The organism is Paenibacillus macquariensis (genome assembly GCF_900156375.1).
Lineage (GTDB): Bacteria > Bacillota > Bacilli > Paenibacillales > Paenibacillaceae > Paenibacillus_AQ > Paenibacillus_AQ macquariensis.
This window is the reverse complement of record NZ_FTNK01000015.1, coordinates 1-115,343: the sequence shown is the minus strand read 5'-3', so window position 1 is coordinate 115,343 and position 115,343 is coordinate 1. Positions and strand designations below refer to the sequence as shown.

Below are 115,343 nucleotides of genomic sequence, written 5' to 3'. Positions count from 1 at the left end.
TATGGTTGATTACTGCAGGAGGGGCGATGTTTGCAGCTTTCCCGCATTGGTATGCCACATTATTTAGTGGATTCTACACACCACTCGTATTTGTTCTATTGGCCCTGATTGGTCGTGGTGTAGCATTCGAATTTAGAGGTAAGGTTGCTTCTGAGACATGGAAGAAAACGTGGGATATCGTCATATTCTGCGGTAGCTTATTACCGCCACTACTATTCGGTGTGGTATTCGCTTGTCTGATCCAGGGTGTTCCCATTGGCGAAGACATGAATATGAATGCAGGATTGTTTGATGTAGTGAATGCTTATACGTTACTTGGAGGTATTACGGTCGTTGTACTTTGTCTAGTGCATGGTCTGATGTTCACTACCTTAAGAGTATTAGGTGATTTACAAGACAGAGCACGTGCGATGGCTAAGAAACTTCTGATTCCTCTTGCTATTCTAATGGTTGGATTTGCTGTTATGACGTACTTTAATACTGATGTATTCGAAGTTCGGGGTACTATTCTGAGCGTAGTCGCTGTGGTAGGGGTGATCGCATATCTCCTAGCTGCATTCTTTATTTCTCGTAAAAGAGATGGTTGGGCTTTTGGTATGACAGGAGCTATTATTGCCATATCCTTCACTTCCATATTTATTGGATTGTTCCCACGGGTCATGGTTAGCTCCATTAGTGATGCTTATAGTCTGACGATCACGAATGCTGCATCAGGTCAATATTCATTAAAGGTCATGTCCATCATCGCACTTACTTTGCTTCCTTTTGTACTAGGATATCAAATATGGAGTTACTTCGTATTCCATAAACGTGTGAACGCGAAGGATCATTTGGAGTACTAATGGGTCGTAATCTATTAGGCTTCAAAGGTATTAAACCCGTCTTAGTGGCGGTAGCACTGCTGACCTTAGTGCAAAGTATATCCATTCTATGGATGGCTAGAACGTTATCGGAAGTTGTCTCCGCCCTCTTTGCCGGAGGAACATTACAAGATCAGAAAGCAGTAATAATCCAATTCCTAGCTGCTTTCTTGGTAAGGCATCTCACGAATTTTGCGCAACAAAAAATAACGTACCGCTATGCTGAGCATACCGGTGCGTTATTGCGTAAAAGGCTGATGGATAAGTTATTCCTATTGGGGCCACGATTCGCAAAGACGGAAGGAACAGGAAAGCTTGTTACACTTGTTCTGGACGGTGTCCTTAAGTTTAAAGTGTATTTGGAACTGATTATTCCGCGTATGGTGGCTACCGCTATTATACCTGCAGTAATTTTCATTTATATCTTTACGCAGGATGTGCAGTCGGCGATTATATTGTTAGTTACGATGCCGATTCTAATCGTCTTTATGATCCTAATCGGTCTATCTTCTCGTAAGCAAGTAGACAGTCAAATGGTCTCGTACCGTAATTTAGCGAACCACTTCGTGGATTCCTTACGTGGGCTTGAGACATTGAAATATTTAGGACGCAGCAAATCTCACGCTAAGACGATTGGCAATGTTAGTGATAAGTACAGAAAGGCTACAATGCGTACTTTACGCGTCGCCTTTCTATCCTCATTCGCCTTAGACTTCTTCACGATGCTGTCTGTAGCGTCCGTAGCGGTGGGTCTGGGCCTTCGCTTGGTGAATGGCGATATGATGCTAGTGACGGCATTAACGATCCTTATCCTAGCTCCTGAGTATTTCCTACCGGTACGTATGGTGGGAGCCGATTATCATGCGACTTTGAATGGTAAAGAGGCGGGAGAAGCGATTCAAGCCATTATTGATATGCCGATACAAAAGATGGATGTAACGTTACCTAATGGATTCTCCTATTCTTGGAGATCGGATAGTCAGCTAACGTTATCTCATGTACAGGTTCAGCATGAAGCTGAGGGACCACATTCTTTACAGGATGTAACCTTGCATATTCAAGGAATGCGTAAGATTGGAATTATTGGTGAAAGTGGTGCGGGTAAATCAACATTGATAGATGTTCTAAGTGGATTCCTGCCGCCTTCATCAGGTGATGTCGAATTGAACGGGCATCGTCTTCCGGCTCTAACAGATGAATCGTGGCAGAATCAGATGACGTATATTCCACAGAGCCCGTATCTGTTCAGTAGCAGTCTCGCAGATAATGTGAAGTTCTACACACCGAATGCTAGCCAGGAAGAAGTAGAACAAGCAGTAAAGAATGCGGGATTGTTGGATCTCGTGAGTAGCTTGCCGCTTGGCTATGATGAGGTCATTGGTGGTGGAGGTCGTACGCTTAGCGGCGGACAGGCGCAGCGTGTTGCGCTTGCGCGAGCGTTCCTCAGTGATCGCCCCGTTATTCTATTAGATGAACCGACGGCACATTTGGACATTGAGACGGAGTATGAGTTGAAGAAGACGATGCTCTCTCTTTTTGAAGGGAAATTAGTATTTCTTGCAACTCACCGATTACACTGGATGCCTGACATGGATCAGATCATAGTGATGGATCAAGGAAAGGTCGCTGAGATCGGTACCCACGAGGAGCTACTTGCCTGTAAGGGCGTGTATTATGCATTAATTAGATCACAACTGGAAGGTGTGCTATGAGACGCGAACAATGGCTACGGCCTTATATCACTTCATACTTCTGGCGGTTCGTAGTGATTGTTGCACTGGGTGCCCTGACGGTATTTACGGCAAGTAGTCTGATGTTCTCGTCAGGATACCTCATCTCCAAGTCTGCTCTTCGTCCAGAGAATATCTTGATGGTGTATGTGCAGATTGTCATCGTAAGAACCTTCGGAACGAGTAGATCTGTGGTTCATTATGTGGAGCGTCTCGTGGGTCATGATACGATTCTACGTATTCTATCGAAAATGCGCGTACAGATGTATCGGATTCTGGAACCCCAAGCATTATTTATTTCATCACGGTTTCGTACCGGGGATATCCTTGGAATTCTAGCAGAAGATATTGAGAAGTTACAGGATGTGTATCTACGTACTATTTTTCCAAGTCTAGTAGCCTTGTTGTTATATACAGTCTCGATAATAGCATTGGGACAATTCGATTTGCAATTCGCGTTATTCATGGCATTGTATCTGCTCATTCTGATCTTGGTTCTACCGTGGATTTCTTTGTGGCTTACGAAGAAAAAGAATAAGCAGTCACAGCAGATGCGTGGTCGGTTGTATCAGACGTTAACAGATGCTGTACTCGGTATGAGTGATTGGGTGATCAGCGGTAGACCAGCTCAATTCGTGGAGCTCTATGAGGGTGATGAACTAGAAGTAGCAAGAATAGATCGTAAGCTAAGTGCTTGGGCGAGATGGAGACAATTGATCGGCCAAGCCACTGTGGGTATTGCAGTAGTCTGCATGTTGTATTGGGCAGGTCAGCAGTATGCTGATGGAGCAATTGCGTCTACGATGATCGCTGCGTTTGTACTTATTGTTTTCCCATTGATGGATGCATTCCTACCGATCTCTGAGTCTGTGGAGAAAATACCACGTTATCAAGGTTCTTATGCAAGGTTGAGAGAAATTGAGGATGCAGGTATTCAGGTGAAAGGTTTAGTTCAGAATGATCATTCTGAAGCTGGAGAGTCCTCTCCGATGGGAATCGTTAGCGACGATCTTGTTAATAGAGCCAGACAGGATGCACATATTAAGATTGATCGCGCCTCCCATCGATATGTTGCAGAAGGTCCGTGGTCTTTCGAAGACATTACATTAGATATACCTCAAGGGAAGAAAGTAGCCATCATGGGACGAAGTGGTGCTGGGAAATCGACGCTACTGAAATTGATCCAAGGTGCGGTTACACCTGAACAGGGTAGTGCTACGATTCAAGGGACGGATGCCAGTCGATTCGGAGAACATATTCCTAGTCTTATTTCCGTATTGAACCAAAGTCCTCATTTATTCGATACATCCGTTACGAATAACATTCGGCTGGGGAAACTTGATGCATCAGATGAGGAGATTAGTGAAGTAGCTCGGAAAGTGAAGATGGATCGTCTGATTGAATCGCTTCCTAAGGGGTATAAGACCGCCATGCATGAGACGGGACAACGATTCTCAGGGGGCGAACGACAACGGATTGCGTTGGCACGTGTCCTGTTACAGGATACATCTGTTGTCATTCTTGATGAACCAACCGTAGGCCTCGATCCAAGGACAGAGAATGACCTACTCTCGACGATCTTTGATACCCTAGAAGGGAAATCACTGGTCTGGGTAACCCATCATCTCGTCGGAGCGGAACATATGGATGAGATTATCTTTATGGAGAACGGAAAGATTGAGATGAGAGGTTCTCATGCGGAACTCATGGAGAAATACCCACGTTACCGCAATCTGTATCATCTTGATCGACCTGAGGCATTTTTTTCATGAGGGATTGTGAGTGGGAGGGTTAAGGGATCGAGAAATAGCTAGATTAATAGAATTAGATATAAAGATAGAGATAGAGATAGAGATAGAGATAGAGATAGAGATAGTCCGTCCTATAAAAATTAGCGGTGAATGATAAAGGTACTTTCCATTATGGAAGGTGCCTTTTGTGTTACAAGATAGAAGTTAGGTGATAGACTTGTGAGTAAGAGTGTAAGTATTTCCCACTAGAAAGGGAAGGGGATTGAGCAGATGTCGGGGTTTCATGTAGTCGTAACAAATTATGAGGATAACGATTTACTTCAAGTGGAGGAATTAATGAAGCTATGTCTCGAGGGAGAGAATCTTGGACGAATTGATCATCCACGTCGAATATTTGCATTTACTGCAAAACGTATAGATAAAGTGATTGGATACGTGGTTGGATGGACAAATAAGATGCATCCATATTGTACATATATCTCCATCGTTATTCATCCTGCGTATCAGGGCTTGAGCGTTGAAACCCTATTACTGCATGAGGTCGAGAGATTGGATGTGATATACCCCTTGCAAGCTTCTATTTGGGAGACGGCTCAATACCTTAACATGACATATAAGAACAACGGATTCACAGAAGTAAGAAGGACATATATGCCTGAATTAGATCCAGATGATGTGATGCCATGGTTAGAGAAAGTAATGCCACACCTCGAGGGTGGTCAAGATATCATTTTTAAGAGCTTATATGAAGTTGGTCGGATCCCTGAGATCATGATCATGAAGGAACTCATAACCATTGTAAGACAAGTGTATGAAGAGACTCACCTCGTAAATCGCTTAGGAATTCATGATGATGAAAGTTGGATGCGTTTTTTGCAGGCAGATGATCTTATTATTGAAGCTTCCTTTATAGCAATGGATAGAAGTGATAATACGATACTTGGCTATGCTTTATTACACCATTCAGAACAACCAGGATATGTGGAATTAGGTTGGAGAGGATGTAAGGAGGATAAGGTTAATCTAGGTAATCTCTTGAAGCAATTAACTGCGAATCAAATCACATATGCTCATGCTCAGGAGTATACCCTGAAAGCCGAAATTGACTCAACAGATCATTATCAAATGGAGATGTTGGCAGCGTTCCCCTTTAAGCCAGCTCCTACGTGGATCACATATCAAAAACAAAACACGAATTAATGAAATATTTCTTGAATAGCCTGATACGAAAAAAGAAGACCGTCCAGCAATGATACCTGCTGAACGGTCTTTTGAAACGCAGACGTAATTAAGTATTTATTAGTCTTCCTTCGGATGGATCATTTGTTCAGGGCGAACAACCTTATCGAACTGCTCTTCTGTTAATAGATTACTGCGTAGAGCCGCTTCTTTAAGTGTCAGACCCTCTTTATGCGCGAGCTTAGCTACAGCTGCAGCATTCTCGTATCCGATATGCGGATTGAGAGCAGTAACTAGCATGAGGGATTGGTCTAAGTTACGCTGAATAACGGCATAATTAGGCTCAATTCCTACAGCACAGTTATCGTTGAATGAACGCATAGCATCTGCTAATAGACCTGCAGATTGAAGGAAATTATAGATAATGACTGGCTTGAACACATTTAACTCGAAGTTCCCTTGGCTAGCTGCAAATCCGATTGCCGCATCGTTACCCATGACTTGGCATACGACCATCGTAAGTGCTTCACTTTGCGTTGGGTTCACTTTACCTGGCATGATGGAACTTCCGGGTTCATTTTCTGGAATAATGAGTTCACCAATCCCACATCGTGGACCACTAGCTAACCATCTCACATCATTTGCAATTTTCATGAGATCTGTGGCAAGCGCTTTCAGGGCCCCATGGACATAGACAAGTTCATCGTGGCTTGTGAGGGAATGGAATTTGTTCGATGCTGAAGTGAAGGTTTTACCTGTTAAGGTACTGATCTCCTCAGCGACCATGTCTCCGAATTTCGGATGAGCATTAATTCCTGTTCCAACGGCAGTACCACCAATAGCGAGTTCACGAACATATTCAACACTGCTTTGAATCATCGTCTCTGTCTTCTCAAGCATTCTGTGCCATCCACTAACTTCTTGACCTAAGGTTATAGGCGTAGCATCTTGTAAATGTGTTCTTCCAATCTTGATAATGTCTTGGAATTTCTCCATTTTGAGGCGGAATGTCTCTTTAAGCTGTTGTAGAGAAGGTAGTAATTGATCTTCGACGGCTATAAGTGCAGCCATATGCATTGCTGTTGGGAACGTATCATTGGAGCTTTGAGATTTGTTCACATCATCGTTAGGGTGAATGCGCACAGTACTATCCTTTTGAGATAATAGCTGATTCGCACGATTCGCAATGACTTCATTAACGTTCATATTGGACTGGGTACCACTGCCTGTCTGCCAGACGGCGAGCGGAAAGTGTTCATCGAGTTTACCTTCGATAATCTCATCAGCAGCCTCAACAATGGCTTGTACCTTGAGTGGGTCCATTTTGCCAAGCTTACCGTTGGCTAGTGCAGCACTTTTCTTAAGGATTGCAAATACCCGGATCAGATCCAAAGGCATTTTCTCAGTACCAATTTGAAAGTTCTCAAAGCTGCGTTGGGTCTGTGCCGCCCATAGCTTGTCCGCAGGCACTTTTATTTCACCAATTGTATCTTTCTCGATTCTGTACTCCATCTGCACGTCGTCCTCCTCTATAAAAATCATTCCTACTTAGAAAATATATCATAATTTAAGGGTAAACTGACAAATGGATTTCATCATTGGATGGAGGAGCAGAAGAATGGACATTATATGTAAAACGATATTATAAACGTTACAGATCCTTTATACTTGAAATTGAGACAATACGGAAGCATATTGTAATAAGAAATTTATTTATCGTAATGGGAGAGGGACATATGTGGACTGTGATCGTGGCTATAGTGAGTGTTATTGCCGTGCTGATGTTAGTTCTTATTACTGCAAGTATTTATTTATACAACGTAGGTATTCTACGTAATAATAAGGATTTCATGAATGCCGATCCTAACTTGATAAAAGCAACACATCCTTGGGAATATGCTAACGATTGGTTGCAGACACAGCCAATGGAGACTGTTCATATTCGGTCTGATGATGGTTTGCAGTTAGCAGGCTATTATGTTCCTTCACTGACGGATTCGAATAAAGTCGTCATTCTGGCACACGGATACTCAGGGCAAGGAAGAGACATGTCGAACTTCGCCAAGATGTATCAGGATCTTGGATATCACGTACTGATGCCAGATGACAGGGGACATGGTCAGAGTGAAGGACATTACATTGGGTTTGGTTGGCATGATCGCAAGGACTATCTGAAATGGATTGATTATATTATTAAAAGCCAAGGGGAAGATTCGCAAATTATTCTTCATGGCATCTCTATGGGTGGATCTACTGTATTAATGACGAGTGGCGAACCTTTGCCTGACCAGGTGAAGTGTATCGTGTCTGACTGTGCCTATACTTCGGTTAAAGATATTTTGAGCTATCAATTGAAAACCATGTACAAATTACCAGCCTTCCCGTTGATTCCATTAACGAGCCTAATATGCAGAATGAAGGCAGGATATTTCTTTGGAGAAGCTTCAGCAGTAACTCAGGTAAGTCGAACCAAACTTCCGATTCTGTTCATCCATGGTGATGAAGATAAGTTCGTTCCTTATGATATGGTACACCGCTTATACGAAGCCGCAGGCAGTGAGAAGGAACTGTTATCCGTACCTAATGCCCAGCATGGGAACGCCTATTTCGCAGATAAAGAAGGGTATGGTAACAAGTTGACCTCGTTTGTGGGCCGGTATGTATTCTAAAGCAAAAGAGTGTTCGTGATTCATGATGAAGGTCATGATTACGAACACTCTTTTCTTTGAAAAATGTATTACACGACTCTCCGAAATTGACTCGAATACAACTCGCAATAGAACCCTTTCGCAGCAAGCAGTTGCTCATGATTACCTTGTTCAATGATTTGGCCACCATTCATGACTAATATTTTATCAGCATCTTGAATGGTGCTTAAGCGGTGGGCAATGACGAAGCTCGTTCGGCCCTTCATCAAGTTCTTCATAGCTTCTTGGATATGCATCTCTGTCCGCGTGTCTACGCTACTTGTAGCCTCATCAAGAATGAGAATTGAAGGGTTAGCTAGAATCGCTCTAGCAATCGTAAGGAGTTGTCGTTGTCCGTGACTCAGATTACTTCCTTCGGCTTGTAAGATCATATCGTAACCGTGGGGTAATCTTGATATAAAGCCATCCGCATTAGCGAGTTTAGCGGCCGCTTTAATTTCCTCATCCGTAGCATCCAACCGACCGAAGCGAATGTTATCACGAATGCTACCAGAGAACACATACGCATCTTGTAGAACCATACCTACTTCCGTACGGAGGTTGTTCTTATCGAGTTCACGAATGTCCAAACCATCAATGGTGATACGGCCTTCGTTGATGTCATAAAATCGGGTTAATAAATTGACGATGGTTGTTTTTCCAGCACCTGTGGGTCCGACAAGCGCGATTTTCTCACCAGGATTAGCGACGAAGGAAACATTCTGGAGAATAGGAGCATCAGGTCGGTAACTGAAAGAAACGTTATCGAATTGAACCTGGCCACGCATGTCATGTGAGACAACCCCGCCTTGGTCTTCTGTATACTCTGATTCTAATTCCATAATCTCGAATACACGCTCAGCACCTGCTACAGCCGATTGAATCATATTATATTGATTGGCAAGTTCGGTGATTGGACGTCCGAATTGCTTGGAGTAGTTAAGGAAACTGACGATGATGCCAACGGTGGTTAAATCTTTAAATACCATCCATCCCCCAATGGCAGCTATGAGCGCAAAGTTAAAGTTATTAACTGCGTTCATGACAGGACCTACGAGTCCAGCAACAATCTGAGCTTTCGTGCCCACCACATTGAGTTGTTTATTAATAGCTTTGAAGCGCTTAATCTCGGTTGCTTCACGTCGATACAGCGCAACTACCTTTTGTCCTTGAATCGTCTCTTCAATGAATCCGTTCAGTTCACCCAGATGTGTCTGTTGACCCTTGAAATATTTGCGTGTCAGGCTAGAAATCTGGCGGGTAGCCAAGAGAATAAGAGGGATCGTAATTAGACTGACTATCGTTAACGAAAGATTCAGGCTTAACATAATGACGAGTGACCCCGATAGGGTGATAAGGCTAGTTAGTAATTGAATGACACTCTGATTAAGCGAATTGGATACATTCTCAATATCATTGGTCGTTCGGCTCATCAGTTCCCCAGTGCTATGGGTATCGAAGAACTTTAGAGGTAATGATTGATATTTCTCAAAAAGATCATGTCGTAGTTCAAGCACTGTTCGCTGGGATACACCACTCATGACATAAGATTGTACCCACGATACGGCACTTCCCAATAAATAAATACCTAACATTAATAAACAGAGCCACAACAGACCGTTGTAATCTTTAGGCATGATGTAGTTATCAATCGCTTTACCAATGAGGTATGGACCGATAAGGGAGATGACTGAGCTTAGAAAAGTAGAAATATAGACGATGATTAGTCCCGTTCGTTGACGTCTCAGATAGGTCCATAGTTTGGAAATCGTAGCAGCTGTATTCTTGGGTCGCACTTTCGGGATAGGTCCTGGCCCTCTGCCGCCGCCCATACCCATGGTTGGTCCCAATGGTTTAAAAGAATGATTAGAGCTTGGCTTAGCTGATTCTGACATGCTCTTGTTCCTCCTTCCGTTGGGATCGGTAAATATCTTGGTAGATGGAACTACTCTTAATAAGCTCATCATGGGTTCCTTCGGCTGCAATCGTACCGTTGTCACCCAGAACTAGAATCTGATCTGCGTCGATGACCGAGGAAATCCGCTGGGCAATAATAATGGTAGTTGTATCTTTCATAAGTTCTTTGAGTGCTTTCTGTATACGAGACTCTGTTCCTAAGTCTACGGCGCTAGTGCTGTCGTCCAGAATTAATATGGCAGGACGCACGAGTAATGCTCTCGCAATCGAAATTCGTTGTTTCTGACCACCGGATAGATTGACGCCTTTTTGACCGAGAACGGTGTTATACCCATCAGGCATACGCATGATGAAATCATGTGCTTCTGCGGCCTTTGCGCATGCTTCAATCTCATCTTGTTCTGCATCATCTTCGCCGAAGCGAATGTTGTCTCGAATTGAGCCTGTGAACAGAATAGATTGTTGCAAAGCCATACCAATCTGACCTCTTAAATTATCCAAGGGGATGTCTTTGACGTCGGTCCCATCAATCAGCACACTGCCGCTCGTCGTATCATATAAGCGAGGAATAAGACTAATGAGTGTTGACTTACCAGACCCTGTGGCACCAAGAATGGCGAGTGTCTGACCGGGTTTCGCTTGGAAAGATATATCTTGAAGAACTAGGTCCTCCTGAGCAGTGTCATAGGCAAACGATACGTTCTTAAACTGAATATGACCGGAATGAATGATAGATGTGATTTCTTTCGATCTCGTGAACGTAGGGTCTATAATCTCAGTCTCAGTATCCATGACTTCATTGATCCGCTCAGCGGATACTTTGGCACGGGAGACGAAAGGAAGCATCGTGCTAATCGTGAGCATTGAGAATAATAACTGCGTGACATAGTTAATGAAGGCAATTAGCTCTCCTGTTGAAAGGGAACCACCTCGGGTAAGTCCTCCACCATACCACAATACGGCAACCACGCTTATATTTAGAATTAGTGTCATGATAGGCATATTTAGAGAGATCAGCCGTGCGGCCTTAATAGCAATATGGGTATACTCTTCATTAGCTTTACCGAAACGTTTGCGTTCATAGTTCGCTCTGACGAATGCTTTTACAACCCGAATGCCAGATAAATTCTCCTGAAGCACGTTATTTACGGCATCTAACTTAGATTGGACTTTGGAGAACAGCGGGAAGGACTTACGGATGAGAACGACCAATAAAATAAATAACAGCGGAGTGGCTATGGCTAGAATGAGTGTTAATTTCGGACTAATCGATATCGCCATAATAAAGCTTCCGACAAACAGAAGCGGGGAACGAATAAAGCCACGCATAATGATTTGAATAAAAGCCTGCATCTGCATGACGTCATTGGTTAATCGGGTAATGAGCGAACCGGTCTTTATTTGATCTAGATTGCGGAAAGAGAAGGTCTGAACTTTCTCGAATAAGGCATTCCGCAAATCCCGTCCAAAGTTCTGAGAGGCGATGCTCGAGAACACAGTACAACCCACGCCTCCAATGGCACCAATGAGTGCTACGCCAAGCATCATAAGGCCCGTCTTCTGGATATGAGGCAGGTCGCCCGTCATGATGCCATCATTAATGATACTAGCCATCATGATGGGTTGTAATAAATCCATCCATACCTCAAGTATCATGCACAGAGGACCTAATAGACTGGCTACCCAGTAAGGTTGTAAATACGATTTTAATTTCCACATAAAGGTCTACCTCACGGATTCGTAGGATTATCGGATTCATTCTCCTGTATTTCAAATAAATGAGTGAACTGTTGAATGATATCATCGACGGCTTTTAATTCTCCACTAATGACTTGTTCGATCGACTTGAATTCAGGCTGTTCAAGTTGTTGCATTAAGGTTGAACGTTTAACTTGTAATTGCTTAAGAAACATAAGTACGCGTCCGCGGCGAAAGGTCTTCGCACCATGCATATTCTTGTCATCTCGATGGGAGGGACGTTGTGCTGAGGAGTCATCAGTATTCGTATGATCCAATTTCTTGCGCTTTCGATCGATATGTTCTCCGGAATCCTTGTGGTGATCGCGGTCACTGTGATGCCTACCATGAAGTCTTCCGCGTTCCCCAGAGTTAGAACTTCTTTCTGTGGCAGCTCGATCTAGGCTACTGATTTCTCTTCGTTTGCTTAATCCAGGAGTTGGAGAGCCTTGTTCCCTCTCGGATAATCCATCACGTGCAGTTATACGGCGTCGCATATTCAACACTCCTTAATTTAGAATTGATCGTATACATTTGTATACGTTACTATATGTATACAAATGTATACCTCTTAACAAATGCTGTCAATAACATATGTAACGATATATTGTAACCAACAGTTAGCAGGGAGTGCGCTGTGTTAGGTTGAATAACTACGCTGAATGACAAGAAGAGTATAAGGTGGGATTGAGTAGTTAGACTAAACGACCAAAAAACACAGCTCTGTTGGCAGCAGAGCTGTGCTGTATTCTAAGTTTGTTTTTCGAAATTTAGACTAGAGGTTGTTGGATTAATGTTGCAAAATTGAACTGATGTACATGACCATCATTGAGTGTAGTGGATCCAGTTACAAAGTGAACATGCTTACCATTGCCAACAGGAATTGCACGGCCGGTTCTAATTTTTTTGAGATTGTGGAAATGATTCAAGAAGTCGGTATGTGTGAGATCAATCTCGTGAATATGACTGTCGCCTACTCTGATGACTTGACCCGTAACACCTGCGAACCGATGATTATGTCTATCAGCACCTTCTTCGGCTAGCTTTGTACTACCTTCAAATTCGTGAACATGTGTTTGTGCTCTGGTTATTGTGTTTTTTCGGGTGATCTTATTATTTCTTGTTATCTTACTGGTTCTTGAGATCTTATTTATCATGGGTATAAGCCCTCCTTAGGTGTTAACAAAGGTATCTTATTACGATGTGGCGAAGAATGTGCTAGGCGAGTATCTTGGTAAACGGAGGTCATGATGAATAAACCAAAAAGACTAATGGCAGGATCTAAGATTGCTATCATATCCCCATCGAATGGACTACCCATTGTATTTCCGGGTATCTATGAGCTTGGATTACAGAATCTCCAACATATCATGGGTTTTGAAATCATTGAAATGCCTACAGCGAGAATGTCCCAAGAAGATTTATATAGGAATCCGAAGTGGCGTGCAGATGATATCAATGAATGTTTTAAGAATGATCAGATTGATGGGATCATTACATCTATTGGAGGTTATGAATCGGTAAGGATTCTACCGTATTTAGATACAGAGATCATTATGAATAACCCTAAGTTCATCATGGGTTTTTCAGATGCCACGACTTTCTTGTCGTATTTTAATTTATTGGGGATGGTAACTTTCTATGGACCCTCTGTGATGGCAGGGCTTGCGCAGTTACAACATTTACCTGATGCAAACACACAACATATCAAGTCGATTTTGTTAGAAGATCATTATCCATACACATATCAACCTTTTTCGACATGGACAAATGGTTATCAAGATTGGGTTAATCCGAATACGTTGGGACAATGTAGAGAATTTCATAATAATGAAGCGGGGTGGACCTTTATTCAAGGAAATACAATAGAAACGGGTTGTGCATGGGGTGGCTGTATTGAAGTGCTAGAATTCATGAAGTCAACGGTGTACTGGCCAAGCGGATCCTTTTGGAGTGATAAAATACTATTCTTCGAAACGTCAGAAGAGAAGCCTACGCCGGGACAAGTAGGATATATGCTCCGAAATTACGGTATGCAAGGCATCTTCCAGCAGATTAAGGGCGTGATCTTTGGCAGAGCCAAAGATTACTCAAATGAAGAGAAGCAAGAACTGTATCAAATCCTGTTAAGTGTCATCAGGGATGAATTTGGCGCAAGTAAGATCCCGATTGTTGTCGATGTAGACTTCGGGCATACGGATCCCAAATTAATCATCCCCTTAGGTGGATTAGTGCAGCTAAATCCTACAACAGGAGAAATAGTTCTCATGGAAAGTCCATTTGCCTAAATAGGAAACTAGAAAGAATAAAGAAAGCTATAGAAAGCTATAGAAAGCTATAGAAAGCTATAGAAAGCTATAGAACGCTATTGAACAGGAACTGTTAATTGAGAGTACGCCATAGGCGTGCTTTTTTTTCATTCCATTAACTTGATGCTGTGTCTGTCGTGAATGCATGTGACCACGCCTTTTTCAATTGTAGAATGCCTCGCTCCATATCACATACATCCATTCCTCCGAAGCCCATATAGATTCTAGGGAGTGATTTACTTGAATGTAATCCCGCATACTGTGAACCGTATACCCGAACGCCTTCGGATAAAGCCAATTCTATTAACTGTGATGCACTGTAGGATGTATTGACGGTTAATTCAATGTGAAGTCCGGCATGATCCCCTTGGATGTGGATATGATCTGAGAAGTGTAGTGCGAGTAACTGTGTTAGAGAGGCATGTTTCTTACGATAGACATGTCGAATCCGTCGGATATGGCGATACCAATGACCGCGTTCTATGAATAGGCTCATGGCTAATTGGTCAATACGCGATGGGCTGGAGAGAATGTGTTCCATCGTTTGCAATTTCTCCAATAGAGAGAGAGGGAGAACCACATAGTTCATGCGTAACGCAGGTGTAAATGCTTTGGAGAATGTACCCGTGTAAATCACGACGCCCTTATGATCAAGCCCTTGAAGTGAGGGGATCGTTCTGCCGGTATAGCGGAATTCACCATCGTAATCGTCCTCAATAATGTACGCGTGATGGTGATAGGCGAAATGGAGCATTTCCATTCTGATATTGTAGGGCAAAGGATGGCCTGTAGGACGCTGGGAGGGTGTAACATAGATAGCCTGGATATTCTGATCCTCTAATTCAGATATCGAGAGTTGATGATCATGAAGAGGGACAGGCACGATATTCCAACCATGTTGGGTAAAGAGATCTCCAACCTGAGCAATGCCATCTTGTTCGAAGGCAACGTTCATAGGCGAAGAAAAGAGTTGCGTGAGGATATGAATACTATAGGAGATACCCGATCCGATCACGATTTGTTCAGGTGAGCACGATACGCCTCGAGAATTTTTTAGATAGTGAGTGAGTTGCACGCGTAAATCGTATTCGCCCTTAGGGTCTCCATATTGGTGAATGGTGCCGCCGCTTAGGGAAAGAGCATCAGTCAAGACAGATCTCCAAGCGGATAGCGGGAAAGAATGGCCATCTACCGCCAATAGATCGAAATCGACCATATTATTTGTTGATGTTGGAGCGGGTTCATTACATGTCGGTGAGCGATGCGTAAGCGTGGTGCTGTTATGATCTCTAAGATCTTCCAAGGTCTGAATCGATTGAGGATTGACGACATAGAGACCGGATCGAGGTTTACTAAGAACGTAACCTTCTTCTAGTAGCAGGTGATAGGCGGTTTCAATGGTTGTTTTGCTAAGAGAAGACTGTTGACGAAGAGAACGGATAGAAGGTAACTTCGTACCATCTGTGATGTCATTGTTTTGAATAAGCGCTCGAATATGTCTATATAACTGCATATATAACGGACCTTGCCCATCTTGCGGTAGCATAATATCGAACATGATAACCTCAATCTGACCTCTATTATATTTGAATAACTGTTACTTTTTAGGAGGTCAAATCCATTATAGACTAGGCATTAGAAGTACATCAAGAACGCAATAGAAAGAAGGAGTCCTATGTCTCAAATTGTTCATATTGTGATTGAGCAGATGAATGCGCAACTTGAGAAAGTCGTTAATGGTGTGCAGCGTTTATCGGAAGAAGAGGTCTGGTTGAGATTAGCCCCGAACATGAATAGTGTTGCGAATCTATGTATTCATTTAGCTGGGAGTGAGTATCAGCACTTTGTTAGTGGGTTGGGTAATAAACCGTTTATAAGAGAAAGATCGCAAGAGTTCGATCGGGTTGGTGGATATACGAAAGAGCAATTACTTGATCAACTTCAGACAGTTCGTAGAGAGTCTATTCAGGTGCTGAATGGCATTACGGATGAAGATTTACAAAGACAGGTGAAGATTTATTTCAATGGTGAGGATTGGAAGCGGATGAAGGGGATAGATGCTGAAGAATCGGAGCGATATGTAGTTAGATCCATTCAAAGCCATTTAGTATATATAGCAGAACATATGGGATATCATACGGGTCAGATCGTGTTAATCACCAAGTTGCTATTAAAGAGTAGTGCGACGCTTTAAGAATAGGAGTGGAGACTGTTGACAAGACTCGTTGAGGCAAGATTAGAAGCGTTAGGGATTGTACTTCCGGAAGGGAGCGAACCCTCAGCTAATTATATGAACTATAGCATCGTGAATGGATTGATCTATATATCGGGCAAAGGTCCGTCGGGTCATCCTAAAGGGAAATTGGGTAGTGATTATTCAACGAAAGAGGGGTATGAGTTCGCAAGACAGGCGGGAATAGAAGTGCTCGCAGTTCTCAAACAGGCGTTAGGCAGCTTAGATCGGGTGAATCGGGTCATTAAAGTTCAAGGGCTGATAAATGCGTCTTCCGAATTTGAGGAGCATCATCTCGTTCTGAATGGTTTCTCTGATCTGATGCAGGAGGTATTTGGTGAAAAGGGAATTCATGCTCGTTCAGTCATGGGCGCTGTGTCATTACGAGGGAATCTTCCACTTGTGGTGGATTCTATATTTGAGATTAACGAAGTGGGATTGGGAACCAGAATTAGTTGAATAGGCTATAGATGCTGAGAATAATTAAAAACAGCGCGAATCGTACCATTTGATGACTTAAGGTGATTCTTCCTTGTAAAAGAAATTCGTTCCTAACGGCACCTATTTGGATGAGGAAAAACCCGACAGTAACGAGCGTAATCCATGTAAATGTATGCCCAAGAAATAGCGATGTTAGCAGCACGCTAATACTACCTGTAATAATGAAAATAGAATTTGTCGTGGGAATGTTCTTGCCTTTCAGCTGAACCAAGCCCAATACAAGGTGAAATAGTGCGTAAATATAACTAACGCTCCAAACCACGATCATCATAATTACCTACCTCCTGAAAATAGTCTCGCACCGATTATTTTCTTAAAGTATGCTCGGGTCTATTCAATAATGACCACATGATCAATCCGAAAAGTACACCGGATATAGGAAATATTACGAATGAGATTGCAACTTCTCTAATAAATGCTTGAGCATTAAACCCGTTATCCAAAACAGATGCAAATAACGTATACAATACTGCAGTGGTTAATCCCCAATCGATGATCCCTCTTCTGATAATGAAGGAAGTCTTTCCTTTACGGATTAGCTTTTCTCTATGTGAGATCGTCATTTAAATCGCCTCGCTTTAATTTAGTGAGTATCAGACAAGTGTGTCATCATTAATCATCTTTCTTGTTCTTCAAATCTAGCTTGTTCTCTATTCTTACTAAGGTGTCTAATATTTCTCTGTTTATGTTTCGAATCATAAATATTAATAACCCAGCCTTGAAGTATCTTAAGCTGGGTTTAATGGTTTATTTTTTCTTATTGTGATAGTGATAACCTGTGCAAAGTCCTTTTTGTTTAGATTTTGCGGAGCAATTATGCCCGCCATTCTTATCGGTTCTTCCTGAATGTGCATAAGCAGAAGAGGAGATTCCTAGTAATACGGTCAAAGCAATGGATAATACGATAATTTTTTTCATGTACGCACCTTGAATGTGGCCTGTGACTCAGGCATATTAGATTTCTTAACTATTTTACAATGACTACCATACTTGGTGTATGGAGTTTATTCTAATAATTCTGGATTAAATTCCTTTTCCAACTATAAGTAATTGTCCACCGTTAGTTATAAGTTCCTATGTGTCTTCTCATCAATATAGATCTCAAGCGCTTTAATTCCCCGACGAGCTAGCTTGATAAATAAAATTGAACAATAAATTCCGATTACAATAAGCCCTACATAAATGATTAACAGAAAAATAGGGAATATTGTGAACCACTCAATGGCGTGGGACATGCTATCCATTAGAAATCACTTCCTTTCTGATTGCGTAATAAGCGTACATCGATTTAAGTAACATTATAAGCGATAAATCAGGTGATAAGGGTAAATTAACCATATGATAAAATAAATGACTGATGTAAGAGATAATTGAAATCGATTTGTTCACAAGAAATAACCCGGACTTCGCCCGGGTTATTTCTTTAACATATAAATGCCTGAGGAGGGAATGCCTACGACAAGTATTTGAGAATGACGCGATAGATAAGTACTGCTGCTTCGGCTCTTGTCAGTGTCTGTTCAGGACGGAGGGTGTTACTATCGCCTTGAATGATTCCTTCCTTGACCAATAGTGCAGCACTTTCCTTGGCATAGTCTGCAAGCCTCGCTGTATCGGTAAAACCACTAAGATCAGATACACTGCCGATTTTCAGTTTATCCAGTTTTAAGGCTCTAGTTAACAGTACCATCATTTCTTGTCTAGAGATAAACGCTTGGGGTTCGAAGCGATCTCCTCCAGTTCCAAGGGTGAGTCCAATCTTCTTAGCAATGCTCAAAGCGTCATAATAATAAGAATTGGATGCAACATCCTTAAAGTTGGTAGTTGCACCACCTTCGAAACCGAACACTCTCACTAGGAGTAGAACGAAATCAGCTCTTGTGATGTTTTTCCCTGGCTCGAAAGTGTGATCCGTAGTTCCTTTGATAATCCCTTTGGCTGCAAGATACTCAATAGCGGTCTTCGCCCAATCAAAGCGTGCACCTATATCGCTAAATGAAGGGGTCTTATCCGGTTGCTTAGTCTCAGGCACGGGAACAGGGACTGGGTTCGTGCTATTACCCGAAGATCCGGAGCTTCCGTTGCTTGAGTTGCCTGTACCCGAACCACCACCAGTTGAATCCTGTGTTGTAACAACTCTGATATTACTGATCTTAGACAGGTTACCTGCTGCATCATAAGCGACGACAAAATAACGATATTTCGTATTTGGCATTAATCCGCTGTCCCTGAATTCTGTTTTGTCTGTCGTTGTGATTAGGGCGTCATCACGATAAACCTTGTAGCCTACAACCCCCTTATTATCAGAAGAAGGAGTCCATTTAAGCTCTATGGCTGTGTTGGATATGGCTACGGCCTTCTCTATGGTCGGTTCCATCGGCGCCTCAGTGTCTACAATGGTCGGTGACCACCAGTTACCTGACACCACCATCGCGCTTAACAATCGAAGCGTGTTACCGAAATAAACGTCTTCATCCGTAGAAAGCTTCACATTATGATCCCACAAACGGTTAAGCCAATTTTGGTTCTTTGCATCTAGCATTGCAGCAACCATCATTGGAGTGGAGAATGAATTATCACTATACTCCTCTAATGGTTCTGAGCCATCCAGCTTGTAGCCGGCTAAGATTTGGCTTGGATCGTCGTTTGTCTTCTTGCGTATCCAATCGGTGAGCTTGTTCAATTGCCCCTTCGCCCGGGCATCTCCTGTTAGAAGGTAATCTGTACCGATGCGCCAAGGCGTACGAGAAGAATTATAGCTATAATCGCCGTCCGTTACCGACTCAAGGAATTCTGGCTCTGCGGGAACGTATTTCCCATCCTTCTTCACTACAAAGTCAGGAAGAAGTCCGGCATTAGGACTGAAGTTTGTGTAGAGTTCCTGAGTGATCGAATACGTCTTGTCGATCACGAGGTCCCAATTGCGATCTCCCGTTACATTACGGAAATCTCTCAGGTGTTGAAGCATAAAGTCGGATGGACGTGTCGCGGTTCCGTACTTGGGATCGCTGTCATCTACCCAATCGGCTAGTTTTAAAGTCCACTCGGTATGATTGACGTCGTTTTCCATAATGGCATTAATCACTTTTTTAGCTTCTGCTAAATAATTGATTTCTCCACCGCTTCCCCACTGGCTATCCGCTAGCAGTAAAGCGTATGCAATGTCCATATCTCCATCTGTAGCGGAGTCAACACCGTCGACATCAACGATGTCCTGGCCTGTGTCACCCTGCTTCCAAGCCATCAGGTCAGGGTTGATGCTACTCGGATGAACTCTAAAGTAACGGTACAATCCATCAAAATAAGACTTGGCTTCTGGATCATGCCCTGCCATATTAGCGGTAATTAACATACCGTAGCCATGCGCTTCAGAAACGGTAATCGCATCATAATCGACATCGAGTTCATCGTCATGTTCCTTCTCGAACCAATCGCCATCGGCATACCACACATAGTATTGAGCAGGGTCCGATTTCTTAAGATACGGATTAGCTTTCAAATATTTCTTCTTCCAATCATCAAATAAACGGGCCACGGTTGCATCGATTTGTGCTTGTGGCTGATGATTTGGTTTAATCGAGCCAGAGACTAAGCTCGTATGCTGAGGGAACGGTCTAAGCGTAGCTGCTCCTGTGGAAGAAGGCTTCGTCTTCAGACGAACCTCACTTGTAGCAAGTGATTCTGCTCCGCTCTCGTTCACGGCCTTCACCGTGTACAGATATTCCGTATTCGGATCTAATCCGATATCGGAATAGGAGGTTTGCGGGGTCTTTCCAACGAGAACGCCATTGCGGTATACATGGTAACCCTTTGGCTTGTTACCGGAAGACGCGGTCCATGTCAGGTCAATTTGGAAAGGAGATATTGCCTTACCACTCAACTGAGTGGGAGCTGTAGGAGGTTCAGACCCTGATGGATCTACTAGTGTGCTGACTTCTACTTTGTCGGAATTGTCTCTAGTACCTACGGACTTGATGATCAAATTGTATTGAATTGCTGGATTCAAATTCTCGATGGTTAAGCTGTATTGTGTCGTATTCGCTTTAACCTGTTGATAGACACTCCAGTGTTTGCTGACTTTATCATCCTTCTCATAAATTCGGAAACCTCTTACAGGTTCCTTGCTAGATGAAGGTGTCTTCCAAGTGAGAATAGCTTTATTGCCTTGTAGTTCAACCTTAGCCTCAACCACGGGATCTGGTTTGGTGTCTGTCCGTTTAATGCCGTAATGATCGTATACTTTCAGACCATTTTCGTCATAGCCTGACTTACCTTCATCTTCAACGGCTGCCGTCATAGCATCAAATTTTAGAACCTGATCCGAGAGGGACACATCGGTAAACATTTTCTTCTCAGGTTGTTTGTCGATTGCCGCGAAGTAGTCGTCGTAAGGAATTGGATTACCATCCTCATCTAGAATTTCCTCTGGTTCGCCGTCTTCTCCAATTTGATACTGGTTATTCTTATAATAAAACTTATTTCCGAATGCATTCGACATAAGGTAAACCGTTCCTTTGGGATTGATGACGTTGCCATCATCGTCTTTCTGCAACTCCGACGGATCGATAACTTTGTCGCCATACATTTGGAAAGACCTCATATACATATGATCGTGGGCCTCAAATACCATATCGATTCCGAGCTCGTCAAATACGGGAATCAGATTTTTTTTGTAAAATTGAACGCGTTCATCTTCCCATTGAGCTGAATTATCACCAGCTGCATAAGGCGATTTGTGGAACATGACGAATTTCCACTTCTTATCTGACTTCGCAACCGTATTTTGCATCCAGGTCACTTGATTCCAAAATTGTTCTTTCTTGTCGTCATCCCAATCAACTTTGCTGCCATCCTCACTGATTTTTCCGTCAAATTGTGAGTTGAAGACCATATATAGTCCGTCACCGTACTCGAATGAATACACGGATCCGTCGTGCGTAGCATCTACAACTTTGCGAGGTAAGTTGAAGTGATTGTAAAAGTTATTGTTCGGTGTTGTCTCATCGCCGTCCCAATCTGAGATTTCATGTCCACCAAGTACTGGAACATATGGAACGTTTAATAAAGGTTCCTGCGCCAGACCTAGCATCCACTGCCATTGCTCTTCGAGATCGCCGTTATCGACCAAATCACCGGCACTGATAAGGAATTTAGGATCACCGATGTATTTGTTTGCTTTCTTGAATGTGTCCGCCCATGGCTCGAACTCTGATTCGCTCGAAGCCTGTGAATCGGAACCAACAATAAATCGATAGGGTTGTGGAGTAGCTGTATCTGTCATGAAAGATCCGATAGCACTCCACTCTGTGCCATTACCTACACGGAATTTGTATTGCGTTCCAGGTTTTAAATGATCAGCAATCACTTTATGGCTGAAGAACGTTGTTTTGTCCCCGGAGGATCTGTCATCCTGGGTCATATAAGTAGAAATTTCATCTGCAGTGCCAATATACTCTGTTGCCCCTTGGGGGAATATCCCACCTTGTATCTGGGAGGATTCAGCAACTTGTACTTTCGTATCGGTCATGATATCTGTATACCATGCTAATGCAATGCTCGTTTTTGGGTCACCATTAAAGGCCATATTAATGAGCTTCGGCATATTTGGTGAATCCTGTGCTGTGAAGCTCCATGTGATATCACGAACGATTGGACTATGATCTACACCTTGAATGGCTACTTTCGGTATCGTAACCGTGTAAGTTGTGCCGTATGTCAAAGCGTCATGTTCGATCGATAGAAGATCATCTTTCACATTAAATTGTAGACCTGGAACTTTTTGATTCTGGGCATCGACGACAGTAATGGCTGTGTCTGCTGCCAGAGATATCTCTTTATTGAATTTGACAACAAAAGGCGTGTTTACGGATACCTTCTTAGCGCCATCTCGAGGGAGATGCATTAGATCAATCGTAGGCTGAAAGGGCACTTTTCCCGGGATCGGTACGCCCTCCACAGAAATGTTCCGAATTCTGCTAGATCCGCCTCCGCCAATGCCGTCTGGATGTTCTTTAGTGTTGGTTGCTTTATTCGAGTTAACGAGCCAACGAATATATAATAATTCCTTATCGTCTGCATCTGGAAGCGGAAGCTTGTTGAGTTTACATGTATTATTCGAGCACTTGTAGCTTGATGAGGTATTCATCTGAATGGTGCCGTTTAGCACATCAGTCCATGTGGAACGATCCGTACTGATCTGCACTTTGAAATCGTTTGGGCCTGAACCAGACGAATTCTGTTCGGAGGATAACGTAATATCCTTGTAGGTGGCCGTTGAAACGGTCGCCAACCAATATTTCTTATCCTGGCCTTCATCCCAACCTTGATAGCTGATATCTTGTTCATCTTCATCGTAGTATTCGAAACTACCGCCTATGTTCTGAAGGATAGAGGACGATTGGTATAGACCTCCCGTAGCAAGGTGGATACCATATTCACCCTCATCCTCGAACTTCCATTCCGATAGCACAGTTACCCCTGTGGAGAAATCCGCTGGATCTGCGTTCGTTCCACTGGCATATGTAGCGCTCGGTAATGACCACGGAATCAGCAAGAAGACCATAAAGAGGAGGGCTGCTCGGTTCAAATATGTTCTAATTTTATTCTTTAATCGCATGTTGTATCCCCTTTCACAATAGTTAAAGCGCTTAAACTTTTAGAAAGTAACGTTACCCGAATCTATTTGTCGATAAGTGATATCTCCCTTCCTCAGAGATGATAAGATCCTGTTATTAAGATCCCCTCATTGCTAAATATAGCGCATGGACTCACCTCTATTCTCGAATTATCCTTTCGGAAATTCATTGTTTTCTACGTTTATTGCTATTATTTAAGTAGGGAGTGAACATGTGCTATAAATTTAAGTGATTAAATTAGTAATAGAGACTACCATTTCCACTCCCTTCAGTTACAATAAGAATAGGAACAGATAGCCAGGATTCCGGGGAGGTGCTTGCGATCCACTTCTATCAATCTGACCCTTTCTATATCAGCAGAGAGAGTAAAGCGAGCACAAGTATTCCGGTTGTACATTATCATGATGCTTATGAAATCCTCTACTTAATTTCGGGAGAGCTGTACTATTTTATCGAGAATCAATCGTATCAAATCGTAAGTGGTTCACTGCTACTTATTCGAAAGAGCGATGCGCATAAGTTGATCAATACAAACGGTGCGATCTTCGAAAGAGTCACCTTATTGTTCCAAGAAGAATACATATGCGACTTGCTAGCGGGCGAATCTGACTTCGATCCGCTGATCTCTTTCCGATCCGGTTCGAGTGTGATCCGCTTAAGAGGTTCAGAACAGGGCTTTGTTGAGGCGATATTTGAGAAAATGATCGTCGAACAAGCGACCGCATTGCCAGAAACAAACCTGTACCTCAAAATTATTTTAATAGAACTATTAATTTTCATACAACGTAAGAGAAACAGCAGTCAACACGCCAAACTCTCAACAGATCGAGTTCATCAACAAATTTCACGCGTGGTCCATTACATTAACCATCATTATGATCAACGTCTTACTTTAGAGGATATTTCTAAACGCTTTTACTTGAGTACTTCTCATTTAAGCCGAACCTTTAAAGAATCGACGGGGTTTACCTTTATTGAGTATGTGAATAACGTTCGAGTCAAACGTGCTTGCTACTTGTTGAAGGAGTCTAAATTATCTGTTACGGAAATCGCTGAACGTGTTGGATTTGAGAGTTCAACCCATTTCGGAAGAATGTTCAAAAGCATTGTGGGTCACGCACCCCTGAAATTCCGTCAATCGAACGAAGGGATGAATCGATCCTGATACATACGAGTCTGAAGAAGTTTAGGGATTTAGGGGCTGTTTCATAAAATTGTTCTTAAACATATATGCCCTAAATAAGATAGAGATGGGTATATATTTAACATAAAAGTTTAAGCGCTTAAATTAAATGATTGGAAGGGAGTAATTAGATTATAGGATATATCCTATTAAAAGTTAAAGCGGTTAAATTATTATCGTTATGTTGAATGGAAATAAAATAACAACCACCTAGGAGGAATTGTATGTATAAGGTAAGTGCTAAACCGGTTAACAATAAAATGAAATTTTTAGTTATCTTGCTTTCTTTTACCGTGATCGCTTCATTTTCGGGTCTATCTAGCCCGCTTCAATCGAAGGTCTTCGCTGATGAGAGTACGGTTCCTTCACAGGAGTATATCGATTCGAGTGAATCATTAGATGATTCATATGAGTTAAATACGGATGCATCATTATCTACAATAAATGAAGATTTGTTTAGCCAAGATGCCTTGGCCGCCGCAGCCATTAATCATGATGCTAATTTCTCGCCAGCGACGCTACAGTTCCTGAAGACGAATACGGGACTGGATGGAGAGCAGTGGGATAACATCATGAAGCTCGTCAATAAAGCAGAGCAAGACGAGCTTGATTGGACAAAGTTCTATGGTTATTGTGAGGATATCGATGATGAACGTGGATATACGATAGGCATATTTGGAGCTACAACAGGCGGTTCCAGAGACACTAGCCCTGATGGCCCAGCATTGTTCAAAGAATTTGATGCTGCCAGTGGAGCTAGCAATCCATCGATTCAAGGCGGATTGACACGTGCTGGCGTTAAAGGAACGATGAGTGGGTCTATTTTAAAAATTACCGATAGTAATAGTGTTTTCGTCAAAAAAATTAATGCACTCCAAAAAAATGCTACATGGAGAGAGGCAATGTGGCGCACTTTCTATAACGTATATATCAAATATAGTGTGCAGCAAGCGAAGAATCACGGATTTAATTCTGCCCTGACCATCGGATCGTTCGTCGATACAGCGCTAAATCATGGAGCATCTGGTGATTCTAATAGTCTCGAAGGCATACTCTCTCGGTCTGGAAACAGCACCAACGAGAAAACCTTCATGACCAATTTCTATGCCAAACGTACCTTAATCGTAGATACCAATGAATACAATCAGCCACCCAATGGCAAAAACCGTGTGAAACAATTTAGTACTCTTCTAAGCTCAGGAGAGACAGATCTGAAGAACGCCGATGCCGCAGTTGTTAAAGCGACTAGCTGGATCATGAAGTAAATAAAAATCGCATGCCCAGTGATGCTGGGCATGCGACAAATTTCGTTCTTTGGATCAAATATAATTAGGATTTCAGTTCATCTAAACGAACGGCACGATGCTCACGAGCTGATATATTGGATGCTTCCATGAGCTTCGTTAACGCTATGGCACATGCAATGTTCTCATCTGCCAATGTATTCTGCTGAATATGCGTAATCCATTGTTCGAAAGCGCTAATGTGATTGTTGGGTACCGGTATTGTTACCCATTCATGCTTATATTCTTCTCTTTGGGATGTCCGAATGAGCAGCTTGCCATCAGGTGTTCCGTATAATAGGGTTCCATCCGTGCCATGAACTTCTATCGTAAATGGAGAGAAGTTATTTGCAAATCCAGCTTCCACCACGCCGACCGCACCAGAAGGGGTTGATAATAACGCAACAGCATTATCTTCTACCTCTTTGCCTGTAATATAACCAAATTGTGCATTGACCTCAACAGGTTCCTGTCCTAAGAACAAACGTGTCAAATACATAGGGTGACATCCAAGATCAATTAGCGCACCACCATGACATGCTTCTAACTGGTAGAAATGCTCTGGCAACCAGCCTGCGGTGGCTCCATTATGAGATAGACGAACACGAACATTCGTCACCTCTCCCAGTAGTCCTTGCTTCAATACATCTTGAATCGCAAGTGTATATCCGTCATTTAATCTAGGAAGGGAAACTGTCAATTTCACTTGTGCCTTGTCAATCGATGTTAGAATTTCATTGACTTCATGTAGTGTAGGGGCAATGACTTTTTCTGTGAAAATATGTTTGCCCGCCTCAGCTGCTTTAATCATTACCTCATGGTGCATGGATGTAGGCGCATCTACAATGACAGCATCGATCTCCTCACACTTCAGCATCTCATCCAGTGAATCAAAGAAAGGTACCCCTTGTTTCTCGGCTGCTGCTTTCCCACGTATAGGGTCTTCGTCCCAGACTGCAACGATTTCTGCATCAGGATGTTCTTGGGCTTGTTTGGTGTAATCCCATGCATGGACATGCCAATAACTTATTTTTCCAATTCTTATCATACGATTAGTTCACCTCTTGTTAGATTAATCAAAATATACTGTTGTTCCAGTTCGTGCTGATTCGTAAATGGCTTCAAGTATTTCAGTAACTACGAGGGCCTGCTCTGCCTTAACCATTGGCTCTGTGTCATTGATGATGCTTTCAATCCACAATCGACATTCTCTGCCGGCTTGGCTTTCGGATTTCCCATCGAAATAAGCAACGCCACCACCATTTAATTCTGGCTTTTTGGTAAATAAGTGACCGAGTTCCTCGCCGTTGATCCGCAGACCGTCTTTCATGTCTGCTCCGCCTTCAGTGCCACATAACGTAGCCTGCGCTTCACCCACATCTAACGTATTTAGTGCCCAGCTAGCTTCAAGTGTAACAGTGGCCCCATTATCCATTGTAATAAATCCGAATGCAGAATCCTCTACAGTAAATAGTGATGGGTCCCAAGGTCCAAAGGCATTAGCTGAATCCTTCTTGCTGCCCAGCTTGTGATACACATTACCTTTGACACTTTTCACTTTGTAATTGTCCATTAACCATAAAGTAAGATCCAGCGCATGGGTTCCAATATCGATCAACGGTCCACCGCCTTGTTCATCTTCATTTAGGAATACGCCCCATGTAGGTACAGCGCGTCTTCGAATGGCATGTGCTTTAGCGAAATAAATTTCACCTAATTCGCCTCGTTCACATACCTTTTTAAGAAGAAGAGAGTCTGGACGATAACGATTGTCGTAACCGATAGACAATTTTTTACCTGTGCGCTTAGCTGCTTCAAGCATTAATCTTGCTTCGGCAGCCGTCTTAGCCATAGGTTTCTCACAAAGCACATGTTTGCCTGATTCTAATGCATCGATGGTAATGAAGGAATGCGATTTGTTCGGCGTGCAGACATGGATTACTTCAATACTTGTATCTTTCAACAGTTCTTTGTAATCCGTATATATGTGTGCGCTTTCAAGGTTGAATTTCTTAGCCGTCTCTATTGCGCGATCTTCAATGATATCACATAGAGCAACAATCTCAACATTCGATTGGGCTATTAAATTAGGAATATGCTTACCATTAGCGATTCCCCCAGAGCCAATGATTCCTACTTTTACGATTCTTTCAGCATGTTGTGTCATATAAGATTCTCCTTTGATATGTTATAGAATGCCTATTAAATATTGTAAGCTTAGCTCAATGCTCTTCAGTTGCGGAAGATCGAACTCTTCTTGTTCTACGGTATACCATTCAATATTGTATTGCTTAGCTATGTTAGTAATGCTATTAAAATCTATAATTCCTGAACCAACTTCTATATTCTTTTTCTCTTCCTTACTCTTCATATCTTTCATGTGCAGGATCTTACAACGTTCCTTGTATTGTTGGATGAAGTCAATAGAATGAAGACCCGCATGTTCTACCCAGAATGTATCTAACTCCATAAATAAATGATCGGATTCTGTATGTTTCATCAGTAGATCGAGCCCATATTCACCCTCGAATTTCTGGAATTCAATATCATGATTATGGTAACCGAACTTTATCCCGTGCTCTTTACAGCGTTCGCCGATACGATTAAATTGTTCTGCCGTCCTTTTGTAACTATCAGCACTGTCACGCATCTCTTCAGGAAGACCTGGACAAATGATATAGGGACTTTGAATCTCGAGAGAATATTCAATCGTGTGATTCAGATTATGTTCAAGTTCTGAAATGCCAATGTGACTTCCCGCTGCCTGTAGCTCTAGCGTATCTAATGCTTTTCTTAAATCTTTAGCTGAAGTGCCGAAATATCCAGCGAACTCCACACCGTCGTAGCCGATTTGAGCTACCTTGCTGAGTGTCCCAAGAAAGTCTACAGCCGTTAATTCTTTAATTGAATAGAGTTGTAATGCGATATTTCCCATAAGGGTTCACTTCCTTTCTTGATACAAATAAAGTTACCAAATTCAGAGTAGAAGTAATACAATGAAGCTATTATAAAATATCAAATATTTGTCATAGAGGAGAGTATTGCATGACGGAAGCTTACTTTGAATCTAATCATTCACCTTCGGGTTCAGTACATTATCCTTATGAATGCATGATCCATACAAGCATGGGAAGCCGATGGGTTGCAACTGCACACTGGCATGTATATATTGAAATCCTATATTTCTTATCTGGACAAGCGAAAGTGTTCCTTGGCGGTGAATGTCATATTCTAAGTAAAGGAGACCTTATTCTAATTCATTCTCATGAGACGCATTCGATTTATTCGATGGACGTAGAAGAGGTCGCATATGTCGTTATTAAGTTTGATCCGGAGATCCTATATTCGACTTCGAGAACGATATTTGAATCCAAATACGTGCTACCGTTCACGATGGCGAAATCAACGAATCAAAGGGTTTTTACCGAAGAAGAAATCAGAGATACGCCCATTCCTGCACTCGTTACAGAGATTTATGAAGAGTTTTCTAGTGCGCAGTACGGGTTCGAACTAGCGGTTAGGACGTTAATATGTAGAGTGTTTCTGTGGTTCCTGCGGAAATCACAGGATACACAGCCGAATTGGGATGTGGCGCATTCACTGAAAGAAATGGATTTCAAAATGCTACAAAAGGTGTTTGAATACATTGATGACCATTACATGGAGGACATTAATGCACAGACTGCTGCAGGTATGTGTAACTTGAGTTACAGTTATTTCTCACGAAAGTTCAAAGCAATCATGGGTAAGACCTTTACGAATTATTTGAACTACATACGGATTACTGAAGCTGAGAAATTACTGCTGACGACAAATACGAGTATGACGGAGATTGCCTTGGAGGTGGGATTCTCCAATTCTAGTTATTTCATTCAGCAATTTAAGCAATATAAGAATATTGCGCCTCATCAATTTCGAAAAAAGATTAGTCAGGAAAATTCAGAAACCGCTGTAGAGAATCGTGGTTAGTCGATGTGCAAATACAAAGAGGGTGTCCCTAGCCATGATGGCTTTTGGGACACCCTCTTACGGATTAACGAGACAATTATTTCTTAATTCGATCTGGTAATTGATTAACATAACTATCAGACAGGTGGAGTAATTTCATCGCTTGTTCATATTCAGCTTCCGTTGCGGTTGCATTACTGTCCTCATCTCCTGCAAGAGGATAATGTGTGCCGTCCTCGTACCCATTCCCCGGAAGGAACAAGGCTTTGTCACTCAGGAAAGAGCCGGTAGGGAGATAGTATCTCTCAGGCAGTATATTTTCACTCTGATTCAGTAAATCCTGGCCGAAATGAATCTGTGAATCTAGCGACGCACCTACTAGATTAGCAATCGTTGGTAAGATGTCTACCTGTCCTCCTAGTTGTTCAAGAACACGTGGAGAGGTGATTCCAGTTCCACTAATAACGAGCGGAATATTAAGCATATCCTTATAACTATATTCATGTCCGTAAATTTCCTGCATCAAGTTCTCATCTTTACGTTCTAGAGAATACATAGGTAGACCCATGTGGTCTCCGTAAGTAATGATAAGACTGTTATCCCATACACCGTTCTTCTTCAAATCCTCGATGAATAATCCAAGCGCATAATCCGCGTAATTCTGAGCACGAATATAATCTCCTACGAATGTACCCTCATAACGTTCTGGTAAAGTCATTTTGTATTTGTCTTCTGGAATCGTGAATGGATGATGTGCTGTCATAGAAATGACTTGCGCATAGAAGGGCTCAGGTTGTTGATCCATTTCTTGTAGCTTCGCTGCGGTCTTATCATATAGGACTTCATCCGTGGCTCCGAAGAATACAACGTCTTCATCTTCAAAGAATTCTTGAGCATAATATTTGTCGAATCCAAGAGCAGCGTATAACTCTCTACGGTTCCAGAATTCCACATTATTCGTATGGAATGTTGCGCTCTGATATCCCTTTTCCTTCAACAGTTTAGGGAGACTCGGCAATTGCTTGTCGGGATAATTCTGTGTAGCAGCCCCGACAGCAGGGATGTAGAAAGATGTATTCACCATAAATTCCGCATCAGACGTATTTCCTTGCCCTACTTGTTGATAGAAATTAGGAAAGTAAAAGTTACTATTTGCTAATTTGTTCAAATTAGGTGTGATTTCTTGGCCATCGATCTTCAGATTAATCAAGAAATTCTGAAAGGATTCCAGTTGAATGATAATGACGTTCTTACCATCCGCAGCCTGCCAGTGGATAGGGTTAACTGGAACAGTAGCTCCTTTTAACTGGTCAATAGATTGTTGCGAAATATCAGCCATGGGAACCTGTTCCGTCTTATCTTTCGAGAAGATCGTATAAGCCTCATAGCTGAGAATTCCCATTTCCTTAGCCTGTGTAATTTCATTCATACTCGCACGATTCGGAAGCACATTGAAGAGGCAAACGATTAATGAAAAGATGAATAATACCGATACGGCACGTCTGCTTCCTTTATGGGCGATATGTCGTTTCCATTGCTTAAACTTGGTGTGGCGAAAAGAAAGTATGAAGAAGAGAATAATATCTGTAAAAATAAACAAATAATAAGGGGCAAGTAGTGAAAAGACACTATTGCTTACTGCGGTCACTTGATTAACTTGTTCAAGTGCATGATAGGTCACAATGACACCATAATATTTATAATACATAATGACGGCGAAGAATATGGCTGTTACAAGAAGATTAATGATCATATACCAGGTTAATTTACGCTTACTTGCGAACCATTCCACGAGGCTGAATAGCAGCCATACGAAGGGGATCTCTGTAAGTAATACTTTCCAAGGGAGTACCTCTCCAAAGGTAACAGCCCAAGCTAAATAACCTTTAAGTAATAAAATAATAGTGAATAGAACGAAAGGCTTCTTTAGAAGCCTCTTTATGGATGACCAAGACAAATGAATGACTTCCTTCCCATATGATGTATGAATATATGATTGTTTTATGAAAAGAATACAATACATTTAATTATGCTCTCGCTCACATAAGAAGTCAAAACCAGGTTTTAGGGTATTATAGTGCAAACTAAATGTGTCTTAATGTGTGGATTTATAGGAATTAATTAGGTAAAATGACCACATACAAAAGATTGAGTTAAATAATATAACACTCAATGTTATGTTTTTTTGGGGGTGAAGTGATGTTTCAGTGGCTGGGTTTTAAGACAGGGTTTCCATTGTGGTGGTCATATCGTTTGAACCACCATTTAAAGGATGATGTAGAAGATATTTTTGAAGGTATCGCCCACACACGGATGCATATTTTACATAATTGGGTAGAAGAATACTGGTCTTATCTTGATCGCCTACTTTTCCAGATGAGTGCGAATGGCATTCAATCTGAGAATATCGTAAACAGCACAGATGTATTAGATCGGCTATTTACAGCTTCCCACAAGCGTGGGGTGGCCTTTTCGGAACTCTTCTTATTAAATCAAGATTGGAAAGTTACATTCTCCACATATCCTAACCATGTCGGGTTTTCTTACATGGATGAACATACCGTTACTGCAGGTCTTCAACAGTCACATCTGAATCAGAAGTGTCTATTTGGCCCTTATGCGGATTCATTAACGCTCGATATTGGTCCAAGTACTTCGAAGTTTCATGATGAGATGTCATTGCTCTATATTCTGCCTATTGTTGAAGAGGGAATATGGAAAGGTGCACTGTGTGGACGAGTTCCAAATGACGTTCTCGGAGATCTAATTCAAAGAGAGTCAGGTCATGTATATCCCGATTCAGGCGACAATTATATATTTATGGCGAGACCTATATTGAATAAACATATTATACCGGGAACTGCATTGTCGCGTAGCCGGTTCGAAGATGTCACTTTTACACATGGAGATAACCTGAAAGAAGGCGTAAGAACGGAATATGGCACCGTACGCGTGAAGCATCACACGGAATTGGAGTTAATCTTCAAAGATCCTGCAACAGGGGAACTTCACCCAGGTGTCGCTAACACGATTAACAACGGAAGTAATCTATTTGTAGAATTTCCTGGGTATTCAGATTATAGGCACATTCCTGTCATTGGCAAAGGAGTAACATTTCAACTTCCCCACTGCCCAGGTGTATGGGGCATGATGTGTGTGGGTGATCTAGAAGAAGTGTACCGAATTCGAAGTATGCGTTGGCAGATAAAGAAAAGCAATCTGATGGCTACTGTATCTGGTGTGATTCTCAATATTCTGATGTTTGTTCTATTATCCAATAATGTAACGCTACTTGTCGGAGCCAATGTGGCAGGCTTTATAAATCTTCTGTTTGGATATACAATCCTCATGATGATGGAACGTAGGGTGAGTAAGCCTGTTAGTTATTTGAGGCGTGTGAATCAATTTATTCGTATGAATGCTGAAGGGAAGGGCGATTTGACGCAACGTCTGCCCATTCAAGAATTCTCGAATGATGAGACAAGAGAGCTTGCGAAGTGGATCAATAACATGATTGATTCACTTGAGGGAATTATGATTCAGGTGAAGCAGGCTGCATCTGACGTGCAACAAAGCCAATTGCTTCTCAATGAGTCCACGTCCTCCACAGAAGTGTCTACAGAGCGAGTTAGTGGCAGGATCCTATTAATGATTCGCGGCATACGCAGCCAATTGAAGGACATAGATGAGGCTAAGGACGTTTCTCTTCTTATGAGTGCTACGCTTCGGGAGTTAGAGCAGTCTGCTTCACAACAAATTGCAATAGCGCAAGAAGAAGTAGAACATATTGGTGAGAAGATGCAACAAATCCAAGTGAAGGTTGATGAGAGTAACCGAACGATTAGGGACTTCATGGATACGACTCAGAACATTAGCCATCTTCTTCAAGCGATCGAGGGGATATCTTCACAGACTCACTTGCTCTCGTTGAATGCGTCAATTGAAGCGGCGCGGGCTGGAGAACAGGGAAGGGGATTCGCTGTAGTAGCTGGTGAGATTCGTAAGTTATCGGAATTAACGAATGGTTCAATCACTCAAATCAAAGATATTATAGATAGGATTAGTAGACAAGTTGGGGTTGCATTTCAGTCCATGGATGAAGGAACCGAATTGGTTATAGAAGGTGCCGAAATTGTCGCAATTGCTAAAGAAATCTTAAATAACGCGGGTAGTCATGATATAAGAAAAACAGAACTCGTTAATGAAGTAGTCACTTTGATGGAGAAGATTGCCGCGGTAAGTATTGAGAACCGGCAACTATCCAGTGAAGTGGAGCACACGGTTCATGATTTAGAGAATGACATGATGCATGTACGAAGTACCTCAGATCATGTGGAATCGATTACGAAGTCTCTGTTGCAATTGATGAATCAGTTCCAGTTGACGGATAGTACACGTAGGTAGATGTAAACATCGTGCATACCAATCTAGACTTATGTGAACTGAACTTGACCGTTGGAATAAGTGATTATACAAATAAGACACCTTACATACCAACTAAAGCTGGTATGTAAGATGCCTCATCAAGTATAAGTGAATTAGATAACGCCGTGAGCCAACATAGCATCGGCAACCTTAATGAATCCAGCGATATTAGCGCCAACAACAAGGTTTCCAGGATAGCCATAAGTTTCAGCCGCTTCCGCACTACTGTTATAAATATTAATCATAATCTGGTGTAACTTCTCATCGACTTCTTCAAACGTCCAAGCCAGTCTCATACTATTCTGTGACATCTCAAGAGCAGATACGGCTACGCCACCAGCATTTGCAGCTTTAGCAGGTCCGAATAGAATACCATTCTCCAAGAATACATCGATAGCTGCTAAAGTAGATGGCATGTTAGCACCTTCTGCAACGGCTTTAACACCATTCTTCACGAGCAATTTAGCTGCATCTTCATCGATCTCATTCTGTGTAGCACATGGTAGTGCGATGTCACAAGGAATTGTCCAGATATTCTGACAACCTTCGTGGTAAGTAGCAGTAGGATGTTCCTTAACATAGTCACTGATACGTTTTCTTTCTACTTCTTTAAGTCTTTGAACCGTTTCGTAATTGATACCACTAGGATCGTAGACATATCCGTTAGAGTCACTACATGCAACAACAGTTGCTCCTAGTTGAACTGCTTTCTGGATTGCGTAGATAGCTACGTTTCCTGAACCAGATACAACCACTGTACTTCCGTTTAGCGTAAGGTTCTGAGCTTGTAGCATTTCATTTACGAAATAAACAGTACCGTAACCTGTTGCTTCTGGACGTGCTAAGCTACCGCCGTAAGCAATACCTTTACCTGTAAGGACGCCTGCTTGGTTCCCGCCTTGGATTCTTTTGTATTGTCCGAACATGAATCCGATTTCGCGAGCTCCAACACCGATATCACCAGCAGGTACATCAGCATCTGGACCAATATATTTGCAAAGTTCTGTCATGAAGCTTTGTGTAAATCTCATGACTTCATCATCTGATTTCTCTTTCGGATCAAAGTCAGATCCACCTTTACCTCCACCGATAGGTAGACCAGTAAGGGAGTTCTTAAGAATTTGTTCGAATCCTAGGAACTTGATAATACTAGCGTTAACGGATGGATGGAAACGTAGTCCGCCCTTATAAGGACCGATTGCGCTATTGAACTGTACGCGATATCCACGGTTAACTCTTACTTGTCCTTGATCATCAACCCAAGGCACTCGGAACATAATAAGTCTTTCTGGTTCTACTAATCTTTCAAGAATCCCAGCTTTCATGTACTTCGGTTGTTTAGCGATAACTGGCACAAGAGAGTCAAGGATCTCTTTTACAGCTTGATGGAACTCTTCTTCATTCGGATTACGCTTTTGAACCGTTTCAAATACCCCGTTCACATACTCTTTAGCTGTTACTTCACTTGGTTCATTCACATGTAGGAATGTCATATAAAAATCTCTCCTCTATTAAACTTTTCTCTGTTTTTAAGAATTATACACTTTTTCTATACCACTTCAACACATTAATACACTAGCTTGACATATATTTTATTTTATTGGGGTGATAAAAACCTCTGATGATATAGAGATAATCGTGATATGATATAAAAAATACATGGGAACAGGTGATCTTATTGGTCGTACCCAACAACGAAAACAAGCAGGTGAAGGTATCTGTTCGACCCTTGGTCGAATATGTTTTTCGCAGCGGAGACATCGTATCTGGATTCCGTACTGCTGCTGCGCTTCACGAAGGAACTAGGATTCATCAACAAGTGCAGAAAATGTATAAAGAGGGTGATTTGAAAGAAGTATCCCTCAAGACAGAAATTCTATACGAGGATACGGTCTATGTCATCGAGGGTAGATGTGATGGTCTAATCCACTTAGAGAATGGCTGGATGGTGGATGAGATCAAATCGACCTCTTCGGACATTTCACATATGGAAGAAGGTCACGTCGTTCACTGGGCTCAAGCGCAACTGTATGCTTATATGGTAGCGAAAGAACAGGGACTTGGTCAAATGAAGATTCAGTTAACATATATTCAGGTTGTTACGTGTGAGGAAAAAAGGTTCAGAAAAGAACTTTCTTTTGCAGAATTAGAGTCTGTCGTAATGGAAATTGTGAGCAGATATGCTCCATATGCTTCCTTAAGGATAGTCAATGCACGCCGTAGAGATGAAAGTATACAATCACTCCCATTCCCATTTGACACCTATCGTGAGGGACAGAGAAAACTTGCAGGGGCAGTATATCAGACGATAAATGAAGGGCAGAAGTTGTTTGCAAAGGCACCTACAGGGATTGGGAAAACGCTCTCAACATTATTCCCATCTGTGAAGGCAATCGGAGAAGGATTGCTTCAGCAAATCTTTTATCTTACGGCTAGAACCACGACTCGAACGGCTGCAGAACAAGCATTTGAGTTGATGCAATCCAAGGGATTATGTGTACAAACTGTGACGCTGACGGCTAAAGATAAAATATGTTTTCAAGAAAAAGTCTCATGTCGGAAGGAAGATTGCCCTTTTGCAGATGGATATTACGACCGTCTTAATGGGGCGATCATGGATATGTTGTCGAATGAGACCTTGATGAACAGGCATGTGATTGAGCAGTATGCGCGAAAACATCAGCTGTGTCCCTTTGAGTTCTCGTTGGATGCAGCCTATGCGGCAGATGTGATCATTTGTGATTATAACTACATTTTTGATCCGCGAGTATCTCTAAAGAGACTATTCGAAGAGCGAAAGAAGAAGACGGTATTGCTCGTGGATGAAGCTCATAACTTGGTTGATCGAGGTAGAGAGATGTTCTCATGCGACATCGGAAAGACTGAATTTCTGGATCTTCAGAGAGGCTATAAGGGTAATAATGATCGAATACATGAAACATCTCGTGCTGTGAATCAATATTTCATCCGTCTGAAAAAAGAATGTGGCGAGGGTAAACGAAAGTTGTGGAAGGAGCTTCCTGAAGAACTTATCGCTCTGTTGGACCTCTTTGTGCAAGAGGCTGAACAAGAACTCCAAGGGAGTGCAATGATAGATCTCGATTCTCGCCCAATGCTATTAGATACCTACTTTGCAGCACAAAATATGATTCGAATATCCAAATTATATGATGAGCGGTATGTGACTTATGCGGAGGTTACTAGAAATAGTGTCATTATCAAAATGTTCTGCATGGACCCTTCGACCTTGCTCGCTCAAGCAAGTAAGGGATTCCGCTCGACGATATTCTTCTCGGCTACCCTTTCTCCCCTTCACTATTATCGAGATATGTTGGGCGCAGGAGAAGACGATTACAGTGTGACTGTGCCATCGCCATTTCATAGAGAGCAACTAGACGTACGAATTGAACCCCTCTCAACGAGGTTTCGGGATCGAGAGAAGACCAAAGATGAGTTAGTACGCATGTTGAGTCAGATGGTACGGGAGAAAAAAGGGAATTATTTGATCTTCTTCCCATCGTATCAATATTTGTATGATATATATGAGCCATTTATGTCGGACAATGCTGATCTGAGCACGATTATACAAGGTCCGGGTATGACGGAAGAGGAGAGGGAAGCATTCTTAGCGTCCTTCCGGTCAGATAATTCAGAGACGTTCATTGGATTTGCTGTGTTGGGAGGTATCTTCTCTGAAGGTATTGATCTACAGGGGGATCGACTGAATGGCGTAGCTATTGTGGGGGTTGGATTACCTCAGATAGGCATGGAGCGAGACTTAATTAAGGATTATTTCAATGAGATCGGCAAGAACGGATACAACTATGCTTATGTGTTCCCAGGTATGAATAAAGTACAGCAAGCGGGTGGAAGACTCATTCGTTCGGAACAAGATACAGGTATTCTAATGTTAGTGGATGATCGATTCATGCAACGCCAATATCAAGATTTATTACCGGAGGAGTGGAAGGGATAGTATCATAATTATGATAGTGATTTAAGAAGGGAGAGCCATTATGCAGCCATTACGTATTGGAATCATTGGAACAGGTTGGTTCAGTCAAGTCCATGCGGATCATCTTGTCGCTTTAGATGACGTAGTTCTACAAGCTATATGTGGTAGTAATAAGGAAAAGGGAGATCAAATGGCTAGACGTTACGGTGCTACTGGCTATGGTCATGTCAAGGACATGCTAGAAGCAGAGAAATTGGATGCTGTGTATATCTGCGTCCCACCTATGGCACATGGAGAAATTGAGGAGCTCTTAATTGAAAGGGGAATTCCCTTTCTAGTAGAAAAACCAATTGGGACAGATACCGAGTTGCCGCGGCGCTTACTAAGACAGATTGAAGCTAAATCACTACTAACTTCGGTTGGATATCACTTCCGATACAAAGCAACCGTAGCTCAAATGAAACAATTACTCGGTGAGCAACACGTTGGTATGGCTGTAGGACAATGGATGGGGAGCATGCCAGGCGTTGCATGGTGGAGACAGCAGGAAGGATCTGGTGGGCAATTCATAGAACAGACAACGCATATTGTTGATATTCTACGATATTGTTTGGGTGATGTTGAAGAGGTCTATGCAATGTATGGTAGCCGTGTTATGCACGAACAACATGATTATGTAAGTGTACCTGATGTCGGTACAGTAACGTTGAAGCTGTCGAGCGGGGTAATTGCTAACATATCTAACACTTGTGTACTACCGGGTAGCATGGATCAGACTGGGATTACGTTCTACACAGGCGAAGGGATACTGGATTGGAATCCAAGCCGATTGAAGGTTATGACACCACAGGTTAGTACCGAATATACCGACCCTACGAATCCTTATATGCTGGAGAGCGAAGCGTTCATCCATGCGATTCGTACGGGAGATACATCAGGGATACGTTCTGATTACGCGGATGCCTTCAAGACGCAACTTGTAACCTGTGCTGCATTAGAATCTGCAACACTGGGTAAACCGGTGAAGATTCAATACTAATGTATAAGTATATTCATCATCGTAGGCGCTATTCCAAGGGTGAAGAGTGCACTGCTTCCCTTTGAAGCTCCATAAACTTCTAAACGATCAATCGTAATCTACTTAAGAACGCCATGGTTAAGCAGGACTTCAAGCCATACACGAAAGAAGGGTGGCACTACTCACTAATCGCTGAACCTTTTCCGAATACTTATTTCAACTTCGATGTTGAATGAAAGAATGAAATGATTTACTCTCTTTTGTTAAAAATTCACTCTTTATTATGCCGATTAGGCATGTGAAGAGTGAATTTTTTTTACTTTAAGTACAAAATTCAGCCTGCGTGAGTTCTATACCGTCAATTTTGTTGATTCTAGTTTTATTGTCATCATATGAGAATTTATGAATTAGACGATGATAGTGCGGAAATTCAATAGGGGAATGACGGATCTGTGAAAGATAGAAGGGCTAGGGTACTTTATCATATAGACAAGAACACAGCATAAACAAATGATGAAATAATGAGGAGGATTCGCATGATTTCAGAGTTTTTCCGTAAAGATTATGACGAATCCGAAGAAGTGAAGATAATTCAATCGAGACGGGGGTATGTTGTAAAATGACTATTGCAACAGGTATTAATATTTTTTCTGTATACCGGGAACTAGGTGAAGATTACTTTGGTACATTGGAGAAGGTCGCCGCTGCAGGGTATGTAAATATTGAGCTTATAGGATTCAACATGAAGACATTTACACGATACATCGATGAAATTTCTATGGAGTCAGTTAGAGATAAGTTCCAAGAGCTAGGTCTTAAGGCGGTATCTGTTCATGAAGGTACGGCACCGGGTCAAGAACTGATTTCGAATGATTCGGACTCCGTCATGAAGTATTATGCGGGTCTCGAGTGCCCAAACATCGTACTCCCGTCTGTGTGGATTAAAAACCGTGAGGACACGCTGAGAGCCGCTGAACAGATGAACAGCGTAGGGAAGAAAATGAAAGACGGTGGTTTTCAGTTCTATCTGCACAATCACGCCCATGAGTTTAAAACAATCGGCGATCAGACGCTGTTTGACTTGCTTTTGCAAAATACGGATCCATCCTATGTTAAATTTGAACTTGATCTAGCATGGGTGATGCGCGCAGGAGTGGATCCAATCGCCGTCTTAGATACGTTAGGAGATCGCTGCGATATGATCCATCAGAAGGATTTAAGCAGAAATCTTACAAACCAACTTAATATTATGGAGGCAGCTCAACAGAGTGGTGATGAGGATCTCGAACCATTTGAGGTCTACCAAAAATATATAGGTCCCGGTGATTTTGTAGATCTCGGCACGGGTACGTTCGATTTCACCACGATATATGAGCAAATCCGGTCAATGGGACATGTCCGTTATTCCCTTGTAGAGAACGAGGGCGAGTCGGAAGACAAATTTAGTAGCATCCGCAGGGATCTAACTGTACTGCAGAAATATGTATAGACCATAACATAAGGAGGAGAGCCTAACATGCCCAACTTAAAACTGAAGATCGGAATAATCGGCTGTGGCGGTATTGCCAACCAAAAACATATGCCATCGTTAGCCAAGCTTACAGAATTGGGAGAAATGGTTGCCTTCTGTGATGTTATTGAAGAAAGAGCCCAGAAAGCGGCCAAAGATTTTGGAAGTGAAGATGCTAAAGTATACGTAGATTATAAAGAATTGTTAAAAGACGAATCCATCGATGTTGTCCATGTTCTTACCCCTAACCTGCATCATTCCTATATAACAGTAGACGCACTAGAAGCGGGTAAACATGTCATGTGCGAAAAACCGATGGCTATCAATTCGCTTGAAGCTAAAAAAATGCTGGATGCTGCACAGCGGACAGGAATGAAACTGACGGTTGGTTATCAGAATAGGTTCCGAAATGATTCCCAGGTCTTGCATAAAGCATGCCGCGAAGGTGAATTGGGAGATATTTATGTTTCCAAAGCACACGCCGTTCGCAGACGAGGAGTACCTACTTGGGGCGTATTCCTTGACAAAGAGCAGCAGGGTGGTGGGCCGTTAATAGATTTAGGTACCCATGCACTAGATTTAGCATTATGGTTCATGGACAATTATAAACCGAAATCTGTGTCTGGTTCTGTATTTCATAAAATGTCGGAGAAGTTTGAAGGCAATATGATGGGGCCATGGGATCCGCAAAAATTTGATGTGGAAGACTCTGCTTTTGGATTTATAAAGATGGAAAATGGAGCTACTATTTTCTTGGAAGCGGCGTGGGCGCTAAATACAACGGATGCTAGAGAAGCCATGACATCACTTTACGGGACGGAGGGCGGAGCGGAAATGAGAGCCAGTTCTATTTTTGGTAAAAGTGATGTGATTTTTAATACTACTAAGTATGGTCAGCTTGTAGAAACGAAGCCATCCTTTAGCGGGGGCATCGCTTATTTTGGTCCAGGTGCCGAAGATGAGGGTGTGAAAGAGGCGAGACAATGGCTTGAAAGTATTCTGAATGATACAGAGCCTCTAGTCAAACCAGAGCAAGCCTTTGTTGTCACTCAAATATTAGAGGCCATTTATACTTCGGCCGAAACAGGTAAAGTCGTAGAATTTTAGTCGTAAATTTGATGGTTCGTCATATTATTTGGGAGTACAATGAAGTTGACTGAGGGAGTGCGCTCCTTCCCCTTTCAAACAACGGTTCAAGGAGGAGAAAGTAACATGGATAAAAAGTGTATGGAAACAAAATTGAAAGCGATTACATAAATAACGAATGAAGGTGGTCCCACACTAGGGTACTCAGACGCTTGGGGCGTAAATATCTTGGGGTACAGGATCAGGCGTTTCTGGATATTCTAGTCGGTGAAACGGAGCCTTCAGGTCTGATGCCCATGCAGATCCCCGCCAATATGAAGACCGTCGAAGAGCAATTTGAAGACGTGCCGCACGATATGGAGGTGCATGTCGATTCCGAGGGAACGCCTACGATTTTGCATATGGTTTAAACTGGAGAGGCGTTATAAGCGATGAAAGGACCGAACGCTACGGCAAGAGAAAATAGTCTAAATAAGAGGGGCCGGGGAACACTCTCTGGCTATTTGTGGTATAATTTTCCTCATTCATTTGACAAGCAGAAGGGGCATGGCACACCTTGAAAAGATTCAATCGTTCGTTCTTTAATTCGCTTCGCTTTAAGCTAATAACAGGACTCTTACTCATCATGCTGCCGATGGTATCCTTTCTGATCTACAACAACCTGTATTCGATCGATGTCGTCCGTAACCAAGTGGCTCAATCCAACAGTAACACGCTTAATCTCTATATGGGATTAATCGACATGACGCTGCAGGACATCGACGATTATCTGCTCCAATTCGCTGCAGAAGAATCCGGCTTAAATATCCTCGACCGTCCACCCGATGTCGATATTGACCAGTACAATCTAGAACGAATATGGATTTTTACGGAGTTGAGGGATAATGCCACTTATTATAAATCATTGGATTACTTCTTCGTTTATTCGCCATTAAATCAGAATTTGGTGTTTGCACCTAAGTTGACAGGCTCCGCATATTCGAATAATGATCCCATTAAGGATGCAATTACAAGGCTCCTAAACGATGAACAAAGGATGAGAGACTATCCGTACGATCAGTGGTCCATTTTTCATGTCGACAAGCAGGCTTACCTGCTCCATACCATTAAGTCCGGCAACTTGTACATAGGTGCAGGAGTTAATACGGATGATGTCATGGGACCGCTTGACCTTCTTGACCTCGGAACCGAAGGCAGATCGCTACTTGTGGATGGTAGCAATGCACCGCTTGAGGACAAGGCTTTTTTTAAAGATAATGAAATTGATCTGGCTTATACCGCTAATACATACCGGCTTTCCGGCGTCGATGACAAATACCTGGTGATTGGAGAGAAGTCAGGCATGGGTCAATTCGGTGTAGTCGCGGTGCTACACGACCAAAACATATTGGAGAAGTTACCTTATCTGCAAAGGATTATACTGTTCATTGCGACAGGATCCATCCTGATCCTACTGATTTCTGTTTATTTCCTGCGCAGAGTTGTCCTGCTTCCAATCAACCGAATCGTTGTGGCCATGCGCAAAATCAAACAAGGCTATCTGGAGGCAAGAATACCAGACAAACCGGCATCCAATGAATTCGAGTTGATGAACGAGACGTTCAACAGCATGGTTTACGCCATTCAACAATTGAAAATTGACGTTTACGAGGAACAATTGATCAACCAGAAAGCGGAGCTTAAGCAACTGCAGCTGCAGATCAACCCTCACTTTTTTCTAAACAGCTTGAACGTCTTGTATTACTTGGCCCAAGAGAAGAAATACGAATTGATACAGGAGCTTTCCTTCTATCTGATCGGCTATTTCCGGTTCATGTTTCGCAGTCATACGGATTACGTTCTTTTGAAGGATGAGCTCAGTCACACCGAAAATTATTTAAAAATCCAGAAGTTCCGATTTCCTGGAAGCTTGACGTACGCCATCTCTGTTGAGGACGAGCTGCGTGAATGTTACATTCCACCGTTAATAATCCAAGGCTTTGCCGAAAATACGATCAAACACGCGATTAATACGGATGAGCCAACTCATATCGATATCACGATCGCAAGAACTGAACTGATGCCTGAAGAAAGCTTTCGTATCCGAATTCACGACACAGGTCGCGGTTTCTCCGAGGAAGTGTTGCATAAGATTCATCAGGAGGTCAACCTAATGAATGAAGAAGGCGAGCATATAGGAATCTGGAATGTACGACGCAGGCTGCGATTGTTGTATGGGGATAAGGCAGGCATTACGTTTTTTAACGAAAACGGTGCCGTTGTCGAAATGATCATACCTTTATCGTTAGAAATGAGGTAGAGAAGATGTACCGATTATTAATCGTTGATGATGAAGCGTTTATTGCGAATGGCATTAAATCGAGTGTGGATTGGCAAAAGTTAGGTATCGTGAATGTTTCCATAGCCAACAACCTTCGACAAGCGAAGGAGGAATTTAATAACCAGCCATTTGACATGATGATTTGCGATATAGAAATGCCCCAGGGAAATGGATTAGAACTCTTTGAATGGGTACGGGAGCAGTACCCCCAAACGGAGTGCATCTTCCTAACCTGTCACGCCAACTTTCAGTATGCTAAGAAAGCACTGCAACTCGGTAGTTTTGAGTATTTGTTAAAACCCGTTCCGAGTGAGGACCTGAAGCTCGTCATGACGAAGTTAATCCAAAAAATCAGGAAGGAGCGGGAATCGGTATCGATGGTAACTGAGAGATTTTGGCAGGATGTGTTGAACCAAGCGGTACCGTCCAATATGGATAAAATGATGGAAGTCATCGACAAGCAGAAACTTCCGTATTCTAGGTTCATGGGATTTCTACCGGTCGTTATTAGCATCCAGCATTGGGAAAAGTCATTAACGGCCCGTGACACACAAATTATGGAGTATGCGCTACGCAACGCACTGGAAGAAATCGTTACTCAGCGTGCCTCGAGCGCACAAATCGTCCGAATTAATCCAGACTACCTGCTGATCGTTTTCACGCAAGAACTGCCACCAGCAGAAGGCTACAACAATTTTTGCATGGAAATAAAAAACCGCTGTAGGGCTTATATCGAGGTGTGTAATCAATATTTGTATTGCCACTTATCTTGCTATATCGGAAAGTCGATACAGGCGCATGAAGTGCGAGATATGGTCGAAACCTTAATGGCGTTCAAAAAGAACCAAGTTAATATCGTTGACCGTGTCATCCTCATTGATGAGCGGTTGAAGAAAGAATCTCAGATCCCGTTGCCTCCCATGCATGTATGGTCCGAGCTCATCAAGCAGGGGAATAAGAAAAAGCTGAGCGATGTGTCACAGGAGTATCTCGATTCATTGAAACAGATTGAGTGCTTAGGCGCTAAAGATCTACAACAATTTTATCAGAACTTCCTACAAATGATTCTTCATACTCTGCAGCAGCAAGGGCTTCGCGCCGATGAAATTTTCTCGGATCATTTATCGCCTGACCGGATCCGCTCGGCTACTCGCAGCGTAAAGGATTTACAGGATTGGGTGAAGGATGTGCTTGAAAAAGCGCTCGCCCACATTCAAGGGCTTGATTCTAATGAAACCGTCGTGGAGAAGATCAAACGGTATATTGCGCTTCACATCGACCAAGAGCTTTCTAGACAGTATATTGCTGATTATATTGGGTTAAGTCCGGATTATATCGTTAAGTTATTTAAGAAAGAAACAGGTCTTTCGATATCCGACTACATTCTTAAGGAACGGATCAATCTGGCGAAGGAGCTACTATGTAAGACGGACACTACAATCAGTAACGTTGCTTTGTCGATCGGATTTTCAAACTTTTCATATTTTTCCACATTGTTTAAGAAGGAAGTGTCGATGACTCCACAGAATTATCGCAAGGGATTTCTATCTCATTAAGCGATGCCGCTAAAGGTGAATACATCACCTCTAGCGGCATCTTTTTATTTATACTGCATGTCTGAAACTTGAAAGTGGAATGTCGGATTCTTAGTAGTTGGAGTCTGCCCTTTATTATAGTATTAGACCATACAAGAAAATAAAAGATGCTGAAGGTGGTCGAGACCCATGCAAACAAAATCTGAGACGTCAACCGTAAATAAGAAGCAGGTCTCATTGAAGAAGAGGAAGCAGACAACATTCGCATTGGAGATGAGGAAGGTAAAGAAATACCGTGCGCTTGTGCTGATGGCGCTTCCCGGACTTCTGTACCTACTTATTAACAACTATTTGCCGATGTTCGGCATCGTCATCGCGTTTAAGGACATCAATTTCGCAAAAGGTATTATGGGTAGCGATTGGATTGGGTTTAAAAATTTCGAGTATTTGTTTAAAACGACGGATGCTTATATCATCACAAGGAATACGCTGCTTTATAATATTACCTTCATTATATTGAATACCGCAATTGCCATAGCACTTGCGATAATGCTGAATGAAATCCGCAAACGGTTTTTATCTAGGATCTACCAGACCCTGATCTTGCTTCCCTTTTTAATCTCGATGGTTATTGTCGGATACCTCGTGGTAGGCTTCCTCGATGTTGAAAACGGTTTCATGAATAAAACCTTACTACCCATGATGGGCTTAGAGTCTATCTCTTGGTACAGTGAAACGAAGTATTGGCCTTGGATCCTGACGATCGTAAGCGTATGGAAGGGCGTAGGGAATTTGTGCATTATCTATTTAGCGGCAATCCTCGGAATTGATACCGAGTATTACGAGGCTGCGACGATTGATGGAGCTAATAGATGGCAGCAAATTGTGAAGATTACGCTTCCTCTCATTGCTCCAGTTATCACGATCATGACCTTACTCGCGATCGGTCGGATATTCTACTCCGATTTTGGCTTGTTCTTCCAGGTTCCGCTAAATACGGGTGCACTGATGCCGGTCACGAACACGATCGATACATATGTATATCGTGCATTGATTAACCTTGGCGATATCGGGATGTCCTCGGCGGCTGGATTGTACCAAGCGTTTGTCGGTTTTATTCTGGTCATAATATCAAATGCTGTCGTAAGAAAATACAACAAAGACAACGCACTGTTCTAGAAAGGGGAAGATTATATGCAATCCGGCAAGCTCTATCAATGGATAATTAACATTATCATGCTGCTCTTCACACTTTTCTGTGTCATGCCGTTCTGGCTGTTATTCTCCGCCTCTCTTACAGACGATATGGAGATTGTTCGTAGCGGATACGCTTTTTTTCCTGAAAAAATAAGCTTCACCGCTTACAGTTATTTATGGAATAGTTCCACAGAAATATTCCGAGCTTACAGTATCACAATCATAACGACTGTGGTAGGCACAGTATTGGGATTGACACTTACTGCGATGTTGGCTTATCCGCTTTCGCGGATAGAAATGCCGTTCCGTAATACACTCGCTTTTTACGTATTTTTTACGATGCTGTTTAACGGAGGGCTTGTACCGACATATTTGATGTACACCAATTATTTTGATTTGAAAAATACGATGCTTGCTTTAATCATACCCGGGTTGCTGATGAACGGATTTTTCATCATCTTGATGCGAACCTTTTTTGCAACCTCTATTCCGAAGGCTATTATCGAGTCGGCCTATATTGACGGGGCGAAGGAAGGGGTGATTTTCTATCGCATCGTATTGCCGCTGTCGACGCCAGTGCTGGCCACGGTAGGATTGTTCTACACAATCCAGTACTGGAATGATTGGTTCAATGGGTTAATCTATCTTACCGATAGTAAATATTATAGTCTTCAGAACCTATTGAATCGAATCCTATTGGATGTTCAATTTTTACAGACTTCAACTCAATTAGGCAGCCAAAGCGCAGGAATAGCCGCCAATATCCCGCTTGCATCGATGCGGATGGCAATGGCTGCTATCGGGGTAATTCCGTTATTGATCGCTTATCCGTTCTTCCAAAAGTATTTCGTGAAGGGTCTGACGATCGGCGCTGTTAAAGGATAGTACTAAGTGTATACTTTTTCATTAGAATAATTAGGGGGTCACAGAAATGAGAAAAAACAAATATTTCGTAAAAACAATTCTAATGGTAGCGTTGGCATTCACTATGTTGATCAGTGCATGTAGTAACGGAGGCACCAATAGTGCAAATTCCGAGACAGAAGGAGCAGCTTCGAAGGACCAAGGTGGTAACGACAGCGGAACATTGAAACCTGTTGAGCTTGTAATGGTATATCCTGTTGGTGGCGAACCGAAGGATATGAAACTGGTGCAGGACGAAATCAACAAAATGACCAAAGAAAAAATCAATGCTACGGTAAAACTGGTTCCGATCGGTTTTGGCGCCTGGGCTCAGCAAAAAACGCTGATGTTGTCGGGTAATGAGCAGGTAGACTTGATCGTAAGTGGTATGGGAACTTATAGCCAGGATGTGGCTAAGGGACAGTTTCTCGAGCTTGACGGAAATTTGGCTGAACAAGGAAAAGGGATCACAGAAGCGCTTGATTCACTTGACCCGGCGTTCTTGAACGCAACGAGAATCGGTGGCAAAATATACGCCGTTCCAAGCATTAGGGATTTGGCCGCGGATTATGGAATCACGATGCGTAAGGATTTGGTTGATAAATATAACATCGATACGACCGCAATTAAATCGCTGGACGATCTGGATGTTGTATTCAAGACCATTAAGGATAACGAGCCGGGCATCATTCCAACGGTCAAGTACGGTACTTCGATTATTGATCTTTACGTAAATAGTTTCTTTGATAACTTGGGTGAAGGCTTTGGCGTACTTCCAGGCTATGACAACGATCTTAAGGTCGTGAACATGTATGAGACGCCGGAATATGCGGATATGCTGAATACCGTTAGAAGATGGTATCAAGCGGGCTATGTTGCTAAAGATGCTGCCACAAGTACTGAGACGCAATACAATTTGGTTAAGTCCGGCAAAGCATTCTCGTTTATATCCCATATGAAACCCGGCATTGCGACGCAAGAATCGAGATCGACAAGTAAGGAGATGGTGTCGGTACACTTCAGACCTGCAGTCACTGCGACGTCCGCAATTATATCGATCATGTGGAGTGTCGCAAGAACCTCGAAGGATCCGGAAAGAGCGATGATGTTGCTTAATCTGATGTACACGGATAAAGATTTCATTAATCTGCTGGATTTCGGGATCGAAGGCAAGCATTACGTGAAGGTATCCGATAACATCATTGATTTCCCGCAAGGCGTTGATGCAACGAATTCCGGTTATAACCTTCAAATGGGATGGATGTTTGGGAACCAGTCCTTGTCCTACATTTGGAATGGGGATGATCCGAACCTTTGGACTCAGTTGGCTGAGTTTAATAAAGGCGCATTGAAATCCAAAGCGCTGGGATTCACATTTAATGCCGATGCCGTCAAGACTGAAATCGCGGCAGTTACGAACGTACAGAACCAATATAAAATTGCTTTGGAAACGGGAACTATTGATCCTGTATCCAAGCTACCTGAATTCAATAAACAGTTGAAATCAGCAGGACTTGATAAGATCATCGCCGAGAAACAAAAGCAGCTAGACGCATGGGCTGAAGCAAACAAAAAGTAAAAGAACTGAATAGCAGAGATTGCAATCGACTCATTCATAAAGAACTCTATCAAAATAGGCGAGTACTTAACGGTAAAATACCGAAAAGTACTCGCCTATTTATTACAATCTGAGTGATACACTAATCGCATCGGTTTAAATAAAGCTTTTCCGATAACGAGTCGGAGCTTGTCCAACCACCTTTTTGAACATTTTAGAAAAAAGTTGATCTGCATATTAAAGAACCTTGTTACCTGTGCTTGCATTAGAATCTGCAACTCTGGGTAAACCAGTGAAGATTCAATACTAATGTAAAAGTATATTGATCATCGTAGGCGCTATTCCAAGGGTGAAGAGAGCAGCCAGAATCATCGAGACACTGGAAATAGTGCCGCTTAGTGCACTCATCTCAAATGCCTTAGACGTACCCATACCATGGGCACTTGTTCCGAGAAGTACACCTCGTGCTACCTCATTATCAATATGGAATATTCGCAATACGGTAGGTCCGATGATCGTACCGAACAGACCGGTAAGAATGACGAATACTGCCGTTATATTGGGGACACCACCGATGACTTGAGACACGTTAATAGCAATGGGCGTTGTGATGGAGCGTGGCATAAGGCTGGTCACAAGGGAACTGCTCAGGTGCATCCATTTGGCAAGAAATACGGATGAGACCATCGCTACAATGGAACCAAACAGTACGCTTGCGATAATCTCAACAGCGTGCTTTTTTAATACCTTGAAATGTTTATATAGAGGCACGGCAAATGCTACAGTTGCAGGTTGCAGTAAATCACTGAGCCATTGGCCGCCAGAGTTATAAGATTCATATGGAACACCTGATGATAATAAAAAGACAACGAGTATGACGGGTGTTATTAATAGAGGAGAAAGATATACTTTCGACCATTTCTGATAGATTTTTTTGGCCGAGTAATATACCCCAAGAGTTAAGCTTAGGTAGAACAATCCGATCATCATGCTGCTCGTTTCTCCTTTTTCTTTGAAATTCTGGTTGCCATAAGTCCCGTGCTTACCATGACAACAAACGTGCTGATCAAGACAACAATAAGGATACGTATGCCATCTGTTTGAAGCATTGGAATGTATTTCATTACGCCGACAGCGGCGGGTACGAAGAGGAGAAGTAGTTCAGCGAGCAACCATTTGGCTCCGATATCAATCCACTCAAGGCGAATAATGTGTGTCTCCAATAAGATAAATATCACGACAATTCCCACGATGCTTCCTGGTACGGGTATATGAAGCCAGCTTGTAATCTGATTCATCAGCATGGAGAACAGCATTAGCGCTGCTATTTGAAGGATTCCTTTTATTAAATTCATGATGTTGCAACTCCCTTTCATTCTGTATGAAAATTTTACATCAATTATTTTCATAGGTAAAATGAATATAAAGAATGTATAACATGCATTTTGTCTATGATAAGTACGAAGGGAGAAATGATTAGATTGGACATCCGACATTTGCAATATTTCATGGAAGTTGCTCGGCATAGAAGCTTTACGAAAGCAGCTGAATTCCTATATATAACGCAGCCAACGATAAGTAAGACGATCAAGAATATCGAGGAGGAACTGGATATTGTCTTGTTCGACAGATCTAGCAAAAAGATCGAATTAACGGATGCTGGAAAGATCATGTTCGAACAGGGGCAACACATTGTGAATTCATTTCAGAACCTTTCTTCAGAGCTGCAGGATTTACAAAATCTTCGAAAGGGTCATATTCGTATCGGACTACCACCTATGATTGGTTCTAGTTTCTTCCCGGAAGTCATCGGGCAGTTTCATCAACAGTACCCTGACGTTTCGATACAACTGTTTGAGGATGGTGCTAAGAAAGTAGAACTCGACGTGGAGAGCGGACTGCTAGATATTGGTGTGACGGTATTACCAACGAATGATGCGTTATTTCATTCATTTTCTTTTGCACAGGAGAACCTAAAGCTACTAGTGCACCCAACACATACATTGGCGAAGAGAGAGAGCGTGTCCTTGTCAGAACTTGAAGATGAGTTATTCGTATTGTTTAGTGAAGATTTCGCGCTGCATGATCGAATTATTTCTGAGTGTGTTCGTGCAGGGTTCCAGCCACATATCGTCTATGAAAGTTCGCAGTGGGACTTAATTAGTGGGATGGTAGCAGCCAACTTGGGTATCGCGCTTCTACCTGAGACCATTTGTCGTGAAGTTGATGCGTCGCGGATTCATATCGTTCCTCTCGTTAATCCATCGATTCCATGGCAACTCGGCATGATTTGGCGCAAAGATCGGTATCAGTCTTTTGCCGCACAAGAATGGATCCAGTTCACGCAAAAAATCCTCATGGGAATTTGGAATAATAAGGGAGAATAAAGGGTGCATATTAAATTCATAATTGAAAACGTATGCAACATTTGACATATGTTTTTGGAAGGAATTATAATAGATAGGTAACCTAACTAAATTGAATTAATAAAGGAGAAACGCTTATCGTCATGGAGAAATTAAATGCAGAGAAATTGTTCATAGCTTTCAAGAGATTCAATAAAGCTAGCTATAGCCATAGTGCGATTAAGGGTGTTAAACCAAGTGAAGTAATGCTGATGTTCTGTTTACAAAAGAGAAGAGATCCTAATACCGCAGGGTTAAGGGTGTCTGAAATTAGTGAAATTCTAGGTGTTACTTCTCCAACCGTGACCCAATTACTTAAGGAAATGGATGCTAAGGGGTTCATTGAACGAACAATGGATCAGGAAGATCGAAGAGCGGTTCGTATTAAGTTAAGTGGTAAAGGGGAAGAAATTATTCAAGAGGCATTATCGCTAACAGAGGCTTCTTTCAGTGGATTGATTCAATATTTAGGGGAAGAAGAAAGTAACCAACTGGCAGATTTACTCATTAAAGCATGTCAATACTATGAGCAAGTAAACTCGCGTCAGACTGAAAGTGGGGATGAATAACATATGTTGAAATTATTTAAAAATTTGAGACCTTATCGTCTTGCAATCGCATTTGTCCTCATTTTGGTATTTATACAATCTTTATCGGATCTATATCTACCTACATTGATGGCGGATATTGTAGATAAAGGAATTGTGGAAGGTGATATTCCGTACATTTGGCAAATAGGTGGAATCATGTTACTGATTGCGGGTATAGGAGCTATATGCTCTATAGGAGCGAGCTATTTCTCCTCCCGTGTTGCTGTAGGATTCGGTCAACGATTACGGAGTAAGATGTTCAATCATGTGCAGAATTTCTCACTACAGGAGTTCGATAAGATTGGCACAGCCTCATTAATTACCCGTACCACGAATGATATTAACCAAGTTCAACAGGTGCTAATTATGCTACTTCGCATGATGATAAGCGCTCCGATGATGTGTATTGGTGGTATCGTTATGGCCGTAAATAAAGATGCCAAATTATCACTAGTTATTGTTGTTGTTATTCCTGTACTTGTTGGTGCTATTGCGATTATAGCGCTTAAGGGACTCCCGCTGTTTAAAGCCATGCAGGTGAAGTTAGATACATTGAACCGTGTCTTACGTGAGAACCTTACGGGAATGCGAGTAATTCGCTCATTCAATCGTACAGAGCATGAGACCAAGCGCTTCAATGATGCCAATGTAGACTTAACTAACACGGCTATTAAAGTTAATAAAATTATGGCAGCGATGATGCCGATCATGATGCTTGTTATGAACTTCGCAACGATAGCCATTGTCTGGTTCGGTGGAATTCGTATAAGTAATGGTGATATGCAAGTAGGTTCATTAATGGCATTTATTCAATACGCCGCACAAATTATGTTCTCACTTATTATGGTTTCTGTTATTTTTGTTATCGTTCCAAGAGCTTCTGCTTCAGCAACCCGCATTAATGAGGTATTGAACATGGTGCCGGAAATTAATGATCCAGCACAACCTAGACAAGATAATGGTAAGCGGGGTTACCTCACATTTGAGGATGTTAGCTTCTATTATCCTGGCGCAGAACAACCAGCGATCTCAAATATTTCCTTTGATGCAAGCCCGGGTGAGACAACCGCAATTATTGGAGGAACGGGATCAGGGAAATCAACGCTTCTTAGTCTCATCCCGCGTTTCTACGATGTAGGAAGCGGAAGAGTACTTATCGATGGTGTGGATGTACGAGAGCTAACACAGGAACAATTAAGAGGGAAGATTGGCTTTGTTCCACAGAAATCAGTACTCTTCACAGGGACCATTTCTGAGAATATTCGTTATGGTAAGGAAGATGCCAGTGATGAAGAAATCCAGCGTGCTGCTGAAATAGCACAAGCCACTGAATTTATATCGAATATGAAAGACGGATTTGAGTCTGACATCGCACAAGGAGGTAGTAATATCTCTGGCGGACAGAAACAGAGACTTTCCATTGCTCGTGCATTGGTTAGAGACCCTGAAGTCTATGTATTTGATGATAGTTTCTCAGCCCTTGATTTCAAGACGGATTCCAAACTACGTGCAGCAATGAAAGAGGTTACTGCGAATGCCACCGTGCTTCTAGTAGCTCAAAGAGTAAGTACAGTAATGGACGCGGATCGAATTATTGTGTTGGATGATGGTGGTATCGTCGGAATAGGTAAACACCGAGAGTTGATGGCTACCTGCGATGTATATCGTGAGATTGTATCCTCACAGTTGTCAGAGGAGGAAAGCGCATGAGTGAGAACAAGAAGCCTAGCTCAGGAATGGGAAGAGGACACGGACCAGGTGGACCAGGGATGGTCATGCCTGGCGAGAAGGCAAAGAATTTCAAGGGATCTTTAAAAAGATTAACGCAGTATCTTAAGCCTCGTAAGATTACATTGTTATTCATACTATTGATGGCGATACTCAGTACGCTATTTAGTATCGTGAGTCCCAAAATATTGGGGAAAGCGACGACTAAATTATTTGAAGGTATTATAGCCATGTCAAAAGGTGTGCCCGGTGCTAAAATCGATTTTGATTACATCACGCAGATTTTGCTGCTCTTGATAGGTTTCTATATTATCAGTGCTTTATTCGGATATGTGCAACAATATCTGATGGCAGGAGTTGCTCAGAAAGTCGTACTGGATATGCGGACGCAAATTAATAGCAAGTTATCTAGGTTGCCGCTCAAGTATTTCGATTCCAAGACGCATGGTGAAATTCTGAGTCGTGCGACGAATGATGTTGATAATATCAGTACAACGTTGCAACAAAGTTTAACCCAACTGATTACATCGGTTGTAACCATTGTGGGGGTCATTGTCATGATGCTCACAATCAGCCCATGGCTGACACTTATTACGATTGTCACTTTACCGTTAAGTGTGCTTGTTGTGAAAGGTGTGGCTAGTCGATCCCAGAAGTATTTCAAGGGACAACAAAAGTCTCTCGGTGATCTGAACGGGCATGTCGAGGAAATGTACACAGGACATAAAATTGTGAAGGCATTTGGTCGTGAAGAACAATCGATGAAGGATTTCGACGAAATTAATGATAAGTTGTACCACTCCGGTTGGAAAGCCCAGTTCCTTTCAGGGTTGATTATGCCTTTAATGAGTTTTGTTAGTAATATCGGTTATGTATTGGTGTGTGTTGTTGGTGGGATATTTGTTACAAATGGGAGAATCAGCATCGGGGACGTGCAAGCATTTATTCAATACACAAGACAATTCTCGATGCCTATTGCTCAGACAGCTAACATCGCGAACGTCATTCAATCGACGATTGCATCTGCTGAACGTGTATTTGAACTCTTGGATGAAGAAGAGGAAATACCAGAACTTCAGAATGCCAAGACAATTCAATACCCACAAGGCGCAGTTCAATTCGAACATGTTAAGTTCGGATACAAGGAAGACGCTATACTCATTGAAGATATGAATATTGATGTGTCACCCGGACAGACCATTGCTATTGTAGGCCCGACGGGAGCAGGGAAGACGACACTCATTAATCTGCTTATGCGTTTCTATGAGTTAAATGATGGTGCCATTAAGATCGATGGTGTGAATATTGCAGATATGAAGCGTGGCGATCTTCGCAGTAAATTCGGTATGGTGCTTCAAGACACCTGGCTCTTTAATGGTACGATTAGAGATAATATTGCTTATGGTCGCGAAGGATCTACAGAAGAAGAGATTATTAAAGCTTCTAAGGCAGCCCATGCAGATCATTTCATTCGAACCCTTCCGGATGGTTATAATACCATTCTGAATGAAGAGGCTTCGAATATATCTCAAGGTCAGAAACAGCTTCTGACCATCGCGCGAGCCATTTTAGCTAATCCGTCGATTCTTATTCTAGACGAAGCGACCAGTAGTGTAGATACACGTACAGAAATCTACATTCAGAAAGCGATGAATGGATTGATGAAAGGCAGAACAAGCTTCGTCATTGCACACAGATTGTCTACGATTCGCGATGCCGATCTTATTCTAGTTATGAATCAGGGTAGCGTTATTGAAAAAGGTAACCATGAGGACTTATTGAAGCAGGGTGGTTTCTATGCGGACCTGTACAACAGCCAATTCTCTGAATCTATAGAGGATGTCGTGTAATTACATGTGAAAATAACACAAAAAGGAGTACGCACTGGTTACCAGTGTTGTACTCCTTTTTGTGCTAGCCTAGAAAAGACAAGAACCAGACAGCGTGATTCTGTTCATCAGCAGCTGTACGTCTGAATAAATCTTTTACGTAGGTATCGCGTACCTGATCTGAGACCTTGAGGTAATAATCGACCGTGTTTTGTTCGTCCTTAAATGAAGCTAATACACCTGCTCGATATTCAGTTGCACAAGCTTCGGATAATTTGGGAGCAGGTGAACAACCTGTTAAACAGGTATAAACATGGGCAAATTGTTGGAAATGTCTAATCTCATCTTGCCGTATTTCCAGAATTCTCTTCTTAATTTCTACTGTAGGGGCCATAGCAGCTAACTTCTCGTAACATGTAATAGCACTGTATTCACCATTTAAGGATGTCATGAGATCCCGAACCAGTTGTGGTTCCGCTGCCGTTCTGGATTGATCATAATGTGATAACATTTCCGTAATCCTCTCCCTTATCTCATAGGCTTATATAACATATGCATGCCTACTCAACAGGTTCACATCGAACGGAAAGTAATAGGGAAAGTAAGGTTAATCATATAAATATGTGTGATTTACGTTATCACGTGGGTGCAACGCCATGCCAGAATAAATCCATAATTTTATGAGCTAAATGGGAAGGAGAAAGGTTATAGTCTGCTGATATCTCGCGGTTACCTACCATCAGTAATGAAGAGAAAGTATGAGCAAGAAATAGCGGGTCACCGCTACGAATTTCGCCTCGATCCATCGACTGTTGGAAGCTTTCGGTGAGCACATCAGTAATGGCTTCCTCAGAGGCCATAATGGCCTGAATTTGTTCTGGAGAGAGCGATGCTCTGGCTTCACGCATAATGGTCTCAAAGTCACCGTGAGGTCTAGCTAATTTCACTTCAGCTAATTCACGTAACCGATCCAATAATGGGCCTTCTTGTCCCATAATGCGTTTCGTATGCATTCTTGCCATACCGGTCATTGATGTCACAGAGGCTGTGAACAGTTGAGCTTTATTCTCAAAATGATAATAAATAGATGCTTTGGTAACGCCACATGCCTTGGCAATCTGCTGTAAGGATATGGCCTCGTACCCATTCTCCATGAATAGGTTGGATGAGATACGTAATATCATTTGATCCATGGGTAATGCTTCTTCTGAACGTTTCGGCCGACCGGGTAAGCGGGGAGTGTTACTGTTAAGTGGGTGGGTCATGTATGTTATATCCTCCAAATGGATGCAATTTAAATTGAATTCGGTTATTTTTTATAATTAAATTGATAATTAACCTTCCGGTATATATAATTGTGGTTATACTTAATTATACACTGACCCGTTATACATTACACTTCTTTATAGTAAAGGGTTCAAGGAGGATCATGATGAAACAAAAGGCAGGAATCGGTAGATGGGTTGCCGGTAAACGAAGTAAATGGATTACGCTCTTAGTCTGGATATTGGTTGTAGGCGTACTTACGATAGCTTGGCCTAGTGTTGGCAGTAAAGAGATTAACAATTCCCCCAATTTGAATGATGATGTTGCATCTGTCCAAGCGGAGCAAATCGCGAATCGAGAATTTCCAAGTGACTCAGGGGTTCCAGCTCTTCTCGTGTGGCACCGTGATGGTGGGATGACAGATGAGGATATCACACATGTGCAACAATTATTTGCCAAGTGGGAAGCTAATCCCGTAGCACATCAAGAGTTCGTTCCACCATTTGATAAGATGCCTCTTCCCGCAGTGAAGGCACTCCTTTCAGAAGATCAGAGCACCTTAGTTACACCAGTGGTGTTTAGTAAAGGGATGGATAGTGATCAATTAAAGGACGGCGTCGAACAACTTAAGGCACAGACGAAGGATGAGATGGGTGTTGACCCATTTACTGTACAAAAAGATGATGGAAGTAAGCTAAGCGCGCGGGTCACAGGTCCTGTCGGTATTTCCATTGATGCAACGGGACTATTCAAGAACGCTGACTTTAAGTTGATGTTAGGAACCGTTCTATTAGTGTTAGTGATCTTGCTTCTTATTTATCGTTCACCTATTCTTGCACTGATTCCATTAATTGCGGTTGGATTTGCGTATGGTGTGACTAGCCCTATTCTTGGGTTCATGGCTGATAAAGGTTGGATTGTTGTCGATGGTCAAGCGATATCGATAATGACGGTGTTATTGTTCGGTGCAGGAACCGATTATTGTCTATTCCTCATCTCCCACTATCGTCATGTGCTTAAACATGAAGAGGATAAGGGGAAGGCGTTGTTTAAATCCATCACGGATTCTTCAGGCGCTATCGCTATGAGTGGCTTTACGGTCGTTCTAGCCTTGTTCGCACTTCTGTTGGCTAAGTACGGTGCTTATCATCGATTCGCTGTACCATTTAGTGTCTCTATTCTGGTCATGGGTATGGCAAGTTTAACGTTAGTACCTGCAATATTGGCTATCTTAGGCCGTACTTCTTTCTATCCATTCATCCCGCGTACACATGAAATGGAAGTGGAGCATGCCGTTAAGAAGGGCAAACCTGTTCCTACGTTAAAAGCTAACCATGAAAGTCGTCTGGGACGCCTAGTGGTCAACAAACCTTGGACGATCGTTATTATAACAGTCGTAATACTCGGTGGTTTAGCGGCATTCTCGACACAAGTGAAGTCAACATATGACCTATTATCTTCTTTTCCGAAAGATATGGCTTCTAGGGAAGGGTTTGATCGCATTGGTGAGCAGTTCTCACCTGGTGAATTAGCTCCTGTGAAGATTATGGTGGATACAGAGGGTAAGAAAGATAATCTGGGTGATCGGTTAACTTTACTACCGTATGTAGTAAAGGTATCAGAACCTGAACAAGGAGCTCAGAATCGTAACATCGTTGGATACGATGTGGAGTTGAGTATGAATCCTTATTCGATGGAGGCAATGAAACATATTCCGGATTTACGCTTGGTAGCGGAGCAATCCCTGAAGGAATCAGGGATTACTACGCCAACGGATAAAGTATGGATCAGCGGTCAGACGGCTACACAGTATGATACGAAAGAGACAAATGATCGAGATACAAGAGTAGTTATACCTGTGGTCATTGGCCTGATTACATTATTATTACTGATCTATCTGCGTTCTATCGTAGCGACCATATATTTAGTGGCAACGGTGATCTTATCTTACTTCTCAGCACTTGGATTGGGCTGGATTGTTATTCACTACGTTCTTGGTGCAGATGCTATCCAAGGGGCAATTCCTCTATACTCCTTTGTGTTTCTAGTAGCTCTTGGTGAAGACTATAATATCTTCATGATCTCTAGTATCTGGAAGAAGAGTAGAACCATGCCGCTGAAGCAAGCGATTAAAGAGGGCGTGGGCGAGACGAGTTCGGTTATTACTTCTGCGGGGATTATTCTAGCAGGAACGTTTGCTGTATTAGCGTCCTTGCCGATTCAAGTATTAGTTCAATTTGGAATTGTTACGGCGATAGGTATTCTGTTAGATACATTCGTCGTGCGTCCGTTCCTAGTTCCGGCGATTACAACATTGTGTGGACGTGTTGCGTTCTGGCCTGGAAAATACACTCAGACTGAACAGCAAGAAGAACGAAGTCAATCATAGCAGGGATGAGGGTTAGACGATCCGACTGTTCGAGTACTAATCTCGTGAAAATGTAGAGCTATATTTTGATGTTTGATATACCGAAGACCACCACGATTGGGAGCATCCTCTTTTATTGAGTGAGGTAATCCCAAACTGTGGTGGTTTTTGTCGATAATGAGATCGTTAGTTAGTCTTGCACTCTGTTTCAACATGATTTACGGGTCTTGCAGCCCACTCATCTGCTTGCGGTTCAATATCTACGCCATTCTCCATTTTCTTTCTTTCGGCAAGAGAATCTCCATCTGTATTCTCTTTATTGCGGACTTGATCTTCCGTCTGATGATCCAATGAATTCCCTCCTTATTAATACTTTTTATTAGATACATGTGTAGAGTATCCCGTTCAAGGGGTTATCATGCGTGAAGGATAGGGACATAGTAAGCATACGAGTGTATATTCTGTGGAGAAGTCCATTGATATGACGAAGGGTTGTAACTTTACTTTGTTTACAAAGACACGTATTCTTGTCTAACATGAATTCTTATTAGGATAGGAGACAAACATAAGATGCGACAAATTATTTTAGATGTAGATACAGGGATCGATGATGCTTTAGGCATTATGCTCGCTGTAAAAAGCGGGATCGCAGATATCGTAGGAATTACAACGGTTAGCGGAAATATTTCTATCCAGACTGCGACATTAAATACGTGTAAAATTCTTGAGCTAATTCATGCGCAGGATATCCCAGTTATACAAGGTGCCGTCCATCCAGTTATACGGGAACCAAGATATGAGCATGCTGTGCATGGGGTGGATGGATTAGGTGGGGCGTTGAAAGATATGACACCTTCTATTGAGCTTAGGGATGGGTTTGCACCGGATTTCATTATTCAAACCGTGAAAGAAAATCCGGGTGTGATCACATTGATTATGACGGGACCTCTTACCAATCTGGCATTGGCAATACGCAAATGTGCTGAACTTCCAGAACTCGTGGATGAAGTAGTGTTCATGGGTGGTGCGGTCAGTGTGACTGGGAATATTACGCCTGCAGCGGAGTTTAATATGTTCGCCGATCCAGAAGCAGCTCGGATTGTATTCCAAGCAGGTTTCAAGAAGCTAACGATGGTTGGTTTAGATGTTACCAGTAAGGTGCTATTCACTGATGAACATATTGCTCAACTCACAAATCCATCAATTAAGGATTATGTAGCGCAAAGCTTGAATGATTACATGGATCGACACGCAAGAGTATATGATACTATTCGAGCAAGTCTTCTTCATGATCCACTTGCTGTAGGTATTGCACTTTATAGTGGTCTAGTGACGACAAAAGCTTATCACGTGGATATCGAGACGAATAGCCGGTTGTGTGATGGGCAGACGGTCTGCGACTTCCATAATAGTTGGGAGAAATCACCTAATATGGACGTGTGTATCGAAGTAGATAGCGATGCATTCTTGAAGGTATTTATTGATACTTTAAACAAATAAAGATTTGTACGTTTTGATCAAGTGTTACATACAAATGAAAAAGCATGCCGAAAGATCCTATTGGATTTTGGCATGCTTTTTCATATGGGATTAGAGATTATTGTTTTCTTCGGCCTGTCATTAATAACAGTATGAAAGAAATTAGAATCATTGTAAGCGTCCACGCCCATGCCATATTGGTATTGCCAGAATCAACGGCTACATAAATGGCTGTAGGGATGGTTTGTGTCTTGCCAGGGATATTCCCAGCAATCATGAGCGTAGCTCCGAACTCACCTAGACCTCGCGCGAAGCCCAGAATATAAGCGGAGACCAAGGATCTTGATGCTAATGGGAGCGTAATATAACGAAATACCTGCCACTCACTTGCACCCATGGAACGACCGGCTTCTTCTAAATCTTTTTCAATAGAAGAAAGGCCCACTTTCATCGTCTGATATACGAGTGGAAAAGAAACAACAATAGCAGCAATCACCGCAGCCCACCATGAGAATATGATAGGCGCTGTGAAGAACCATTCGATGGCTTGTCCAAGGTAGCTCTTTCTCCCCAATAGAATAAGTAGAAGAAAACCAACGACCGTTGGTGGAAGAACAAGGGGTAGCATAAACAACGTTTCGAGCCAAATCTTCCCTCTGAAGTGTCTCTTGGTCATCCACCAAGCAACGGCGACGCCTAGCACAATGGTAACGATACTTGAGAGAAATGCGATCTGTAACGATAATCGAATAGGAATCCAGAATTGATGCCAATCTATATCTAGCATGTTCATTTAGGTACGGAGAACCCGTATTTGATGAATATATTCAAGGCTACTTCGGATTGAAGGAAGGCATAAAAGGCTTCTGTTTCCTCGAGATGTTTCGTTGTGGAGATGATTCCCATGGGGTACTTAATCGTAGTGTAAGTAGTAGGGTCTACGGTCAAGATAACCTTTACTTTATCTGAGGTTAGCGCATCGGTCTTATACACAAAACCTGCATCGGCATTTCCAGTCTCAACGTATTGAAGGACTTGACGCACATCTTTTGCTTGCACGATCTTTGGTTGTAAGGTATCCCATAAGTTAGCCTTCGTTAATGCTTCTTTGGCATAATTACCAGCTGGTACGCTCTCAGGAATACCTACTGCGATCTTAGCTACATCCTCATGAGACAAGTCCTTTAAATTAGTAATCGATGCTTTCTCGTCTAAAGGAACAACAACGACCAGTTCGTTCGTTAATAGATTCGTATGTTTGTCTTCTTGGATGATTTGTTTATCTACAAGTGCCTGTAAATTCTTTGTGGCTGCGGAAATAAACAGATCAACAGGAGCTCCCTGCTCAATTTGCTGTTGAAGCGCACCTGAAGCAGCGAAATTAAAGTTGAGTTTAACGTTAGGATATGTGGATTCATATTCCTTTTGGATATCTTGTAATGCATTCGTTAAGCTCGCAGCAGCAGAGATCGTTAGATCTACCTTTTGTGCAGATGCCTCACTCGTTTGTGTGTTTGTATCTTTCGAAGATCCACAGGCAGTGGCCATAAGAGAAATCATCAGAATCAGACACAGAATACAACTGTTTTTTATGAATTTAGTCATTTCATCACCCTTTTAAGTTATGTTTGGTTATATCTAGTTATAAGTAGTATGAATTATACGTGAAATGATATTTAAAAGTAAACCTTATTTATCCTAACGAATAGGGGGTATGCTAGAATAGGTGAATCAATTAACGCGTGTTGATATACCAGAAGGGAGCCCCTATGACAAACGATGTGTCCTATACAACGGAAGAAATTTCGAAACTTTTGAAGATATCTAAGCTTACCGTATATGATTTGATCAAAAAGGGTGAGTTGCTCTCTTATAGAGTTGGCAAGCAAATGCGAATCGATGCAGTAGATCTGGAAGCTTATAAACAGCGGGCTAAAGGGTTGTCTAACAAGCCTTCTTTAAGTCATATAGCAACGTCACTCTCATCTTCGATGAAGGGAAGTACAAGATCTATTGTTATTACTGGCCAAGATATTAGTCTTGATATATTAGCTAAACATATCGAGGATAAGACAACGGGGATACGTCCACTTCGTAGCCACGTTAGCAGTCTTGAAAGTCTCATATCTATGTACAAGGGCGAAGCGGACGTGGTTAGCACGCATCTCTTAGATGGAGATACAGGAGAATACAATCTTCCTTATATCAGAAGGATACTTGCGGGTTCCTCTTATGTGGTAGTCAATTTGCTGTTCAGAAGAGCAGGATTGTACGTTCAGTCTAAGAACCCTAAGAATATTAACGATTGGTCGGATTTGACACGTCCAGGTCTACGGTTGATCAATCGTGAGAAGGGTTCTGGAGCCCGAGTATTATTGGATGAACAACTACGTATACATGGCATTCACGCTCAAGCGCTATTAGGATACGGTGATGAACGGTCTAATCATTTAGCTGTAGCTACTAGAGTAGCTTCTGGCGATGCGGATGTAGGTGTAGGTATTGAGAAAGCGGCATCTATGGTTGACCATGTCGAATTTATTCCATTAATGAATGAGAGATACGATCTTGTAATGATGAAGAATGCAGATAACTTAGTCTGGATCGGATCACTCATGGACATTCTACAATCCAATGAGTACAAGCAGGAACTAAGTGCGATCTCAGAATATGACCTATCACAGACTGGACAAATCATGTTGGAGACGTAACAAGTAAGCTTATAGTTGTACGGAAACCCCAAAACCACTCCCTTTGTATGAAGGAGTGGTTTTGGGGTTTTTCCGGACCTAAGAGGGACCGTATTGAAATGAAAGTTGAATTCGTTCTCTAAATCTTATGCGTAGGCATCAAGCTTCTTCAGTGGTTCTTGTGCAGGTCCTTCAAGGACATTTCCATCATAGCTAAATCTAGAACCGTGGCATGGGCAATCCCAAGAGCGTTCACCTTTGTTCCATTCTACCTCGCAGCCCAAGTGGGTACATGTCGTATCGACTAGATGTAGCTCACCTTCCGTATCACGGTAGGCACCGGCTCTTCTTCCGTAATGCGTAACAACAGAGCCTTCATCGTTCTCAAGATCTTCGGGCTTCGTATAGACAATGCCTAACTTGCCGGAGATCATCTCCTTAGCAACATTAGCATTTTCAACGATGAAGTTCTTAATACTTGGACTTGGGTGGAAGCGTGTAGGAGAGAAGAGTTCAGAATAGGGATTCACTCTTTCTTGAATTTGATCGGTAATGATTCTTGCGGATACCGTTCCAGTGGTCATTCCCCACTTAGCGAATCCAGTCGCTACATAAATACCATCGTCGCTTGCGGTAATCTGACCGATATAAGGGACCTTATCAAGGGTGAAGAGATCCTGAGCAGACCAGCGGAAAGGAATGCTTGTCACGCCTAACAATTGATCAGCGAACACTTCTAGATTCTCATAATGGCGATAGGTGCATATTCCTTGCCCAGTCTTATGGCCTTCCCCACCCACGAGAACGAGGGATTCGCCTTGCCATGAAGCCGATCGTAGCGTACGTACAGGCTCATCAACGCTGATATACATTCCACCTGCAAAAGGTGTTTTGGGTTTCACAGCAACGACGTAGGAACGTTCCGCATGCAGTCGTGAGAAATAGAACCCTCCACCATCCGTGAATGGGAAGTGGGAAGTAGAGACGATATGTTGACATGTGACTGTGTGATTGTCATGAAGTGTTGTGAGTGTGAAGGGTCGTGTTCCCTCGAGCTTCTTACTTACCGTTGTATTCTCATAAATAACGCCGCCAGCTTTGACAATAGCCTCCACCAAACGCTTTAAATAAGCTAAAGGATGGAACTGAGCTTGTCCGGGTAGTTGAATGGCCCCCTTTACTTGAAGAGGAATAGGAAGGGTGTCTTTCCATAGTCCTGGAATTCCAAGCTTCTCGTAGGCTTGGAATTCGTTGATCAACTTGGCCTCAGCTTGATCCCCTTCCGCATACAGATAGGCATCTTCTTCTTTCCATTCACAAGGGATGTCGAGCTCTTTCACCGTTCGTGCCATCCATTCAATGGCTTCGCTGTTGGCACGATAGTACTTAGCGGCGAGATCTTCTCCTAAATGCTGTATCAGCTCATCATATATTATGCCATGTTGAGCAGTAACCTTAGCGGTCGTATGACCTGTAGTCCCTTCTAATATACGGCCAGCGTCTACCAGTGCGACTTTCAAGCCCTCTTGTGACAATAAATAGGCAGTCGTTATGCCTGTAATTCCAGCTCCTACAATAGCTACATCCACTTTAATATCCTCTGCTAGTTGGGGAAAAGTAGGTAGTTCAGTTGAAGCCCGCCACAGGGATTCAGGGTATTGAGGCAGTTGGTTTGTCGGGTTTAAGGGGTTGTTCACAAAAAGGTTCCTCCTAAGTATAGGTTAGTCATTTTGATTAGTTTGCCTCATTATTCCTAAATTACTATTATTTTTGCGAAATAAAGCATTTGGGGATATGGGTATGATAGGAATGAATTTGTTCAAAGGTATGTTTAAGCCTGAGAATTATGTAAATATACATAAGTTAACGTTGACGTTAACGTTAACTCAGGAGTATAGTGTTATGTATTAAAGATGGAAGTTACGGGGGATAGAGATGAACTGGTTAAAGATTGACGACGTTGCCAAGGAAACGGGACTGACCAAAAGGTCCATTCGTTATTATGAAGAAATTGGATTGATGACGACGCCAGAGCGTTCCGATGGCGGGATTCGATTGTACACGGAGGAAGATGTTGAGTATTTGAAAACAATCGTTCTAGCCAAAAAAGTGCTAGGGTTCTCATTACAAGAAATTCAGGACTATTTACAAATTCGTGATCGGATGAAGCACCATCACAATAATTTTCAGTCTTCTACCGATGAGGCACAGCGAATATCAGAGCTTCAGAATATGAAAGAGACCGTGAACCAGCAAATCGACCTCGTTCAGGGGAAGATGGAAGATATGAATCAAATTTTGCATGGATTATTAGACACGGCAAAGCGGATTCAACAGTCAATAGACAAATAAGTTAGTTAGTGACGCTGAATTGCATACTGACAACATGATGGAGGGCTCTTATGAACAGACAGGTATCCCCAACCACCGGTTCATTCTGGCCGGTTCTCTTTGCGATTTTTTTCGGTAATTTCTTAGCATCATTGAGCACGACAACGATTAATATAGCGTTACCTGCATTCATGCATCAATTTACGGCTGAGTTACATACGGTACAGTGGATGGTTACAGGGTTTATGCTAGCAACGGGTGTCATTGCACCCGTCCTTGGATATTTAGGAGATCAGTTCAGTTATAAGCGTCTTTATATCTTGTCGATCATTGGGTTTACGATCTGCTCTGCGCTCTGTGTGTTATCGTGGAATATTCAGAGTTTAATATCCTTCCGAATACTGCAAGGGTTGTTTAGTGGTCTGATTATGCCTGCAACAATGACCATTATCTATCAGGTCGTTGAGAAGGAGAAACAGGCTTTTGCACTCAGTATGTGGAGTGTCTCTGCCATGCTCGGACCGGCACTGGGACCGACACTGGGAGGTTTTCTTGTCCAGCATTTCAACTGGCATGCGCTGTTCATCATGAATATACCCATTGGACTCATTGCCATAGTGGTAGCGATTCGTTATATCCCTTATTATAAGCTCAGCACCAAGCAACATTTCGATAGTGTTGGATTTGTAAGTGTAATTATAAGCAGTGGGGCACTTCTTGTTGCCTTGAGCCAAGGAAGTATATGGGGGTGGCAGTCAGCCAAGACATTATCGTTATTGATTGGTGGAGCACTGCTACTTATCTTCTTTATCCTATGGGAGCTTAGGGTGAGAGAACCTCTTCTCCATTTACGTATTCTACGGATTCGGAAGTTCTCTTATAGCCTTGTGTTAAATGGAATCATCTCTATTTCACTGTATTCGGGGACATTTCTCATACCCATTTATCTACAAAATGTACAGCACACCACCGCGATGCAAGCAGGGCTTATCATGTTGCCGGGCTCACTGATGATGGTTATATGTGCACCTATTGTCGGTCGTCTCTATTCCCGAATAGGCCCTGTAAAGCTCAGTCTGTTCGGTGTTTTATTGATGGTAATCTCTACTTTGAGCTTAACTGGACTTACCGTGAGTACATCACATATGTTTATTACCGTATGGATGGCCATTCGATATGTAGGTATAACGTTCGCAAATATGCCGATTACCAATGCGGGCATGGGGGCTGTACCTGCGAATGAGTCTGGTCATGCCTCCTCCATTAATAATTGGATTAAGCAGGGCATGGGGTCGTTTGCGATTGGAATATTTAGTTCTCTTCTCGCTAGCCGTACAGCCTTTCATTTACAAGGTGTCGTTAACCCGACTGAAGCCGCGCAACAGTTCGCATTTACATGGAGTATTGGAGATGTATTTATGATAGCGACGATCATTATTGCTTTAGCGATACCCTTTACCTTTATGTTAAAAGATAGAAGAGTACGACCCGTCAAAATGGCATCTGACAGCTCTAGATAACCAATATATTCCATAGGTATAAGAATTAAATTACGAAGTGGTATTCATTTCCATGTCGATCTCTCCGATATTTATTATTGGTAAATAATAACTGGAGGAGAGATGGTGTGGTAAATCGTAGACATGGAAGATTTAGAACAGATCGAAGAAGTATGAGCTTCATATTGGCATTCATCATTGCAGTATACCTAACAGTGACAACTTCGGGTGTAGTACATGCGGAGACGGAGACTCAGACTCAGGAACTGAACTGGGTAGAGGGTTCGGGACAAGAAGTAGGACTTGGCTCGATCGCCAAACTTACATTACAGTCAGGTCTGCAATTTCTAGACAAGGATGATACGGTAGCTAGTGAGTTGTCTTATGGTGGAGTACCGAGTAATAAGGAGATTGGCTCCGTTTATCCAACGGATCCCAATGCAACATGGACTGTGTTTTTTGACTATGATGATGTGGGCCATATTGCCGATGACGAGAAGAATGATATTGATGCGGATGCCTTACTGCAAAGTTATAAAGAAGGAACCGAAGCAGCGAATAAGGAAACAACAGAGGAGAATCACTTGTTCGTGGATGGCTGGGATGTCCCACCGACATATGATGACAATCTACATAGTTTGAAATGGTCGCTTCTTGCTCATGATAACAACAATGAGACGTTGATCAATTACAATGTACGTATATTGACGAAAGAAGGATATGTTTCGGCTATTCTTGTATCGGATCCTACACATTTAGCTGAGGACCGTAAGTCATTTGAGAATATCGTGTTATCCAACTTTTCCGTGAATTCGGGCGAAGGGTATGCAGACTTCGACGAATCGACTGATAAGCTGGCTGAAATTGGCCTTACCGGACTTATCGTAGGTGGTGCTGGATTGGTTGTGGCGAAGAAAGTTGGCTTAATTGCAATGATTGTCGTACTTGCCAAAAAGTTTGGAATCGTTGTAGTTGTCGCTGTGGCTGGATTGTTCAAATACCTTTTTAGAGGGCGTAAGAAGGAAGAGGCGTTTACGCCTAATCATGATAATGATGTTCCTCCAATCGATTCGGATTATAGACCTTAATTTAAAGAACATAAAGAAGCCGTTATCTAACCTACGATAACGGCTTCTTTATGTTTATTTAAGAATGAACTATTTCGTTGACGCAAGCGCTAGTGTACATACTTTGTTACGACCGGTTTCCTTAGCTTGATAAAGTGCCTTATCGGCCATATCCACAAGAACATGTCCAGTGGGAACAGCTACTGTATCTGGATAAGTAGCAACACCAATTGAGATCGTGATAGATACAGGTATTTGCTCAGGCAGAATAAATGGATGATTCTGAACGCCTATTCGTATTTTTTCAGCAATGACTAGAGCGTGATGGTGGGGGCAATCCAATAGTAATACGGTGAATTCTTCGCCACCATTTCGAGAGACGACATCAAATGAACGAGAATAGTCTATTAGTATTTTTGCAATCGATTTAAGTACAACATCGCCAGAGGAATGACCATAGTTGTCATTTATTTTTTTGAAATGGTCAATGTCGATGACGAGTAGCGATAGGTTCTCTCCACGCTGGTTGGCACGAGCCAGATGCGTTTTGATAGCCAGTTCAAATGATCGCAAATTGTTCAGCTGAGTTAAGTGGTCGGTCGTTGCCCGTTGTTCTAATTGAACAAAGAGTTTATTTGTGGAATAAATATATTCAGTTATGGCATATACGAATAATCCCCCAATGATAGCGATACCGAATTGAAGAGGATAGAAGCTCATGATGGTAGGAATATCCTTGATATTAATCATGAGAGAGATGAAGATAACGAGCATGCCAAGTACATTCATTAGATTAATTTTATGAAATCGTGACAATGGATAACGTGAAATGATGGCACATATAGTCCCAACCAAGATAATTCCGATACAAGCAACGACTCCAGAAGAGGTAAACCCATATAACATCATTCGTCCGATGCCGATGATAATAGCGCTAATAATAGCAGGAACTGGCCCGATGTAGGTTCCTATTACGACGGGGAACAGATGGCGTAGATCAGCATATGTATTGGAACCAACAGGGATGGTGTATAACATCAGTACGATGCCATAAATTCCAAAAAGGATACCCGAATTAATTTGAACTGGAAGCGAGATGGAGGATATCCCTATCGAATATCTTTTAGAAAGTACACCAGAGAAATAAAGAAAAGTAACAATAATACAAATATTAATAAATAACACATTAATCATGTAAGGAATTCCTCCTGGGTTATTTAAGCAATCTTTATTATTTTAGCGGATATGGAGGGAAGTTGTCGATTAATTTATCGTAAAGTACATACTTTTCACAAATATGGAACAACCTACGGATAAATCCAGTGCAAAGAAATAATGGAGGTGTTCAAGGGTGAGTAAATCAGGGGGATCTCAGGGCTTGATATCTACTAGTGATGTGATGTTAGGTCTTCCATCTCCACCTATTGAGGAGGAATGCCTACAGAAAGATCTAGCACGTAATATAGAGATGGCTAAGAAGATATTCTTAGATTGTTCAGATATGGTATATCGGGATATTCAAGTGGCACAAGATCAGAAGGCGTTCTTGTTCTATATAGAAGGGATTGTAGATTCTCAGGAAATAGAATCCCAAATGCTAAAGCCATTCATCATAGGTTATGTAGAGAATGAGGATGAAGATTCACTCGAATCCCCACAGAATACACGTGTATCGCTCTCTCAAGCTTCAAAAGCTACGACATGGGGAGACATTATTACGGGTGTTATTAACGCAAGTGTTGTACTACTGATGGATGGGACTACCGAAGCACATATTTTTAATGTGAAGGGTGGTGTAAGACGCGGCGTTGAAGAACCACAGACAGAGACGGTTATTCGGGGCCCGAGGGAAGGGTTTACAGAAACGTTAAGGGTAAATACGGCATTGGTTCGTTTTAGACTCAAGACCCCTAAGCTCAAGATGGTTAGCTTTGTTATTGGGGATGAGACCAAAACGGATATTGTCTTATCTTATATTGAAGGATTAGCTGATCCGAAACAGATTCGAGATGTGACAAAGCGCTTAAAGGAAATTAAGATCGATGGCATACTCGAATCGGGTTATATTGAAGAACTCATTGAAGATCATCCATATTCTCCTTTTCCTCAGATGCAATATACAGAACGCCCTGACACGGTTACTGCACAGTTATTAGAGGGTGGCTTTGCGATTTTAGTGGATGGGACACCCTTTGTTCTCATTGCGCCTGTGAGCCTTTGGCAATTGATGCAAGCAAGTGAGGATTATTATGAACGGTTCTTTATTAGTGATTTCATTCGAATTCTGCGGTATATGTTTCTATTTATTGCGATATTCCTCCCAGGATTGTACATTGCCGTGATTACATTTCACCAAGATATGTTGCCGTCTACACTCGTACTGAGTATAGCGGCTGCTCGAGAAGCCATCCCTTTTCCCGTTCTTGTTGAAGCATTAATGATGGAAATTGCATTCGAGGCCCTTCGGGAAGCTGGAATACGACTACCTAAGACGGTAGGACAAGCAGTAAGTATTCTCGGTGCGCTCGTTATCGGTCAGGCGGCAGTGGAAGCGGGAATTGTCTCTGCCCCCATGGTAATAATTGTGTCATTAACGGGGATAGCCTCCTTTACCATTCCACGGTTTAATCTAGCTATCACGGTTCGATTACTGAGATTTCCGTTTATGATTATGGCAGGCACATTAGGGCTATTTGGAATAGTTATTACTTTCGTGTGGATTCTCGTTCATTTAACACATCTCACTTCCTTTGGAAGGCCTTATCTTGAGGGGGTCAGCCCTTATTACAAGAAGAATCAGAAGGATATATTCATTCGTGTGCCATGGTGGAAGATGATCCATAGACCACAAGGTACGGCTAGAAATAATAATAAGCGCATGGAAAAGGGGATAAACGGTACTCCTAAGCCTGATAAAGGTTGGTGAATATGGACATGAAGAAAAGAATAGTGACACTTACTGCAATGGTTCTGGTCTGTCCTATATTTTTATCGGGCTGTTGGGATCGCAAGGAAATAAATGATATCGCCTTCGTATTAGGTACCGCAATCGATAAGGAGGGTTCAAAGTATCGCACGAGTGTACAGATTGCTGTGCCAAGGGACCTTGGGGGTTCCAGTGGTAAATCTGGTGGGGGTAAGGGTTGGTATATTGAATCTAAATTAGGGAAAACCATTCGTTTGTCTTCGCAAGAAATTCAAAGCAATAACTCACGTACAGTTAATTTCTCAAATCGTCGTTCACTTATTATTGGGGAAGAGTTAGCACGAGAAGGTATATCTACTATCATGGATGTATTTACAAGAACACCTCAGAATCGTCTACTACCTATGGTGGCGGTGACAGAGGGTTTCGCTTATAAAATATTGGATACGGATGCATCGATAGAGCAGTTTCCAACGGAAATGGTTCGGGAGTTGATTTTGAATTTCACGAAAGAACCTATTTCAATTAAAACAGTGTTGACTGCGCTACTTTCTGAAGGAATTGATCCTGTACTCCCGATTCTTAAAGTTGATGAGTCAGTGCCTCCTAAGGTAGGCGAACCTTTGAAGAATGTGAGGATTGCCGGTCTAGCTATATTCAAAGGTGATCGAATGGTAGGAACCCTCAAAGGGGATATGGTTAAAATCATGACTCTTTCTATGAATCAAAATAAAAATTTAGAAATGAGTATCCCTGCACCAGAAGGCGAAGGGGATTTAGTGTTTTTATTTAAAAAAAATCATGCGAGGTTCGTACCTGTGATCCACGGAGATAACGTAACCATGAAAGTTCTTATGCATATGGAAGGTGCAATCGTTGAGAATGCCTCTAACTTCAGTCCGTCGAATGAAGTGGGTATGGGTAAATTAGAGAAATCATTGGAAGATAAGATGCACAAGGATATTACTAAAATGCTAGATATTGTACAACATCAGTATCAAGCTGACAGTGTAGGATTTGGAGAAATCATTCATCAACAAAAGCCAAAGGATTGGGATCGGTTAAGTAGTCGATGGAAGGACATTTATCCTCATGTCAAAGTAGAAATTGAAACAGACGTACAATTGAAAACGGTTGGTCAAGCCCTTCAACCGATGGGACTTCGACAAGAGGAGATTATCCATGATTAGTCTATCCCTGATACTTATTTGCTGTATTGTTCTGATCCTCTTGCTAGATTGGAAGGTTCTTCGTACGTTGCCTTCGGCGAATCGCTGGATCGCTTGTTCTTTGTATGTCCTGAGTCTAGGTATATTCATGTACAACTTGAAATTCGATAACAATATAACGCCTACGGAATGGATAGGGCACATCATTAGGAAGTGGGCACCATTTGAATAGGAAAAAGGATTAGGGGGAATCGATGTGAACAAAATAACGACACGACAGATAATTTTACTTGGTATCGTCTATATGTTACCATTTGTGATCAATGAAGTTCGGTTTATATCGACTGCGAAACAGCATACCTACATCACTTATTTGGCGGCAGCCATTCTATTTATGGGTGTTCTATGGATGTTGTCACGGAGTGCAAAGCGATTTGCGAATCAAGATTTATTTCAATCGCTAGTGAGTAGGTTTCCGGTGATCGGAAGAGGAATTGGATTTCTTTATCTAATGTTCTTCTTATTTATCCTAACACGCGATTTAAGAATTATGGTTGACTATACACGAGTAATATTGCTACCAAATACACCGTTTATCGTTACTTCCCTTTTGATCATAGCTACGGTTGTATTCATTGTAAGAGGTGGACCAAGAACGTTGATTTCTTTATCAGAAATTATGGGTCCGATCGTTATCGTAGCAATTTTCTTCATGCTGATTATGTTATTTAAAGATTTTCATCTGGCTAATATGATGCCTTTTTTCCATATGGACATCCCAGGTGTTGGTGAAGGAACATGGCTCGTATTATCGTCATCAGGCCAAATCATTATGTTACCCTTCATTATCTCTAGTAAGGACTATCGCTATCGTGATCCTCTTTATTCACTTGTCATAGGAACGCTGTTGATTGTTCTAGTTGTGTTGATGTTAGTATTAGTGATAGGAGTTCCGGTCGCTGAAAGGCTTATGTATCCCAGTTATGAGTTGGTTCGGGAGATTCGAGTCGCAGATTTCTTGGATAGGTTCGATCTTATCCTAGTATCATTATGGTACCCGTTTATTCTAATTAATATGGCTATTAGCCTATATGTTGTGTGTTATGGACTTAAGATTATGTTGCCTTCTGTTTCAGGTAAAATGATGGCAGCACCGATCGGGTTACTTTCATTCGCATGTTCAGCTTGGTTCTTTCGTGATACGGTTCAAATGTTGGACTTTAATCGTCAGTGGGCATGGATCGCCATGGTATTTGAGATTATTATTCCAATTGGGATTTTTATGATCCTTCGTCCGCGTAAAACACCTTTGAACAATTAAACATTCAAGTAGGAATAGGATCATTATGGTACAATTAACAGACGGTTAGGCATGAATATATCGATATTTATGTAACTCCAAAGTGCCTCTGCTAGATATGTTGAGGGGGAAATGAAGATGGCTCAGAAGATGATTGGTAAAGTGGTAGCGTTAGCTGCGTCTCGAAAAGTTGCTGAAATGGGTAAGTTAATTGAGAATATGGGAGGTACACCCGTATATCGCCCTGCTCAAGGAACGGTTTTTCTAGACGATGAATTGCTTCGTGAAGGTTTAACTTCGTGGATTGAGAATCCACCACAATGGGTGATCTTGACGACTGGTATAGGTCTCGAAGCTTTATTCGATATGGCTGAGAAAATGGGGATAGCAGACAAGTTCCTAGAGATTTTGTCCGCATCTTCTATTGCTGCTAGAGGATACAAAACGGTGAACGCATTGAAAAAACGCCATTTAACGCCTATCGTACGGGATGACGACGGTAGCAGTGAAGGACTTATTCGCTCATTTGAGTCATATAATATAAAAGGCGCCAGTGTGATCCTACAACTTCATGGAGATCCAGCACCGAAGCTTACAAAGTGGTTGGATGAACAGGAAGCAATAACGAGACAGATTCTTCCTTATCGTCATGTTGCTCCAGAAGAACATCATTTGGAACAACTCGTACAGGATATTGTGCATTCTAAAGTAGATGCTGTAACATTCACAAGCGCACCACAGTTTCGATTTCTCGCCGAGTATGCTCTTGTACATAACCAATTGAAGCCAATGATTGCTGCATTTGATGGCCCAGTCTTAGCAGTAGCGGTAGGTAAGATTACAGCACAAGCCCTGAAAGAAGAAGGGATTCAACGTATTATTGTGCCGGAGGAAGAACGAATGGGTAGTATGATGGTCGCATTAGGGCGTTATTTCGCTAGTCAAGCAGGCAATGAAGTTGCTGTTTCAAGCGAAGAGTAGAGATGTTTCTACGGCATAATCCAATGTTGAAACTGGACCATCTTAGTGTGGATAAAGAGGTTTTTTATATCGTATGTTGAATGTTTAACTACATTATATTTATAGAGCAAGAGCAAGAGCAAGAGCAAGAGCAAGAGCAAGAGCAAGAGCAAGAGCAGGAGCAGGAGGTATTAGAATGATAAGAACTGCATGTGTAACGGGCGCAGATCGTGGCGTAGGCCTGAGTATAGTTCGGGAACTATTATTTATGGGTACTTATGTATTTGCGGGGAAATATAATGGAGAGTTGAGTCTCCTTGATAAGCTAGGCGAAGAATTCCCAGAGACCCTTCATATTCTGGAATTAGATGTTGGAAGCGAAGATAGTGTGAATGAAGTCAAAAAGATTATTTGTGAGCATACGGATCAGTTAGACGTACTTATTAATAATGCCGCCATTCTAGGGAACATTCAAGCGACGGTTCTTGATCCAATAGACCTGAAAGAAATACAGGATGTATTCAATATTAATACTTTGGGGCCGCTACGTATGAGTCAGGCTCTACTACCATTATTATTAAACGGAGAGCGAAAGCTCATCGCTAATATTTCTTCAGAAGCAGGTAGCATTGAAACATGTGATAGGACAAGTTGGTTCGCCTATTGCATGTCCAAGTCGGCGTTAAATATGGAATCTCAATTAATCCATAATGGTATCAAAGACGTGGGTGGTCAGGTGCTTGCGATTCATCCAGGATGGGTGCAGACTTATATGCAGGGTCAACTAGATGAGAATGCGTTATTAACAGCAGATGAGTCAGCACGTCATATCGTACAGCTTCTATTACGGAGCGATCAATTTAAGGGAGAACATGCTGTCTTTCTGGATTATTCCGGACAGTTATTATCCTGGTAACATTAGGAGGAATGAATAAATGAATACGAATAGAAAATGCCTGCTAGTTGGGGACTATACCCATCCTAAATTTCATCCATTACAAGGGGTGGATACGCAGATTAGTCATATATTGAAAGATGTGATGAGTGTACAGTGCAGTGAGAATAAGAATATGCTATTAGATAATAATATTCAGCAGTTCGATCTTTGCATTTCCTATTTAGATTTATGGGATGAAAAAATATCACCTCAGCAAACGGCGGGGTTATTGTCGTATGTTAGTCGTGGTGGGGGATTATTAATTATTCATAATGGCATTTCATTAGGGGACCGGTATGAGTTAGCTCAGTTAATGGGAGGTAAGTTCACGGGTCATCCGCCATATCAATCTTTATCCTTCCGTACGAGCGGGGATGCTCATGCCATAACAAAGGGTGTGGAGCCTTTTGAAATGGAAGAAGAACCGTATCAGTTTGAATTTGATTCATTTACGGAGAAGAAGATCTTATTGGAATATAAACTTGATGACAAGTGGTACCCTGCCGCTTGGACACATACGTATGGGCTTGGACGTGTAACATTTCTTATGCCTGGACACCATGAACCTACTTTCAGACACCCGGCAATACGGCAATTGATTCACCAAGCAGCGGTATGGACATCTCGTTAAGTTAATAAGGAGGCAACAACATGAGTGATCTGTTTAAGAAAGCCGTTTCTTTAGGATTAGGTCTTACGATGGTTAGCAAGGAGAAAGTTGAGAAAATCGTGGATGATCTCGTGACCCGTGGTGAACTTGCACCTGAAGAATCCAAAGCGTTGGTTAACCGTCTTATTGAGCGGGGAGAAGTCGAACAAGGTCAGTTGAAGTCACTTATTCTTGAGCAGGTGAACCGTATACTTAAGGATCTTCATGTACCCACAGGAAATGATCTGAGTATCCTTGAACAGCGTATCATTGCATTAGAAAGTAGAATCGCGGAACTGGAATCACAGAAGGTTGAATAATGGCTGTACGTATTAGGCATACCGGACGATACCGTGAAATTGCTATGGCGCTTATGCGTCATGGCTTTGGTTATATGGTTGAAGAACTTGAACTGTTCCAGGTTCTTACGCTTCCGCGTCGTTGGATTACGCATGAATCAATAGAGACCAAAACGATAGGGGAACGGATTCGGCATGTTCTTGAGGATCTGGGTCCTACGTTCATCAAGCTTGGTCAGTTAGCGAGTACGCGTTCTGACTTATTGCCAGATGATATCATTTCGGAGCTGGTCAAACTTCAAGATCAGGTGCCTGCCTTCTCATCAGAAACGGCTCGAGGCATACTTGAACAAGAATTAGATATAACGATTGAGGATGGTTTCTCTTGGTTTGAAGATACCCCGATTGCAGCTGCATCCATAGGGCAAGTCCATATCGGCAAGCTACGAACAGGAGAGACCGTAGCGGTCAAAATTCAACGTCCTGGCGTTATGAAAATGGTCAGCCGTGATCTTGATATTATTAGTGGTTTGGCAGAAATGATCGAGAAGCGTTGGGAATGGGCAAGGCAATACCAATTGACACGTATCGTTGCAGAACTAACGAAGTCCATATTGGCAGAATTAGATTACAGTCAAGAAGCACGTAATACGGAGAAGATTTCGTTACAATTTCAGAACGATCGCCATATTTATATTCCTCATATATATTGGGAGTTTACGTCTTCACGTGTACTTACGATGGAATATATTGAAGGTATTATGCTAAGTCGGCGAGATCAGCTGCTTGATAAAGGTTATGATCTAAAAGAAATTGCTGGACGTGTTACAAACGGTATGCTACACCAAATTTTCATCGAGGGATTCTTTCATGGCGACCCTCATCCAGGAAACCTTCTGGCCCGAAAAGATGGGAGCATTGCCTTCATTGATTTTGGTATGGTGGGCCGTATAAGCGAGGATATGAAAGATCAGTTATCTGCTCTTATTATCGCGTTAATGCGGAAGAATACGGACGGTATGGTACGTGCAATTCTAAAGTTAGGATTATTTCCAGAAGAAGGCGATATTAGCTCCCTACGTGCTGATCTGGATCGCATGAGGGACGAATATTATGATATTCCTTTCACGGAGATTAGTATGGGGAAGGCTCTGAACGATTTATTCGGAGTGGCACGCCAACACCAAATTATTATTCCACCTGATTTAACGCTTTTAGGTAAAGCGTTATTGACCTTAGAAGGTGTAATGGAGAAGTTGGATCCATCGCTAAGTATTATTGATATGGCTGAACCTTTTGGGAAGAAGCTATTGAAAGAAAAATACAGTGCAGGGCGTCTACAGAAGAAATTCATTGGGGGAGTAGCAGAATTGCTCGAGGGAATGCTGGAGCTTCCTGGGCAAGCACGTCAGCTGTCATCTCTTATTAGTAAAGGTAAAGTTAAGGTAGAGATCAATGTACCTGAACTACAATCGCTAATGCGTAAGATGGATCAGATCAGTAATCGACTCTCGATGAGTATTGTATTACTTTCCTTCAGTATTATTATGGTTGGACTTATTATCGGTTCTGCTTTGAATAATCCCTCTTCGGTGTTGTGGCACCTTCCTGTGATTGGTCTTGGATTTATAGTCGCATTATTTATGGTGATATGGTTGCTGTATGGGATCTTTAAATCCGGAAGGTTTTAGATTAGGAAATGTTAAGTTTTAACGAATCTTTTGCTTCATTGTCAAGTAGAAACGGCTTTGCTGCCTAATAGAGGCGGTGAAGCCGTTTCTACTTACGTGTTGTCGTGTTACAATGAGGATTAGATTCTATATGAGACGAAGTAATCCGTGTTGAAGGCGTTATGTTTTTTGTGCAGTTTCCGTATGGATTACACAGCAATTGATGATACTTCCTACAAAGAGTTATTGATGAATGATAAGGGTGTAACTTAAACTTACGGCACGAAGGGCTGCGTTGTTATGGCGGTTTGTAGAATTAAGGGCGGAAGGGTCACACTTGTTGTACTGGGTTGTCAATCTGTCATATAAAAATAAATTAAAACGAGGTGAAAGATTTGCCCAAATTTCAAGACTTAGGCATTTCGACAGAATTAGATAAAGTTATTTATACACAAGGGATTACTGAACCAACCCCTGTACAACATGAAGCAATTCCATTGCTTCTAGCAGGACGAGATGTTATTGCTCGTGCTCGTACAGGAACAGGTAAGACGCTAGCATTCTTATTGCCTATCATGATGAAGATAGACGCGAATCGTCAATTTCCTCAGGCATTAATTGTTGCTCCAACACGTGAGTTGGCTTTGCAAATCACGGAAGAAGCACGTAAGCTAGCACGAAACACAGATGTTAAGATCCTTGCTGTGTATGGTGGGCAGGATGTTGACAAACAGCTACGCAAGCTTGAAGGTGGACGTCATCTTATTATTGGTACACCTGGACGTTTGTTAGACCATCTAGGTCGCGGCACGCTTGATCTTGGTGGCGTGAAGATGTTAGTTCTAGATGAAGCAGATCAAATGCTTCATATGGGGTTCTTGAATGATGTTGAGACATTGATCCAAGCACTTCCATATCGCCGTCAGACGATGTTGTTCTCAGCAACGATGCCTGCTGAGATCAAAAGAATCGCAGCTGCTTATACGACGGATGCTGAAGACATTATTATTAAAGGCGAGAATTCACTTGTTCCACTTGAACATATTCGTCAAGTTGTTATCGAATGTTCTGATAGAAACAAGCAAGAAGCGCTATTCAGTATGATTAATGAATACAATCCTTATTTGGCGCTTGTATTCTGTCGTACGAAACGTCGTGCGAAGATGCTTAATGAGGCTCTTCGAGAAAATGGATACAACTCTGATGAACTTCATGGCGATCTTTCTCAGGCGAAGAGAGAAGGCGTAATGAGAAAATTCCGTGAAGCGAAATTGCATATTCTAGTTGCAACGGATGTAGCAGCACGCGGATTGGATGTTGAGGGTATTACACATGTATTTAACTATGATATCCCACATGATGTAGAAAGCTATATTCACCGCATTGGTCGTACGGGTCGTGCTGGTGATAAAGGTCTTGCGATTACACTGGCTGATCCTAAGGATAAACCAGAAGTGCAACGCATTGAGCTTGAAATCCGTCATAAAATTGAAAAATTACGTTACGAGAACCACAATGGTAAGAGTGAATTTAAGAAGATGAATGTATCCAGTGCTGCGGGTCAAGCTTCTAGAGGAAGCCGTGACGGCGGAGATCTAAGCAGTCGTGGACAGTCTTCAGGTCGTAAACAGACTTCTGGATGGCAGAATAAAGATGGCGGCAATCGCAGAGGTAGTGGACGCGGTGGTAGCGCACCGGGTAGCGAAGCTCGCGGCGGTAATCCACGCGGAGGCGAAGCACGCGGAGGAAGTACATTCGGTGGCGGAGCCCGTGGTGAAAGTTCACGCGGAAGCGAAGCGCGCGGAGGAAGTACATTCGGTGGCGGAGCCCGTGGTGGAAGTTCACGTGGAAGCGAAGCACGCGGAGGAAGTACATTCGGAGGCGAAGCTCGTGGTGGAAGTTCACGCGGAGGCGAAGCTCGTGGTGGAAGTTCACGCGGAGGCGAAGCACGCGGAGGAAGTACATTCGGAGGCGAAGCTCGTGGCGGAAGTTCACGTGGAAGCGAAGCACGCGGAGGAAGTACATTCGGAGGCGGAGCTCGTGGTGGTAGTTCACGTGGAGGCGAAGCGCGCGGAGGAAGTACATTCGGAGGCGGAACTCGTGCTGGAAGTGCTGCGCGTGGAGGGAATTCTAAAGGTTCATCAGCTGGGCGTTCCAGTAGCCGGAGTACAAGTGGTGGAAGTAAAGGGTATTCTCGAAAGAAATAAGGATAACGTAATATAAAGGAGAGGGGTCTATAACCCCTCTCCTTTTTGTATGTCAGAGTGAGTATTCTCTTTTAAGTGAATAACACGAGGATGGTTAGTGGTTGGTATCCATAGTGCAAGAAGAGGGTTTAATAGTACTATTAAATGTCCAGAACCTTGTTAATGGCCTCAATCACGCGTTCTTCTTGAATAGGCTTAACGATGAAATCCTTTGCACCTGCTCGAATGGATTCAGTAATCATGGATTGTTGGCCCAAAGCAGAACAGATGAGAACTTTAGCTTTAGGATCAATCTTTAATATCTCTTTAAGGGCCGTGACGCCGCTCATCCTAGGCATATTGATATCCATGGTGACCATATCGGGCCGTAGTTCAGAATACTTCAAGACAGCCTCATATCCATTTTCCGCCTCTGCAATGACAACGTGGCCCATACTTGTGATGAGTTCCTTTAATATCAGTCTCATAAATAGTGAATCGTCAACTACTATAATGTTTGCCATGCTAGTTCCTCCGTATTGAAACAAAATGTCACTGCACTGATATGTCTACTAACCTACTTTATATCGACAGGTTTGCACTATTTGTGAAGATGATGGCTTGGATATTGCTGATATTAAATCAAATCTTGGGAATACGAATCGAGCAAGGTGCCAATGCTAATGCTACATTATCCATTAATCAGCTGTAAGTAGAGCCACAAGAAGTCAACAGCTTAAAGGAGGCGTACCATGTCAGAGTATAATCACGTAGTGAATAAAGATGGAGAAGTAGATATGGCTAAAGTAGATGACGTATTAGACAGGATTAGTGAGAGCCGTAAGGAGGGCATTCTTTCAGATTTCGATTCGTTCCAGAAATACTTAAATAAAAGAATCGATCTTGGGAAGTCTATAGGACTTAGTGATGAGCAATTAGTACGTATGGCTGAGAAAATAGCTAGTTATTTGTCAGACAATGAAGAACCGCGCAACCATGAAGAGAAACTTTTGCAGGAACTTTGGAAGGTTGGTACTCCTGAAGAGCAACATAGTCTGTCTCATTTATTAGTAAAGTTGGCGCAGACCTCTTACGGATCGTAGAAGTATTTTCCTTTCATGTGCGAATGGTCTTCGACAGCATAGGTAGTTACATATTGATGGGATTGAAATTGGATTACAGCTGATTTGGATTGAAGCGGTTAATATGTGATCCGATGATATTGCGAATCTCGTAGCTGATTTGGATATTAAAGCTATTTCTTATATGATAAAGGAGAAAGATAGATTGTTTCGACCATTCCAATGGAGATCCATCTGTCATGATCGATAATTGAGGGGGAACTAGGATGTCCGTATACGAGTTTACAGTAGCTACTCCGGCTAACAAGCAAATTTCTTTGGAGCAGTACAAGGGTAAGGTAGTTATCATTGCCAATACAGCTAGCAAGTGTGGATTGACGCCACAGTATGGCGATCTCGAAACATTGTATAAGGAATATCGTGAACAAGGTCTGGAAATCTTGGGTTTTCCGTGTAATCAATTCGGTGGACAAGAGCCAGGTAGCAGTGAAGAAGCGGAATCTTTTTGCCAAGTGAATTACGGTGTGACCTTCCCAGTATTCGCCAAAGTAGAGGTGAATGGTGAGGGAGCAGACCCGTTGTTTCAGTACTTGAAAGAACAACAACCAGGTGCTGGTGAAGACAGTGCAATTCAATGGAATTTCACGAAGTTCTTGATTAATCGTGATGGACAAGTTGTTGAACGGTTCGAGCCGAAGACATCCCCAGAGACGATGGTACAGGCGATTAAGGAATTACTGTAAATACACATCATATAAAAGTCTACCGATAATGGTAGGCTTTTTCTTTGCATACATGGAGTCCATGATGCGATTAGTTTAATATATTTCTAGGTTCCTTTCGGGTACAATAGTGGTTATCTGATTACATAACGATAGAAGAATATATTTACAGAATATTAATGGGGGTTGCTTGAGAACATGAGGCCTATTATTGAAGTTGCTAAGGATATCGGAATCGCGGATGAGCATTTAGAATTGTACGGTAAATATAAAAGTAAAATTAATCCTAGCCTTTGGGAAGAAGTTAAGCATCGCCCAGAAGGTCAGTTAGTCCTTGTGACCGCTATGAATCCAACACCCGCGGGTGAAGGTAAGACATTGACTACGATTGGTCTTGCACAAGGGTTGAATGCTATAGGAGAACCGACAATTGCTGCTTTAAGAGAGCCTTCACTCGGACCATGCTTCGGTATGAAAGGGGGAGCGACGGGAAGTGGGAAGGCACAGATTATCCCTGCAGATGACATTAATCTTCACTTTACAGGAGATATCCACGCGGTGACTTCCGCTCATAACTTATTATCTGCAATGATTGATAACCACGTATTTCATGGCAATGCCCTACGATTAGATTCGAAGCGAATCGTATGGAAACGTGCTATGGACATGAATGATCGGAGCCTGCGTCAAATGGTGACAGGCCTTGGAGATGGGAATGGTAACGTTAGAGAGGCAGGTTTTCTCATTACGACGGCTTCAGAGATTATGGCTGTTCTATGTCTTAGTGAGAACTTGTCAGATCTAAGGAATAGGCTGGGTAGAATGGTTATTGGGTATAACGAAGCGGGAGATGCCGTGACAGCCGTCCAATTAGGCGCAGTTGAAGCCATGGTTATTCTACTTAAGGAAGCGATGAAGCCGAATCTCGTTCAGACATTAGAAGGTACACCTGTTATGGTACATGGAGGACCCTTTGCTAATATTGCACATGGATGTAGTAGCGTCGTTGGCACAAGGTTGTCATTGAAACTGGCCAAGATCGTCGTAACTGAGGCAGGGTTTGGAGCAGATTTGGGCGCCGAGAAGTTTTTTAATATTAAATGTCGTCAAGCGGGTCTAACTCCGGCAGCGGCTGTCCTTGTCGTTACGGTTAAAGCACTCAAATATAACGGGGGTGTTCCAAAGCAGGAGCTTGAGTACCCTAATGTAGATGCATTACATCAAGGGCTATGTAATATGGAAAGACATATCGAGAATATTCGTAAATTCGGAGTACCTGTATTGGTTGCTATTAATCACTTCGAAGGAGATGTCTCTGAAGAAATCAAGCTAGTACAACAACGTTGTCAGCAACTTGGGGTACAGGTAGAAATATCGAAGGTATGGGCTGAAGGAAGTGTTGGGGCAATACAATTTGCGGAGACGCTTGTTGAACTTCTACACAATGAGACTTCGAACTTTACGCCACTATATACGGATGAATTGGATATTAAGTCGAAGATTGAAAAGGTTGTGGGAGATATTTATCGTGGTGTTGGTGTATCCTTCTCCCCATCTGCTGTACGAGGACTTGCCGAGATTAACCGACTCGGATATGGTAGTCTTCCTGTGTGTATGGCCAAAACGCCGTACTCCTTCTCAGATCAACCACGCCTACTAGGTGCCCCAGAAGGGTTTACGATGCATGTTAGAGATGTCTCTTTATCTGCTGGTGCAGGATTTGTCGTCGTTCACACAGGAAATATTGTGACGATGCCTGGTCTGCCTAAGTCTCCCGCTGCGGAGCATATGGCTATGGATGAAGATGGCGTGATTACAGGATTGATTTAGCTGGATTTCTTATACTTAGAGACAAACGAAAGGCTTATACCTAGAGATATAAGCCTTTTTTGCTGTGAACAATATCATGTTATGATCTCTTAGCAATACCATAGAGAAATATATCTATCGATTTCTTGTATATTTTTAACGCTTGGTCTAAGTTGGCATTTTGGGTCATTTCACCAAGTCCGGTTAATAATCCTTCGAAAATAATAGCAAGGATGTTGACTTCGTCTGGTCCCAAATCAAATTTCCCTTGGTTAACACCCTCTTGCAACAATATTTCGTTAAATTTTACACGAGCGAGCATAATTTGAGAGATTTGTTCTTGAATATCATCTTTTACCCATTTGTTAGAGTAGAATTCATTAGCTACTTTGGTTAATGGATGATTGAACCCATTCTGGACTAAGTAATCCGCAATACCGTACATTTTGTCTGTAAAGGTAGAATAAAGAGGTTCGATTTCGCTCCACTGTTCTTCCCATTCACGTTCCCATTCTTGTAGTAGAAAGAGCATTAATCCTTCTTTACTTTTAAAATGATAATAGATATTCCCTTTGCTACTGCCTGTTGCGGTAGCGAGGTCTTCAATGGATGTTGCCGCATATCCCTTTTGAATAAATACATGGCGGGCTGACTCAACGATTCGTTTTCTCGTCAGCTCACTCGCTTGCTGTTTTTTATTCAGTTGATTTCAACTCCTATTAAATATGAACTTATTAATGTCATTGTAATTGTCATGACGGGAAAAGTCATTATGAATATAACAATCGTTCAGCGATGCTTGCCCCACTGAACTGAAATAATAAAACAGAGTAGAAGAGCAAGAGCTGCACAAATATACGGTACATTAATATTGTAATCAAATAAAAACCCAGCAATAGCAGGCCCTGCAACTTTGCCGATCATCCCGAGCGTGTTCATGTAAGTGGGCATAATAGGAGTGACGAGTCCTATTCCTGTAAATACTAAAAATATGTTGAACATAAGTCAGCATGGCAACTTTATTACGGGTTAGTAAAGAGATAGCATGTTCTCCAAGTGAGTTAGATTTGAATATATTGTTCTAGGTATGAACAAGTTTTATCCAAGGTTGATTAAGGGTTAAGACATCAGTGGAATTTGAACCGTTGCCAAGAACATGGTAGACTTTTTATGAGGTCTCCTCATTTTGATTGTTTGTAGGGGGTATACACCGTCTACGGAAATGAGTGGCTTTTTTGTTACATACAGTTGAGGGATTAACAGTCGTGATTTCACATACCTGAATACGAAATTTAGAAAAGGATTGAAATTCTTTCTCTTTTGTATAGTTTGCAATGTAGAAATAGAAACTAATGGGTATGGTTGTTTAAACAAATGGAGGGTTATAACCGATGAATCGCCGTAGGTTGCAAGACAGACTCAAATTAAAGAGTGTCGAAACGATACACGGGGAGCAGTTTAATGATTTGCTGCGTTATGTTTTTCAAGTGACCAACCGTGAATTACAAACATTCGGCTGGGAGAATAGGGAGATTGCACAATCCAAGCTACCTATACTTAAATATGCCGATGTATTAGGTTGGTTTGATGGCGATAAACTCATATCACAACTTGCTGTTTACCCTTTTCAGGTGAATTTATTTGGCCGTATTTATGATATGGGGGGGCTGACAGGCGTTGGAACTTACCCCGAGTATGCCAATTTGGGCTTAATGAATAAGCTCATGTTACATGCCTTAAGCAATATGAGAGATCGCAAACAATCGATTTCGTACTTGTACCCGTACTCGATTCCCTATTATCGTCGTAAAGGTTGGGAAATCATATCCGATAAAATTTCTTTTGAAGTCCAAGATACTCAGCTACCGAAGCTGAAAATGGTTCCAGGTAATGTAGATCGTGTTACGATTGAACATCCGGATATCAAGACGATTTATGAGGAGTTTGCTTTACAAAATCATGGAGCAATGCTCCGCAACGAACTGGCTTGGGAAGAGTATTTGCGCTGGGATTTGGATGACATGACCGTAGCTATTTATTATAACAATGACGAGAAGCCAATGGGGTATCTGTTGTATTGGATATCTGAGGAAGTCTTTCATATAAAAGAGATGATGTACCTAGATGAAGAGGCTCACACGGGATTATGGAATTTCGTTAGTGCTCACTTTTCCATGATAACCTTGGTCAAGGGTGATATTTATAAGGATGAGCCGCTCGCGTTCATCCTTGATGATGGCGATATTAAGGAGACCATTGCGCCATATTACATGGCTCGGATTGTTGACGTTGCACTTTTCATTGAGCAGTACCCATTTCAAATCCAAGAAACGGATTGTCAGCTGGTATTCAGTCTGCACGACCCCATGCTCGAGTGGAACCAAGGAACGTTTACATTAATAGTGGATAAAACGGGGAAAGGTTATTTGAAGGAAGGTGGAGGTAAACCTTCTGTCACGATCGATATCCCTACAATGACCACGATGTTTATGGGCTACAAACGCCCAACGTATCTCGCAAAGATAGGTCGTATGCAATGTGATGATGCAAGCGTCCAATTACTTGAGAAGTTAATTCGCACGGAGCACCCTTACTTTTCAGATTATTTTTAAATCCTACTGTAGGATACTCATTTATTTCACACAAACAAACCTACTCTGTATAGAGTGGGTTTGTTTGTGCTGTGGCATTTGACATATATGAATCACAACAAAAATAACCAATCTCCTTATTTAGTTAAGGAATATTGGAATAAGTGGTATACATAGGGTTGATAGGTAAAAATATTTATGATAAAATCATGAACGGACACTTTATTTACATTTATTCAAATTAATACCAATATTACTATTTCATAATATCACATCCTGATTTCACTGTCAATTCATGTTCTCCGCCCAAGGAAATACATTCATTCATGTGATTGGTTCTTGGAGAGGGGATAGTATGTTCTTAACTCGTGTCTTTCGTATCATTTCAAATTAAAACCAGTTGAAGGAGTGTTTATGATGCGTATTAAGTATGAGAGCTGGGTAGATGAACAAGAACGGGTTGATAGGGTTGCACTTGAAATCGTTACACAAATAGCAGATCTAGAGGGAGATGTCAGCGAGAGGAAATTGGAGATCGTAGCATTTCGGAGAAATTTCTGGGAAGACGTATCCGTTAATGTTGATGATGCGGGTACGTATGCGAGCTTGAAACAACAGACGGAGGTATTGTCAGAAAGAGAGCGTACTTATCGTCATGCCCATAAGACGATGAAGACACTTATGCGACTCAAACATTCACCGTATTTCGGGCGTGTTGATTTCCTTGAAGATTGTGACAGTGAATCGAGTCAGGTGTACTTAGGTATTGCCTCATTGTTTGATGAGGAGGGTATTCAATTTCTTGTACATGATTGGCGCGCGCCAATATCCAATCTCTACTATGATTATTCCCCCGGGCCTGCGCAGTATGAAGCGCCGAGCGGAGTCATTGCTGGGGAAATGACAGTAAAAAGACAATATATGATTCGAGATGCCCAGATTACGAGTATGTTCGATACGAGTGTCACCATTGGTGATGAATTGCTGCAAGAGGTGCTCGGTAAACAATCTAATTCACAAATGAAAAGTATTGTAGCGACTATCCAACGAGAACAGAATCTAATAATACGTAATGTGAGCAGGCAATTACTTGTCGTACAAGGGGCGGCTGGTAGCGGGAAAACATCGGCAGCATTGCAACGTGTAGCTTATTTGTTGTATCGCTATCGTGATACGCTGCGAGCGGATCAGATCGTGCTGTTCTCTCCGAATCAGATGTTTAACAGCTATGTCTCTACCGTATTACCCGAACTAGGTGAAGAGAATATGGAGCAGACTACGTTTCAAGAGTACTTAGTTCATCGTCTAGGGGAGACAATGCTATTTGAAGATCCATTCAATCAAATGGAATATACGCTTGAAGCTGTGGATGAAGCTGGGTATGTGGAGCGAATCGAAGGGATTCAATTTAAAGCTTCTGTGGAGTTCATGCAGTTGATTGATCGATATATCGCCCAGTTAGGGAAGGAAGGCATGCTGTTCAAGGATGTGACCTTCCGGGATGAGGTGCTGGTTCCAGCAGAGCGAATTAAGGAGAAGTTCTACGCCTACGAGTCTACCTTGAGACTTCCGAACCGAATAGCACTGTTAACGGAATGGCTATTGCAAGAACTGAAGATAAAAGCGACCGAAGAAATGGCTAAATTGTGGGTAGAAGAGGAAATTGAACTGCTCGACAAAGAAGAGTACATGTGGGCTTTCAAGGAACTTCAAAAGAAACAGCATTTTTCAGGAAAAACCTTTGACGATGATATCAGCGAAAGAGGTCTGCTTGCTCAGAAAATCGTAGATGTGTACTTCAAGCCAGTACGGCTTGGGATCAAGCAATTCCAATATGTAAATATACCGTTAATATATCGTCAGTTATTTGATGATCCGAAATTAGCCTCTCAGATCACAGCTAACAACAAGCTACCGAATTGTTGGTCCGAGATCTGTGAATCAACCATCGAACAGTTGGATCAATCGGGAATGTTTTATGAAGATGCCACACCCTTTTTGTACCTCACGGAGTGTATTGAAGGTTTTCAGGCCAACAATACCGTCCGGCATGTGTTTATCGATGAAGCACAGGACTTTTCAACATTTCAATTCTTCTTCATCAAGAGGTTATTTCCAAGGAGCAAAATGACGGTACTCGGTGATTGGAATCAGAGAATATTCATTCATGATATGGCAAGTGCAAGCTTAGGGACATTGAATGCGTTATACGGGGAAAAGGACACCGAAATAATCACATTAACGCGAAGTTATCGCTCCACACAGCAAATCATCGAATTTACGCGTGCATTAATTGAGGGTGGTGAGGCGATTGAGCCATTCAACCGCGAAGGTAATATACCTACCTTAAAGCAAGCTGAGGATATAGAGGGTCTCATCTCTAAAGTTGTTGATAGTGTTTATGACTTACAAGCAGCCGGTCATAGAACCATCGCTGTGATATGCAAAACGGCTAAGGAAAGCAGTGAGACTTACGATGCATTAAAGGGTATGGTAAATATGAGGTTAATTGAAAAAGAAACAGCTTCTTTTCAATCAGGCATTCTCATTATCCCCGCTTACTTGGCCAAAGGTGTCGAATTCGATGCGGTTATTATTTATGATGCTTCACATATGCAATACGGTAGAGAAAGCGAACGTAAGTTATTTTATACGGCTTGTACAAGGGCGATGCATGATTTACATGTGTGCTTCAAGGGTGAGATGAATCCATTTATTCGAAGTGTTCCAACGCAAACGTATCATTTGAAATAGGTCGTATTCAAAATGAAAATTAGATGGGTAGTCAGCTCTAAGGATTGCGATAACTCCGGAGAGGGGAATAGGCTATTTCCTCTCCGGACAGTATTTCCATGATTATAAATCGCTGTCTTATGTCACACTAAAGTAGTGGATGTAGCAAGTCATTTTACAAACTTAGATATGATATTAATCATGTATTTCCCCATATAACGAAGCGTCATTACCTTTAAATCCCGAGAGTCGGCTTGTTTAAAGGAGATGTGTAATTGTGAACATTGTGAAAATTATTGCAAAACCCCTTGTAATGTGAAAATAATCACACTATAATAAAGGACATAAAGGTGAATTAATTCACAATGTACCATTTTAAAATATAGATTGAAAAAAGAACACCCAATTTGGAGGAGGAATTAATCATGAAAATAGCAGTTATAGGTTGTACACACGCCGGAACCGCAGCCATTGTAAATACCGCAAAATTATATCCGGAAGCCGAAATTACCGTATACGAGCGTAATGATAATATATCTTTCTTGTCTTGTGGAATAGCATTGTATGTAGGTGGCGTCGTAAATGACCCACATGGTCTTTTCTACTCTTCTCCAGATCAATTAGCTGCACTGGGAGTTAATACAAATATGCGTCATGAAGTGATAAATATAGATACGGATCAGAAACGTCTTACCGTGCGTAATTTAGTGAACGGGGAAGAATTCGAAGATACCTACGATAAATTGATTATGACGACAGGATCATGGCCGATCATCCCGAAACTTGAAGGCATTGATTTAGACAATATCCTGCTGTGTAAGAATTACAACCACTCGAACACCATTATTGAAAAGGCGAGTCAAGCGAAACATATCACGGTTGTTGGTGCAGGTTACATCGGCGTGGAATTGGTAGAAGCTTTTCAGATGAATGGTAAAGAAGTGACGTTGATTGACGGTGTTGATCGAATTCTTAATAAATATCTTGATCCTGAGTTCACAGACGCCATTCAAGAGACGCTCCAGAACAAGGGGATTAAGCTTGCATTGAATCAGACAGTGACCGCTTTTGAAGGAACAGATGGTCGTGTGAGTAAGGTTATTACTTCACAAGGGGAGTATGAAACAGACCTGGTTATTCTATGCATTGGTTTCCGTCCGAATACGGAACTACTAAAGGGGCAAGTCGATATGCTACCGAACGGTGCGATTATTGTGGATGACTATATGCAGACAAGTAAGAAGGACGTCTTTGCCGCTGGCGATAGCTGTGCGATACATTACAATCCGACTGGCAAACATGCTTACATTCCTTTAGCCACGAACGCTGTACGTATGGGAACACTCGTAGCTCGTAACTTGATGGCTCAGACGATTCCTTATATGGGTACGCAAGGGACATCAGGCATCAAAATATACGAAGATAACATCGCAGCTACAGGATTGACGGAATTAGCCGCAATAGATGAAGGATTACAGGTGGAGACCGTGAGCATGACTGACCATTACCGACCTGAATTTATGCCTACATCAGAAAGCGTGACGTTGAAGGTTGTATTTGAAAAAGAAACACGCCGTATCCTCGGTGCTCAGCTTATGTCGAAGGTGGACCTTACACAATCGATTAATACAATCTCTGTGTGTATTCAGAATCGGATGACCGTTGATCAGTTAGGATTTATTGATTTCTTCTTCCAACCGCACTACAACAAACCATGGAACTTCTTGAATACGGCTGGTTTACAGGCGTTGCCTGCGGTAGCTAAACCAGTACCAGTTATGGTCTAGGATGATATATTTAGCGAGCTAACGAATCAGTCTTCTATAGAATTAATCTAACATGGACACCCCTTGGATCATATATCAAGGGGTGTTTATGGTTAGCAAAGTTAAAGCAATAAGGAACACTTCATGTGAAACATAACTATTGTGTGAAACAATTCACTTATTTTCAGCTAATGTGATATTTGTTACGTTTAGAATGGAAAGAATTACGTTACAATTATAATAATAGATTAGATTTTAACTATATTGGATTAGAGGGGATAGGATCATGGCCTATTACAAACCTCAGCAAATTGCTGAAATAACTGTTGAGATGGGGACGAAGAAAGCCCGTAATCGACTTGCTACAGTACTCATTCTTGGTTTCTTAGGTGGCGCCTTTATTGCACTTGGATTTCTGCTAGATATTCGTGTTATTTCTGGAGCGCCGAAAGAATGGAGTTCCATCATTAATTTCATTGGTGCATCCGTGTTTCCAGTCGGACTTATTCTGGTACTATTGGCCGGTGGTGAACTGTTAACAGGGAATATGATGGCGGTCCCCCTCGCTCGTATGGCAAAGAAGATCTCGACTTGGGAGACGTTTAAGAATCTTATATTAATTACATTGGCTAACTTTGTAGGAGCCATATTTGTTGCTTATTTCTTCGGACATATCGTTGGATTAACGGAGAGCGGCGTATATTTAGAGAAAGTAGTAGATATGGCTGGACACAAGTTAGATACCACTTTTCTACAAGCTTTCGTCTCAGGCGTAGGATGTAACTGGTTAGTAGCTTTAGCGGTATGGTTATCTTATAGCTCAGATAATATAAGTGGCAAAATATTAGGAATCTGGTTCCCAACAATGGCCTTTGTGGCTATAGGATTTCAGCACGTTGTAGCCAATATGTTTCTGATTCCCGCAGCTATCTTTGCCGGATACTATTCGTGGGGAGAATATTGGATGAATTTCGTTCCCGTCTGGTTAGGTAATTTAGCTGGTGGTGTTATCTTTGTAGCTGCTGCCTACTATGTATCTTACCTACGCGATCCACAAGCGCCTTCGCTTACGGTTACCGACGATCATAACTCCAAAGCGAATACATCGCACAAACGTGCGTTGTAAGGTTAAGTCGCCATGATATATCTTTGTATGATCTATGATCATGAACGGTTAGGTCGATTTTTCCTAAGGTTAATTTAGGAAGGTCGACTTTTTTCGTATTACATCGTTTATAACCAGATTTGACCAAGTTTTATTGGTTATTCTTTGCGGAATTGAAGTTGTAGATTTATGATAGAAGATAATGAAGGTCAGATGACCGTTTATGTACAAAGAATTCTAAGGGGTGTAGCAGAATTGATCGAACAAGAGAATGGTGTGTTTAAAGCGGTATGTCCGCTCGATTGTCCGGATACATGCGGTCTGCTACTGCATAAAGAGAAGGGCAAGATTGTAAAAGTTACAGGGAACCCAGACCATCCCATTACGCAAGGAGCCATCTGCAATAAAGTAAGAAACATGACAGAACGTGTATATCATCCTGATCGGATATTGTATCCAATGAGACGAATAGGAGCTAAGGGTGAGGGTCAATTCGAACGGATCTCATGGGATGAGGCTATTAGTGAGATTACAAGTCGTCTGAAACAGTGTATTCGTGATTATGGATCGGAGTCTATTCTACCCTACAGCTTCTATGGAAATATGGGGATTCTCAGTGTAGACGGGATGGACCGTCGCTTCTTCAATGCGCTTGGGGCCAGTCGCTTAAAACAGTCTATTTGTAACTCCGCGGGAACAGCAGGATGGAGATATACGATGGGCTTTAATGGTGGAACCAGCCCAGAAGACACGATAAATGCTGATGTTATTATCGTATGGGGTGGTAACATCATTAGCACGAACATGCATCAAGTGGTGTTAGCGGAGCAAGCTCGCAAACGGGGTGCCAAGGTGATCGTGATTGATGTACACCGTAATCGAACAGCGCAATGGGCGGATTGGTTTATTCCCCTCTATCCGGGCACGGATGCTGCTCTGGCACTGGGGATGATGCATGTGATGTTCCGAGATGATCTTGTGAACGAACAATTTATGAAGCATTACACGATAGGACATGAGGAACTTCGTAAGCAGGTAGAGTCCTATACACCAGAGAGAGTGTCTCGTATTACAGGCGTTACCATCGAAGATATTGAGAAACTTGCTGTCATGTATGGACGCGCCGATACTTCTTACATTCATATCGGGAATGGTCTTCAGCATCATGATAATGGAGGGATGAATGTACGTAGCATTACATGTTTGCCCGCCTTGACGGGACAATGGCTAAGACGTGGTGGTGGAGCTTCAAGATCTAATGGGGGCTATGCGCAGATGAACAGCGCGAAGCTTGAGCGACCGCAGCTACGGCCTAATCCTAAAGCACGCACGATTAATATGAATCGTATCGCCGAAGCATTGGAATGGGAAGACAACCCTGTGAAGGCATTATTCGTATATTGTAGTAATCCTGTTGTCGTCGCACCAGATGCAGATCGTGTGAAGCGGGGATTCTCTCGCGAGGACGTATTCACTGTCGTACACGACTTGTTCGTCACAGATACGGCGAAGTATGCAGATATTGTGTTGCCGGCCACATCATCCTTTGAAAGTACGGATCTCTTCAGTTCATACTGGCATCATTATATCCAGCTACAAGAGCCTGTCATTCCTGCACAAGGTGAGAGTAAGAGTAATATGGAGTTATTCTCACTTCTAGGTCGAGCGATGGGTATGGATGAGGCGTCTTTCAGTCAAAGTGAAGAGGACATGATTAAGGAGGCGTTACACTATCCATCGAACCCATATCTGAATGGTGTGACACTTGAGACACTGAAGGAGCACCAATTCGTGAAGCTAGATATGACGCCACAGCAGACCTTTCTTGAACACCTACCGACACGTTCGGGTAAAATAGAGCTATATTCATCAGCGATGATGGAGGCGGGATTACCTCCACTTCCGGAGTACGTTCCCCTTCAGGAAGGCTATGATGGCGAACGGCGTCCAGGAGTAAATGATCATTTCCCACTTATGTTCATCTCGCCACCGAATCATAATTTTCTAAATTCTACTTTTGCGAATGTGGAGAAACTTCAAAAGATTGAAAAAGCTCCGACACTCCAAATCCATCCCAATGACGCCGCAGCAAGAGGGATCGAAGATCATGATGATGTGATTGTATTTAATCAGCGTGGGCGTTATGAGTTAAAAGCTGTTGTGACGGACAAAATGCTTCCCGGTACTGTGATCAGTCAAGGATTATGGTGGGAAAAGGATGGCAAGAAGCAAAGGGCTAACGTATTAACACCGGATCGACTTGCAGATATGGGTGAGGGTGCGACCTTTTTCTCAACAACAGTTGAAGTAAGAAAAACGGCAGTAGAATAGATTGCTGCATTTATTGTGATATGTCTCGATAATCTAGCATCTATGAATACACATCTAGGAGATTACAACATATGAGAGTGTTACCAACATACCCGAAAGAAGTGAAGGTGTTTCTCCTTGCAAGTCTGATCAATTCCACAGGTAGCGCGCTGATGTGGCCCTTAACAACGATGTTTGTATTTGATGAATTGGGACATAATATGGCAGATGCTGGACTTGTAATATTGATTCAAGCTTTAGGCGGAATTGTAGGACAATTGTTAGGAGGATCAATGTACCACCGGGTTGGCGTTAAGAAGCTTATCGTAGGGTCATTAGTTCTGAACGCAGTGGGACTGTTTGCTCTTCCAGTGACTAGTCAATTCTGGTATTTCTATATGGGGTTAATGGGTTTTATAGGTTTCTGTAATGCATTGTCACTCCCTGCGATTCAGGCATTCATCGGATTCAGATTTGCGGATCGCCGTGGAGAGTTATTTAATATCGTGTACGTCGCTAACAACATTGGTGTAGCATTAGGAACCGCCCTAAGTGGTTTCCTAGCAGATATTTCGTACAAGCTCACATTTATTGCGAATGGGCTAACTTCGGCTGTATTTGCAGTGTTCTTTCTAATCTACTTGAATCGTCTCGATGACGAGCAGGGAGAAGTGCATCTAGACAAAAGGCATACCTCGACCTCTGGCGAGAGCATATGGCGGTTACTTGGAAATACTCGCATTTATTTATACTTAGGCATAGGATCGATGTTTATATTATTAGGTAATTCGATGTGGAATTCGGGTGTATCTCCATTTATTATTTCAGAAGGATTTCCGAAGAAAGCGTATGGATTCCTCTGGACATTGAATGGTATTCTAATCTTCGTGGCGCAACCTATCATCAGTCTATTAAAGCGGTGGCTTACGAAATCCGCTGCATCGCAAATGACGATGAGCGCCGTATTCTATCTATCTTCATATATCGTGATATTAATAACGCATAATTACCCTGGATTAGTATTAGCTATGGTGCTTGCAACGTTGGGTGAAATGTTAATATCGCCTGCTATTCCTGCCTTTATCTCTGATCATGCGGGACGAGCAGCCCCTTTCTACATTGGGCTGAGTGGTGGAGTCGGGGCTATCGGAAGGGTCATAGGACCCTACACCATGGGCCTCTTATACGATGGAGGTGGACTCATCCCAGTCACATGGTTAGCAACAGTGACAGCTGTGATTGGCGTATTATTTTTTATAGTACATGCTATGCAGAATCGTGGCAATAAGTCTGAAATAGTTTCATCAGGACTCTAACGGTTGTAATAGGTTTTTGAAAAAGGAGTGCAATATATTGAAGATTAACCAACGAACGCTCACGATTCGCTTATCTGAAATGAAAGATGCACAACAGATCATGGCTCTGGATGCGGTTGTATGGGATGATAATAGTTCTCCTGAGCCTTTAAATTGGACATCACGGGAGGATTTCCTTCGTCATTGTCAACCGGGGTCACAGTTGATAGCCGTCGTTGATGGACAGTTGTGCGGCTATGTTGGATTTCGTTATCCTACGATGATTAGAACGAATCAACATGTATTTGAGATTAATATTGCCGTTCATCCACAATATCAACATGAGGGAATTGGGACAAGACTGATGGAGATGGTGAAGGCATGGGCTTCAGAGCAAGGGATCAAGAAGTTGAGCTTACGTGTGCTTTCCTCGAATCCGACTGCTTTGAAATTTTACAAGAAATGCGGTTTCGTGATCGAAGGTCGACTCGTTAATGAATTCCATGTTAATGGTCGATATGTAGATGATGTATTGATGGGATACTTTTTGAATTAAAGATTGATGTGGTAATCAGTGAATCAGGAGGTCGATGATGAAAGAAATATATTGCCAGCATTGTTCTAAACATATTGAAGATCGTGGAGATTTGGTTGTGGTTCAACAAGGAATATGGGCCATTGAACCGTATCATACCAAATGTTACGGAGCTGTCGCCAAAGGATTATCGGGCTTACTTGTAAGTGGACCAATTAACTCGAGAGTGTATTCGTTATCTATTATTTTAACTGTTATCATAACGATTGTTGCCATTTTTTTAGATATTCAAGGAATTATTAAGCTAGTTGTTCTCTTTTATTTACTATATGTCATTTCAATGAGAGCATGGTCTTGGTTGAATTATGAGCGACATGTATCTACATAACTAGGTTTGATTGAATTGAGGGGGAATTCGATAGCGTGGGCCAACACTTGATTTCATTAAATGTGGGGAAACCCATAACTGTTGAGTATAAAGGCAAAGAGCTAGAGACAGGTATTTACAAGCAGTCGGTAATGGGTAATGTCTTTTTGGGTAACGAGCTATTTGATGGAGATGGACAAGCCGATCTTGTGCATCATGGTGGACCCGATAAAGCGGTGTGCGTATATCCATACGAACATTATCCTTACTGGGAGAGAGAACTCGGAAAGCCTTTTACGTATGCAGCATTCGGAGAAAACCTAACGGTTACAGGGATGTTGGAGACAGAAGTGTGCATTGGGGATACCTTTCAAGTGGGCGAAGCGATTTTACAAGTTAGTCAGCCTAGATATCCTTGCTTTAAGCTTTCTCAGAAACATGGGTCATCTGATCTGCCCGTTCAAGTTCTGAAGACTGGATTTAGTGGGTTCTATTGCAGGGTATTACAGACAGGGTATATCAGTGGAACTTCAGCTATTCATCAGCTTGAGTCGCATCCTGAACAAGTGAAAGTAGTCGAAATCCTGCGACTTCTTGCCAGTACTCGTAGCGACAGAGACCAAGATGTGTTGCAACGTATGATGGAATTGGACGTTCTGGCGTCTGTCGTAAGAGAAAAGTTCCAAAGATGGTTGGATGAACCGCCATTCAATGGATAACATTTATGTATTCTTGAGTTATCATTAGCGCGTTTGCTTCATTTGGTACTCCAATGCATATAGATCTTCTTCAAGTGAACTCATTTGTTGTCTCACTAAGTGTCTGGCGTCACTAAGGGCTTGATTATAAACAATGGGTGCTAAATGCGACATGAAGAAATCCAATACGCCATCTGCGGCTAGATCACCAATCGTTTCACTTCGTTCTTCTTCGAAATATTGCTGGATAAGTTGTATGGATTGCTCTCGTTGTTCTTTGGGTAATTTCATCGTTTTTATTGTTTTCATCGTGTAATCAGATCCCCTTTAAGTGATGTTAGTCTCTGATGTTCATGTTATCGTAATGGAGGCTCGCGGTCAAAAAGGCCTGTTTGAACAATAGTGTAAGTACATTTGGCTGAATCTACAAAGATGTGCCGTTATTGAACTATCCGCATTTTACAGGTATATTTGTATGAAGTAATTTATGTGCGAGACATATATCTCAACAACGAAAGGTTGATTGCAATGGAGAACCCAAGTACACCCTCCAATTTTATTAAGAATGTGATTACAGAAGATTTGAAATCCGGTAAGGTGAAGGAAATTGTGACACGTTTTCCACCAGAGCCTAACGGTTATTTACATATCGGACATGCTAGAGCGATCTGGATTAACTTTACTTTAGCAGCTGAATTCGGTGGCAAGACGAATCTGCGATTCGATGATACCAATCCGGTCAAAGAAGATACAGAATATGTGAAGTCCATTCAGGAAGATGTGAAGTGGCTCGGATTCGAATGGGAAGAGCTAAGATTCGCTTCTGATTATTTCGATGAGATGTATAACCGTGCAGTGTTGTTGATCAAGAAGGGGAAAGCCTTTATTGATGATCTCAGTGCGGACCAGATTCGTGAGACTCGAGGAACTTTGAAGTCTCCTGGAAGTAACAGTCCATATCGTGATCGTAGTGTAGAAGAGAATCTTGAGTTGTTTGAAGGTATGCGGGATGGCAAGTTTAGTGATGGTGCCAAAGTACTGCGCGCTAAGATTGATATGTCGTCACCTAATATCAACTTACGTGATCCGATCATTTACCGAATCTCACATACGTATCACCATAACACGGGCGATAAATGGTGTATCTATCCGATGTATGCCTTCGCACATCCATTAGAAGATGCGATTGAGGGAATTACACATTCCCTATGCTCATTGGAATTTGAAGACCAACGTCCATTTTATGACTGGGTAGTGGCAGAATGCGAAATGCCAAACGTTCCTCATCAATATGAGTTCGGACGCTTGAATGTGGAGCAGACATTGACGAGTAAAAGAAAGTTGAAGTTACTTGTTGATGAACAACATGTCGATGGCTGGGACGATCCACGGATGCCAACGATTTCGGGACTACGTCGATTAGGTTATACACCTGAGGCGATTCGCAACTTCATTTATGAGACAGGAATTTCTAAGACACAGGGTGTTGTAGATCTTCAAATGCAAGAGCATTTTATCCGTGAGGATCTAAAGCTTAAAGCACCTCGTACGATGGCAGTATTGAACCCACTCAAAGTGGTTATTACCAATTATCCTGAAGATCAGAATGAGTGGTTTGAGGTAGAGAACAATATTGAGAATCCTGAGATGGGCAATCGCCAAGTTCCATTCTCACGTGAAATATATATTGAGCAAGATGACTTTATGGAAGTTCCACCCAACAAGTATTTCAGACTATTCCCAGGTAATGAAGTGCGGTTGAAGAACGCATATTTCATTAAATGTAATGAAGTTATCAAAGATGAAGAAGGTCATGTCGTTGAGATTCACTGTACGTATGACCCTGAGACGAAGAGTGGAAGTGGATTTACTGCTCGTAAGGTAAAAGGAACGATCCATTGGATCGATGCAAGCCAAGCTGTTCCGGCTGAATTCCGTTTGTATGAGCCGCTCATCAAGGCGGAGGAATCCGATGAGGAGATAGATGAGACTGAGGAGAAAGAAGAGAAGACATTCCTTGATCAAATCAATCCGAATTCATTGGAGATCGTGCAAGGGTTTATCGAACCGGGAATGAAAGATGTAGTTCCTCAGGATAAATTCCAATTTTTCCGTCATGGTTACTTTAACGTGGACTCTAAGTACTCCACGCCAGGCCATCCGGTATTTAACCGAATCGTTTCGCTCAAGAGTTCATTTAAAATGAAATAGGTTCTAATTCTAGATAACAAAAAATCAGCTCGCAGTGATATCACTGCGAGCTGATTTTTTTGTTATGTCTTATATGTTTAAGTCTTCCTCAGGATCTTCTTTACGTTCGGTAAGAGAGAGCTTATATCCTTGCTTAAGGATCAAGTACCACATCCATCCGAATCCGACTGCACCTATTAAGGCGAATAACATTCCCGTTCTATACATCGCTTCTGCACCGAAGTTCTGGAACAACCATCCGCCGATAAATGCACCAATGACACCAGAGAGACCACTCAATGCGAGTGTGTATACAGCTTGGCCGGTTGCACGATAGGGACGGGGTAACAACAACGATGTTAATTGGGTTCCAATATAGAAGAATCCGCCAAAGGTGATACAGTGTAGAACTTGAATGGCAGCGACTTGTAGCGGGAGTGTGGCTTCAGCCATCAAGAGCCAGCGAAGACCGAAGAGTAGACTGACTAAGGCAAGACAGCCTAACATCCAAGATATTTTGCGTTTCATGAACCGATCGAATAGGAAGAACATAGCGATTTCCAAAAAAGCAGAAAGGAATACGGCTAACCCGACAATTCTTTTGGAGCCTCCGAGTTCGGTTATATATAATGACATAAATGTGTTATTCATTGCATTAGGGATCGATACCAGAACACCCATCAGAATAAACGAAAGGAAGTATCGATTGCTCATGATATTGGTAAATCCTCTGAGATACAATGTAGGTGAATCGGAAGAACGTTTGAGTGGAGGAAGAACTAAGACCGCTCCAATGGCAATGATAAGAACAGCAGTAAATAATGTCGATACTTTAGATATACCCGTCCAATCTAGAATTTGTCCAACAGCAATGGCGGTTACACCCCAACCGATCGATCCCCATATCCGAAAAGAACCAAACTTATAAGGCGTATCCTCAATATATCCTAGGATAAGGCTGTTACTATGAGAAAAAATAGGCGTCTGGAAGAAAAAGAAAAGTATCATGGCTAAATATACCATGGCATAGGTATCGGCTTGAAAGACAAACTGTACCAGTAGTAATGCTCCACTCATCATAATGATGATAATGCGTTTCATATTATGTAGACGGTCGCCGCAGTATCGCCAAAAGGGGTTAGCAAATAAGGAAACAAAGGGCCCGAGAGCCATTAGTGATCCGATTTCAAATTTCTTCATACCTACATCTTGTAGGTATAGTTGAAAAAAGCTTGTGAAGATGACCATGGTGCCATATATAAAGAAATTAAATAGCTTAAGGGATGTTAAGGAAGACTTCATAGTTATAGATTCACGCAATATCGACATTCCTTTCCGATTTGAATGCAAATCGACAATGGCTATTTACTGTGTTTTAGTTGACCACTTCACTTTATCACGTGTTGAAAGGGTATTCAAACCAGTAAATTTCCATATCATAAAGGGTTGTATGAAATGCATGTAGTATCAAATGACGATTTGTCCCTAGTATCGTATGCAGTTGCTTTTTAACATATGTTTCAAATCTCAAAATGTTATGAAGATTGTCTAGAAATCAATTGGTTTAATTTGTGAATAATGTCACATGATTTTATTAACTTTTGATGTAATCTAGTGATAAAGAAAGCGCTAACGTTTATTGTTTTATTATAGTATACCTTCTCACATTGTAAATATATAAGGAGGTTAAATGATGACGATGACTTTGGAAATGGGTAGAGATTCTGAAGAATGTATTCGTTGGAAGCAAGGAAGAGGTTGGGTATACCAACTACTTATAGATTTCTTCGGAAACCGGCCAAGTCTGTCTTTGATTGCCCAGTGGCAGAAACATATGGTCACGAGAGAAGAAGCAGTCCTCACCAAAGAAGGTCAGAAACTTAAAAGTTATTTATCGAACACTATGCCGGAACATTTCATGGAGATATGTAAAGTAGAGAGGGCTGAGTATCACCGTTTATTTGACGGCGTTCGGCCGATACTTCCTTCGCTTTGTGAGAGTGACTATCGAAGTATGTTAAGCAAGAATAGTGTGGATTATACGTCAGATATCCGTAATAGCTATGCACAATCCGGTATTGTCTTTAATAAATTGCACCTTGAACAAGATGATCACATCTCGATTGAGCTTGAATATATGGCTGTACTCGGTGAACGAATGTCGGATGATTTACGTTTGCGAGCTTCACAACACGCGTTAATGGATTCTCAAATTCAGTTCTTGGAGCAACATGTCATGCAGTGGGTTCCAAGTGTAGCTGAGGCTTTATGTAAGGAAGCACGGTCTCCAATATACAGAAGTCTGGGTTATATTCTACAAGAGTTTTTACCTTATGATATTGCCATGTTACGCTCATGGCGAGCAGAACTTAACTCGTGTTTGATTATTTCATAGTAGTCCTTGAAGCTGATTCCTTGAGCAATGTGTAGGAGTCGGCTTTTTTGTTGTATCACTGCTTCAGGGCAAACCTCATTCCACCTAAGTCATTGGGTCAGATGGGGATGATTTGTATATCCTTATAAATGGCTTCTATTTCCTGTATGGTTACTTTTCCGGCCATCGTGTGTAGTGTATTAGCCGTTCCGCAGGCTGCGCCTCGTTTGAGAGATTCGACGATGTTCTGCCCTCTATGAAGAGCACTCACGAGACCGGCCATCATCGAATCCCCACTACCTACGGGGTTTATGGCATTGACTTGTGGAATCCGAATTCTATAGAATGTTCCACCATAACTAGCGAGTGCCCCACGCGCACCCTGCGACACGACAATAAGCTGAGTGTCAGTACTCATATAAGAAGATATAGCTTGAAGAGTTCCATGGTCGTCATCTTTGCTAATCCCTGCTAGTTCAGCTAATTCATGCTCATTAGGTTTTACTAGATCGGGCTTCCCCTGAAGACCTTCCCGGAGAGCCTCCCCACGAGCATCTAACGCAACCATAGCACCTTGATGGTGTGCGATCTCGGTAAGATCTGCATAGATCGAAGTGGGACATCCTAGGGGCAGACTACCACATAGCAGTACCCAGGCAGAGTCTTTAGCCAAAGATTCTACCTTTAGGCGAAGCTCCCGTAGCTCTGTTTCTGTGATGGTTGGACCGTCCTCTATAAGTTCAGTACTTGTACCAAGTGTAGGATCAAGAATGGTGATGGCCCGTCTGGTTTCACCGTTACGAAGTACGATGAAGTCAGAGGAGATCGTCTCGGACTTCAGACCAGCTAATAGGGTAGCTCCTTGATATCCTGCTACGTAACCTGTAGCTGTAACTGATTCACCTAGAGTTTGTAATACACGGGCGGCATTTACACCTTTACCGCCTGGAACGGATAGATAACCATGCATTCGGTGCAATTGATTCACTTGGAATTGAGGTATAGTATAAGTAATATCTAGTGCTGTATTTAAGGTTACCGTGGTGATCATAGGACACTACTCCTTCAAAGGGCTCTAATTGTCATAAATTATCGCATATTACCTAAGGTAAAGCACGTTGAATCAAATGAACAAGTAGAAACGGCTGCGCCGCCCTTGTCCAAGGTCGGCACCCGTTTCAGCGGAAATAAAAGGACGTATCCTACATCCCATAAGGGGAAGAGGATACGTCCTTTATTAAAATGTTTGTCTTAGTCCTGTAATTTAGGTTTTCTAAATTTCATCAAGAACTCATATACAACCGGTACGATAACCAGTGTTAGCAATGTGGAACTGATCAGACCACCAATAACGGTAATCCCAAGTCCACGTGAAATGATTCCAGCACTATCTTCTAATCCAGTCACTAGCGGTAGCAATGCACCAATGGTGGCAAGTGCAGTCATTAGGATCGGACGAAGGCGAGTTGCTCCGGCTTCAAGCAATGCATCGCGTGTAGACATTCCTTCTTGCTCTTTGTGAATAACGCGGTGAATAAGTACAATCGCGTTCGTTACAACGATCCCTATGAGCATCAATGCGCCCATGAGTGAGGATACATTGAGTGGCTCCTTCGCAATCAGTAGTCCAACAAGGGCACCAATAATTGTGAACGGTAAGGAGAAGAGAATCGCAAATGGTGCAAGACCTCCACCGAAGGTTACCACGAGAACAAAGTATACAACGGCTATGGCCGCTAGCATAGCAAGACCAAGCTGTGTGAATGTATCATTGATTTGTTCTGTCGCACCACCGAATTTAATTTCAATACCATCAGGTTTGTCGATTGATTTAATTTTTTCTTCTAAGTTTGTCGAAGCTTTACCCACATCAGCTGTTACAATATTGGCTGAAATGGATACGACCATTTTACCGTCTGTACGAGTAATGGAGTTCGGAGAAGTTCCTTTTTCCACTTTAGCTACATCTTTAATGGCAACTTCCATGCCAAGAGGTGACTTAATCTTTTCGTTTGAAATCTCGTCAATATTCTTATAAACGGTACTGTCTGCTTCGATGTACACTTTATAAGTTTTGTTATCGACTTCAATTTCAGTTAGAACTGGACGTTCACGCACTGGACTTAACTCCATAGCAATCTGCCCAGCCGTAAGACCAAGTGAACTTAATTTCTCTTGATCAGCAACGATGGTGTATTGATCATATGAAGTAGAAAGACTTGTCTTCGCTTTATCGAAGTGCTCCGTATCTTCTTTCACTAGCTTAAGAACTTCATCGGATATAGGTTTAATGTCTTCTAAGCTGTCACCGAATACACTAACGCTTAAGCCACTTCCACCCATTCCGCCAGTCATGTCTAGAGAAGCCCATTCACCTTCAGGAACCAGCTTGTGTAGATCTTCGACGAGTTGTTTTGGGATATCCTCGAAATTTTTCGTATCGGATTTGAATCCAATGTAGAATAGACCGGAGTTGGACGCACTAGCACCGCCCATCGGGTTACTACCTCCAATGGAATACTGCATTTTCTCTACGCCAGGTTGTTTAAGAATGAACTCCTCAGCTTTCAAGGCAAGTTTCTCAACTGCGGCAAGCTGCTCACCAGGTTTAGGTGAGTAGGTCACCATGGTGTATTTATCTTTTTGATCCGGCATGAAGCTAGTACCAATCAAAGGATACAACATTAGACTACCTACAAGAAGGAGAATAGCACCACCGAAGGTAATGGCTTTATGAGAGAGACACCAGTTCAGGATACGTTGATATCCTCTAGCGAGACCGCCAATTTCCTCTTTGCCTGTGTGCCTTTTCTTGTTAATTCCCTTTTTGAAGAGCGTATGTGCAAGCATAGGTACAATCGTAATGGCGATCACAAGCGAAGCCAAGAGAGCAAATACCATCGTTAATGCGAAAGGTAGGAATAGTTCGCCAACCATACCACTAACAAAGGCAAGAGGTAGGAATACTGCAATGGTTACGATCGTAGATGACATAATAGGAACAAACATTTCACGAGTGGCTTCGCGAACGAGTTCACGACCACGTAGGGGTTCGTCACTATCGGTTAATCGTCTATAAATGTTCTCAATGACGACAATGGAGTCATCGATGACCCGTCCAATGGCTACGGTCATCGCACCTAAAGTCATCATATTTAACGTAATATCTAACTGCCAAAGGATGAGAATGGCTGTTAATAGAGATAATGGGATCGAGATAATCGATATAATCGTAGATCGAATATTACGAAGGAAGATAAGAATGATGATGACTGCGAACAAGGCTCCAAATACAGCTTTACTAAGCATGGTATTTACAGAGTCTTCGATAGGCTCACCTTGATCGAGCAGAGTGATCAGCTCAAGACCAGAATAGCTTTTTTTCAAATCTGCCATTTTGTCTTTAACGGCATTAACGACATCGACGGTATTTGCATCGTTGTCTTTCACAATTGAAATCCCGATGGATTCAAGACCGTTGGTACGAGAGATAGACTCTGCTTTACCAATAACTTGAATATCGGCAATTTCACTAAGTTTAACTGTAGGAATGCCCGTAACCGCGCCACCTGTTGGAGCATTTACATTTCCTGCTGGAGCATTTTGTGCTCCAGTAGCCGTGTTCGGAATAACTGGAATGGCTAAGTTCTTCAGATCGTCAAGTTCAACGATATTGCCATCGACTACAACGGCTTTTTGGGATTCTTCTAAATTAAATAGTCCTAGCGGTACACGTAAGGAGGAGCCTTGAACGATTCCTTTAACGGTATCTACGTTTAGGCCTAACTCAGCCATTTTTGACGTATTAAATTTCAATTGAACTTCTTTAACATATTGTCCCGATATACTTACGGAGGCAACACCTGCAAGCTTCTCGATTTCAGGTTTAACTTGATTCTCGATAACTTTTGTTAATTCTTCTAAGTCTTTCGCTTGATTGTTTGAAGCACTTAGAGAAATGACAGGAAAAGAACTTAAACTGAATTTAGAGATGGTTGGTTTTTGTGCATCTTTTGGTAATGTGACTTCATTTAGGGCTTCTCGGACAGCAGCGGTTGCTTGGTCCAAGTCCGTACCATAATCGAATTCCATAGCAATCGAAGCGGCGTTCTCCATAGAAGTGGAAGTTACCGTCTTGACGCCATCGACATTGCGTAAACGTTGTTCAAGGGGGATGGTTACATCTTGAACGACACCTTCTGGAGCTGCACCAGGATAGACAGCAACTACGTTTAGAAATGGAATGCTGATATTAGGCATGGTTTCTTGTTTCATGGATACTCCGGCAAATAACCCTGCAGCAGTGATAATAATCGTAAGTAACCAGATAGCAAATTTATTATTTATTGAGAAATTAATAATGCTCTTCATAAGTATGGTTCTGCTCCTTTCTCTCTACATTCTTGATTGATTCGGGATGAATTATGTTTCATTGGTTCGAAGAATATTGGGTTTCACTGGTTTGTTGAATATAGTGAAATAATCTCCCTGAGTTCATTCGTTAAGACGTGTAGTTCTGTTATCAGTTGTAGATTACCGAGCATACCCAATAGAATGACTCTGCGAGGTTGAATATCTACGATTTCTTTCTCCAGAATATGAATCGACTCCAGAGCATCTTTGCACGTTTGTTTATCAAGCGAGCTTTCTTTCAGGAAGTCTTTCATTTCCTTGGTTACCTGAAGCGGGTGTCGTTGATTGTCAGATTGGTCTTTGATTTCATTAATCCAATGGGACCACGCATCCGGAGTGATTAGGGGCTCAGTAGCCCTAGAGATAACACTCTCACTGACATCATCAAGTAAAGTTATGAGATGGTGTGACATCTTTTGAATGTTAATTGGAAGGTTAGGAATGAACAACATCTTTAAATGAGAGAATAGTATGCCGCCGAACAATAGAATGAGGTCCATCGTGTAGGGCTCAATCTCAGTACCGTAGATGGCTTCAAGTTTGACTTTGAACCAGTACAGCATTCGTAATTGATCCTCTTGTATACATGCATTTTTCTCATGTTTCTTTCTAGGGCCAGGACCATCTATGAACTGTTTCCTTACAAACTCTCGCAATTCGATCAGATGACTAAGAAGAACCTCGACTTGTTTTTGTAGTTGTTCTTTTGGAGAAAGATGGCTGTCCTGTTCTACCTGCATAATACTGTCGCGAATGAGCTGATAACAGTATAAGTAGATGCTCTCTTCCAACTCATCTTTTGATTTGAAGTGCAGGTATAAGCTACCCTTGGACATCTCACATACTTCAGCAATTTCTTGCATGGAAGTTGAGGAAATGCCTTGTGTGGAGAATAGTTGCAAGGCAGTCTTCAAGATATAGGTCTTCTTGTCCGCTGATTTCTCAGACAATATGCACACACTCCTTCCTAGAACTTTGAAGTTCTGATTTTGACTCAATAGTCAAAGTATATTATATATCGAATTAGGTTACAACTTTGGTCCATTGTAGTACGGTTCATCAGGATATCAGTTTCAAACCTATAGCTGCAGCAAGAATCATCGAAATGAATACAATTCGTTTGAACTCCTTGGGTTCGTTATACATCGTCATACCGACGATGGCACTACCTACGGTTCCAATGCCTGTCCATACAGCATAAGCCGTACCCATAGAGAGAGATGTCATGGCATAAGAAAGCAATGAGAAGCTACCTATAAATGAGATGGACATCAGGATATATGCCTTGGGTCCTTTACGATCTGCGATGCCCTTAATACCAATGACGCCTAATACTTCACATAAACCTGCGAGAATAACTACAATCCAAGCCATTAGATATTCGCCTCCTTCGAAGGTGTTATATCTTTATCTGTAATTAACTTCAGACCAATGACACCGGATAGGAGCAACAGAATAAGTAGTACCTTGGACAAGCGAAAAGGTTCATCGAAGAATAGCATTTCTGCAATAACTGTCCCTCCTGTGCCTAATCCAGTAAATACGGCGTAGACCGTCCCGATAGGCAATTGTTTCGAAGCCATAATAATAAGGAAAAAACTTATTGCAATAGCAAGAGCTGTTCCCGCCCATTCCGCAATGGTATTTGAATGTTTTAATCCAGATACCCATACCACTTCAATAATTCCTCCAATAAATACATAAAGCCATTGTCGATTCATGGTGACACTCCTTTTACCCTTAAATTGTTGTGATGATGAATTCAAGTCCGAAGAGAACGGGGCCTTGAACATTAGTTCTTCTTGAAAACGACTTGAATTTTCAGTATAACATTTCATGCGCGTCATTTTGAATTAAGATGTTTCATTTTGAAGAAGTGAATAGGAGGATTAGGATCAATCATGTACAATAGTATTGTTATAGGTTGCTTGTAGAATACATAGAGCAGATTAAAGGTGAGGGAATATATGAGACGAGGATTACAGATAGTATTAATTTCAGCCATTGTTTTTGCATTTTATTATTTTGGGTTCGGTGTTGTAGGAAAAACAGCGGGAACGATAGTGAGTATATTTTCAACATTAACGGTCATTTCGCTATGCTTCATTATCTTTATGGAGAACCGGAATCCATCTACAACGTTAACATGGATACTCTTGCTTGCATTAGTTCCTATCGTGGGTTTGATCTTTTACTTCCTATTCGGTCAGAACTATTTCAACCGCCGGAAATACGATAAAAAAGCACTGCGTGATATGAAGGTATATGAAAGATTTGAGAAAGAAGAGCTACGTTTCCATCAGGATCTTACGCAGTTTACACCTCGTCAACAACAAATGTTGAAATTATCGAAGAAGCTAGCACGTACGCCCATTTCTTTCAATACAGAAACAACGATTCTGACGAATGGAGAGCAGACCTTCTCCAATTTGATTCATGAACTCGAGAACGCCGAACATCATATTCACATGGAATATTACATCTTTAGAGCAGATGATATCGGTACACGAATTCAGCAAATTCTGATTAATAAAGCCAAATCAGGCGTTAAGATCAGATTTATGTATGATGCGGTGGGGAGTATTCAAATTTCTAAATCATTTCTGAAAGAAATGGTTGATGCAGGTGTGAAATTGGTTGCGTTCGGTAGCGTTAAGACGAATTTCTTCTCCAGTCGTGTGAACTTCCGTAATCATCGTAAGATTGTAGTTATTGATGGAGATGTAGGTTTTATCGGTGGACTGAACGTGGGCGATGAGTACTTGAGCCGAAGTAAGACGTATGGCTACTGGCGGGATACACACATGTTAGTTAGAGGAGAAGCTGTACGAACGCTACAGATGATCTTCTTGCAGGACTGGTTGCATATGACGGGAGAGAAACTCTTTGAACAAGAGTATTTCTCACCTACCCTGACGAGTGGCGGGGACGGTGCCGTTCAGATGATTGCGAGTGGTCCCGACAATGAGAGACGCGTGCTACGGAACATCTTCTTCTCGATGATTACTTCGGCGAAGAAAAGTGTATGGTTGGCGACACCGTATTTCATACCTAACGATGATATTTTAACAGCCTTGAGGGTAGCTGCTTTGTCGGGGATGGATGTGAGGATTCTATTCCCTGCTAAACCAGATAAGAAACTTCCTTTCTTCGCTTCGCACTCCTATTTCCCTTCATTGTTGGATGCAGGTGTGAAGATCTATGAGTACGAGAAGGGGTTTATTCATTCCAAACTCTTGATTGTAGATGGTGAAGTGGCGACGATAGGGACAGCGAATATGGATATGCGCAGCTTGAATCTTAACTTCGAGGTCAATGCGCTTCTTGTTCAGACAGCTAGTGTGAAGAAGATGGTTACAGACTTCGAAAGGGACCTATTATCAACGAACCTTGTTGACTTAGATCAATTGAAGAATAAGAAGTTATGGGAACGTTTCATGGAATCTGCCGCAAGATTAATGGCACCATTATTATAAAAGATGAAGAGAGCTTACGAAGCGAGTTTTGTGCCAAAACTTAAGTGAATGCTTACGAAGCGAGTTTTGTTCCAAAACTTAAGTGAATGCTTACGAAGCGAGTTTTGTTCCAAAACTTAAGTGAATGCTTACGAAGCGAGTTTTGTTCCAAAACTTTAAAGTAAATGCTTACGAGGATAGTTTTGTGCCAAAACTCTAAGGGGGAACTTAAATGAAGGAAACGGAATCTCAAGGCGGGACAGGAGGATTGTCTTTACAAAAGGCAGGTTCCACTGGCTTGTCGAGAGAGTCACTCATGCCAGAAGTGCCGACGGGTGAACGTAAAATAGAACATGTACGCCTTTGTCTGGAAGAAGAAGTAGGAGGCAATGGCGTAACAACCGGATTTGAGGGTTATCGATTCCGTCATTGTGCTCTGCCAGAGGTCAACTTTGACGATATTAGTATCGTGGCCAACTTCTTAGGGCAGACATTACGTACACCGCTACTTATTAGCTCTATGACAGGTGGAAGTGCGGCGACGGGAGCTATTAATTCGCGTCTGGCAGAAGCAGCAGAGAGGCGGGGCTGGGCGCTAGGTGTTGGTTCTGTTCGTGCTGCCGTCGAACGGGAAGAACTAGCATCTACTTTCTATGTAAGGGATAAGGCGCCAAGTATACCGATTATCGCCAATCTTGGGGCCGTTCAGCTGAACTATGGCTTCACAACGGATGATTGCTTACGTGCTATTGAGATTGCTGGTGCTAGCATGCTCGTGTTGCATCTGAATGGTCTTCAAGAAGTATTTCAGCCAGAAGGAAATACGAACTTTAGTGGATTACTATCACGAATTCAAGAAGTATGCCATAAGCTTGATGTGCCTGTAGGCATCAAGGAAGTGGGCTGGGGTATTGATGGTGAGACCGCGTCGAAGTTATATGACGCGGGCGTTGCCTTCATCGACGTGGCTGGTGCCGGAGGCACCTCTTGGAGCCAAGTTGAGAAATTCCGCAGCCGCGACGAGGTTCGTCGCGCGGCAGCGGAAGCTTTCGCGGGGTGGGGTATTCCCACCGCGGAGTGCATTACAGAAGTGCGGGAGGTTTCCCCGCACGGGGGCTTGATCGCAAGCGGCGGGCTGAATAGCGGCGTGGATGCCGCTAAGTCACTCGCACTCGGTGCCGATCTCGCGGGATTTGGCCGCAGCCTGCTCGGGCCGGCCGTGCAATCCGAGGAGGCGCTCGACGCCGCCCTCGCGAGGGTAGAGCTAGAGCTACGCACAGCGATGTTTGGCATCGGCGCTGCGAATATAGCGGCGCTACGTACGACGCGGCGCTTAGTTCGAGTGAAATAGACAACGAAGAGTGCTTGAATAGGTCTTATTCTTATTTATTTTTGCTGAATTTACTGTAATGGAGTTAAAGACATATATTAAGATAAACACCCTTATTCCCTATGTGAAATAAGGGTATTTATCTTGAAAATCATAAATTCTCAATGATATCAACGTAATCACGAATGAAAAAATCATTTAATTGTCAAAAAAAGTTTTGCCTTCCTGTTCTAATCCCCTTATATTAAAAGTACAAATAACGGAAAACGTTCGTATTTGAAATAATAATAGAAACGGGAAGGTGACTCTTTTGAAGAAATCTCTTTTTCAATTGAATACAAAGACAGTGGTGACGATTGGGATTTGTGCGGCACTGTATGGCGCCACGGGATCTATTGGGGTTCCTATTGGTCCGGATACTTCATTAAGACCTGCTATTGCACTCCTAGCTATTTTTGGTGCATTGTTTGGTCCGATTGTTGGCTTCACAGCTGGTTTCATTGGACATATCCTAACGGACTTGTTGACGAGTGGAATGGTGTGGTGGGGATGGGCACTTGGTTCCGCACTTACAGGTGCGTTCATGGGTATTATCTATTTGTACAAAGGATTTGATCCGTCAGCTGGGCTCGTTAAGAGCAAGCATATTGGATTCTTTGCGGTGTACGGTATCGTCGGCATCATATTTTCGTTATTATTCTCATGGTGGTTCGATATTACGTTCATGGGTGAGCCATCAGACAAATTAGTTATTCAGGTTTCGTTAGCATCCATCTCTAACATTGCCGTATTTGCAGTGTTAGGTATTCCTGCTGTACTTGGTTATGCTAAACGGAATCGGAAGGCCAGTAATTTAAGTGTGAATGAATAGGAGTAAACAAATTATATGAAGCCCATCATCTCGTTTCAACAATATAGCTTCCGATATAAGAGTCAGAATGAACCAACGCTTAAGAACATTACATTAGACATCTACGCTGGTGAAAAAATATGGATTGCGGGACCTAGTGGTTCCGGAAAGTCGACATTAGCCCATTGCATCAATGGGCTAATTCCTTTTACGTATAGCGGTGAGATCAGTGGCAGCATGACAATCGATGGCCTTGATCCGGCGACTTTAAGTATATTTGAACTTAGCACCAAGGTAGGAACCATTCTTCAGGATCAAGACTCCCAATTCGTTGGACTAACGGTTGGGGAAGACGTCGCTTTTGTGATGGAGAATAAGGCTGTCCCACGTCCAGAAATGAAAGCTAAAGTTATTTCAGCGCTAACGATGGTTGATATGCTCCATAATATAGACCAAAGCCCCTACGATTTGTCGGGGGGCCAGAAACAAAATGTTTCCCTTGCGGGCGTGCTCTCTACAGATGCGGATGTTCTATTATTTGATGAACCCCTAGCGAATCTAGATCCAGTTAGTGGCACACGAGCGATGAAGCTCATTCATGATATTCACGTACAAAGTGGAAAAACAGTCATTATCATCGAACATCGCGTAGAGGATGTCCTACAAGAGCCAATTGACCGCATTGTGCTTATGAACCAAGGAGAGATTGCGGCAGTTGGAACACCGGATGACATCTTATCCTCTGGAGTACTTCGAAAGTATGGACTGCGCCCACCGCTCTATGCGGATGCGATTGAATATGCAGGTATCTCATTAGAGGGTGTGAAGGGACTAAGTGTACCTCAACAACTCGCTATTCCTGGTCTGAAAGAGCAACTAGATGCTTGGACAAGAGAGGTTGGGGAGAATGAATCTAGTCCCACCTATGCGCCATTACTTGAACTTCAGCATGTCGTATTTGGGTATGACAAAGACAAGTCCGTTATCAATGATGTCTCGCTGAATGTCGGCGTAGGCGAAGTTGTTGCCTTGCTCGGTAATAACGGTGCTGGAAAGTCGACACTGTCGCAACTAATCACTGGAATTCTGAAACCGCAGTCTGGTCGGATGATCTATGCAGGAGAGGATATCAGCTCATGGTCCATCCGTCGCCGTGGGGAAAGAATTGGTTATGTGATGCAGAATCCCAACCACATGATTACACAGCATATGATTGCCGAGGAAGTGGGTCTCGGATTGAAGGTTAGAGGCGTGGCAGCTGATGAGATCAAAGAACGTGTAGAACATGCTCTGAAAGTATGTGGACTACATCCATTTCGTAATTGGCCTGTCTCCGCACTTAGTTATGGGCAGAAGAAGAGACTGAGTATCGCTTCTATTCTTATTCTTGAGCCGAAGCTTATGATATTGGACGAACCTACAGCAGGACAAGATTATCATCATTATAAAGAGTTTATGGATTTCATCCGAGGACTTGCAGCGCAAGGATTGGCATTCCTCCTGATTACCCATGACATGCATCTAGCTTTAGAGTACGCTCAGAGAGCAGTTGTGTTGAGTGATGGTAAAGTGATCGCTGAGGATACGGTAGCTTCCGTACTAAGCCAACCTGAGGTGACCACTACTGCGCATTTGAAAGAGACATCGCTCTCCTTATTCGCTAGAGCTAACGACCTAGACAAGCCTGAACGTTTGGTTCATGCTTTTATCAACTATGAGAAGGAGAAAGGCCATGAATAGAACGGGAAGCCTATATGAACCGGGGAATTCCCTCTTTCATCGATTGGATGGGACGGTCAAGCTATGCTTGTTCGCCGTATGGACCATCCTAACCTTTCTTTTTTTAGACTTGCGCGTGTTTGGAGTTATGCTGGCAGTAGGAGCTATTTTACTTATTACATCAGGTATTCCTTTCAAAAGAATTGCATTGCTGTTCTGGATCATGATTATCTTTACCGTCCTAAACAGTATATTTATTCTACTCATTACGCCTACCTTTGGTACACGTATGACAGGAACGGATACCCCGATGATTCCACTTGGGTATAATACGATAAATGCAGAGACTCTCTTTTATATTCTGACGCTGTCAGCGAAATATTTAACGTTGCTGCCGATTACGCTCTTGTGCATTTTCACAACACAGCCGAGTGAATTCGCTGCTAGCTTAAATAGAATCGGAATTCCCTATAAAATTGCTTATGCGGTAAGCATTGCGTTTCGTTATATTCCTGAGTTAACGGGTGAGTTTCGAAATACGTTGAACTCCATGCAAGCTCGTGGGATGGGTATCTCGAAAGAAGATGGGAAGTTAGGACAACGATTTCGTAATTTTGCAGCTGTGGTTGTTCCTGTGCTTCAATCTGCCCTACACCGTATAGACTCCGTTACAAATGCGATGGAACTCCGAGGTTTTGGCACACAAAGACGCCGTACTTGGTATAGTGGCAAGGATATGAAGGCATTGGATTGGATGATGATAGGTGGAAGTATATTGTTACTAGGATTAGGTCTGTGGTTAAGGTTGAAGGGTCTAGGGCCTTATTGGTATCCATTTTTATAAATAAGAAGATGGGGTATGAGAATACAGATATAAGTATGTCGAAGAATCTTTAATAGGAAGTCTTAACGTCATAAGGCTAAGTTGTCTTTATGGCGCTCTTTTATGCGAATTATGTATATCCGCTTCTATGCCTTGCCGCCTTAATTGTTCTAATATATAATGGGTAAGATCTACGGCAATAATTATATATAGCAAGATCAATTACCTAAAATGGGAGTTGTCATATAAATGGCTTTAAAAGCAGGAATTGTTGGATTACCGACGTTCCCCCTAGAGATTTAATCCCCGCGATAAATAACCTCTATATTACTACCATCAAAAACCTCTATAGAATGTATCATTTGCCT

95 protein-coding genes and 3 pseudogenes (1 of these 98 running past the window's edge) are annotated in these 115,343 nt (G+C 42.2%); 63 read left to right on the top strand and 35 right to left on the bottom strand.

The window, feature by feature from the left end:
- The 5 genes from cydB to BW961_RS21970 form a co-directional block, all read left to right on the top strand.
- Positions 1-842, top strand: partial view of a cytochrome d ubiquinol oxidase subunit II gene (gene cydB, locus BW961_RS21985; RefSeq protein WP_068584355.1) — the 3' portion only. Its footprint begins 175 nt before the window's first position; only the last 842 of its 1,017 coding nucleotides appear in the window; its start codon lies off the left edge, out of view; it ends in the stop codon at positions 840-842.
- Positions 842-2,572: a thiol reductant ABC exporter subunit CydD gene (gene cydD, locus BW961_RS21980; protein WP_068583608.1), complete on the top strand. Its 1,731-nt coding sequence runs from the start codon at positions 842-844 to the stop codon at positions 2,570-2,572. The genes cydB and cydD overlap by 1 nt, the downstream gene beginning before the upstream one ends.
- Complete coding sequence (gene cydC / locus BW961_RS21975; RefSeq protein WP_068583612.1) at positions 2,569-4,362, top strand: thiol reductant ABC exporter subunit CydC; 1,794 nt, start codon at positions 2,569-2,571, stop codon at positions 4,360-4,362. The genes cydD and cydC overlap by 4 nt, the downstream gene beginning before the upstream one ends.
- Before the next feature lie 10 nt (positions 4,363-4,372).
- The gene (locus BW961_RS31625; protein ID WP_280175220.1) at positions 4,373-4,495 is read left to right on the top strand and encodes a hypothetical protein; all 123 of its coding nucleotides are present in this window, start codon (positions 4,373-4,375) and stop codon (positions 4,493-4,495) included.
- Positions 4,496-4,611: 116 nt separating this feature from the next.
- Complete coding sequence (locus tag BW961_RS21970) at positions 4,612-5,541, top strand: GNAT family N-acetyltransferase (RefSeq protein ID WP_068583614.1); 930 nt, start codon at positions 4,612-4,614, stop codon at positions 5,539-5,541.
- A 99-nt stretch (positions 5,542-5,640) separates the two neighbouring features.
- On the opposite strand, the gene fumC is transcribed toward BW961_RS21970, so the two are convergent.
- Complete coding sequence (gene fumC / locus BW961_RS21965) at positions 5,641-7,032, bottom strand: class II fumarate hydratase (protein ID WP_068583616.1); 1,392 nt, start codon at positions 7,030-7,032, stop codon at positions 5,641-5,643.
- A 224-nt stretch (positions 7,033-7,256) separates the two neighbouring features.
- Here fumC and BW961_RS21960 point away from each other — a divergent pair, with 224 nt between their 5' ends.
- The gene (locus BW961_RS21960) at positions 7,257-8,189 is read left to right on the top strand and encodes an alpha/beta hydrolase (protein ID WP_068584362.1); all 933 of its coding nucleotides are present in this window, start codon (positions 7,257-7,259) and stop codon (positions 8,187-8,189) included.
- Positions 8,190-8,257: 68 nt separating this feature from the next.
- On the opposite strand, the gene BW961_RS21955 is transcribed toward BW961_RS21960, so the two are convergent.
- The 4 genes from BW961_RS21955 to BW961_RS21940 all read right to left on the bottom strand — a co-directional run bounded on the left by BW961_RS21955 (position 8,258) and on the right by BW961_RS21940 (position 13,018).
- Positions 8,258-10,102 carry an ABC transporter ATP-binding protein gene (locus BW961_RS21955; protein ID WP_068583619.1) on the bottom strand — a complete coding sequence of 615 codons (1,845 nt, stop codon included), beginning with the start codon at positions 10,100-10,102 and terminating at the stop codon, positions 8,258-8,260.
- On the bottom strand, positions 10,086-11,843 hold the full coding sequence (locus BW961_RS21950) for an ABC transporter ATP-binding protein (RefSeq protein WP_068583621.1): 1,758 nt from the start codon (positions 11,841-11,843) through the stop codon (positions 10,086-10,088). Before BW961_RS21950 ends, BW961_RS21955 begins: the two co-directional genes overlap by 17 nt.
- A gap of 11 nt (positions 11,844-11,854) precedes the next feature.
- Positions 11,855-12,358 (bottom strand): hypothetical protein, encoded by a 504-nt coding sequence (locus BW961_RS31300; RefSeq protein WP_244556025.1) that lies wholly within the window; start codon positions 12,356-12,358, stop codon positions 11,855-11,857.
- Positions 12,359-12,631: 273 nt separating this feature from the next.
- Positions 12,632-13,018, bottom strand: a complete 387-nt coding sequence (locus BW961_RS21940; protein ID WP_170878600.1) for a YmaF family protein — start codon at positions 13,016-13,018, stop codon at positions 12,632-12,634.
- Between the two features lie 90 nt (positions 13,019-13,108).
- Here BW961_RS21940 and BW961_RS21935 point away from each other — a divergent pair, with 90 nt between their 5' ends.
- Positions 13,109-14,149: a S66 family peptidase gene (locus BW961_RS21935; protein ID WP_244556024.1), complete on the top strand. Its 1,041-nt coding sequence runs from the start codon at positions 13,109-13,111 to the stop codon at positions 14,147-14,149.
- Positions 14,150-14,285: 136 nt separating this feature from the next.
- Here BW961_RS21935 and pdxR read toward each other — a convergent pair whose 3' ends face one another.
- Entirely contained in the window at positions 14,286-15,728 is a 1,443-nt protein-coding gene (gene pdxR / locus BW961_RS21930) for a MocR-like pyridoxine biosynthesis transcription factor PdxR (RefSeq protein ID WP_068583626.1), read from the bottom strand.
- Positions 15,729-15,845: 117 nt separating this feature from the next.
- On the opposite strand from pdxR, the gene BW961_RS21925 reads away from it, so the two are divergent.
- The gene (locus tag BW961_RS21925) at positions 15,846-16,364 is read left to right on the top strand and encodes a DinB family protein (RefSeq protein WP_068583629.1); all 519 of its coding nucleotides are present in this window, start codon (positions 15,846-15,848) and stop codon (positions 16,362-16,364) included.
- A gap of 18 nt (positions 16,365-16,382) precedes the next feature.
- Positions 16,383-16,862 (top strand): RidA family protein, encoded by a 480-nt coding sequence (locus tag BW961_RS21920; protein WP_068583631.1) that lies wholly within the window; start codon positions 16,383-16,385, stop codon positions 16,860-16,862.
- Here the strand turns inward: BW961_RS21920 and BW961_RS21915 are convergent.
- From BW961_RS21915 to BW961_RS21900, 4 genes are all read right to left on the bottom strand, one after another.
- On the bottom strand, positions 16,855-17,175 hold the full coding sequence (locus BW961_RS21915) for a hypothetical protein (RefSeq protein ID WP_068583634.1): 321 nt from the start codon (positions 17,173-17,175) through the stop codon (positions 16,855-16,857). The genes BW961_RS21920 and BW961_RS21915 overlap by 8 nt on opposite strands.
- Positions 17,176-17,209: 34 nt before the next feature.
- Positions 17,210-17,467 (bottom strand): hypothetical protein, encoded by a 258-nt coding sequence (locus BW961_RS21910; protein WP_068583637.1) that lies wholly within the window; start codon positions 17,465-17,467, stop codon positions 17,210-17,212.
- Positions 17,468-17,651: 184 nt separating this feature from the next.
- Positions 17,652-17,822 (bottom strand): YHYH domain-containing protein, encoded by a 171-nt coding sequence (locus tag BW961_RS31985; protein ID WP_139331714.1) that lies wholly within the window; start codon positions 17,820-17,822, stop codon positions 17,652-17,654.
- A gap of 535 nt (positions 17,823-18,357) precedes the next feature.
- Entirely contained in the window at positions 18,358-23,520 is a 5,163-nt protein-coding gene (locus BW961_RS21900) for a glycosyl hydrolase family 8 (RefSeq protein ID WP_068583642.1), read from the bottom strand.
- Between the two features lie 332 nt (positions 23,521-23,852).
- Between BW961_RS21900 and BW961_RS21895 the strand changes: the two genes are divergently transcribed.
- A complete protein-coding gene (locus tag BW961_RS21895) occupies positions 23,853-24,704 on the top strand; it encodes an AraC family transcriptional regulator (RefSeq protein ID WP_082867409.1) in 852 nt (283 codons plus the stop codon).
- Between the two features lie 242 nt (positions 24,705-24,946).
- Complete coding sequence (locus BW961_RS21890; RefSeq protein ID WP_082867410.1) at positions 24,947-25,987, top strand: chitosanase; 1,041 nt, start codon at positions 24,947-24,949, stop codon at positions 25,985-25,987.
- A gap of 64 nt (positions 25,988-26,051) precedes the next feature.
- On the opposite strand, the gene BW961_RS21885 is transcribed toward BW961_RS21890, so the two are convergent.
- From BW961_RS21885 to BW961_RS21875, 3 genes are read right to left on the bottom strand one after another with little or no spacing between them, the layout of a single operon-like run.
- Positions 26,052-27,053 carry a Gfo/Idh/MocA family protein gene (locus BW961_RS21885; protein ID WP_068583645.1) on the bottom strand — a complete coding sequence of 334 codons (1,002 nt, stop codon included), beginning with the start codon at positions 27,051-27,053 and terminating at the stop codon, positions 26,052-26,054.
- 24 nt (positions 27,054-27,077) lie between these two features.
- On the bottom strand, positions 27,078-28,172 hold the full coding sequence (locus BW961_RS21880; RefSeq protein ID WP_068583648.1) for a Gfo/Idh/MocA family protein: 1,095 nt from the start codon (positions 28,170-28,172) through the stop codon (positions 27,078-27,080).
- A gap of 21 nt (positions 28,173-28,193) precedes the next feature.
- A complete protein-coding gene (locus BW961_RS21875; protein ID WP_068583651.1) occupies positions 28,194-28,940 on the bottom strand; it encodes a sugar phosphate isomerase/epimerase family protein in 747 nt (248 codons plus the stop codon).
- Positions 28,941-29,050: 110 nt separating this feature from the next.
- Here BW961_RS21875 and BW961_RS21870 point away from each other — a divergent pair, with 110 nt between their 5' ends.
- Positions 29,051-29,974, top strand: a complete 924-nt coding sequence (locus BW961_RS21870; protein WP_068583654.1) for an AraC family transcriptional regulator — start codon at positions 29,051-29,053, stop codon at positions 29,972-29,974.
- A 76-nt stretch (positions 29,975-30,050) separates the two neighbouring features.
- On the opposite strand, the gene BW961_RS21865 is transcribed toward BW961_RS21870, so the two are convergent.
- Entirely contained in the window at positions 30,051-31,910 is a 1,860-nt protein-coding gene (locus BW961_RS21865; RefSeq protein ID WP_068583657.1) for an LTA synthase family protein, read from the bottom strand.
- Between the two features lie 242 nt (positions 31,911-32,152).
- Between BW961_RS21865 and BW961_RS21860 the strand changes: the two genes are divergently transcribed.
- Entirely contained in the window at positions 32,153-34,357 is a 2,205-nt protein-coding gene (locus tag BW961_RS21860) for a methyl-accepting chemotaxis protein (protein WP_068583661.1), read from the top strand.
- 134 nt (positions 34,358-34,491) lie between these two features.
- Here BW961_RS21860 and gdhA read toward each other — a convergent pair whose 3' ends face one another.
- Positions 34,492-35,871, bottom strand: a complete 1,380-nt coding sequence (gene gdhA, locus BW961_RS21855; RefSeq protein WP_068583664.1) for an NADP-specific glutamate dehydrogenase — start codon at positions 35,869-35,871, stop codon at positions 34,492-34,494.
- Between the two features lie 185 nt (positions 35,872-36,056).
- On the opposite strand from gdhA, the gene BW961_RS21850 reads away from it, so the two are divergent.
- From BW961_RS21850 to BW961_RS21805, 11 genes and pseudogenes are all read left to right on the top strand, one after another.
- Complete coding sequence (locus tag BW961_RS21850) at positions 36,057-38,354, top strand: helicase C-terminal domain-containing protein (protein WP_068583668.1); 2,298 nt, start codon at positions 36,057-36,059, stop codon at positions 38,352-38,354.
- Positions 38,355-38,394: 40 nt separating this feature from the next.
- Complete coding sequence (locus BW961_RS21845) at positions 38,395-39,372, top strand: Gfo/Idh/MocA family protein (RefSeq protein WP_068583671.1); 978 nt, start codon at positions 38,395-38,397, stop codon at positions 39,370-39,372.
- A gap of 86 nt (positions 39,373-39,458) precedes the next feature.
- Positions 39,459-39,587, top strand: a complete 129-nt coding sequence (locus BW961_RS31980) for a M15 family metallopeptidase (protein ID WP_394327611.1) — start codon at positions 39,459-39,461, stop codon at positions 39,585-39,587.
- 383 nt (positions 39,588-39,970) lie between these two features.
- Positions 39,971-40,840, top strand: coding sequence for a sugar phosphate isomerase/epimerase family protein (locus tag BW961_RS21840; RefSeq protein WP_068583674.1), 870 nt, complete (start codon positions 39,971-39,973; stop codon positions 40,838-40,840).
- 27 nt (positions 40,841-40,867) lie between these two features.
- On the top strand, positions 40,868-41,968 hold the full coding sequence (locus BW961_RS21835; protein ID WP_068583678.1) for a Gfo/Idh/MocA family protein: 1,101 nt from the start codon (positions 40,868-40,870) through the stop codon (positions 41,966-41,968).
- A 209-nt stretch (positions 41,969-42,177) separates the two neighbouring features.
- A pseudogene (locus BW961_RS21830) lies at positions 42,178-42,413 on the top strand (hypothetical protein); the annotation flags it as partial.
- Positions 42,414-42,503: 90 nt separating this feature from the next.
- Entirely contained in the window at positions 42,504-44,246 is a 1,743-nt protein-coding gene (locus BW961_RS21825) for a sensor histidine kinase (RefSeq protein WP_068583683.1), read from the top strand.
- A gap of 5 nt (positions 44,247-44,251) precedes the next feature.
- Positions 44,252-45,823: a response regulator transcription factor gene (locus BW961_RS21820; RefSeq protein WP_068583688.1), complete on the top strand. Its 1,572-nt coding sequence runs from the start codon at positions 44,252-44,254 to the stop codon at positions 45,821-45,823.
- A 252-nt stretch (positions 45,824-46,075) separates the two neighbouring features.
- The gene (locus tag BW961_RS21815) at positions 46,076-46,981 is read left to right on the top strand and encodes an ABC transporter permease (protein ID WP_244556028.1); all 906 of its coding nucleotides are present in this window, start codon (positions 46,076-46,078) and stop codon (positions 46,979-46,981) included.
- Between the two features lie 15 nt (positions 46,982-46,996).
- Positions 46,997-47,884, top strand: a complete 888-nt coding sequence (locus tag BW961_RS21810; protein ID WP_068583690.1) for a carbohydrate ABC transporter permease — start codon at positions 46,997-46,999, stop codon at positions 47,882-47,884.
- A gap of 46 nt (positions 47,885-47,930) precedes the next feature.
- Positions 47,931-49,481, top strand: coding sequence for an ABC transporter substrate-binding protein (locus tag BW961_RS21805; RefSeq protein ID WP_068583694.1), 1,551 nt, complete (start codon positions 47,931-47,933; stop codon positions 49,479-49,481).
- 285 nt (positions 49,482-49,766) lie between these two features.
- Here the strand turns inward: BW961_RS21805 and BW961_RS21800 are convergent, their stop codons facing one another.
- A complete protein-coding gene (locus tag BW961_RS21800; protein WP_068584382.1) occupies positions 49,767-50,447 on the bottom strand; it encodes a CidB/LrgB family autolysis modulator in 681 nt (226 codons plus the stop codon).
- Entirely contained in the window at positions 50,447-50,815 is a 369-nt protein-coding gene (locus tag BW961_RS21795; protein ID WP_394327609.1) for a CidA/LrgA family holin-like protein, read from the bottom strand. The genes BW961_RS21800 and BW961_RS21795 overlap by 1 nt, the downstream gene beginning before the upstream one ends.
- Before the next feature lie 126 nt (positions 50,816-50,941).
- On the opposite strand from BW961_RS21795, the gene cidR reads away from it, so the two are divergent.
- From cidR to BW961_RS21775, 4 genes are all read left to right on the top strand, one after another.
- A complete protein-coding gene (cidR, locus tag BW961_RS21790; RefSeq protein WP_170878601.1) occupies positions 50,942-51,847 on the top strand; it encodes a cidABC operon transcriptional activator CidR in 906 nt (301 codons plus the stop codon).
- A gap of 122 nt (positions 51,848-51,969) precedes the next feature.
- On the top strand, positions 51,970-52,434 hold the full coding sequence (locus tag BW961_RS30000; RefSeq protein ID WP_068583698.1) for a MarR family winged helix-turn-helix transcriptional regulator: 465 nt from the start codon (positions 51,970-51,972) through the stop codon (positions 52,432-52,434).
- A gap of 3 nt (positions 52,435-52,437) precedes the next feature.
- A complete protein-coding gene (locus BW961_RS21780) occupies positions 52,438-54,165 on the top strand; it encodes an ABC transporter ATP-binding protein (protein WP_068583700.1) in 1,728 nt (575 codons plus the stop codon).
- Positions 54,162-56,033, top strand: coding sequence for an ABC transporter ATP-binding protein (locus tag BW961_RS21775; protein ID WP_068583702.1), 1,872 nt, complete (start codon positions 54,162-54,164; stop codon positions 56,031-56,033). Before BW961_RS21780 ends, BW961_RS21775 begins: the two co-directional genes overlap by 4 nt.
- A gap of 64 nt (positions 56,034-56,097) precedes the next feature.
- Here the strand turns inward: BW961_RS21775 and BW961_RS21770 are convergent, their stop codons facing one another.
- Together BW961_RS21770 and BW961_RS21765 are read right to left on the bottom strand one after the other, a co-directional pair.
- The gene (locus BW961_RS21770) at positions 56,098-56,523 is read right to left on the bottom strand and encodes a ferritin-like domain-containing protein (protein ID WP_068583706.1); all 426 of its coding nucleotides are present in this window, start codon (positions 56,521-56,523) and stop codon (positions 56,098-56,100) included.
- A 127-nt stretch (positions 56,524-56,650) separates the two neighbouring features.
- Positions 56,651-57,277 (bottom strand): TetR/AcrR family transcriptional regulator, encoded by a 627-nt coding sequence (locus BW961_RS21765; protein WP_068583709.1) that lies wholly within the window; start codon positions 57,275-57,277, stop codon positions 56,651-56,653.
- Between the two features lie 167 nt (positions 57,278-57,444).
- Here BW961_RS21765 and BW961_RS21760 point away from each other — a divergent pair, with 167 nt between their 5' ends.
- A complete protein-coding gene (locus tag BW961_RS21760) occupies positions 57,445-59,667 on the top strand; it encodes an MMPL family transporter (RefSeq protein WP_068583712.1) in 2,223 nt (740 codons plus the stop codon).
- A 165-nt stretch (positions 59,668-59,832) separates the two neighbouring features.
- Here the strand turns inward: BW961_RS21760 and BW961_RS30675 are convergent, their stop codons facing one another.
- Positions 59,833-59,997, bottom strand: coding sequence for a hypothetical protein (locus tag BW961_RS30675; RefSeq protein ID WP_169810270.1), 165 nt, complete (start codon positions 59,995-59,997; stop codon positions 59,833-59,835).
- Between the two features lie 219 nt (positions 59,998-60,216).
- Between BW961_RS30675 and BW961_RS21755 the strand changes: the two genes are divergently transcribed.
- Positions 60,217-61,146 (top strand): nucleoside hydrolase, encoded by a 930-nt coding sequence (locus BW961_RS21755; RefSeq protein ID WP_068583716.1) that lies wholly within the window; start codon positions 60,217-60,219, stop codon positions 61,144-61,146.
- Positions 61,147-61,243: 97 nt separating this feature from the next.
- Here BW961_RS21755 and modB read toward each other — a convergent pair whose 3' ends face one another.
- Positions 61,244-61,918, bottom strand: coding sequence for a molybdate ABC transporter permease subunit (gene modB / locus BW961_RS21750; RefSeq protein ID WP_068583719.1), 675 nt, complete (start codon positions 61,916-61,918; stop codon positions 61,244-61,246).
- Complete coding sequence (modA, locus tag BW961_RS21745) at positions 61,915-62,730, bottom strand: molybdate ABC transporter substrate-binding protein (protein ID WP_068583722.1); 816 nt, start codon at positions 62,728-62,730, stop codon at positions 61,915-61,917. The genes modB and modA overlap by 4 nt, the downstream gene beginning before the upstream one ends.
- 164 nt (positions 62,731-62,894) lie before the next feature.
- On the opposite strand from modA, the gene BW961_RS21740 reads away from it, so the two are divergent.
- Positions 62,895-63,836, top strand: a complete 942-nt coding sequence (locus BW961_RS21740) for a helix-turn-helix transcriptional regulator (protein WP_068583725.1) — start codon at positions 62,895-62,897, stop codon at positions 63,834-63,836.
- A 125-nt stretch (positions 63,837-63,961) separates the two neighbouring features.
- On the opposite strand, the gene BW961_RS21735 is transcribed toward BW961_RS21740, so the two are convergent.
- Positions 63,962-65,512, bottom strand: coding sequence for an FAD-dependent oxidoreductase (locus BW961_RS21735; RefSeq protein WP_068583728.1), 1,551 nt, complete (start codon positions 65,510-65,512; stop codon positions 63,962-63,964).
- Between the two features lie 238 nt (positions 65,513-65,750).
- Here BW961_RS21735 and BW961_RS21730 point away from each other — a divergent pair, with 238 nt between their 5' ends.
- From BW961_RS21730 to BW961_RS21720, 3 genes are all read left to right on the top strand, one after another.
- Complete coding sequence (locus tag BW961_RS21730; RefSeq protein ID WP_068583731.1) at positions 65,751-66,167, top strand: MerR family transcriptional regulator; 417 nt, start codon at positions 65,751-65,753, stop codon at positions 66,165-66,167.
- Positions 66,168-66,217: 50 nt separating this feature from the next.
- The gene (locus BW961_RS21725; protein WP_068583734.1) at positions 66,218-67,666 is read left to right on the top strand and encodes a DHA2 family efflux MFS transporter permease subunit; all 1,449 of its coding nucleotides are present in this window, start codon (positions 66,218-66,220) and stop codon (positions 67,664-67,666) included.
- Positions 67,667-67,773: 107 nt separating this feature from the next.
- The gene (locus BW961_RS21720; RefSeq protein WP_139331711.1) at positions 67,774-68,733 is read left to right on the top strand and encodes a DUF2167 domain-containing protein; all 960 of its coding nucleotides are present in this window, start codon (positions 67,774-67,776) and stop codon (positions 68,731-68,733) included.
- Between the two features lie 69 nt (positions 68,734-68,802).
- On the opposite strand, the gene BW961_RS21715 is transcribed toward BW961_RS21720, so the two are convergent.
- Complete coding sequence (locus BW961_RS21715; protein ID WP_068583737.1) at positions 68,803-69,906, bottom strand: diguanylate cyclase; 1,104 nt, start codon at positions 69,904-69,906, stop codon at positions 68,803-68,805.
- A gap of 205 nt (positions 69,907-70,111) precedes the next feature.
- Here BW961_RS21715 and BW961_RS21710 point away from each other — a divergent pair, with 205 nt between their 5' ends.
- From BW961_RS21710 to BW961_RS29595, 10 genes are all read left to right on the top strand, one after another.
- Positions 70,112-71,638: a spore germination protein gene (locus tag BW961_RS21710; protein WP_076576986.1), complete on the top strand. Its 1,527-nt coding sequence runs from the start codon at positions 70,112-70,114 to the stop codon at positions 71,636-71,638.
- Positions 71,639-71,646: 8 nt separating this feature from the next.
- Positions 71,647-72,828, top strand: a complete 1,182-nt coding sequence (locus tag BW961_RS21705; protein ID WP_169810271.1) for a Ger(x)C family spore germination protein — start codon at positions 71,647-71,649, stop codon at positions 72,826-72,828.
- Positions 72,821-73,039, top strand: a complete 219-nt coding sequence (locus BW961_RS21700; protein ID WP_068583745.1) for a hypothetical protein — start codon at positions 72,821-72,823, stop codon at positions 73,037-73,039. Before BW961_RS21705 ends, BW961_RS21700 begins: the two co-directional genes overlap by 8 nt.
- Before the next feature lie 24 nt (positions 73,040-73,063).
- Positions 73,064-74,128: a GerAB/ArcD/ProY family transporter gene (locus tag BW961_RS21695; RefSeq protein WP_068583748.1), complete on the top strand. Its 1,065-nt coding sequence runs from the start codon at positions 73,064-73,066 to the stop codon at positions 74,126-74,128.
- Positions 74,129-74,245: 117 nt separating this feature from the next.
- Positions 74,246-75,088 (top strand): uroporphyrinogen-III synthase, encoded by an 843-nt coding sequence (locus tag BW961_RS21690; protein WP_068583751.1) that lies wholly within the window; start codon positions 74,246-74,248, stop codon positions 75,086-75,088.
- Between the two features lie 175 nt (positions 75,089-75,263).
- Entirely contained in the window at positions 75,264-75,983 is a 720-nt protein-coding gene (locus BW961_RS21685; protein WP_068583753.1) for an SDR family oxidoreductase, read from the top strand.
- Positions 75,984-76,002: 19 nt separating this feature from the next.
- Positions 76,003-76,635, top strand: coding sequence for a ThuA domain-containing protein (locus BW961_RS21680; RefSeq protein ID WP_068583756.1), 633 nt, complete (start codon positions 76,003-76,005; stop codon positions 76,633-76,635).
- Positions 76,636-76,655: 20 nt separating this feature from the next.
- Entirely contained in the window at positions 76,656-76,973 is a 318-nt protein-coding gene (locus BW961_RS21675; RefSeq protein WP_068583759.1) for a phasin family protein, read from the top strand.
- On the top strand, positions 76,973-78,643 hold the full coding sequence (locus BW961_RS21670; RefSeq protein ID WP_068583762.1) for an ABC1 kinase family protein: 1,671 nt from the start codon (positions 76,973-76,975) through the stop codon (positions 78,641-78,643). Before BW961_RS21675 ends, BW961_RS21670 begins: the two co-directional genes overlap by 1 nt.
- A 374-nt stretch (positions 78,644-79,017) precedes the next feature.
- Positions 79,018-80,829, top strand: coding sequence for a DEAD/DEAH box helicase (locus BW961_RS29595; RefSeq protein ID WP_082867413.1), 1,812 nt, complete (start codon positions 79,018-79,020; stop codon positions 80,827-80,829).
- Positions 80,830-80,969: 140 nt separating this feature from the next.
- Here BW961_RS29595 and BW961_RS21660 read toward each other — a convergent pair whose 3' ends face one another.
- The gene (locus tag BW961_RS21660) at positions 80,970-81,332 is read right to left on the bottom strand and encodes a response regulator (RefSeq protein WP_068583767.1); all 363 of its coding nucleotides are present in this window, start codon (positions 81,330-81,332) and stop codon (positions 80,970-80,972) included.
- Positions 81,333-81,560: 228 nt separating this feature from the next.
- Between BW961_RS21660 and BW961_RS21655 the strand changes: the two genes are divergently transcribed.
- The 3 genes from BW961_RS21655 (at position 81,561) to BW961_RS21645 (ending at position 84,442) form a co-directional block, all read left to right on the top strand.
- Positions 81,561-81,911: a DUF3243 domain-containing protein gene (locus BW961_RS21655; RefSeq protein ID WP_068583770.1), complete on the top strand. Its 351-nt coding sequence runs from the start codon at positions 81,561-81,563 to the stop codon at positions 81,909-81,911.
- A gap of 245 nt (positions 81,912-82,156) precedes the next feature.
- A complete protein-coding gene (locus BW961_RS21650; RefSeq protein ID WP_068583775.1) occupies positions 82,157-82,633 on the top strand; it encodes a glutathione peroxidase in 477 nt (158 codons plus the stop codon).
- Positions 82,634-82,810: 177 nt separating this feature from the next.
- Positions 82,811-84,442 carry a formate--tetrahydrofolate ligase gene (locus BW961_RS21645; RefSeq protein ID WP_068583777.1) on the top strand — a complete coding sequence of 544 codons (1,632 nt, stop codon included), beginning with the start codon at positions 82,811-82,813 and terminating at the stop codon, positions 84,440-84,442.
- A 79-nt stretch (positions 84,443-84,521) separates the two neighbouring features.
- Here the strand turns inward: BW961_RS21645 and BW961_RS21640 are convergent, their stop codons facing one another.
- The 3 genes and pseudogenes from BW961_RS21640 to BW961_RS31975 form a co-directional block, all read right to left on the bottom strand.
- On the bottom strand, positions 84,522-84,953 hold the full coding sequence (locus BW961_RS21640) for a TetR family transcriptional regulator C-terminal domain-containing protein (protein ID WP_244556023.1): 432 nt from the start codon (positions 84,951-84,953) through the stop codon (positions 84,522-84,524).
- 9 nt (positions 84,954-84,962) lie between these two features.
- Positions 84,963-85,082: pseudogene (locus BW961_RS31620) on the bottom strand (TetR/AcrR family transcriptional regulator); the annotation flags it as partial.
- A 224-nt stretch (positions 85,083-85,306) separates the two neighbouring features.
- Positions 85,307-85,463 (bottom strand): annotated as a pseudogene (locus BW961_RS31975) (MFS transporter); the annotation flags it as partial.
- A 349-nt stretch (positions 85,464-85,812) separates the two neighbouring features.
- Between BW961_RS31975 and BW961_RS21635 the strand changes: the two are divergent.
- The 9 genes from BW961_RS21635 (at position 85,813) to BW961_RS21595 (ending at position 97,842) form a co-directional block, all read left to right on the top strand.
- Positions 85,813-87,033 carry a GNAT family N-acetyltransferase gene (locus BW961_RS21635; RefSeq protein WP_068583781.1) on the top strand — a complete coding sequence of 407 codons (1,221 nt, stop codon included), beginning with the start codon at positions 85,813-85,815 and terminating at the stop codon, positions 87,031-87,033.
- Between the two features lie 396 nt (positions 87,034-87,429).
- On the top strand, positions 87,430-89,766 hold the full coding sequence (helD, locus tag BW961_RS21630) for an RNA polymerase recycling motor HelD (protein WP_068583782.1): 2,337 nt from the start codon (positions 87,430-87,432) through the stop codon (positions 89,764-89,766).
- Positions 89,767-90,170: 404 nt separating this feature from the next.
- Entirely contained in the window at positions 90,171-91,532 is a 1,362-nt protein-coding gene (locus BW961_RS21625) for an FAD-dependent oxidoreductase (RefSeq protein WP_068583783.1), read from the top strand.
- A 265-nt stretch (positions 91,533-91,797) separates the two neighbouring features.
- Positions 91,798-92,637 (top strand): formate/nitrite transporter family protein, encoded by an 840-nt coding sequence (locus tag BW961_RS21620; RefSeq protein ID WP_068583784.1) that lies wholly within the window; start codon positions 91,798-91,800, stop codon positions 92,635-92,637.
- A gap of 192 nt (positions 92,638-92,829) precedes the next feature.
- Positions 92,830-94,947, top strand: coding sequence for a molybdopterin-containing oxidoreductase family protein (locus BW961_RS21615; protein WP_068584394.1), 2,118 nt, complete (start codon positions 92,830-92,832; stop codon positions 94,945-94,947).
- Positions 94,948-95,018: 71 nt separating this feature from the next.
- Positions 95,019-96,242 carry an MFS transporter gene (locus BW961_RS21610; protein ID WP_068583785.1) on the top strand — a complete coding sequence of 408 codons (1,224 nt, stop codon included), beginning with the start codon at positions 95,019-95,021 and terminating at the stop codon, positions 96,240-96,242.
- Between the two features lie 37 nt (positions 96,243-96,279).
- Positions 96,280-96,777, top strand: a complete 498-nt coding sequence (locus BW961_RS21605; RefSeq protein ID WP_244556021.1) for a GNAT family N-acetyltransferase — start codon at positions 96,280-96,282, stop codon at positions 96,775-96,777.
- Between the two features lie 34 nt (positions 96,778-96,811).
- Complete coding sequence (locus tag BW961_RS21600; protein ID WP_139331710.1) at positions 96,812-97,144, top strand: hypothetical protein; 333 nt, start codon at positions 96,812-96,814, stop codon at positions 97,142-97,144.
- Between the two features lie 35 nt (positions 97,145-97,179).
- Positions 97,180-97,842: an MOSC domain-containing protein gene (locus BW961_RS21595; protein ID WP_068583789.1), complete on the top strand. Its 663-nt coding sequence runs from the start codon at positions 97,180-97,182 to the stop codon at positions 97,840-97,842.
- Between the two features lie 24 nt (positions 97,843-97,866).
- On the opposite strand, the gene BW961_RS21590 is transcribed toward BW961_RS21595, so the two are convergent.
- Positions 97,867-98,130: a DUF2164 domain-containing protein gene (locus BW961_RS21590; protein ID WP_326111972.1), complete on the bottom strand. Its 264-nt coding sequence runs from the start codon at positions 98,128-98,130 to the stop codon at positions 97,867-97,869.
- 219 nt (positions 98,131-98,349) lie between these two features.
- Between BW961_RS21590 and BW961_RS21585 the strand changes: the two genes are divergently transcribed.
- Positions 98,350-100,032, top strand: a complete 1,683-nt coding sequence (locus BW961_RS21585) for a glutamine--tRNA ligase/YqeY domain fusion protein (RefSeq protein ID WP_068583790.1) — start codon at positions 98,350-98,352, stop codon at positions 100,030-100,032.
- A gap of 69 nt (positions 100,033-100,101) precedes the next feature.
- On the opposite strand, the gene BW961_RS21580 is transcribed toward BW961_RS21585, so the two are convergent.
- A complete protein-coding gene (locus tag BW961_RS21580; RefSeq protein ID WP_139331709.1) occupies positions 100,102-101,313 on the bottom strand; it encodes an MFS transporter in 1,212 nt (403 codons plus the stop codon).
- Between the two features lie 388 nt (positions 101,314-101,701).
- Here BW961_RS21580 and BW961_RS21575 point away from each other — a divergent pair, with 388 nt between their 5' ends.
- Entirely contained in the window at positions 101,702-102,406 is a 705-nt protein-coding gene (locus BW961_RS21575) for a TorD/DmsD family molecular chaperone (RefSeq protein ID WP_082867415.1), read from the top strand.
- Between the two features lie 97 nt (positions 102,407-102,503).
- On the opposite strand, the gene BW961_RS21570 is transcribed toward BW961_RS21575, so the two are convergent.
- The 5 genes from BW961_RS21570 to BW961_RS21550 all read right to left on the bottom strand — a co-directional run bounded on the left by BW961_RS21570 (position 102,504) and on the right by BW961_RS21550 (position 108,519).
- A complete protein-coding gene (locus BW961_RS21570; RefSeq protein ID WP_068583795.1) occupies positions 102,504-103,436 on the bottom strand; it encodes a 1-phosphofructokinase family hexose kinase in 933 nt (310 codons plus the stop codon).
- 200 nt (positions 103,437-103,636) lie between these two features.
- On the bottom strand, positions 103,637-106,756 hold the full coding sequence (locus BW961_RS21565) for an efflux RND transporter permease subunit (protein WP_068583798.1): 3,120 nt from the start codon (positions 106,754-106,756) through the stop codon (positions 103,637-103,639).
- An 83-nt stretch (positions 106,757-106,839) separates the two neighbouring features.
- Complete coding sequence (locus BW961_RS21560) at positions 106,840-107,748, bottom strand: TetR/AcrR family transcriptional regulator (protein WP_068583802.1); 909 nt, start codon at positions 107,746-107,748, stop codon at positions 106,840-106,842.
- 109 nt (positions 107,749-107,857) lie between these two features.
- Complete coding sequence (locus BW961_RS21555; RefSeq protein ID WP_068583805.1) at positions 107,858-108,172, bottom strand: DMT family transporter; 315 nt, start codon at positions 108,170-108,172, stop codon at positions 107,858-107,860.
- The gene (locus BW961_RS21550; RefSeq protein ID WP_068583809.1) at positions 108,172-108,519 is read right to left on the bottom strand and encodes a DMT family transporter; all 348 of its coding nucleotides are present in this window, start codon (positions 108,517-108,519) and stop codon (positions 108,172-108,174) included. The genes BW961_RS21555 and BW961_RS21550 overlap by 1 nt, the downstream gene beginning before the upstream one ends.
- A 246-nt stretch (positions 108,520-108,765) precedes the next feature.
- On the opposite strand from BW961_RS21550, the gene cls reads away from it, so the two are divergent.
- From cls to BW961_RS21525, 5 genes are all read left to right on the top strand, one after another.
- Entirely contained in the window at positions 108,766-110,274 is a 1,509-nt protein-coding gene (gene cls, locus BW961_RS21545) for a cardiolipin synthase (RefSeq protein WP_068583810.1), read from the top strand.
- A gap of 295 nt (positions 110,275-110,569) precedes the next feature.
- The gene (gene fni, locus BW961_RS21540; protein ID WP_244556026.1) at positions 110,570-111,604 is read left to right on the top strand and encodes a type 2 isopentenyl-diphosphate Delta-isomerase; all 1,035 of its coding nucleotides are present in this window, start codon (positions 110,570-110,572) and stop codon (positions 111,602-111,604) included.
- 289 nt (positions 111,605-111,893) lie between these two features.
- Positions 111,894-112,454 carry an ECF-type riboflavin transporter substrate-binding protein gene (locus BW961_RS21535; RefSeq protein WP_068583814.1) on the top strand — a complete coding sequence of 187 codons (561 nt, stop codon included), beginning with the start codon at positions 111,894-111,896 and terminating at the stop codon, positions 112,452-112,454.
- A gap of 15 nt (positions 112,455-112,469) precedes the next feature.
- Positions 112,470-114,173 (top strand): ABC transporter ATP-binding protein, encoded by a 1,704-nt coding sequence (locus BW961_RS21530; RefSeq protein WP_068583817.1) that lies wholly within the window; start codon positions 112,470-112,472, stop codon positions 114,171-114,173.
- Positions 114,166-114,996: an energy-coupling factor transporter transmembrane component T family protein gene (locus BW961_RS21525; RefSeq protein ID WP_068583822.1), complete on the top strand. Its 831-nt coding sequence runs from the start codon at positions 114,166-114,168 to the stop codon at positions 114,994-114,996. Before BW961_RS21530 ends, BW961_RS21525 begins: the two co-directional genes overlap by 8 nt.
- The last annotated feature ends 347 nt before the right edge of the window (positions 114,997-115,343 follow it).

What these genes read in the sequence shown, in the direction of transcription:
- BW961_RS31300 (WP_244556025.1), bottom strand. Translation starts at nt 12,358, where the DNA reads ATGCGACGCCGTATAACTGCACGTGATGGATTATCCGAGAGGGAACAA.
- BW961_RS21705 (WP_169810271.1), top strand. Translation starts at nt 71,647, where the DNA reads ATGAAGAAAAGAATAGTGACACTTACTGCAATGGTTCTGGTCTGTCCT.
- cydC (WP_068583612.1), top strand. Translation starts at nt 2,569, where the DNA reads ATGAGACGCGAACAATGGCTACGGCCTTATATCACTTCATACTTCTGG.
- BW961_RS21840 (WP_068583674.1), top strand. Translation starts at nt 39,971, where the DNA reads ATGACTATTGCAACAGGTATTAATATTTTTTCTGTATACCGGGAACTA.
- BW961_RS21810 (WP_068583690.1), top strand. Translation starts at nt 46,997, where the DNA reads ATGCAATCCGGCAAGCTCTATCAATGGATAATTAACATTATCATGCTG.
- BW961_RS21875 (WP_068583651.1), bottom strand. Translation starts at nt 28,940, where the DNA reads ATGGGAAATATCGCATTACAACTCTATTCAATTAAAGAATTAACGGCT.
- BW961_RS21585 (WP_068583790.1), top strand. Translation starts at nt 98,350, where the DNA reads ATGGAGAACCCAAGTACACCCTCCAATTTTATTAAGAATGTGATTACA.
- BW961_RS21570 (WP_068583795.1), bottom strand. Translation starts at nt 103,436, where the DNA reads ATGATCACCACGGTAACCTTAAATACAGCACTAGATATTACTTATACT.
- BW961_RS21795 (WP_394327609.1), bottom strand. Translation starts at nt 50,815, where the DNA reads ATGAATTTAATAAAAGGAATCCTTCAAATAGCAGCGCTAATGCTGTTC.
- BW961_RS21770 (WP_068583706.1), bottom strand. Translation starts at nt 56,523, where the DNA reads ATGTTATCACATTATGATCAATCCAGAACGGCAGCGGAACCACAACTG.
- BW961_RS21690 (WP_068583751.1), top strand. Translation starts at nt 74,246, where the DNA reads ATGGCTCAGAAGATGATTGGTAAAGTGGTAGCGTTAGCTGCGTCTCGA.
- fni (WP_244556026.1), top strand. Translation starts at nt 110,570, where the DNA reads ATGCCAGAAGTGCCGACGGGTGAACGTAAAATAGAACATGTACGCCTT.
- BW961_RS21815 (WP_244556028.1), top strand. Translation starts at nt 46,076, where the DNA reads ATGAGGAAGGTAAAGAAATACCGTGCGCTTGTGCTGATGGCGCTTCCC.
- BW961_RS21685 (WP_068583753.1), top strand. Translation starts at nt 75,264, where the DNA reads ATGATAAGAACTGCATGTGTAACGGGCGCAGATCGTGGCGTAGGCCTG.
- cydD (WP_068583608.1), top strand. Translation starts at nt 842, where the DNA reads ATGGGTCGTAATCTATTAGGCTTCAAAGGTATTAAACCCGTCTTAGTG.
- BW961_RS21725 (WP_068583734.1), top strand. Translation starts at nt 66,218, where the DNA reads ATGAACAGACAGGTATCCCCAACCACCGGTTCATTCTGGCCGGTTCTC.
- BW961_RS21910 (WP_068583637.1), bottom strand. Translation starts at nt 17,467, where the DNA reads ATGACGATCTCACATAGAGAAAAGCTAATCCGTAAAGGAAAGACTTCC.
- BW961_RS21635 (WP_068583781.1), top strand. Translation starts at nt 85,813, where the DNA reads ATGAATCGCCGTAGGTTGCAAGACAGACTCAAATTAAAGAGTGTCGAA.
- BW961_RS21555 (WP_068583805.1), bottom strand. Translation starts at nt 108,172, where the DNA reads ATGGCTTGGATTGTAGTTATTCTCGCAGGTTTATGTGAAGTATTAGGC.
- BW961_RS21950 (WP_068583621.1), bottom strand. Translation starts at nt 11,843, where the DNA reads ATGTGGAAATTAAAATCGTATTTACAACCTTACTGGGTAGCCAGTCTA.
- helD (WP_068583782.1), top strand. Translation starts at nt 87,430, where the DNA reads ATGCGTATTAAGTATGAGAGCTGGGTAGATGAACAAGAACGGGTTGAT.
- BW961_RS21890 (WP_082867410.1), top strand. Translation starts at nt 24,947, where the DNA reads ATGTATAAGGTAAGTGCTAAACCGGTTAACAATAAAATGAAATTTTTA.
- BW961_RS21525 (WP_068583822.1), top strand. Translation starts at nt 114,166, where the DNA reads ATGAATAGAACGGGAAGCCTATATGAACCGGGGAATTCCCTCTTTCAT.
- gdhA (WP_068583664.1), bottom strand. Translation starts at nt 35,871, where the DNA reads ATGACATTCCTACATGTGAATGAACCAAGTGAAGTAACAGCTAAAGAG.
- BW961_RS21835 (WP_068583678.1), top strand. Translation starts at nt 40,868, where the DNA reads ATGCCCAACTTAAAACTGAAGATCGGAATAATCGGCTGTGGCGGTATT.
- BW961_RS21730 (WP_068583731.1), top strand. Translation starts at nt 65,751, where the DNA reads ATGAACTGGTTAAAGATTGACGACGTTGCCAAGGAAACGGGACTGACC.
- BW961_RS21575 (WP_082867415.1), top strand. Translation starts at nt 101,702, where the DNA reads ATGATGACGATGACTTTGGAAATGGGTAGAGATTCTGAAGAATGTATT.
- BW961_RS21940 (WP_170878600.1), bottom strand. Translation starts at nt 13,018, where the DNA reads ATGATAAATAAGATCTCAAGAACCAGTAAGATAACAAGAAATAATAAG.
- BW961_RS21845 (WP_068583671.1), top strand. Translation starts at nt 38,395, where the DNA reads ATGCAGCCATTACGTATTGGAATCATTGGAACAGGTTGGTTCAGTCAA.
- cls (WP_068583810.1), top strand. Translation starts at nt 108,766, where the DNA reads ATGAGACGAGGATTACAGATAGTATTAATTTCAGCCATTGTTTTTGCA.
- BW961_RS21800 (WP_068584382.1), bottom strand. Translation starts at nt 50,447, where the DNA reads ATGATCGGATTGTTCTACCTAAGCTTAACTCTTGGGGTATATTACTCG.
- BW961_RS31985 (WP_139331714.1), bottom strand. Translation starts at nt 17,822, where the DNA reads ATGAAAAAAATTATCGTATTATCCATTGCTTTGACCGTATTACTAGGA.
- BW961_RS21915 (WP_068583634.1), bottom strand. Translation starts at nt 17,175, where the DNA reads ATGATGATCGTGGTTTGGAGCGTTAGTTATATTTACGCACTATTTCAC.
- BW961_RS30000 (WP_068583698.1), top strand. Translation starts at nt 51,970, where the DNA reads ATGGAGAAATTAAATGCAGAGAAATTGTTCATAGCTTTCAAGAGATTC.
- BW961_RS21880 (WP_068583648.1), bottom strand. Translation starts at nt 28,172, where the DNA reads ATGACACAACATGCTGAAAGAATCGTAAAAGTAGGAATCATTGGCTCT.
- BW961_RS21580 (WP_139331709.1), bottom strand. Translation starts at nt 101,313, where the DNA reads ATGAAGTCTTCCTTAACATCCCTTAAGCTATTTAATTTCTTTATATAT.
- BW961_RS21710 (WP_076576986.1), top strand. Translation starts at nt 70,112, where the DNA reads ATGTTAGGTCTTCCATCTCCACCTATTGAGGAGGAATGCCTACAGAAA.
- BW961_RS21755 (WP_068583716.1), top strand. Translation starts at nt 60,217, where the DNA reads ATGCGACAAATTATTTTAGATGTAGATACAGGGATCGATGATGCTTTA.
- modB (WP_068583719.1), bottom strand. Translation starts at nt 61,918, where the DNA reads ATGAACATGCTAGATATAGATTGGCATCAATTCTGGATTCCTATTCGA.
- BW961_RS21670 (WP_068583762.1), top strand. Translation starts at nt 76,973, where the DNA reads ATGGCTGTACGTATTAGGCATACCGGACGATACCGTGAAATTGCTATG.
- BW961_RS21615 (WP_068584394.1), top strand. Translation starts at nt 92,830, where the DNA reads ATGACCGTTTATGTACAAAGAATTCTAAGGGGTGTAGCAGAATTGATC.
- BW961_RS21860 (WP_068583661.1), top strand. Translation starts at nt 32,153, where the DNA reads ATGTTTCAGTGGCTGGGTTTTAAGACAGGGTTTCCATTGTGGTGGTCA.
- BW961_RS21600 (WP_139331710.1), top strand. Translation starts at nt 96,812, where the DNA reads ATGATGAAAGAAATATATTGCCAGCATTGTTCTAAACATATTGAAGAT.
- BW961_RS21955 (WP_068583619.1), bottom strand. Translation starts at nt 10,102, where the DNA reads ATGTCAGAATCAGCTAAGCCAAGCTCTAATCATTCTTTTAAACCATTG.
- BW961_RS21550 (WP_068583809.1), bottom strand. Translation starts at nt 108,519, where the DNA reads ATGAATCGACAATGGCTTTATGTATTTATTGGAGGAATTATTGAAGTG.
- BW961_RS21650 (WP_068583775.1), top strand. Translation starts at nt 82,157, where the DNA reads ATGTCCGTATACGAGTTTACAGTAGCTACTCCGGCTAACAAGCAAATT.
- BW961_RS21590 (WP_326111972.1), bottom strand. Translation starts at nt 98,130, where the DNA reads ATGAAAACAATAAAAACGATGAAATTACCCAAAGAACAACGAGAGCAA.
- BW961_RS21760 (WP_068583712.1), top strand. Translation starts at nt 57,445, where the DNA reads ATGAAACAAAAGGCAGGAATCGGTAGATGGGTTGCCGGTAAACGAAGT.
- BW961_RS21565 (WP_068583798.1), bottom strand. Translation starts at nt 106,756, where the DNA reads ATGAAGAGCATTATTAATTTCTCAATAAATAATAAATTTGCTATCTGG.
- BW961_RS21625 (WP_068583783.1), top strand. Translation starts at nt 90,171, where the DNA reads ATGAAAATAGCAGTTATAGGTTGTACACACGCCGGAACCGCAGCCATT.
- BW961_RS21640 (WP_244556023.1), bottom strand. Translation starts at nt 84,953, where the DNA reads ATGCTCTTTCTACTACAAGAATGGGAACGTGAATGGGAAGAACAGTGG.
- BW961_RS21805 (WP_068583694.1), top strand. Translation starts at nt 47,931, where the DNA reads ATGAGAAAAAACAAATATTTCGTAAAAACAATTCTAATGGTAGCGTTG.
- BW961_RS21775 (WP_068583702.1), top strand. Translation starts at nt 54,162, where the DNA reads ATGAGTGAGAACAAGAAGCCTAGCTCAGGAATGGGAAGAGGACACGGA.
- pdxR (WP_068583626.1), bottom strand. Translation starts at nt 15,728, where the DNA reads ATGTTCGATATTATGCTACCGCAAGATGGGCAAGGTCCGTTATATATG.
- BW961_RS21655 (WP_068583770.1), top strand. Translation starts at nt 81,561, where the DNA reads ATGTCAGAGTATAATCACGTAGTGAATAAAGATGGAGAAGTAGATATG.
- modA (WP_068583722.1), bottom strand. Translation starts at nt 62,730, where the DNA reads ATGACTAAATTCATAAAAAACAGTTGTATTCTGTGTCTGATTCTGATG.
- BW961_RS21780 (WP_068583700.1), top strand. Translation starts at nt 52,438, where the DNA reads ATGTTGAAATTATTTAAAAATTTGAGACCTTATCGTCTTGCAATCGCA.
- BW961_RS21960 (WP_068584362.1), top strand. Translation starts at nt 7,257, where the DNA reads ATGTGGACTGTGATCGTGGCTATAGTGAGTGTTATTGCCGTGCTGATG.
- BW961_RS21970 (WP_068583614.1), top strand. Translation starts at nt 4,612, where the DNA reads ATGTCGGGGTTTCATGTAGTCGTAACAAATTATGAGGATAACGATTTA.
- BW961_RS21820 (WP_068583688.1), top strand. Translation starts at nt 44,252, where the DNA reads ATGTACCGATTATTAATCGTTGATGATGAAGCGTTTATTGCGAATGGC.
- BW961_RS21700 (WP_068583745.1), top strand. Translation starts at nt 72,821, where the DNA reads ATGATTAGTCTATCCCTGATACTTATTTGCTGTATTGTTCTGATCCTC.
- BW961_RS21680 (WP_068583756.1), top strand. Translation starts at nt 76,003, where the DNA reads ATGAATACGAATAGAAAATGCCTGCTAGTTGGGGACTATACCCATCCT.
- fumC (WP_068583616.1), bottom strand. Translation starts at nt 7,032, where the DNA reads ATGGAGTACAGAATCGAGAAAGATACAATTGGTGAAATAAAAGTGCCT.
- BW961_RS21870 (WP_068583654.1), top strand. Translation starts at nt 29,051, where the DNA reads ATGACGGAAGCTTACTTTGAATCTAATCATTCACCTTCGGGTTCAGTA.
- BW961_RS21740 (WP_068583725.1), top strand. Translation starts at nt 62,895, where the DNA reads ATGACAAACGATGTGTCCTATACAACGGAAGAAATTTCGAAACTTTTG.
- BW961_RS21765 (WP_068583709.1), bottom strand. Translation starts at nt 57,277, where the DNA reads ATGACCCACCCACTTAACAGTAACACTCCCCGCTTACCCGGTCGGCCG.
- BW961_RS21645 (WP_068583777.1), top strand. Translation starts at nt 82,811, where the DNA reads ATGAGGCCTATTATTGAAGTTGCTAAGGATATCGGAATCGCGGATGAG.
- BW961_RS21610 (WP_068583785.1), top strand. Translation starts at nt 95,019, where the DNA reads ATGAGAGTGTTACCAACATACCCGAAAGAAGTGAAGGTGTTTCTCCTT.
- BW961_RS21935 (WP_244556024.1), top strand. Translation starts at nt 13,109, where the DNA reads ATGATGAATAAACCAAAAAGACTAATGGCAGGATCTAAGATTGCTATC.
- BW961_RS21900 (WP_068583642.1), bottom strand. Translation starts at nt 23,520, where the DNA reads ATGCGATTAAAGAATAAAATTAGAACATATTTGAACCGAGCAGCCCTC.
- BW961_RS21925 (WP_068583629.1), top strand. Translation starts at nt 15,846, where the DNA reads ATGTCTCAAATTGTTCATATTGTGATTGAGCAGATGAATGCGCAACTT.
- BW961_RS21675 (WP_068583759.1), top strand. Translation starts at nt 76,656, where the DNA reads ATGAGTGATCTGTTTAAGAAAGCCGTTTCTTTAGGATTAGGTCTTACG.
- BW961_RS21715 (WP_068583737.1), bottom strand. Translation starts at nt 69,906, where the DNA reads ATGATTAATGTGTTATTTATTAATATTTGTATTATTGTTACTTTTCTT.
- BW961_RS21620 (WP_068583784.1), top strand. Translation starts at nt 91,798, where the DNA reads ATGGCCTATTACAAACCTCAGCAAATTGCTGAAATAACTGTTGAGATG.
- BW961_RS21885 (WP_068583645.1), bottom strand. Translation starts at nt 27,053, where the DNA reads ATGATAAGAATTGGAAAAATAAGTTATTGGCATGTCCATGCATGGGAT.
- BW961_RS21530 (WP_068583817.1), top strand. Translation starts at nt 112,470, where the DNA reads ATGAAGCCCATCATCTCGTTTCAACAATATAGCTTCCGATATAAGAGT.
- BW961_RS21660 (WP_068583767.1), bottom strand. Translation starts at nt 81,332, where the DNA reads ATGGCAAACATTATAGTAGTTGACGATTCACTATTTATGAGACTGATA.